This is a genomic window from Pseudomonadota bacterium (assembly GCA_039193195.1).
Classification (GTDB): Bacteria; Pseudomonadota; Gammaproteobacteria; order Steroidobacterales; family JBCBZW01; genus JBCBZW01.
Genome location: JBCCWS010000002.1, coordinates 1 through 115,343, shown reverse-complemented (window position 1 = coordinate 115,343; position 115,343 = coordinate 1). Strand labels below are relative to the sequence as shown.

The 115,343-nt window shown below is 63.9% G+C and carries 81 protein-coding genes, 2 tRNA genes and 1 pseudogene (1 of these 84 running past the window's edge); 64 read left to right on the top strand and 20 right to left on the bottom strand.

The window, feature by feature from the left end; all coding sequences use genetic code 11:
• Positions 1-35: the final stretch of a YCF48-related protein gene (locus AAGA68_02745; protein MEM9383949.1), read on the top strand. It extends 910 nt beyond the left edge of the window; the window shows 35 of its 945 coding nt (coding positions 911-945); the start codon falls outside the window, past its left edge; it ends in the stop codon at positions 33-35.
• 87 nt (positions 36-122) lie between these two features.
• Here the strand turns inward: AAGA68_02745 and AAGA68_02740 are convergent, their stop codons facing one another.
• The 3 genes from AAGA68_02740 to AAGA68_02730 form a co-directional block, all read right to left on the bottom strand.
• The gene (locus tag AAGA68_02740) at positions 123-737 is read right to left on the bottom strand and encodes a sigma-70 family RNA polymerase sigma factor (protein MEM9383948.1); all 615 of its coding nucleotides are present in this window, start codon (positions 735-737) and stop codon (positions 123-125) included.
• A gap of 183 nt (positions 738-920) precedes the next feature.
• On the bottom strand, positions 921-3,605 hold the full coding sequence (locus AAGA68_02735) for a winged helix-turn-helix domain-containing protein (protein ID MEM9383947.1): 2,685 nt from the start codon (positions 3,603-3,605) through the stop codon (positions 921-923).
• A 479-nt stretch (positions 3,606-4,084) separates the two neighbouring features.
• Positions 4,085-5,938 carry a DUF885 domain-containing protein gene (locus tag AAGA68_02730; GenBank protein ID MEM9383946.1) on the bottom strand — a complete coding sequence of 618 codons (1,854 nt, stop codon included), beginning with the start codon at positions 5,936-5,938 and terminating at the stop codon, positions 4,085-4,087.
• A 116-nt stretch (positions 5,939-6,054) separates the two neighbouring features.
• On the opposite strand from AAGA68_02730, the gene AAGA68_02725 reads away from it, so the two are divergent.
• The 8 genes from AAGA68_02725 (at position 6,055) to AAGA68_02690 (ending at position 12,245) form a co-directional block, all read left to right on the top strand.
• Positions 6,055-6,128: transfer RNA gene (locus tag AAGA68_02725), tRNA-Gly, on the top strand.
• Entirely contained in the window at positions 6,101-6,841 is a 741-nt protein-coding gene (locus tag AAGA68_02720) for an ABC transporter ATP-binding protein (GenBank protein ID MEM9383945.1), read from the top strand. The genes AAGA68_02725 and AAGA68_02720 overlap by 28 nt, the downstream gene beginning before the upstream one ends.
• A 102-nt stretch (positions 6,842-6,943) precedes the next feature.
• A complete protein-coding gene (locus tag AAGA68_02715; protein MEM9383944.1) occupies positions 6,944-7,591 on the top strand; it encodes an energy-coupling factor transporter transmembrane protein EcfT in 648 nt (215 codons plus the stop codon).
• Entirely contained in the window at positions 7,588-8,124 is a 537-nt protein-coding gene (locus tag AAGA68_02710; GenBank protein ID MEM9383943.1) for a biotin transporter BioY, read from the top strand. The genes AAGA68_02715 and AAGA68_02710 overlap by 4 nt, the downstream gene beginning before the upstream one ends.
• A gap of 107 nt (positions 8,125-8,231) precedes the next feature.
• The gene (locus AAGA68_02705; GenBank protein ID MEM9383942.1) at positions 8,232-10,817 is read left to right on the top strand and encodes a penicillin acylase family protein; all 2,586 of its coding nucleotides are present in this window, start codon (positions 8,232-8,234) and stop codon (positions 10,815-10,817) included.
• On the top strand, positions 10,807-11,184 hold the full coding sequence (locus AAGA68_02700) for a hypothetical protein (GenBank protein MEM9383941.1): 378 nt from the start codon (positions 10,807-10,809) through the stop codon (positions 11,182-11,184). The genes AAGA68_02705 and AAGA68_02700 overlap by 11 nt, the downstream gene beginning before the upstream one ends.
• Positions 11,174-11,794, top strand: coding sequence for an alpha-ketoglutarate-dependent dioxygenase AlkB (locus AAGA68_02695; GenBank protein MEM9383940.1), 621 nt, complete (start codon positions 11,174-11,176; stop codon positions 11,792-11,794). The genes AAGA68_02700 and AAGA68_02695 overlap by 11 nt, the downstream gene beginning before the upstream one ends.
• A 73-nt stretch (positions 11,795-11,867) precedes the next feature.
• Positions 11,868-12,245 (top strand): hypothetical protein, encoded by a 378-nt coding sequence (locus AAGA68_02690; GenBank protein ID MEM9383939.1) that lies wholly within the window; start codon positions 11,868-11,870, stop codon positions 12,243-12,245.
• An 18-nt stretch (positions 12,246-12,263) separates the two neighbouring features.
• Here AAGA68_02690 and AAGA68_02685 read toward each other — a convergent pair whose 3' ends face one another.
• Both AAGA68_02685 and AAGA68_02680 read right to left on the bottom strand, forming a co-directional pair.
• On the bottom strand, positions 12,264-14,015 hold the full coding sequence (locus AAGA68_02685) for a hypothetical protein (protein ID MEM9383938.1): 1,752 nt from the start codon (positions 14,013-14,015) through the stop codon (positions 12,264-12,266).
• A gap of 250 nt (positions 14,016-14,265) precedes the next feature.
• Entirely contained in the window at positions 14,266-14,820 is a 555-nt protein-coding gene (locus tag AAGA68_02680) for a type III secretion system chaperone (protein ID MEM9383937.1), read from the bottom strand.
• A 543-nt stretch (positions 14,821-15,363) separates the two neighbouring features.
• Between AAGA68_02680 and AAGA68_02675 the strand changes: the two genes are divergently transcribed.
• The 4 genes from AAGA68_02675 to AAGA68_02660 all read left to right on the top strand — a co-directional run bounded on the left by AAGA68_02675 (position 15,364) and on the right by AAGA68_02660 (position 18,383).
• A complete protein-coding gene (locus AAGA68_02675; GenBank protein MEM9383936.1) occupies positions 15,364-16,209 on the top strand; it encodes an N-formylglutamate amidohydrolase in 846 nt (281 codons plus the stop codon).
• Between the two features lie 91 nt (positions 16,210-16,300).
• Positions 16,301-16,699 carry a nuclear transport factor 2 family protein gene (locus AAGA68_02670; protein ID MEM9383935.1) on the top strand — a complete coding sequence of 133 codons (399 nt, stop codon included), beginning with the start codon at positions 16,301-16,303 and terminating at the stop codon, positions 16,697-16,699.
• Positions 16,700-16,740: 41 nt separating this feature from the next.
• Positions 16,741-17,823, top strand: coding sequence for an MBL fold metallo-hydrolase (locus tag AAGA68_02665; GenBank protein ID MEM9383934.1), 1,083 nt, complete (start codon positions 16,741-16,743; stop codon positions 17,821-17,823).
• Between the two features lie 14 nt (positions 17,824-17,837).
• The gene (locus AAGA68_02660; GenBank protein ID MEM9383933.1) at positions 17,838-18,383 is read left to right on the top strand and encodes a pseudouridine synthase; all 546 of its coding nucleotides are present in this window, start codon (positions 17,838-17,840) and stop codon (positions 18,381-18,383) included.
• Between the two features lie 135 nt (positions 18,384-18,518).
• On the opposite strand, the gene AAGA68_02655 is transcribed toward AAGA68_02660, so the two are convergent.
• The 5 genes from AAGA68_02655 to AAGA68_02635 all read right to left on the bottom strand — a co-directional run bounded on the left by AAGA68_02655 (position 18,519) and on the right by AAGA68_02635 (position 27,781).
• Entirely contained in the window at positions 18,519-19,040 is a 522-nt protein-coding gene (locus AAGA68_02655) for a GNAT family protein (protein MEM9383932.1), read from the bottom strand.
• Positions 19,041-19,093: 53 nt separating this feature from the next.
• On the bottom strand, positions 19,094-19,690 hold the full coding sequence (locus tag AAGA68_02650; protein MEM9383931.1) for a hypothetical protein: 597 nt from the start codon (positions 19,688-19,690) through the stop codon (positions 19,094-19,096).
• 135 nt (positions 19,691-19,825) lie between these two features.
• A complete protein-coding gene (locus AAGA68_02645) occupies positions 19,826-22,105 on the bottom strand; it encodes a winged helix-turn-helix domain-containing protein (GenBank protein ID MEM9383930.1) in 2,280 nt (759 codons plus the stop codon).
• 78 nt (positions 22,106-22,183) lie between these two features.
• Positions 22,184-23,380: an aminotransferase class V-fold PLP-dependent enzyme gene (locus tag AAGA68_02640; GenBank protein ID MEM9383929.1), complete on the bottom strand. Its 1,197-nt coding sequence runs from the start codon at positions 23,378-23,380 to the stop codon at positions 22,184-22,186.
• Between the two features lie 75 nt (positions 23,381-23,455).
• Complete coding sequence (locus AAGA68_02635; GenBank protein ID MEM9383928.1) at positions 23,456-27,781, bottom strand: serine/threonine-protein kinase; 4,326 nt, start codon at positions 27,779-27,781, stop codon at positions 23,456-23,458.
• 165 nt (positions 27,782-27,946) lie between these two features.
• Between AAGA68_02635 and AAGA68_02630 the strand changes: the two genes are divergently transcribed.
• A complete protein-coding gene (locus AAGA68_02630; protein MEM9383927.1) occupies positions 27,947-28,918 on the top strand; it encodes a polysaccharide deacetylase family protein in 972 nt (323 codons plus the stop codon).
• The gene (locus tag AAGA68_02625; protein MEM9383926.1) at positions 28,918-29,652 is read left to right on the top strand and encodes a hypothetical protein; all 735 of its coding nucleotides are present in this window, start codon (positions 28,918-28,920) and stop codon (positions 29,650-29,652) included. The genes AAGA68_02630 and AAGA68_02625 overlap by 1 nt, the downstream gene beginning before the upstream one ends.
• Positions 29,653-29,657: 5 nt before the next feature.
• On the opposite strand, the gene AAGA68_02620 is transcribed toward AAGA68_02625, so the two are convergent.
• Positions 29,658-30,404 carry a LysM peptidoglycan-binding domain-containing protein gene (locus AAGA68_02620; GenBank protein ID MEM9383925.1) on the bottom strand — a complete coding sequence of 249 codons (747 nt, stop codon included), beginning with the start codon at positions 30,402-30,404 and terminating at the stop codon, positions 29,658-29,660.
• 387 nt (positions 30,405-30,791) lie between these two features.
• Here AAGA68_02620 and tssJ point away from each other — a divergent pair, with 387 nt between their 5' ends.
• The 26 genes from tssJ to AAGA68_02490 all read left to right on the top strand — a co-directional run bounded on the left by tssJ (position 30,792) and on the right by AAGA68_02490 (position 65,456).
• The gene (gene tssJ, locus AAGA68_02615; GenBank protein ID MEM9383924.1) at positions 30,792-31,337 is read left to right on the top strand and encodes a type VI secretion system lipoprotein TssJ; all 546 of its coding nucleotides are present in this window, start codon (positions 30,792-30,794) and stop codon (positions 31,335-31,337) included.
• Positions 31,330-32,493 carry an FHA domain-containing protein gene (locus tag AAGA68_02610; GenBank protein MEM9383923.1) on the top strand — a complete coding sequence of 388 codons (1,164 nt, stop codon included), beginning with the start codon at positions 31,330-31,332 and terminating at the stop codon, positions 32,491-32,493. Before tssJ ends, AAGA68_02610 begins: the two co-directional genes overlap by 8 nt.
• A 24-nt stretch (positions 32,494-32,517) precedes the next feature.
• The gene (gene tssK / locus AAGA68_02605) at positions 32,518-33,894 is read left to right on the top strand and encodes a type VI secretion system baseplate subunit TssK (protein ID MEM9383922.1); all 1,377 of its coding nucleotides are present in this window, start codon (positions 32,518-32,520) and stop codon (positions 33,892-33,894) included.
• A gap of 240 nt (positions 33,895-34,134) precedes the next feature.
• Positions 34,135-35,343, top strand: coding sequence for a DotU/TssL family secretion system protein (locus tag AAGA68_02600; GenBank protein ID MEM9383921.1), 1,209 nt, complete (start codon positions 34,135-34,137; stop codon positions 35,341-35,343).
• Complete coding sequence (tssM, locus tag AAGA68_02595; GenBank protein ID MEM9383920.1) at positions 35,340-38,918, top strand: type VI secretion system membrane subunit TssM; 3,579 nt, start codon at positions 35,340-35,342, stop codon at positions 38,916-38,918. Before AAGA68_02600 ends, tssM begins: the two co-directional genes overlap by 4 nt.
• On the top strand, positions 38,903-39,619 hold the full coding sequence (tagF, locus tag AAGA68_02590) for a type VI secretion system-associated protein TagF (GenBank protein ID MEM9383919.1): 717 nt from the start codon (positions 38,903-38,905) through the stop codon (positions 39,617-39,619). Before tssM ends, tagF begins: the two co-directional genes overlap by 16 nt.
• A gap of 33 nt (positions 39,620-39,652) precedes the next feature.
• Entirely contained in the window at positions 39,653-40,336 is a 684-nt protein-coding gene (locus tag AAGA68_02585) for a PP2C family serine/threonine-protein phosphatase (protein ID MEM9383918.1), read from the top strand.
• A gap of 33 nt (positions 40,337-40,369) precedes the next feature.
• Positions 40,370-42,115: a type VI secretion system protein TssA gene (gene tssA, locus AAGA68_02580; GenBank protein MEM9383917.1), complete on the top strand. Its 1,746-nt coding sequence runs from the start codon at positions 40,370-40,372 to the stop codon at positions 42,113-42,115.
• Between the two features lie 41 nt (positions 42,116-42,156).
• Complete coding sequence (gene tssB / locus AAGA68_02575) at positions 42,157-42,645, top strand: type VI secretion system contractile sheath small subunit (protein MEM9383916.1); 489 nt, start codon at positions 42,157-42,159, stop codon at positions 42,643-42,645.
• A 99-nt stretch (positions 42,646-42,744) separates the two neighbouring features.
• Positions 42,745-44,247, top strand: coding sequence for a type VI secretion system contractile sheath large subunit (tssC, locus tag AAGA68_02570; protein MEM9383915.1), 1,503 nt, complete (start codon positions 42,745-42,747; stop codon positions 44,245-44,247).
• Between the two features lie 26 nt (positions 44,248-44,273).
• Positions 44,274-44,690: a type VI secretion system baseplate subunit TssE gene (gene tssE, locus AAGA68_02565; GenBank protein ID MEM9383914.1), complete on the top strand. Its 417-nt coding sequence runs from the start codon at positions 44,274-44,276 to the stop codon at positions 44,688-44,690.
• Positions 44,691-44,692: 2 nt separating this feature from the next.
• Positions 44,693-46,465, top strand: coding sequence for a type VI secretion system baseplate subunit TssF (gene tssF, locus AAGA68_02560; protein MEM9383913.1), 1,773 nt, complete (start codon positions 44,693-44,695; stop codon positions 46,463-46,465).
• Positions 46,429-47,547, top strand: coding sequence for a type VI secretion system baseplate subunit TssG (tssG, locus tag AAGA68_02555; protein ID MEM9383912.1), 1,119 nt, complete (start codon positions 46,429-46,431; stop codon positions 47,545-47,547). The genes tssF and tssG overlap by 37 nt, the downstream gene beginning before the upstream one ends.
• Entirely contained in the window at positions 47,541-50,234 is a 2,694-nt protein-coding gene (gene tssH, locus AAGA68_02550) for a type VI secretion system ATPase TssH (GenBank protein ID MEM9383911.1), read from the top strand. The genes tssG and tssH overlap by 7 nt, the downstream gene beginning before the upstream one ends.
• On the top strand, positions 50,234-51,883 hold the full coding sequence (locus AAGA68_02545; protein ID MEM9383910.1) for a sigma 54-interacting transcriptional regulator: 1,650 nt from the start codon (positions 50,234-50,236) through the stop codon (positions 51,881-51,883). The genes tssH and AAGA68_02545 overlap by 1 nt, the downstream gene beginning before the upstream one ends.
• Positions 51,883-54,171 (top strand): hypothetical protein, encoded by a 2,289-nt coding sequence (locus AAGA68_02540; GenBank protein ID MEM9383909.1) that lies wholly within the window; start codon positions 51,883-51,885, stop codon positions 54,169-54,171. Before AAGA68_02545 ends, AAGA68_02540 begins: the two co-directional genes overlap by 1 nt.
• Before the next feature lie 40 nt (positions 54,172-54,211).
• Positions 54,212-54,763, top strand: a complete 552-nt coding sequence (locus tag AAGA68_02535) for a DUF4303 domain-containing protein (GenBank protein ID MEM9383908.1) — start codon at positions 54,212-54,214, stop codon at positions 54,761-54,763.
• 409 nt (positions 54,764-55,172) lie between these two features.
• Positions 55,173-55,688: an Hcp family type VI secretion system effector gene (locus AAGA68_02530; GenBank protein MEM9383907.1), complete on the top strand. Its 516-nt coding sequence runs from the start codon at positions 55,173-55,175 to the stop codon at positions 55,686-55,688.
• Between the two features lie 188 nt (positions 55,689-55,876).
• Positions 55,877-57,868 (top strand): type VI secretion system Vgr family protein, encoded by a 1,992-nt coding sequence (locus AAGA68_02525; protein ID MEM9383906.1) that lies wholly within the window; start codon positions 55,877-55,879, stop codon positions 57,866-57,868.
• Between the two features lie 27 nt (positions 57,869-57,895).
• Positions 57,896-58,438, top strand: coding sequence for a hypothetical protein (locus AAGA68_02520; GenBank protein MEM9383905.1), 543 nt, complete (start codon positions 57,896-57,898; stop codon positions 58,436-58,438).
• A 29-nt stretch (positions 58,439-58,467) separates the two neighbouring features.
• Entirely contained in the window at positions 58,468-59,553 is a 1,086-nt protein-coding gene (locus AAGA68_02515; protein ID MEM9383904.1) for a DUF2169 domain-containing protein, read from the top strand.
• Between the two features lie 5 nt (positions 59,554-59,558).
• Positions 59,559-60,644, top strand: coding sequence for a hypothetical protein (locus AAGA68_02510; protein ID MEM9383903.1), 1,086 nt, complete (start codon positions 59,559-59,561; stop codon positions 60,642-60,644).
• 12 nt (positions 60,645-60,656) lie between these two features.
• Positions 60,657-62,141: a PAAR-like domain-containing protein gene (locus AAGA68_02505; protein ID MEM9383902.1), complete on the top strand. Its 1,485-nt coding sequence runs from the start codon at positions 60,657-60,659 to the stop codon at positions 62,139-62,141.
• A 12-nt stretch (positions 62,142-62,153) separates the two neighbouring features.
• The gene (locus tag AAGA68_02500; protein ID MEM9383901.1) at positions 62,154-63,191 is read left to right on the top strand and encodes a hypothetical protein; all 1,038 of its coding nucleotides are present in this window, start codon (positions 62,154-62,156) and stop codon (positions 63,189-63,191) included.
• Positions 63,192-63,204: 13 nt separating this feature from the next.
• Positions 63,205-64,401, top strand: coding sequence for a hypothetical protein (locus tag AAGA68_02495; protein ID MEM9383900.1), 1,197 nt, complete (start codon positions 63,205-63,207; stop codon positions 64,399-64,401).
• Between the two features lie 497 nt (positions 64,402-64,898).
• A complete protein-coding gene (locus tag AAGA68_02490) occupies positions 64,899-65,456 on the top strand; it encodes a DUF427 domain-containing protein (protein ID MEM9383899.1) in 558 nt (185 codons plus the stop codon).
• Positions 65,457-65,615: 159 nt separating this feature from the next.
• On the opposite strand, the gene AAGA68_02485 is transcribed toward AAGA68_02490, so the two are convergent.
• Together AAGA68_02485 and AAGA68_02480 are read right to left on the bottom strand one after the other, a co-directional pair.
• Positions 65,616-65,960, bottom strand: a complete 345-nt coding sequence (locus AAGA68_02485; protein ID MEM9383898.1) for a hypothetical protein — start codon at positions 65,958-65,960, stop codon at positions 65,616-65,618.
• A 70-nt stretch (positions 65,961-66,030) separates the two neighbouring features.
• Complete coding sequence (locus tag AAGA68_02480) at positions 66,031-66,417, bottom strand: hypothetical protein (GenBank protein ID MEM9383897.1); 387 nt, start codon at positions 66,415-66,417, stop codon at positions 66,031-66,033.
• Positions 66,418-68,610: 2,193 nt separating this feature from the next.
• Here AAGA68_02480 and AAGA68_02475 point away from each other — a divergent pair.
• The 6 genes from AAGA68_02475 to AAGA68_02450 all read left to right on the top strand — a co-directional run bounded on the left by AAGA68_02475 (position 68,611) and on the right by AAGA68_02450 (position 84,798).
• Positions 68,611-76,599 (top strand): FG-GAP-like repeat-containing protein, encoded by a 7,989-nt coding sequence (locus tag AAGA68_02475; GenBank protein MEM9383896.1) that lies wholly within the window; start codon positions 68,611-68,613, stop codon positions 76,597-76,599.
• A 135-nt stretch (positions 76,600-76,734) separates the two neighbouring features.
• Positions 76,735-77,280: a hypothetical protein gene (locus AAGA68_02470; GenBank protein ID MEM9383895.1), complete on the top strand. Its 546-nt coding sequence runs from the start codon at positions 76,735-76,737 to the stop codon at positions 77,278-77,280.
• A 472-nt stretch (positions 77,281-77,752) separates the two neighbouring features.
• Entirely contained in the window at positions 77,753-82,339 is a 4,587-nt protein-coding gene (locus AAGA68_02465; GenBank protein ID MEM9383894.1) for a crosslink repair DNA glycosylase YcaQ family protein, read from the top strand.
• Positions 82,340-82,354: 15 nt separating this feature from the next.
• Entirely contained in the window at positions 82,355-83,200 is an 846-nt protein-coding gene (locus tag AAGA68_02460; protein MEM9383893.1) for a DNA-formamidopyrimidine glycosylase family protein, read from the top strand.
• A gap of 56 nt (positions 83,201-83,256) precedes the next feature.
• Positions 83,257-84,186: a Gfo/Idh/MocA family oxidoreductase gene (locus AAGA68_02455; protein MEM9383892.1), complete on the top strand. Its 930-nt coding sequence runs from the start codon at positions 83,257-83,259 to the stop codon at positions 84,184-84,186.
• 273 nt (positions 84,187-84,459) lie between these two features.
• Positions 84,460-84,798 (top strand): hypothetical protein, encoded by a 339-nt coding sequence (locus tag AAGA68_02450; GenBank protein MEM9383891.1) that lies wholly within the window; start codon positions 84,460-84,462, stop codon positions 84,796-84,798.
• A gap of 39 nt (positions 84,799-84,837) precedes the next feature.
• On the opposite strand, the gene lpxA is transcribed toward AAGA68_02450, so the two are convergent.
• Positions 84,838-85,614 carry an acyl-ACP--UDP-N-acetylglucosamine O-acyltransferase gene (gene lpxA / locus AAGA68_02445; GenBank protein ID MEM9383890.1) on the bottom strand — a complete coding sequence of 259 codons (777 nt, stop codon included), beginning with the start codon at positions 85,612-85,614 and terminating at the stop codon, positions 84,838-84,840.
• Between the two features lie 611 nt (positions 85,615-86,225).
• Here lpxA and AAGA68_02440 point away from each other — a divergent pair.
• The 4 genes from AAGA68_02440 to AAGA68_02425 are packed head-to-tail and all read left to right on the top strand — an operon-like array spanning position 86,226 to position 90,510.
• Positions 86,226-88,496, top strand: coding sequence for an AsmA family protein (locus AAGA68_02440; protein ID MEM9383889.1), 2,271 nt, complete (start codon positions 86,226-86,228; stop codon positions 88,494-88,496).
• Positions 88,477-89,118, top strand: a complete 642-nt coding sequence (locus AAGA68_02435) for an SRPBCC family protein (protein MEM9383888.1) — start codon at positions 88,477-88,479, stop codon at positions 89,116-89,118. The genes AAGA68_02440 and AAGA68_02435 overlap by 20 nt, the downstream gene beginning before the upstream one ends.
• Entirely contained in the window at positions 89,115-90,215 is a 1,101-nt protein-coding gene (gene mutY / locus AAGA68_02430; protein ID MEM9383887.1) for an A/G-specific adenine glycosylase, read from the top strand. Before AAGA68_02435 ends, mutY begins: the two co-directional genes overlap by 4 nt.
• A gap of 19 nt (positions 90,216-90,234) precedes the next feature.
• A complete protein-coding gene (locus AAGA68_02425; protein ID MEM9383886.1) occupies positions 90,235-90,510 on the top strand; it encodes an oxidative damage protection protein in 276 nt (91 codons plus the stop codon).
• A gap of 15 nt (positions 90,511-90,525) precedes the next feature.
• Here the strand turns inward: AAGA68_02425 and AAGA68_02420 are convergent, their stop codons facing one another.
• Genes AAGA68_02420 through egtB form a run of 3 tightly spaced genes read right to left on the bottom strand, consistent with a single transcriptional unit; the run spans position 90,526 to position 93,745 of the window.
• A complete protein-coding gene (locus AAGA68_02420) occupies positions 90,526-91,425 on the bottom strand; it encodes a hypothetical protein (protein MEM9383885.1) in 900 nt (299 codons plus the stop codon).
• Positions 91,426-91,438: 13 nt separating this feature from the next.
• Positions 91,439-92,413: an L-histidine N(alpha)-methyltransferase gene (gene egtD / locus AAGA68_02415; protein ID MEM9383884.1), complete on the bottom strand. Its 975-nt coding sequence runs from the start codon at positions 92,411-92,413 to the stop codon at positions 91,439-91,441.
• A gap of 18 nt (positions 92,414-92,431) precedes the next feature.
• The gene (gene egtB / locus AAGA68_02410; GenBank protein ID MEM9383883.1) at positions 92,432-93,745 is read right to left on the bottom strand and encodes an ergothioneine biosynthesis protein EgtB; all 1,314 of its coding nucleotides are present in this window, start codon (positions 93,743-93,745) and stop codon (positions 92,432-92,434) included.
• 129 nt (positions 93,746-93,874) lie between these two features.
• Here egtB and AAGA68_02405 point away from each other — a divergent pair, with 129 nt between their 5' ends.
• The gene (locus AAGA68_02405) at positions 93,875-96,223 is read left to right on the top strand and encodes an MMPL family transporter (protein ID MEM9383882.1); all 2,349 of its coding nucleotides are present in this window, start codon (positions 93,875-93,877) and stop codon (positions 96,221-96,223) included.
• A 74-nt stretch (positions 96,224-96,297) separates the two neighbouring features.
• Positions 96,298-96,373 (top strand) — tRNA-Phe (locus tag AAGA68_02400).
• A 121-nt stretch (positions 96,374-96,494) separates the two neighbouring features.
• On the opposite strand, the pseudogene AAGA68_02395 reads toward AAGA68_02400, so the two are convergent.
• Positions 96,495-96,866, bottom strand: a pseudogene (locus AAGA68_02395) (DUF4143 domain-containing protein).
• Between the two features lie 507 nt (positions 96,867-97,373).
• Between AAGA68_02395 and AAGA68_02390 the strand changes: the two are divergent.
• Positions 97,374-98,798, top strand: a complete 1,425-nt coding sequence (locus AAGA68_02390) for a hypothetical protein (protein MEM9383881.1) — start codon at positions 97,374-97,376, stop codon at positions 98,796-98,798.
• 493 nt (positions 98,799-99,291) lie between these two features.
• On the opposite strand, the gene AAGA68_02385 is transcribed toward AAGA68_02390, so the two are convergent.
• Positions 99,292-99,867: a sigma-70 family RNA polymerase sigma factor gene (locus tag AAGA68_02385; protein MEM9383880.1), complete on the bottom strand. Its 576-nt coding sequence runs from the start codon at positions 99,865-99,867 to the stop codon at positions 99,292-99,294.
• Positions 99,868-100,331: 464 nt separating this feature from the next.
• Here AAGA68_02385 and AAGA68_02380 point away from each other — a divergent pair, with 464 nt between their 5' ends.
• The 4 genes from AAGA68_02380 to AAGA68_02365 all read left to right on the top strand — a co-directional run bounded on the left by AAGA68_02380 (position 100,332) and on the right by AAGA68_02365 (position 104,616).
• Positions 100,332-101,975 carry an Mbeg1-like protein gene (locus tag AAGA68_02380; GenBank protein MEM9383879.1) on the top strand — a complete coding sequence of 548 codons (1,644 nt, stop codon included), beginning with the start codon at positions 100,332-100,334 and terminating at the stop codon, positions 101,973-101,975.
• A gap of 77 nt (positions 101,976-102,052) precedes the next feature.
• Positions 102,053-102,370, top strand: a complete 318-nt coding sequence (locus AAGA68_02375) for a hypothetical protein (GenBank protein ID MEM9383878.1) — start codon at positions 102,053-102,055, stop codon at positions 102,368-102,370.
• A gap of 793 nt (positions 102,371-103,163) precedes the next feature.
• Positions 103,164-103,910, top strand: a complete 747-nt coding sequence (locus tag AAGA68_02370; GenBank protein ID MEM9383877.1) for a hypothetical protein — start codon at positions 103,164-103,166, stop codon at positions 103,908-103,910.
• A gap of 370 nt (positions 103,911-104,280) precedes the next feature.
• Positions 104,281-104,616, top strand: a complete 336-nt coding sequence (locus AAGA68_02365; GenBank protein ID MEM9383876.1) for a hypothetical protein — start codon at positions 104,281-104,283, stop codon at positions 104,614-104,616.
• Positions 104,617-104,641: 25 nt separating this feature from the next.
• Here AAGA68_02365 and AAGA68_02360 read toward each other — a convergent pair whose 3' ends face one another.
• Complete coding sequence (locus AAGA68_02360) at positions 104,642-107,020, bottom strand: serine/threonine-protein kinase (GenBank protein ID MEM9383875.1); 2,379 nt, start codon at positions 107,018-107,020, stop codon at positions 104,642-104,644.
• 351 nt (positions 107,021-107,371) lie between these two features.
• Between AAGA68_02360 and AAGA68_02355 the strand changes: the two genes are divergently transcribed.
• The 6 genes from AAGA68_02355 (at position 107,372) to AAGA68_02330 (ending at position 114,553) form a co-directional block, all read left to right on the top strand.
• The gene (locus AAGA68_02355; GenBank protein MEM9383874.1) at positions 107,372-108,097 is read left to right on the top strand and encodes a DUF1538 domain-containing protein; all 726 of its coding nucleotides are present in this window, start codon (positions 107,372-107,374) and stop codon (positions 108,095-108,097) included.
• Positions 108,097-108,894, top strand: coding sequence for a DUF1538 domain-containing protein (locus AAGA68_02350; GenBank protein ID MEM9383873.1), 798 nt, complete (start codon positions 108,097-108,099; stop codon positions 108,892-108,894). Before AAGA68_02355 ends, AAGA68_02350 begins: the two co-directional genes overlap by 1 nt.
• Positions 108,884-109,234: a P-II family nitrogen regulator gene (locus AAGA68_02345; protein MEM9383872.1), complete on the top strand. Its 351-nt coding sequence runs from the start codon at positions 108,884-108,886 to the stop codon at positions 109,232-109,234. Before AAGA68_02350 ends, AAGA68_02345 begins: the two co-directional genes overlap by 11 nt.
• Positions 109,231-109,659 (top strand): CBS domain-containing protein, encoded by a 429-nt coding sequence (locus AAGA68_02340; protein ID MEM9383871.1) that lies wholly within the window; start codon positions 109,231-109,233, stop codon positions 109,657-109,659. The genes AAGA68_02345 and AAGA68_02340 overlap by 4 nt, the downstream gene beginning before the upstream one ends.
• Before the next feature lie 141 nt (positions 109,660-109,800).
• Positions 109,801-110,163, top strand: a complete 363-nt coding sequence (locus AAGA68_02335; GenBank protein ID MEM9383870.1) for an EthD domain-containing protein — start codon at positions 109,801-109,803, stop codon at positions 110,161-110,163.
• A 421-nt stretch (positions 110,164-110,584) separates the two neighbouring features.
• The gene (locus AAGA68_02330; protein ID MEM9383869.1) at positions 110,585-114,553 is read left to right on the top strand and encodes an SBBP repeat-containing protein; all 3,969 of its coding nucleotides are present in this window, start codon (positions 110,585-110,587) and stop codon (positions 114,551-114,553) included.
• The last annotated feature ends 790 nt before the right edge of the window (positions 114,554-115,343 follow it).

The window sequence follows — 115,343 nt, the reverse complement described above, 5'->3', positions numbered from 1 at the left end:
GGGCGGACCGCCAAGACCAAGAGTGGGTGTGGTGAGGCGCGGGGTAGCGGCTTCCGCCCGGTGCGGGAACGACGCCGATTGACAGATGCACTTCCGATCGGCGTCGCCCCTGGCGAGGGCTGCTAGCGAGCCTCGCTCATGTACTCGCGCAGCGTGTTCGCAGCGTTGGCCCGCTCGGCGGCTGCCCATAGGCGCTTCCGGGCTCGGTGCAGTGTTTTGCTGAACACCGATGCATCGAGTTGGAGCGTCGCCGCCACCGTATCGCGATCCTCGTCAAGGAAGAAGCAGCGTCCTAGCAGCTCTCGATCCCGATCGACGGTGAGATCCTCCAATAGGCCTTGCGTGAGCTCGACTAGCTCATGTCCGGCCACCACATCGGAGGCGTCTACGTCCGCCAGCGTCGTCTCGAGCTCTTCAGGGGCGATTCGCAGGGTCTGGCGCCACCGTTGGCGTAGCTCACCGAGGGCGACGCGCCGAGCGATCCCGCACAGGAACCCCGGCAACGCCTTTGGCTCGCGCAGCTTGCCCTCGCGCAGCTTGGTGAGTGCGATGACCCAGGCAGAGTTCAGCCAGTCCTCTCCATCCATGGGGTTGTCGACGTACCGACTCAGTGCGCGGCGCATGGCACCGTTGTAGCGGCGATGGATCTCAGTTTCCGCGCGCAGGCAGCCATTGCGCACTGCATCAACGAGGGTGTGATCCGAGTGGTCATCCATTGAGACTTTCTTGTTTTCCATAGCAAGGCGCTCCGCAGCGGCAGTAACTCGCCGGCTGGCGGTAGGTGCGCAGCCGGTGTGAGTTGCGCAGCCTCGCGATGCTGGGTGTTGAAAGTCTCTGAGTCGGGTGAAGCGACCCGATTTAATTGGATTGAAACTCGTTGAATCAACGAGTTAGGCGGTTGTGGGGTGCTTTTGGGGGGCTCAGGGCGGCAGTGGCGGCTGGCACGGTTGGCTCTTGAGGAGCGGTGCGAAATCCGGATCGGCGTCGACCGACGCGCGCGGGAATCCCAAGGTGATCGCATTGCGCAGGCTCTCGCACATGCGCACCGCGTCGCCTTGCACGGCGCGGGCGGATGCTTCGATCTGGTGCACATCGGGATCCTTCGGCCCGAAAGCACGGGCTCGATCTAGGTACCCATCAGCGATCGCGAATTCGCCCAAGCGGGCGTGCAGCAGACCTAGGTGAGCCAGCGTGTAACCGTCGGAGGGATCAATCGCGATGCTCTCCTCGGCCAGCCGCACCCCCTCTCGGAGTACCTCGCGGATCTCAGCATCGCTGGCTCCAGTCAGGATTAAGGCCTCGGCGAGCCGGGCGCGCGCCCAATACCCATCGGCACCATTCGCGATGGCAGCGGAATAGGCGTCGACGGCGCCTTGCCAATCGCCCTCGTAGTAGCTGATGAGCCCCAGGTTGACGAACGCGTACCCGAGCGGCTCGAGGGCGATGGACTTGTCCAGCTCCTCCCGGGCACGCACGTAGTCTCGCAGCTGAAAGTAGGTTGCCCCTAAGTTACCGAAGGCGATGGCACTCTCAGGCATCAACTCGGAGACCCAGCGGAAGTTATCCAGCGCCTCCTGGTAGCGCTGCTGACTGGAGTAGAAGTTCCCAAGGGCAGAGTAGACCTTCCAGTAGCCTGGCTGGGCCTTGAGGGCCGCATTCAGGGTGGCCTCCGTGTCCGCGAGGCGCCCCTGGTCGCGATAGTTATAGGCAAGCTGTATCAGCACATCGGCGTTGGTCGGGAGCTCCGAGCGCACTGACTCGAGGAGGATCTCGCTCTCGGCGAGTTTGTCGCTCACCCGGTAGAGGGCCCCGAGCGATACCTTTGCTTGGGGCAGATCGGGCTCCAACACTAGGGCCCGATTGCAGTATTCCGCTGCCCGATCGTAGAGAGGCGTATCGCGCTTGAGGCTGTAGAGTCGGAGGTGAGCCTCGCAGGACGCAGCGAGCGCAGCGGCGTAGCGGCTGTCCAGGGCGAGGGCGCCTTCCAACATTTCTACCGCCCGCGTCAGGTTGGACTCCTCGTTCGTACGCTTTAGGAACTCGATGCCCGCGTAGTAACGCTGCGCCGCCAGGGAATTCGTGGTCTGGGGGGCGGGCGCGGGCGTGGTCACTGCGACGTTGCTGCCTTTCACACCCAGCCACTGCGCGATCGCTCTCGCGATCATGGGGCCGAGTTCGTCAAAGTTGCCCACGCTGGCGCTGAACTCACCGGACTCAAGGACCAATCCCCTTCGGTCCTTCGTGGCATCCACTAGGGTGACCGTAACGATGATCCGTCCGTTCACCACTTCGATTCTGCCGTCGATGATGTAGTCGGCGCGGATGTTCTGAGCCAACACTAGGATGTTGGCCTCGTTGTTCACCTGGGGGAAGGATACGGAGTCGGAGATCACGTTGATGTTCGTGCTGCGCCGCAGCTGCACGAGCGTATCCCTGGCAACTGTGCGGCCCATCAGCTCGTCTTCGCTGCTGGCGCTTACAAAGGGTACCGACGCCACGGTGATCGGGTCGTCTGGGACCATTTGCCAGAGGGAGGCTCCCAGGCCGATCGCGCCAGCGATCCCGAGGGCTGCGGCGATCGTCCAGGCGCGCCGGCGCTGAGCGCGAAGCTCTCTGGAGCGCGGCCCCCCCAACATGGTGGCCAACAGGCTGTCGACAGCCCGCTTGCGCCGGCGCAGGGTGGGACCGCTCCACTGGCCAGGATCGCCGGTTAGATTGGCAAAGCCCTTCAGCGGTTTGACCGCGGCCGCCGGCGCCAGCAGCGCCTGCTGCAGCGCTGCGATGTCCCCCTCGCGCTCGCCAACGTGGGCCAGCAGCACCCGGTCGAGCTTACCCCCGTTGCTGGCGATGAACTCCCGCAGCTCTTCTTTAATGTACTGGGACTTCACGGCCTCCTGGGAAAGACACAGCAAGAAGTAGCGGCTGGAGCGAACGGCAGGTCGGAACACTTCCAGTACGTCTTCCGCCCCGGGCAGCGAGTCATCCTCCTCGTCGAAGTAAAAAGCTTGTCGCGCTACTCGGAACCCGCCTGCTCGCCGCAGCTGATCCACCAGCCAGCGGGCGGTTTCGGCGTCGGCTTGGCGGGCGTAGCTGACGAAGGCCAGGAAGGTGGGCTCCGGCGCTTCGTCCGATGCGGAATCGTAGGTTGCCGCGCCGCTTCCACCGGGAGTTGTATTCGCGACTTCTTCGCCGCTAGTTCCCTGGGTGGTAGGGTTGGGGCTATACGAGGTCGTGTCGATCTCGGGCGGAAGCGGGTCGGTCTGTGCCTCGTCCGCCAGCGCCGGCAGGGTGACCGGGCTGAAGAGTCGGTAGCCGTCTCCTCGCTCCGTCATGATGTAGGTGGGGGCCGACGCTGAGCAGCCCAAGGCGCGACGGAGTCGAGAGATCGCGTTCGCTACCGGGGGCTCGCCGACGAAGTCCTGCCCCCACACCTCGTTGATGATCGTCTCGTTGGCGACGACCTGGTCAGCGTTTAGGGCCAACAGATAGAGCACTCGGATCAGTTTAGGTTCTACGACCTCCCTCGCGCCGTCTCGGCGAAGCTCGTTGGTCAATGGATGGACTGTCCACTCGCCCACAATGAATGGCTCAGTCGTGACTTCCATACCTGCGCAGATTCCGTGTCCGTGGCTCGGCGCAGTGTAGCAGGGGTGGCGGCTGGCTCCAGGCGCTAAGCGCCTAAAATTGATCGCCTAGTCGCTATGCGTGGTGACCGAACGGGCCCTTTTGGTCGTCGTTGAGGCGACTCGCCCGCAAAGACTTGCGCTGGCGGGTGAGATGGAGCGATGGTTCACTACACAAGTTACTGGTCGGCGCTTGAGGGGCACCGGCTTCGCGGGAGGCACCCCGCAATGGTGTGAAACGCAGGAGAAACGAGATGGAAGAGCAAAACAACGACCCCGGGAGCACGGAAGACGGCGAGCGTGGCGGAGGAAGCTCGCAGACTCGCGAGAACAAGTCTCCCAAGCAGCAGGGTAGCGGTTCGTCCGGCCAGTCTGGCGCGCAGTCCGAAAGCCGAAGCTAAACCCCGACCTAGTCGGCCCGCCCCACCCGCACGTGGGGCGGGCCTTGCCGCCGCGACGCCTCAGCGCGCCCCCAGGCGCTCCTCGATAAACCGATCGATCATGCCCTCCAGCACCGGCAGGGGCACGCCCCCCTCGCTCAACACCCGGTCGTGGAACTCGCGGATGTCGAACCTCGTGCCCAGGGCCTCCCGCGCCCGTTCGCGCAGCTCGATGATCTTCAGTTCGCCGACCTTGTACGCCAGCGCTTGACCAGGCCAGGCGATGTAGCGGTCGATCTCTGTGCGCACCTCGAGGGTGGACAGCGCGGTGTTGCTACTGAGGTAGTCGAGCGCCTCCTGGCGGCTCCACCCCTTGGCGTGCATGCCCGTGTCCACCACCAGGCGACAGGCGCGCCACATTTCGTAGGTCAGGCGGCCGAAATCCTCGTAGGGCGTCTCGTACATGCCCATCTCGACGCCGAGCTTCTCCGAGTAAAGGCCCCAGCCCTCGCCGAAGGCATGGGGGTAGATGAAGCGGCGGAAGTTAGGGCGCCCCTCGAGCTCCTTCGCCAGCGCGTTCTGCAGATGATGTCCCGGCACCGCCTCGTGCAGGGTGAGGGCCGGCAGGGTGTAGAGCGTGCGCTTGTCGAGGGCGTAGGTGTTGACCCAGTACTCGCCGGATCGAGACCCCTTGAGGGGGGCACCCGAGTACCGCCCGCTGGTGTAGTTCGGGGCGATCGCCAACGGCACGGGGGCCACCGTGTACGGCTGGCGCGGGAGTTTGCCGAAGAACTTCGGTAGTTGCCCGTCTGCCTTCTTGGCCAGGTAGGAGGCGTGCATCAGCAGCTCGCGCGGCGTTTGTACGTAGAACTGAGGGTCACTGCGGAGGAAGGCTAGGAACTCGGCAAAGCTGCCCTCGAAGCCGACCTCCTCGATGATTGCCTCCATCTGGGCGCGGATCCGTGCCACCTCGTCGAGGCCTGTCTGGTGCACCTGCTCGGGCGTGAGGTTCAAGTTGGTGTAGAAGCGCACTTCGCCGGCGTAGTAGGCCTCTCCCTCGGGTAGCTCGCTGGCGCCGAGCTTGTCCCGTGCGCCGGGGATGTACTCCTCGACGAAGAAGCGATGAAACTCGCGCAGGGCCGGCATCACCTCCACTTCCATGCTGTAGCGACCGATCTCGGGCAGGGCCGCGGAAAGCTCATCGTCAAGGCTCGGCGGCAGTTCCAGGAAGGGACGGTATAGGGGGCTGTCATCGATGTCAGTGGTGGCCATGGACTCGATCACCCTGGCGACGTCCTGGAGAATGATCGCCGGCAAGGTGAAGCCGTCGGCGAGGCCCTGGCGCATGTTGTCGACGTTCTCCTGCATATAGCGGGGGAATGCCGAGAGGCGACGGAGCCAGGCCTGGTAGTCGTCGATGGTGCGGAAGGACTGCGAGCGGGCTGCCCAGTTTAGGGTCATGTAAAAGCCCGAGTCGCTGTTGAGCGGAATTCGATAGGCGCGGAAGCGGGCGCGATCCACACGGTGGTGAAGCATGAACGCGAACACGTCGTAGTTCACCTTGTCCGCTTCGGAGAGGGCATCGCGATCGATTTTGCCTAGGCGCGCTTGGAACTGGCTCGCCGCAGCGGCGCGGCGCAGATGGTCACGCGGTGCGGCGCCTGGCAGCAGGTGGTCGTAGCGCTGATCGCCCACGGAGGTGGCTAGGAGCGGGTTTTCGCGCAGGCGGAATTCCCATTCGTCTTCGAATAGCGCGTGCAGGGCGGTGGCGGGATCCGTCGCCGTTGGTGGCGCGACCTCGGCGCCTTGCGAGGTTGGTGGCTCGGCGATCGGCGGCATGATCGGTGGCGTCTGCGGATGCGCCTGAGCGAGGGCGATGGAAGCGCCGGCAGCGCCGAACAAAATGCAAGTGATCAGGGCGAAGGCACGGCTCATGGAAGCTCCTCACAGGGCTCGGCGTAGGGCGTCGGGGCGTGCGAGTCTAACCGGGCTGTGCCGGTCCAGGCCACGGTGCGCGCTGCTTGGCGAGGCTGCTACACTCGCCTTACGTAGCGGGTGTAGTTCAATGGTAGAACCTCAGCTTCCCAAGCTGATGACGTGGGTTCGATTCCCATCACCCGCTCCATCTCTCCTAGCATCGCGTCGGGTAAGGCACCGTTGATCCGCTTCGAGGCCGTGACGGTTCGGGCCGACGACGGCCGTTCGATTCTCGACGACATCACCGTCGCGTGGGATCAGCCGCGGGTCGGCGTAATCGGCGCCAACGGCTCGGGCAAGAGCACCTTCGTACGCCTGCTCAACGGTTTGGTCCGTCCTGCTGCCGGCGCCGTGCACGTCGATGGCTTGCGAGTAGATCGAAACCTTGCGAGCGTGCGTCAGCGCGTCGGCTTCGTCTTCCAACAACCCGATCACCAGATCGTCATGCCCACCGTGGCTGAGGATGTGGCTTTCGGCCTGACCAACCAGGGTCTGCCCACAGTGCAGATCGAGTCCCGCGTACGGGAGGTGCTGGCGCGCTACGGTCTGTCGCACCTCGCCGCGCGCGCATGCTATCGCCTGAGTGGTGGCGAGAAGCAGCTGCTGGCCCTGGCGGGCGTGGCGGCGATGCTACCGTCCCTTATCGTCTTCGATGAGCCGACGGCTCTCCTCGATCTACGCAATCGCAATAGGGTGCGCGCCGCCATCGCGGAGCTTTCGCAGCATGTCGTGCTGGTGACCCACGACCTCGAGCTTCTCGAGGATTTCGATCGTGTGCTCGTATTCGACGGGGGACGTCTGATCTTCGACGGTGTGCCCGCTTCGGCAACCCTTGCGTATCGCGAGTCGATCGCTGACTGAGAGTCACCCGCCTAGGCCTTTTCTTAACTCAGCGCGAGCTCCTGTGTGCACGCGGCGAACGACGTGCACCCCATCGTGCGAGCGAGGCCTTACAATCCGCTGATGCAGTTATTCCTCTATCAAGCTGGCGATAGCTGGCTACACCGCCGAACGGTGGGCACGAAGTTCGCGCTGTTGCTGCTCCTCTCGTCAGCGCTGTTCACCTTCGATTCACTCGCCCGGCTCTTGGTCTGCTTGGCCCTCGCCCTAGCGGCGCTCGCGAGCACCGGGCTGCCTTGGCGGCGCTGGGTCCAGGCCCTGCGCTGGCCACTATTGGCCGTCGCGCTTCTGTCGGTGCTCAATGCGCTCTGGCTGGGCACCGATCACGCAATCATCGTGGCCTCGCGCCTTTCCACCGCCCTGATTCTGGCGACCGCTCTCACCGCCAGCACACCGATCGGCGCAATGCTCGAGGCCCTAGAGGGCGCCTTGCTCCCCTTCGAGCGTCGGGGCCTGCTGCACGCACAGAAGATTGCGTTCACCCTCACGCTCGCGCTCACCTTGGTGCCGGTCATGGTCGAGCAGCTGCGTCTCACGCGGGAGGCGCAGGTGGCGCGTGGGGCAGGGCGCAGTGTCCGGGGCTTGTTCACGCCCGTGCTAGTGCGCGTCTTGAAGGCGTCCGAGGAGCTCACTTCGGCGGTGGAAGCACGAGGCTTCCCTCGGCCGCTGGTCGCCGGGATTCGAGACGAAGGGTCCCAGGCGTCGCCATGAGCACGGGCCATTTAGTGCAAGTGGCTGTGTTCGCTGCGCTGATCGGTGCCCTGGGCTTGTTGCCTCCCATACCACTTGGGTTCACGCCCGTGCCCATCACCTTGCAGACCCTCGGCGTCATGTTGGCCGGGCTGCTTCTGGGGCCGACGCGAGGCGCTCTCGCCTGCGTGGTCCTGCTGTTGTTGGTGGCGGCGGGCTTACCGGTACTCGCGGGAGGGCGTGGTGGCCTCGGCGTCTTCCTAGGGCCTACGGCAGGGTTTCTGTGGGCTTGGCCCTTGGGGGCGTTGGTGGCGGGTAGCTGCGTGCCGCGCGGAGTCGGAGTGCGCTTTTGGCGGGCTCTCCTGGGGGCGGTCATCGGCGGGATCGTCGTCGTCTACCTTGGGGGCGTCGCCTGGCTGGCGACGGCAGGGGGGCTTGGGTGGGATCGCGCCACGCTCACTACCCTGGCTTTCCTACCCGGTGATGTAGTGAAGGCGGCCCTGGCTGCGTCGGCCGCGGTGAGCGTGTCCCGTGCATTGCCGCCGCTACGCTGAATAAAGCCCCCCATGCACTACAATCAGACTCCCGTCGCCAGGCAACTGCAACTGGAAGTCCATGAGTTTGATTTCTCTCGTCGGCCAAAGAGAGGAGCGCGTCGATCGTGGGTGCTGATATGCGCGACGCCGGCGTGAAGTCTCGTCCCGGCGTCCTTGGCAGCTTGCTCGCGGTGCTAGTACTCGCCGGGCTGCTAACGGTCGGCCTGCGGGCGGTAGGTCCGCTGCCGCCGCTCGGGCCGTTACTCAATCCTCTGACGGGCGTTTGGTCCGTCGCTCGCCAGGCTCGACCCCAGGCGGTGAGCACGGCAGTGATCCCCACCCTAGACGGACCGGTGGAGGTACATGTGGACGCCCATGGTGTGCCCCATATCCGCGCGACCACACTCCTCGATGCGATCCGCGCCCTAGGGTTCATGCAAGCTTCGGATCGTTTGCTGCAGCTAGAGATTCAGACCCGTGCAACGGCCGGTACACTAACCGAGTTGATCGGTGAAGGCGCGTTACCGATCGACCGTGAGCAGCGGCGCCTAGGTCTGGCATGGAGCGCCGAGCGCGCCTGGGAGGCCCTACGCGACTCCTCACTGGACCGGGCGCTCTACGAGGCACTCGCGGACGGAATCAACGCCCGTATCGATACCCTCGACAAGTCCGAACGACCCTTCGAGTACCACTTTCTCAACCGCGAGCCGCAGCGATGGGAGCCTGTGCACAGCTTGCTCCTCGAACGTCGCATGGCCTACACCCTCTCCTACGACGATGTGGACCTGTGGCGCCAGCGAGCGGTTGCCCTAGTGGGCGAGCCCGCGGCGGATGCGCTCTACCCACTAGACAGTCCCGTGCAAGAGCCGGTGCAACCGAGCCCCGGGCGGACATCCCAGGCGCCGTGGCCGCCCGTGCTGCCGCCGCCCTCGCTGGTGGACGCTGCGCTGCTGCGCCATGCGGATGCGCTGCTCGCCGCCGCTCCACCGCCGGTCGCGTTGCCCGACGGCATGGTGCTGGGCAGCAACAACTGGGCGGTGGCTGCAGAGCGAAGTGCCTCGGGCAACGCGATACTGGCTGGCGATCCCCACCTGCAACTCACGTTGCCCTCGATCTGGTACGAGGCACACCTAGTAGTGGAGACGGAGGGCTTGGACGTCCGTGGCGTCAGCATTCCCGGGATTCCAGGCATCGTGATTGGGTTTACGCCACAAGTGGCCTGGAGTGTGACCAACAACGCGGCCGACGTCGTGGACTACTACACCGAGATGGTGGACGACGCGGACACGCCTAGCCGCTATCGCATTGATGGTGAGTGGCAACCGCTCGAGTCGACCCAGGAGCAGTTCTTCGGGCCGGACGGGTTGCTGCTCGAGGAGTACACACAGTACTACACCCACCGCGGTCCTCTGTATCTGTCGCAGGAGGGCGCGCTCTCCATGCGCTGGCTGGCCCTGGAGAAGGGCGCGAGCCCGGCATCGTTTCTGGATGCAGCCCTGGCTAGCGACGTCGATGAGCTAATGGAAGCATTCGCAAACTACGCAGTGCCATCGCAGAACTTCATCATGGCTGATGTGGGAGGGCGCATCGCCATCCGCTCGACGGGCCTGTTCCCGATCCGCCCCCCGCTCGAGGGCGCCGGCGAGTCGACGAATCCCCCGTCACCTGAGGACGGGGGTGACGGCCGTCTTATCCGCGATGGCAGCACCAGCGCCAGCGATTGGCTGGGCTACTGGCCTGTGGCGCGCTACCCGCAGGCCGTCGATCCGGACCAGGGTTACCTCGCATCCGCCAATCAGCAACCCCTCGATCCGGCGGACGACCCTGCCTATCTCGGCAGCAACTGGACCAGCCCGTGGCGCGCCTTGCGTATCAACCGCCTAATGCGCGAAGCGCCAGGCCCCTTGAGTGCCGAGGATCTGCGCACATTCCAAACGGACCCAGGCAACGAGAAGGCCCTACGCTTCGCGCCGTTGTTCACGGCGGCTGCAGATCAAGCGCTGAAGGCGCCGGCGAGCATGCTGGCCGCGTGGGACGGCACTTACCTCGCCGACGCGCCCGAACCCCTGCTGTTCGAGACCGCCTTCTCCACCTTGAAGCGCCTGCTTTGGGACGAGCTGCGCTTCGAGTCGGCTCCCGATCGCGGATTGCCACGACCGCCTTGGCCTCGGGAGGCCGTCGTATGGGCTCTGGCGCAGAGCGACCCGACTTCGCCCTGGTGGGATCGTGAGGAGACGCCCACCGTCGAGCAGCGCGACGACATCCTGCGAGCCGCCTTGGCCAGCGCGTGGGAGGAGCTGCGCGATGCTCACGGCGAGCCGGAGCTCGGTGGGTGGGCCTGGCAGCTGCACCGCCACGCCAACGTGAATCACCTAGCGCGCTTTCCCGGGCTAGGGCGCTTCAATCTGAAGAGCGAAGGGGCAGGTCCCGGCAACCTCAACCCTTCCAGCGGTGACGGCACGCACGGGGCGAGCTGGCGCATGGTAGTGGAGCTGACCAAAGACGGCCCCCAAGCCTACGTGACTTATCCCGGCGGCCAGTCGGGCAATCCCGCGAGCGTCCACTACGATGACCGCCTACCCAGCTGGCAGCAGGGGCAACTCGCACCGGCCACCGAAGCCCCGCGCGTCGGTGACCTCATTCACGGGCATCGTCTGCACCTAGTGCCGAGCCAGGGCGTCGCTGGCCGAGGAGGTGGATTTGGATCCTGAGTTGGATGTTCCCCGCGGCGTGTTCATCGTCGGCCTCATGCTGCCTGTCGCAGTGGGAACCGCCACCCTCGGTTGGTGGGCGACGGCGGCGTTCGGCTTCCTTGCTGGAATACTGCTGGCTGGGCGGCGTCGCCTGTTCGTGCCCGCGATGCTCGCTGGCGCATTCGCCTGGGGTTTTCTGCTGGTGGTGGCCGCCTTCGGCATGGGTGAGGGGGCGCGGCTGGCAAGCGCCGCGGGCGCGGTCATGGGCATTACGGGCCCCCTGTTCATGGCGCTGACGGTCGCCTTCGCCGGCCTCATTACTGGCTGCGCGGCCGTGGCCGGGCGGCTGCTGCGGGCGCCCCTGAGTCAGTTCGGTGGGGCGTAGCCTCAGCGAGAATCGCCTCGGCCTTTGCTACCGCTACGATCCGCACTTCTGCGCCTCTGCGCTCGCCGACCGTTGGTTCGAGGAGTTGCGTGAAACGGTGCCCTGGACCCAACCTCAGGTACGCGTGTACGGACGTTGGCACCGGACGCCGCGTTTGACCGCATGGGTCGCCGAGGGCGCTCGTTCCTATATGTATTCGGGGGTCGAGCACCCGTCGGCACCCTGGACACCAACGCTGGAGGCGGTGCGAGAGGAGGTGGAGCGCGCCAGCTCGCATCGCTTCAATTCCGTACTGCTGAACTTGTATCGATCGGGCGCGGACAGCGTGGGATGGCATAGCGACGACGAGGCCGTGCTAGGCGATCGCCCGGTGATTGGCTCGCTCTCCCTCGGCGCACCGCGCCGGTTCCGCTTTCGACCGCACGCCAAGTTCGGCCCGCCGCTCACGGCGCTGCCCGACGCGCAGCGGCCCCGCTGTGAACTCCTACTGGAGCACGGCAGTCTACTGGTGATGGAAGGCGAAACGCAGCGCCGCTGGCAGCATTGCCTGCCGCGCGGGCGCGCCTCGCAGTCGCGTATCAACCTCACCTTCCGCTGGTTGCACGAATAGCCGGCCGTCAGCCAACGAGGCTATCGCACTGCCAATTGCGCCCGCGCGCTGGGCCGCGCCACAATGAGGAACTATGAAAACGCTAGCCAAGATCTCTGGCGGTACAGCCGCCCTGACTGTTCTGGCACTCGCCCTGGCGGGCTCCGCATTCGCGCAGGAGTCGTGCCGCAAGCCCCAGTCGAGTGTGAACATTCCTGACGGACAATCGGCCTCGAAGGACGAGATGATTCAAGCCCAGACCGCTGTCAACGCATTCCTCGATGAGATGAACACGTATCTGGAATGCCTCGATGAGCGCGCAAAGGTGTTGCCAGAGGGGGAGTCAGGGCGCCGCGCGCGAGTGATCAACGACGCCCGCTACACGGCGGCCCGCGACGAGATGCAGGATCTGGCTGAGAAGTTCAACCTTCAGGTGCGCGTCTACAAGCTGCGCTCGGAACGTCCGAACTAGATTGCTTCGGACTGCACCTCAGCGCTCGTTGTCGTCGCCTTTGGCGGCCCGAGCCACGCGGTCTTTCCTGGTGGCTTCAACCGAACCATCCCCATAGGTATCTTGACTGGAGCGCATGGCTCGTCCGTCGGCGGCGAGTCGATCCGCCGCGTCGAGCAGACGCTCCGCCAGGTGCAGGTTGTCGGCGGCAACGGCATTGGTGGCGCGAGCGATCAGCGCCTCTTCGAAGTACTTCCACAGGCTCCGCATGTCCTGCGGCGGATCAGGCAAGGAGGTGAGTGCCTCCAAGTAGAGTAGTGCGCTGTCGTTCGCAGGCTCGAGCAGCTGCCCGTCTTGCAGGCGTGCCAGTGCCAGGTCCCGTAGACGCTGGTGTTCGAGGTCGTCATAGCGGGCCCGGGTCAGGGCGACCTGCAGCTCGTCCGCGCGCACCTTGGCGAGCGTCGTGTCGGCCAACGCCACCAAGTCTGAGAGTACGCGCTGCGCCTCCTCGTGCTGACCAGCGCCGATATAGTCATCGATGCGCAGCTCCAGCTGGGCCTGCAGGCGAGCCCGGTAATCGCCCGTGAGCGACGGCTCGGCATTGAGGTCGACCAGCTGCAAGAAGATGTCTCGCGCGTTGTCTTCCCACGGTGGCAGCAAGTGGTCCTTAGCCATCGCAGCTTCGAAGAGTTCGGAGGAAAGCTTGATCTGCTCTTCGTTCCCCTCGCGAATCGTGACGATCTGCGCTCGCGCATCGCGCACGTCAGTCGTCTCTCCGGGGCGGGCTGCAGCCGCTGCGGCGATCAGCTCGCGCGCTTGCTCGTACCGCGCGTCCTGGGCCGCACCGAGCGCCTTCGCTAGCAAGAAGGACTGCTCTGCCGTGTTCACTTGGGAGCCGATCACGCCAAGGCGTGGATGACTCGGCGCGATGCGTCGGGCACGACCCAAAGCTGCCCGTGCTTCCTCGAAATTCTCATCGCGCAGTGCTAACTCTGCCTGTGCGAACATCTGGTTGACCAGGTCATTGATACCCTGAGCCGCGCGGCGGTGGTTGGGTCGGTACGCCAGGACCTGGCGGTAGTAGTAGTGGGCATTGTCGCCCGGCGGATCGACGAAGCGTCTCGCATCGCGGGCGCGCTCGGCGGCGATGAGGGCGCGGTTCAAGGCGCGATCATCGTCGTCCAAGCGGAGTGTGGCGGTGGCGACGTCGCTGCCCCCATCGCGCTCATGACCAAGCAGGAAGAACCCGCTTACGGAGCTAAGAAAAATCATCGCTGCCAGGGAGAAAGGCAGGGCCGTCCGGTTGCCCTTGGCGGGGCGGCGCGATTCGCGCGCATCCACGCGTAGGTTGCGCGCCTGCTCCACGGTGCCGAGCATACGCTCATGATAGATGCGCGCAGCGGCGTCTACGAACAGACTCAGCTGTCCTTGGGAGACCGGCTCCATCAGGAAGCGGAAGATATCGCCCGACTCCTGCAGGCGCAGGAGGGCGTCGTCATGACCCTGCCCGCGACGTCCTACGGCGATGACCGTGAGATTCGGATTCCAAGTCCGCAGGCGCGGCAGCAAGCGCGGCAGGGAGTCGGGGATAGCGTTGGTCACCAGCACGCCTACGGGCTCTGACTGGATAAGCTGCTCCGCCTTGTTCACGCTGGTCGCGTGCCGCACGCGGTAGCCGTGACGGCAGGTGGCCAGCACCTTGTACAGCAGGTCGCGCGTCTTGGTGAGAACGACGATATCGACGGCTGGGGAGGCCTTGTTCGAACTGTGGTGGTCGGCGTTAGCGGACATGGCGTTGGTCTACAGCAGATAGGCGAACAGGCGGAGAAGCGTACCGGTCCACACTTAGCCGGACGGAGCAGCCCATCACGTAACGATCGCGATCGGCGAAGGAGGTCGCAGGAGTGTGCTAGCCATCACGGGAAAACGCCGGTTTATGACAAACCGAGGCTCAACGCTAGCGACCTACAGAGGCTCATGTCTAGGCGTCGTCCGCAGGTGACGGTGGCGACCGGCGTATTGTGTGAAATGCCCGCCAGCGTCAGGTGCCCGATCGCGGCCGTGTGGTTGCCTCGCCGCTGCTCGCGTCACCGCCACCGAAGGCCCAAACGCCGGAAGAGAAGGTGCTTCCATAGGTACGGGCAATACTGATCGTCTGACTGATCGCGCTCAGCAATTGCTGTTCCGTGAGCGGGCTCAAGGGATGAATGAACGTAGCCCACAGCGTGTCTCGCGCAATCGCGTAGCGGGCGTCGAGGGCCGTGTCGAAGTTGGCCTGCAGCAGGCGCCGCAGCATCGGCTCGGTCAGCTCGTCGGCGGCGGCCACGGGCAGCATCAGGCGCATCCGATCAGCCCCCACATCGAAGACTAAGGCGAGGGAGGTGCCGTCCAGGGCAAATTCCCACACGTTGCCCTCAAGGCGTGCCTCAGGATCGATGCGAAGGATGATCGGGGCCATCTGCTCTGGGCTCATGTCGGCGCTCGGCGGTGGCGTTGGGGGGGCAGGTGGGACTGGCGTTTGCGCCAAGGCCATACCCGCACACGCGATACCCAGCAGCACCGCTACCCCCTTGCCCACTGGTCCGTTCCTCGCCATTGCTTCTGCTCCCGTGATCCCAGGACGCCAGGGTAGCGAAATCCGGACCGTCGCTGCACGTCTCGTGACGGTGAGCGGTCTCGCCGCACGCGACCGTTCGTCGACGATCTATCTCGATAATCGGTGATTCGTCGAGTGACTGCCGCCACCGGACTGGATCCGGCCTGTCAAAGGACACGGACCTCCGCAGCCAAACCAAACCGATAGGCTTGCACCTCCGGGCCTTCGTTCAGGTCTTGCCACGGCCCGAGGGCCCCATTGGAGCGATCGACCTCGAATTGCCGCCAGCAAGGCGCCTAGCGGCTGGGCGACCCCGGGGTCGCCGTCCGTAGCGGCTCGAGGTTTGCGCAATGGGCAGTAATTTAAGGTGCGCTTGGGCAAGGTGGGCACAACCCAGCCGAGCTAGCGTGATTAGCCAAATGCCCTTGCCCGTCTCGACCGCCAGCGCTGGACCAGATTGGTTCACAAGTCCGCCGCGGCTCCGTATAGTCGACCGCTAGGCCGCGATTCGCGACCACCCTATTTTGTTGAATGCGAGCGTAGATGACTGACATATCAGCACTTCCTTTGCTCGGCCCGACCGACCTGCCGCCCTACCAGATCGTCAACGAAACGGGCGCTGCCCACGCGTTGCTGGTCTGCGATCACGCCGGACAAGCGGTGCCGACGGCCTTGGATCGGCTGGGGCTGAACGACGAAGGGCTGTCTCGACACGTAGCCTGGGACATCGGCGCGGCTGCCGTGACTCGCCATCTCGCCCGGCTGCTCGACGCCCCGGCCGTCCTGTCCAACTACTCGCGACTTGTCATCGATCCAAATCGCTTTCCCCACGACCATGCCGTGGCGTTCCCAGTGGTCGCCGATGGCACCCGGGTACCCGGTAACGAAGACCTGACCGAGGCGCAGCGCCAAGCGCGCGCGCGCAGTTGCTTTTGGCCCTACCACAACGCGATTGCTCGTCACCTCGACAGCATGCGTGAGCGGCGTATTCTGCCGGCCCTCATCGCCATCCACAGCTGCACGCCAGTGTTCCAAGGTGAGTCGCGACCCTGGCATGTCGGCGTCTTGTGGAACCAGGATCCGCGCCTCTCTCTGCCGCTGATAAAGTCCCTGAGCCAGATCGATGGCATCGAAGTAGGGGACAACCAGCCGTATTCTGGCCGCCTACCCAACTTCTTCACCATGGCGCATCACGCGGAGTCGGCGGACCTGCCGCACGTGGCGCTCGAAGTGCGCAACGATCTCATTCTCGACGCCCAAGGCATTCGACACTGGGCCGAAGTGCTGTACCGCGCTTTCGCACCCCTGATCAGCGGCGCCCGCCAAGTTGATTTTTCGGACAGTCTGCGGCCCCACAGTGATGGCTGTGGAGACAGCACGGCCCGCTAGGTTGGCCTGGCGATCGACTAAGGGGATCGTCGGCGATCGAGCTCACGACATCTGAGCGGTCCGGCGGGGCCTTCGACTAACCGAGTTCTGAATGGAAGCAGAAGCCACAATTCGTGCGCTCAACGACGCCTGGCTGCACCGACGCTGGGATGAGCTTGCGGCCTGCTTCGATGAGCAGGTCGTCATGCTCATGCCCTTTGGAGATGAAAAGCTCGAGGGGCGCAAAGCGATGCTCGCGAGCTATCGCGAGTTCGTTGATGCCGCCACGGACGTGCAGCTCACGATCACGAGCATAGACACGCAAGACTACGGCCCGACAGCCGTATGCCACATGAGCTTCGAGGTGGATTTCACCCTCGGCGGCGAGCGTGAGAAGTCCGAAGGTCTGGAGGTGTACGTGCTACATGCAGACCCTGGTCAGCCACCGCGCGTGGTGTGGCGCACGCAGCGGGTGCATAGCGAGGCGCCTGTTATCGCCCTCGAGGATTGACCTCACCCACGGCCGATCTGGCAGCTGAGAGACTCTCCATCGTGAGTGAACCCATCGATCTCGATCCCGCTCCGCCCGCCGAGGTGTCGGCACCGTCCCTGCGCTTTCCCTTCGAGACGCCGCCTGCCCCTGCTGAGCTTATCGAGGTGGCGCCAAGGGTGCACTGGTTGCGCATGCCGCTGCCGTTTTCCTTAGAACACATTAACCTATGGATATTAGAAGGTCGCGATCACTGGACTCTAGTGGACACCGGCATCAGCACGGACACCACACGCGAGCTGTGGCAGCAGCTAGATGCGGGACCCTTGGCGGGCAAGCCCGTTACCGGCGTGATCTGCACGCATATGCACCCGGATCACATGGGTCTTGCCGGCTGGCTGTGCCAACGCCATGGTGTGCCCCTTCACATGACTCGCGGCGAGTACCTGTACGGCCGGATGCTTTGCAATGATGCTCCCGGCGAGCCGCCTTCTGAGGCTTTGGCCTTCTATCGTGCCGCGGGGTTCAGCGAGAAGGCCCTTGGCCACTACACGAGTACCTTCGGCTTGTTTGCCACGGCCGTGGCGCCGCTGCCACGGGAGTACGCGCGCCTGCAGGGTGGCCAGCGTTTGCACCTAGCGGAGTATGAGTGGCGCGTGCTGATCGGGCGCGGTCACTCGCCCGAGCACGCTTGCCTGTACTGTGCTGAGCTGAAGCTGCTGATCGCTGGAGATCAGATCCTGCCCAGCATCTCCTCAAACGTGAGCGTGTGGCCGACGGAGTCGCAGGCGAATCCTCTAGAGGAGTGGCTCGAGTCCTGCGCGGCGCTGCGCGCACAGTTGCCCGAAGATACGCTGGTGCTCCCTTCCCACGGCTTGCCCTTTTTCGGCGCTCAGCAGCGCCTCACCCAGCTGATCGAACACCACGAGGAGTCGCTCGATGATCTGTACCGCGCCTGCCGCGAGCCTCTGCGCGTGCTCGATACCTTCGAGGTGCTGTTCAGTCGGCCGATCCAAAGCGGTGAGAAGACCATCGCCACTGGAGAAGCCCTAGCCCACCTGCGCCAGTTGGAGCGACGTGGCCTGGTAAGTGCACAGCGCGACGCGGACGGTGTCGACTGGTATCAGCAGGCTCAACGTAACTAGCGATCATCTTAGTAATGGCCCGCGTCATTCTGCTGAATAAACCCTGGGGAGTGCTCTCGCAGTTCACCGATGCAGAGCATCGGGTCACTCTGGCCGACTACGTGGATGTGCCAGGGATCTACCCGGCCGGTCGCCTGGATCGCGATAGTGAGGGTCTCCTGGTGCTCACTAACGATGGGGCGCTCCAGCATCGCATCGCCCATCCGCGGGCCAAGATGAGCAAGACCTACTGGGCGCAGGTGGAGGGGGATCCCGATGAAAGCGACCTCGATGGCCTACGCGATGGCAAACTCGTGCTGAAGGACGGTCCCTGCCAGGCGGCGAAGGCCACCTTGATCGAGGCACCCGCGAGCCTGTGGCCGCGCAACCCCCCGGTGCGCGTGCGAAAGACCGTGCCCGATCGCTGGGTGAGCCTCACGATTCTTGAGGGGCGCAATCGGCAGGTGCGGCGAATGCTTGCGGCCGTGGGCTTCCCCGTCTTGCGACTGATCCGCTATCGGGTGGGCTCTTGGACCCTGGATGGGATCGCCTCTGGCCATTGGCTGGAGGTCTCCTCCTAGGCGTCTGCCAATCGCCGGTCACTTAGTGATCGCTAGACACGCGCTTGCCATCTGTTCGACGTGAGGTCGATGTCACCGACGGCGACGAACAGTACTTGTCCCAGCTCACTCAGCGCGTGGCGTGGCGGTACTTGCTCATCGCTCGTTTCCGCGGCGCTCACTGCCGGGGGCGTTGCGGGCGTAGTGCAAGATGTCGTGGAACTCGCCGAGCTTGAACACCTCCTCGGTCAGCGTGCCTTCGAGTCGATAGCCGCACTTCTCCAACACGTGCGCTGAGGCCGCGTTAGGCGCGAGCACCGGAGCAATCAAGCGGCGGTAGCCGCGCTCCTCGAAGGCCTCGCGGGTCATCGTGGAGAGCGCCCAGGTGGCGATGCCTCGTCCCCAGTAGGGTTCGCCGATCCAGTAGCCGATCTCGGCGATGTGCGAGCGCCATCCCTGTTGTGGGGTCAGTCCAACGGACCCAACCAACTGGTCGCCGATGACGATCGCTCGCGCTATCGCCTGGTTGGCGTGGGCACCTTCGCCAATCCACCAACTGGCGTCCTTCTGCGTGTATGGGTATGGGAAGGTGTCGATCAGGTAGCGCGACACCCGTAGGTTGTTGGCAAGGGCGGCAAGGCGCTGCACGTCTGACTCGCGATAGGGACGAAGTTCCATCGGCTTCTCTCTAAGGGAAGGCGGGAGCGGACAGGTCCACTCCCGCGGCTTGCTCAGTTGCGTGCGGCGTCCTCCTGCACACTCAACACGACACGTAGGGCCACGCCGTCGCTCGGATTGAACCCCAGCAGGGTCTGCTGTTGCTGACCTTCAGCGCCAGTGAAGCGCCCGGTGCCGCCCTGGATCGCGCGCTTCACCGGCACATCGATGTCGACCAACTCGTAGCCGTTGGTGAGCACGGTCTGATCGCCGAACCGTTGGCCGAGATCGAACTGCTGGTTGGTGATCACCCACGGACCGGTCAGCGTTCTGGCGCCGTCCCCTACGTGGGTACCCCAGCAGGTCCACTCGCCGAGCACCTGCTCGGGGAACTCAGGACTACCGTCCTCGAGCACCCCGTTGCAGCCCTCGTCGGTGCAGGTGAGCAGTCCCCGCGGGTAGATGTAGCCTTGGGTCGTAAACACGTTGCCGTAGGCGGGCAGGCCGTCTTCGAAGCGGTGCTCCTCATCGAAGACAAAGCGCGTGCCGTCCTCGGCGATGTCGAAGTGCAGCAACTCTCCCGTCGGGATGTTGGCAAGCGCGGGCAATGCGGTCGCCACGGCCAGAGCGGCGACGAGCGTGGGGTACAAGCGGGTGTTGAGGTGGTTCATGTGGTTGCTTCCTCGGGGTTGTGCGCGGTGCAGGGAACCGTTCCCAGCACTCGTGGCAACGATGCTGAGCCGACCCCTTGCCGGGCACCTGCGAGAAAGCTCCCATTTTCCTGAAAGTTCTCGCCCTCTTTTTTTTTATTCTAAAACAAGGCGTTGTGAGGCTCCATGGGCTTCCAGGCGATTGAGCAAACGCTGGTAGCGAGGGTCTTCTCGGAGGGCAGCTAGGGCTGGATTGGCCCGCGTTTCCCACCACCAGTGCCTACGCCATCCGCTATCGACTGCCTCGCTCAGGCGGTCGACGGCCTGCGCCAGCTCGCCCCGTTGCACGAGGATCTCCACGTCCACGCTGCCGTAGCCACAGCAGCCCAGGCGTGGGAGCTGGGGCAGTATCTGTTCGGCAGCCCGCAGTAGTCGATCGGCCTTGGTCGCCTGCCCCGCCGCCCGCAGGGCAAAGGCGAAGTCCACCGCCGTGCCGAGCGTATGGCTGTCGAGTTGCGGCGAGTCAGTGGTGAGCGAAGGGTACGTAGCGGCGTAGAGCGTTACCGCGGTGCCTGGTTCACCGCGCGCGAGCAGCACATCACGGGCCACGCGAAGCAGGATCTCGCGGGTCTCGCTGTTGCGTGCGCCGGGCAGGCGCTCACGCGCCAGATCGAACCGGGCCTGTGGATCCTCTTCCGCGTAGGTGAGCAATAGGGCTCGGGCGCGATGGGGCCAATCGGTGTCGGCGCCCAAGCGTTGCGCCTCGGACAGCCAGCGTTCAGCCTCTTGCGTATCGCCCAGATCCAAGAACAGCTCGGTGAGCAACGCGGGGGCGATCGTGTAGCCGGGATCCACTTCGAGCGCCAGCTGCTCTAGCCGTATGGCGTTGTCCAACCGCGCGAGTGCGCTCCAGTGCAGCTGCGCTGCGCGATCGATCGCGGCTCCGTAGCCGCTGTCGATTTGCATGATGTGCGCGTACTGCTCACGCGCCTCCTCGAAGCGGCCAAGCTTCTCGAGAGCGACAGCGATGGCGGTGTGGATGTTCGGCGCTAAGGGGTCCAGCTCCAGCGCCAGCCGGTGCATCGGCAGTGCTTGGTCAGAACGGCCCGTGTCGTTGTAAACGGTGGCGAGCCAGAAGTACGCCTGGGAGTAGTTTGGCGCCATCGCGATCGCTCGGCGCAGGGCTGCCTCCGCCTCGGCGATGCGTGAGAGCTCCCAGTTGAGCAGGCCGAGGGACGCGTAGGCCTCGCCCAGGTCAGGTTCGATCGCGAGAGCCCTGTCGATCGCGTTGCTCGCCTGCGCCTCCATCCGCTCTAAGGAGATGTTGCCGTAGTAGCGCAGCACGATGTGGGCGTCTGCTAAGCCCACCCAAGCGAGCGAGTAGCTAGGGTCGAGCGTCACGGCGCGGCGGAAGTCGTCGATGGCAGCGGCGATCGATGCGGTGGTGCGACGCCCGAGATTGCGCTGTCCCTCCACGTAGGCATCGTAGGCTTGGAGATTCTCGGTCGCGAAGGCAACGCGGGTGGCATGTTCACGTCGCTCGGGCAACAAGACGATGTGCATGGCCGCGGCAACCTCCGCAGCGATCTCGTCTTGCACGGCGAACAGATCCTGGGGCGAGCGATCGAAGCGCCCAGCCCACAGGCTGGTGCCATCGCGGGTGGAGATCAGTCGGGCGAGGATGCGCAAGGTGCGATCGTCGCGCTGTACGCTGCCTTCTAGGACGGCGCTGACGCCGAGCTGATTGCCGATCTCGCGCACATCCACGCCGCCGTCGCGAAACATCGCGGCCGAGCGCCTCGCGATGACCCGCAAGCCCTGCACTTTGGCGAGCACGTGAGTGAGCGTGTCTGATAGGCCTTCCGCAAACATCTCATCGCCCTGATCGGTGCTCAGTAGCTCGAAGGGGAGTACAGCGACAGCGGGCCCTACCGTCAGTGTCGGTGGGGCGGGCGTTTCAGGGGACCGTGTGACCAGCAGCGTGGTGAGCGTCACTAGCATCGCCACCCCTAATCCCGTCGCCAGCGCAGCCCTTACGCGCGAGCGCCAGGGGGTACTCGTTAGTGGCAGGGACGCCGTTGCGTCAGGATTGACCTGGGCGGTGGGCGCAAGGTGGGATGGCTGCAAGAGCAGCTTGTAGCCGCGCTTGGGGATCGTCTCGATGTACTGTGGCTGATGGCGCTTGTCACCCAGCGCTTGACGCAGGTCAGCGATCGTTCGTGTAAGGGGCTCGTCGGCGACGGCGTTCGCTCCCCACACCGCGTCGATCAGCGCATCCCGCGGAAGCACTTCGCCGGCGTGGACGGCCAGATGCACGAGCAGATCCATGGTGCGTGGGCGCAGTCGCCGCTCGCCAACGGAGCCGGTGATACGTCCCTCCAGCGGCAGCACGTGCCACTCGCCGAGCGTGAACCCTGCCTTTAGTGATTCGTCCATTGGCGCGTCGCCTCGCGCTGGGCCCTCGGTGGCCTGAGCCTGATCTTGCATCGCGCGTCTGCACGATTGCTCCGGATCTTATTCTCTGGTCAGCGCCGCGGGTAGGGCGGCAGCCAACTGCTCGTACTCGTCCAAGCAGTTGTAGACCTGGGCCGAAACACGCACGAGCCGTGCCGGCGGCGCAGGCCAGGGGACGATGGGCACCTCTATTCCGTGTTCGCCGAGGAGTGTTTCCTGTAGAGGATCCGCATACAGCAGGGATTCAGGAGGAGACGCGTTCCGGCTCGGGGGTAACGGGTGTGCGGCCATGGAACCGATCATTTGCGTCGGCGCGAGCGGTGCTCCGCCAAGGGCGTCGATCAGCACCTCTCGTGCCGCCAGGGCGAGCGAACGATTGTGCCTTCGCAAGGCCGGCCAGCCACCTGGGAGGAGTCCTCCCATGAAGCGTAGGGCTGCGGGCACGCACAGCATCGGCGTCGGATCGGAGGTGCCGATCCAGTCGAACTCGTTTCGGAAGCGGGAACGCTTGCGCGTCGGTGCGCTCGCTCCATGGCTGATAATCGCCGGTCGTACCTCGTTCTGATGCTGAGGGGCCACCCACAGGAAGCCTGCACCTTTCGGTGCACATAGCCACTTGTGGCAGTTGCCGGCGTAGTAGTCCACGTCGAGGCTGTCGAGTGCCAAGGGCACCATGCCAGGGGCATGGGCGCCATCCACCAGCACGCGCACACCTCGCTTACGCATGGCCCTTGCGATGTCATCGATGGGCAATACCAAACCTGTTTGTGAGGTGACGTGGTCGATGAGGAGAAGACAAGTCTTGTCGGTAACGGCCGTACAAAGCGTCGTTACAACCTCCTCTGTGTCTCGAAGCGGAGTGGGCAGTCTTGCAACGCGCACCTTCGCGCCGTAGCGCTCGGCCACGTAAGCGAGCGTATTGAAGCAGGCGTTGTACTCGTGATCGGTGGTGAGTAGCTCATCGCCCGGCTCGATCGGTAGTGACTGAAGCACGGCGTTCACACCCGCCGTAGCGTTGGTGACCCAGGCGAGATCAGCCGGATCACAGTGCAGGAACTGCGCCAGAGGGGCCCGCGCCTCATCGAGTAGGCCCACCAGGTCTCTAGCGAAAAACTGCACTGGTTGCCTTTCGAGGCGATCGCGTAAGGCCTGCTGTTCAGCAAGAACCGTGCGCGGGCAGGCGCCAAAGGAGCCGTGGTTGAGAAACGCTATTTCCGGTGCGAGGGTCCAGTGTGCCCGGTAGTCTGCAGCATTCATGTCTGATCTTCCTGAACGAGCGCTATGTTCGATTGCCCATCGGGCACGAGCGACCGGCTCTTTGGCGACGATGCCTCAGCAGGGATCCAGCCATGAGAGGTTGGCGGAGATGTAGCGAAACTGCGCGACGATCTCGCGCGCGGTGTCCAGCGCTTCGCATGGCGGATTGGCGCCGAGTGAGGCGATAGCATCGAGCAGAGAAAGGGCGGTCAGCGCATCCGGCAGATCCGCCTGTGCGCGCAAGATCTCACCGGTCTCCTGGCGTGCGGCCTGCTGAGCCGCGGCGTCGAAGGGGTCTATCGCTAGCTCGTCCAGCGCATCGGAGAGCCGTCGGTTGTTGCGTACGAGCGACTTGGCAGACTCGCCGGTTGTATAGGTGACCAGCTTGCTATGAGCTTTGCTGAGCGCGTCTTGGCGCCCTTGAGCGAGTTGCGCCGTGCCGGCGACCGCGTCGAGTCCTTCGCCGTTCAGCTGCCGAGCAGCCTCCTTGGCGCCGATCAGCTCACGCGCCTCGACGCGTTCGATCACGCTGCCGAAACGTTTGAGATGAACGGTGAGCACGTCGTAGACGATGACCACGGGGTCCTGACCCGTGCGTTGCGCCTCCTGTCGCAGGCCTGCGACGTCTGCCAGCAGCGTGTCGTATTGATCCAGTTCACCGGTGACCTCTAAGGTCGCGAACAACCTGTCCAAGGAGGACTGTGAGTCGCTGTCCTGGGTGGTCACGCGCTTGTCGATGTCTCGGGCTATGGCGAGGCTTGTCTTCAACGCACTCGGGAGACGCGCGAACTCTCGGGCACGTGTGGCTAGCGTGGACCCTTCACCGCGCATCCACACGTAGTCCTCCCGTTGCATTGGACCGGACGTCTGCTCAAGGAAATCGATGAACCGTTGCCCCAGGGCGCCTTGGGCGTCGTCAGCGGCTTCGATCTTGGCAACGATGCGGTAATCCTGGCGCGAGGCGCTCCAGGCCGCGCTGTCGAAGGGTGCCTGCGCTAGGCGATCGCCGGCGGAACGCAGCAGCGTTGTCAAGGTTTCCTGGCGAAGGGTGGCTAGCGCTTGCGTGCCGCTCGTGAGCAGGGCGCGCCACCGGGACGACTGGGGCAAGGCGACGCTCACCTCCACCAGCAGCGTCGATGCGCGCACATAGTCGTGGTTGTTGGCGATGCGTCGCGCTTGAGCGAGGGCACCGAGGGTGGTCTGGACGTTGTCCACGCCGCTCCAGTCGTAAGCGATCTGTGGGTTCTCACGGCGCTCGTCGAGCGTTTCGAGCTGTGCTTCAGCTGCCGCCAGTGCTGCAAGATCGATAGGTGACTTAGAGACGCTCCCGTGCACCTCATCGAGCAATGAGCGCACGAGCTTATCCGTGTCGGCCGTGGCGCTGGCGCGCCGAGCCTGAATCCTCTCACGAAGTGCACCGAGCACCCCGTCGAGTGCCAAGGCGCTGGAGTTGGCAAGCGCCTCGATGCGATCGGCTTCGGTGTCTGCTTGAAGAAAGTCACTGCGCTCGAGGGCAGTACTCGCCTCTGCAAGGGCGCCGGTGGTTTGCATCACGGCATCGAGCGAGTCCCTCGGCAGGTCCGCCAGGGTGAGTAGCTCTGCCATCTTCTCGAGCGTCTCGCGGGTCTGCTCCTGGGCACCGTTCGCGAGGGGCGATTTGCGCAGCACTTCGACCTTGCTCGCGAGTTCCTCGGTGACGTGCGCGTCTGTTTGTGCCTGCAGCCACTGACGCTGCTCGTTTGCGGCCGTCTGGTCGATGTCGAGTTCGTTGGCGGCGACGCGGGCTTCCTCCAGTGCTGCAAACGCGGTATCGAAGCGCTTCGCCTTGGCGCTGGCCAACAGACTTGTTGCGGCGTCGAGCAAGCGTTGGGCGCTGAGCGCGCGAGCGTCCTGAGCAGCAAGCGCTTGTAGCGCCTCGAGGCGTTGCCGCGCTTGCCGAGGCACATCTGGGGGGCGCCAATCGCCAAGGCTCTCCTGCAAGGCCTGAGCCCTGCGCTCTATTTCGTTCGCCGTGGCACGGTCCGTCGCGGCGGCGACGGCGCGCAGCAAGCGATCATCTTCGCTGCCGGCTCGCACGACCTCGCCACGCTGCTCGAGACTGGCGGCTGCCGCGTCGAACTCCCCGCTGCCTAGTTGGGCGCTAATCGTCGCGAGAACGTCAACTGCGCCGGCGCGTTGCTCTGCGCTGGTGATCAGAGATGGCGCAAGCTCGTGCTCTCTCACCTCAGCGATCACCTGCCTTAACGACCCGCGCGCTCGTGTGTGCACGTTCGATTCGAGGGGCGCATCGATCAACTGGCGTTCGATGTCAATGAGCGTGCGCTCCTGCTGCAAGCCTCTGAACGCCTGGGTGAGCTGGGCCCACTGAGGCTCCTCGAGGCCAGCGGCGTAGGCGCCTTCAGCGAGCGGTGCCAGCGTTTCTAGGAGCGCATCCGGTGTGGTGGCGTCGTCGTCGCCGCGGCTTAGGGCGAGTAGGGCGGCGGCGGTCTGTCGTCCGACCCGGGCGCGTGCATCTTGCGGTAGCACGCGCTGCGCTTCGGCGAAGGAGGCCTGCGCGCTCGCCAGCGCCTCGGCGTCGGCCCCCGCGCCGGCGAGTGCTGCGGTCGCCCCGCGCAGGGTTTGCTGCCCGTAGATGTTGCGTGCCTCATCGATCACGCCACGTGCCGTCCCTAGATCGACGTTGGCACCGAGGCCCATGGCAGCGGAGGTACTCTCTGCCTCCGCCACGCTCGCGAGCGCGGCTTCGTACTCGTGGGACTCGAGCTGCCGCGCTGCCTCGACAACATGCCCCGCAGTGCTGCTGGCGCTTTCAAAGCGCGCGTCCGCGGCGCCGGCGGGCTGCATGCTCGCTAGCAACTCCTCGGTAATCCCCGCCAGGTCCGCGCCCAGGCCAGTGCGCTCGAGCACCAGTCCCAGCTCGACAAGGCCTGCTTCGAAGTCGTAGTCCTCGCTGACTTGGCGCAACACCGCAGGCGGGAGGCCAGCCGGACCTAGCACCGTTTCGAGTTCGTTGAGCGTGTCACCGGCTGCGGCAACCTCGCCCGCCTGAGTGTAGCCGCGGTACTCGCCGAGCAGATCGCAGGCCGTCACCCCGGCGCGCGCCTGCGCGAGTTGGCCAGGGGTGGCTTTATCGTTCAGCTGAGTGCGCATGAAGATCTTCCGGGCATCGGCGAGGGTCTCGGTCGCGAACGGTTGCTGCGCTAGGGCGGCTCGCACCTCGTCGAGTTGCCCATCGATGCTCGGACGGCTTAGCTGCCAGCCGCCCACGATGATCGCGACTGCCACGGCGCCGAGGATTATGGGTAGGCGTTTGCGAGAGCCGCTCGTTGCAGGCTCAGCAGACGTGGCGTGGTCTGCGTTGAGGGCCGCGGTAGCTGGCCTAGTCTCGTAGGCAGTGCTCGGCGAGTTGGTAATGGTGCTCGACGCGCCCTCGAGGCCGAGGGGGCCCAGCCATTCGCCCACCGAGGCCGGCCGATCACGCATACGCAGGGCGAGCCCTGCGTCGATGCAGGCGAGCAAGTCCACGCTGTAGCCAGCTTTCCGGCCGGCCTGTAGCGCCGGCGTGTTCGGGTCAGGTTGCCCTTCCTCCAAGGTGCCGCGGCGCTTGTTCGCGGGGACGGGCGCTTGCCGCAAGGCCAGGTGATACATGGTGGCTGCAAGGCTGTAGATGTCCGTGCGCGCATCCTGGTCGAGGCCTTCGCTCTGCTCGAGCGGGGAGTAGCGAGGCGTGAACACCACGCGCGTGTGCTGGGTCACCGGTGGCTGCGCGTCGACAAGAAACGCTTGAGTGACGCCTGCTTCGTGCTTCGCAGAGCCAAAGTCGATCAGCACCGGCGTGTCGTCGCTGCGCCGGATGATCACGTTGGAGGGCGTGATGTCTCGGTGTAGCAAGTGGCTGTCGTGCATGAACTGGACGGCGGCGCCGAGCTGCAGAATCAGTTGTCGCAGGCGCTCCTCGGAGAGCTTGGTACCCGAGCTCTCCATGCTCTCGATCATCGACTCCAGGGAGTCGCCATCGATGTACTCCATCACCATGTAGGCCGTGCCCTGATGGCGGAACACGTCCTCCACCTTCACCACGTTGGCAAGGGAGCTGGCGTCGCCCTGGGTGAGGTTGAACAGGTTGGTGGCTTCGCGGAAAAAGTTGTCGAGGCCGTGCTCGAAGTCGCCGCGAAGCGACTCCGTCTCCAGGCGGATGATCGCGTCATCATCTCGGTAGGCGACGTTGCTCGGCAGGTACTCCTTGATCGCAACCAGCTTGTTTTTCAGCGTTTCATGGCGTGCAAGATAGGTGATGCCAAAGCCACCCACGCCCAACACCCGCTCGATACGGTACGACGGGAGGTCGGCGCCGGTTTGCAGCGCTCGGGAGTGACGAGTGCCGGTCTGGATCTTGCTCATGAGAGAGGGGGAGGCCGAGTCTGAAGCTAGTGGAGGACGAGGGTAGGGACGCCAGCAGTCGAAGGCAAGGCGACAGCGTCGGCTGAGCACATCGCGGCTACTTCGTGCCAGAATCCCCGCCTCGCGTCCCAGTCAAGGAGGCCACTAGCCGTGAGATGCTCAGGGGTGAATACGTCGTTGATTCGCGCCTGCCTGGCCGCTGTCGCCCTGCTCAGCGTCGCGACGGCTGCAGTCTCGGCGGTCGAGATCGGTCGCAATGATCACTTCCTCGTGGTGCTGCCCGACGCTGCAGACACCCTCGCCACGCTCGCCCAGCAGTACCTGGGCGACCCTCGGGAGGGCTGGCGCCTGAGCGCGGCAAACGACGGCGCGACCCCAGGGCTCGATCGGCCGTTCGTCGTTCCATTGAGGCCGCTCAACCCAGGCGGTATCGGACCGACGACCATCCAGTCCGTCCCCGTGCTGTGTTACCACCGCTTCGGAACTCCCAGCAGTCGCCTGACGGTGACACCAGCGCAGTTTCGCGCGCAGCTCGCTTACCTGCGCGACCATGGTTATCGGGTGGTTCACCTTGAGGAGGCGCTAGCGTTTCTCACCGGCGACGGCACCTTACCGCCGCGCTCGGTGGTGATCACCATCGACGACGGCTATCCGTCGACCTACAGCGTGGCGTTTCCGCTGCTTAGGGAGTTTGACTTTCCGGCAACGGTGTTCGTGTATAGCGACTTTGTAGGCCGCGGTGGCCTGAAGCCGGCTCAGATGACGGAGATGGCGGCCACCGGGCTCATCCGCTTCGCGCCCCATTCGAAAACCCACGCCAACTTGTCGCAGCTCATGCCTGGTGAATCGACGACAGACTATCGCCAGCGCCTGGCGGACGAGGTGGGCGAACCGGCGCAGCGGCTAGCGGCGCTGATCGATGCGCCGGTGTCTGCCTTTGCATATCCCTACGGGGCTACCACGGGCGAGGTTGTCGACCTCCTGCGCGATAGTGGCTACGCAAGCGCCTTTACGGTTCGCCGAGGGGCGAATCCATTTTTCGCGCACCCCTATCTCCTGCAGCGTTCGATGATCTACGGCGAGCATGGCTTGGACGATTTCGCTGAGAATCTGGTAGTAGAGCAGAGTTATCGCTGATGCCTCGTCCGCGGCCCGCGTCACGCCACGCTGCTGCTGTAGCGCTTCCGGTCATCGCGCTGCTGGTGATGCTCCCGGGGTGCGTGAGCGTGCCGGAGGACCCCGCGGCCGCGAGAGTGGAGGCCGCGCGGGAGAGGTTTATCGCCGAGCAGCTCTCGAGGGCCGCAGCGCACCTGGCGGGCGATGATCTGCCAGCGGCGTTGCGCAGTCTGCGGATTGCCCACGCTGTCAGTAGGGTCGGTGGTGCGCGGGAGGCGCTCGGGCGGCGAGTCGAAGAGATCGCGGGCAAACTGGCGACGCGTCAGCGCGTGTTGCTGGAGGCGGCCGAGCGTGCGTGGCAGGCCGGTGATCGCGAGCGGGCCGAACGCGAGGCCCTGGCGGCACTGGCCCTAGATCCTACCCACCCTGGGCTGCGGGCTCGCCTGCGATCCTGGCATCGTCGGTGGGCGTTGACGCGCGTAGCTGGCAGAGCGATTACGCCGCCCGCCTCGCTCGCCGTGCAGGTATCGGCGCGCGCGAGCGCCGCCCACGGCGACGAAGAGCCCACAATCCCTGACGAGCAGGCGGCTTACCTGAAGGCCACCAGTGAGGCGAGCGTGCTATTCAACGAGGCCCTCGGATTGCTGGATAGCGATCGTGAGGCGGCGGCCGCACTGTTTGAGCAGGTGCTCCAGCGAGACCCGACACATGCCGGTGCACGCGCTTACCTGTCCGTGCTGGATGGCACGAGCTAGGCGCGTCACTCGCACGTCACCTCGCGAAGGAAGAAGGCCGCTTCCTCGTTGCTAGCGTCGATCGCCAACGCCTGCCGCCACTGGGCGCGGGCGCCTGGGCAGTCCCGCTCTACCGCCTCCAACGCCTGCTCGGTGACCTGTGATGCGTAGGCGCTACCGATGCGCAGGCGTGCTTCTTGCGCGCCACGCCCCGCGCGCTGAATAAAGCGCCACGCTTGCTGAAGGTCGCCACGCTGCTCGGCGGCCAGTGCCTCTGCCAGGTAGTCGACGCTAGGGGCGCAGGCGCGTTCACCGGGAATCACGAGGCGATCGCCGGGAGTCAAGTTCTTCGGCGCATCGAGCTCGTTCGCTAAGGCGAGCGCGACGAATAGTTCGCCCCGGCCCAGGCAGTTGGCGGCGATAGAGCCGAGCGTGTCGCCGGGCTGCACCTCGTAAGGCTGGCTTCCCACCATGCCGATCGCGGCGAAGTACTCGCCGCCGAGATCGAGTTGCGAGCGCAACAAATTGGCTCGATCGTCGGCTGCGTCCACTCGTAGCGCGCACAGTGTGAGCTCGCGGGAGCGCTCCCAGGCACCACGGTCAGCCGCCTCGAGGGCGTCGGTCGTGAGCGCACGGGCAGAGTCGCCGATGGGGCAATCCAGGGTCAGGCAGTTCAGGTCGCTAGGGTTGTCGTAGCAAAAGCAACGGTTTGTCTGAGCGTTCGACGGATCCGCGCAGTAGCAGGCGTCACCGGACGCGTCAGTGGCGCACAAGCACGCGCTCGACTGCGCGCCTTGCGCTTCGCAAATGCACTGGGCGCTATCGGCGGGAGCGCAAGCTAAGGGGGTTTCTGCGGGGGGCGTTGGAGCAGTGGTGCAGCTAGCTAGGAAAATGATCAAGCTGCCAAGGCAGCCGTGCGCGAGCTTGCGCAACACCGAGCGTGCTTCCATGCTGACGGACATCCCAACCACGGCCAAAACGAGGCGGTAATATACCACTGGGCCTTACGCTTTGAATCGCGGGGCCTGGGGGCTTGGGAGCGTTGATCACGCGGTCATCCAGCGCGCATCGATGCGCCGAGAAGCAGTGTTCAGGGAGTGATGATGAGCGCAACGGATCACGCGCGCCTGAGGCCGACTGGGCGGCGCCCGCACCGCTCGATGCGACCACCGATCCCAGCTCTGGCGCCGCTGGTCGGGCTCGCGTCCGCACTTTTCGCGAGCAGCGCCCTCGCGGTTTTCGGCCTGTTCGAAAAGGATGCTTCCGTAGTACGCCTCGCGGTGACGGCGCAGGCAGACCTCAACCCCCTACCAGGCGGCGCGCCAGCCCCGGTTGCCGTGCGGATTTATCAGCTACGCAACGATCTCCCTTTCCAGGCGGCGGAATTTTGGTCGCTCTACGAGCGTTCCGCTGACACCCTGGGCGGCGATCTGGTCGCCGAGCAAGAGTTGCTGGTGCAGCCTGACTCCACTAACTTTGTCGGCCCGCTGGAAATGGCCCCAGGGGTCACCCACCTGGCGCTGTTCATCGGTTTTCGCGAGTGGCAAACCGGCACGTGGCGTGTCGTCGTGCCGACACCGAGAGAATCTAAGTTGACGCTACATGTTCACCTTAAGGGCAACGCCGTCGAGGTAGAGCCTCGCAAGCGGCGCTGGTGGCGCAAGCGCAAGCGCGAGAGCGAGCAGGGCGCGCAAGTGGATGAGTAGCAGCGCAATGGAGATTACCCTCGATCCCCGGCGCGACCGCTTTGGGCGCTCGAGCACAGGGGCGACGATCCGAATCGGTAGCGCCGGCGGTTTGCTCGGTCGCGATGCGCAGCGCTGTGACCTTGTGATCGACCTGCCGCACGTCTCGCGACAACACGCCCGCATCGTTCATTGCGGCGAGGATTTCTTCGTCGAAGACCTGGAGAGCGCGGATGGCACTGCGCTGAACGGCCAGGAGCTGGACGCGCGGCGCAAGGTCGCCCTGCGCGATGGCGACGTGCTGTCCATCGGCGATCGTGACGTCATGGTCAGGGCGGTGCCGTGGTACGAGCTCGCGATGGAACAGGGCGGACGCGCCGGAACGAGCGCTACGCAGCCTGCGCACGGCGAGTCGCCGCGAGGGGAGCTCGCGGAGGCGCCCGCGTGCGTGCCCGAGCCGCCAAGCAGCGACGGGCCACCGCCACCACCCGAGGTGGCGACGGAAACTGCTGATGCGGAGCCCCTCGGCGAAACGACCGAAGGGCCTGCGCCCGCGCCGGATCTCGATCTGGCCGTCGCCCTGCTCGGGGCCTTTGCTGACGGACTGTCGATGTCGAGGGATACCTTCGCCGTAGCGGATGCGCATCAGGCTCGCGATCGCCTGGTGCTGTGGGGCTCGGTGCTTCGCCGCTCGCTCGAGGTGATCCGCAAGGCGATGGTGGCGCAAGAGCGTTTTCGCGACGAGTACAGGATTCCCGCGCTCGCCATGGCTCGCGGCCACGTCAATCCTCTGCTCAGCCCGCAGATCGACATAGCCAGTCTCATCGATGCGTTGTTCGCTCACACGCACCGCTCCGTGAGCGATCCGCTAGCGGCCCTCGATGAGGTGGAGCGCGAGTTCTACCACCACGCGGTCGCCGTGCCGCGGGCGGTCGACGGTGCTGTGAGATCGGTCTTCGACAGCCTAGCCCCGGCGCGCATCGCCGAAGTCGCCCATGCTAGCGGTCGCACGCTCCCCGGGCCGCTGAAGAAGGCCAGCTATTGGGATCAATACCGCGAGGAATTCACTCGACAACTCGATCGCTTGAGCGAGTTCGACAACGAGTATCGACGCGCCGTTGCAAGCGCTTACGCAGGCGCTCGTGGCGATAATCGCGCGCCGGAGACTGTGCGCTGAGCATCCGGTCTAGGAGATTGAAGTTTGGCTGACAGGGATACGGTCATCTGGTCTGAGGGCTTGTTCATGCAGCCCCACCATTTGCAGCAGCACACGCGCTACCTCGAGACCCTGCTTGGGGATCTTATGCGCAACCTCGGCGGTGCCTGGGGGTTTCGCGAGGTCAGCCTGGATCGCTCAGAGCTGCCGGCGGGGTTGCTCGGGGTGTCTACAGCCTACGGCTTAATGCCCGACGGCACACCCCTCGTCGTGGATGCGGAGCATTCAGGACCGACACCTATCGATATCAGTAAGTGCGAGCGAGGCGAAGTGATCTACCTCGCCGTCGCTCCGCGAACGGGCGACCTGCAAGGTCAGTCCGTTGCCGACAGCGAGGGCGCAGAAGCCGACGTACGCTATCTGGCGCATACGGCTGATGTCATCGACAACGCCGCCGCCTTGGCCGAGGGCGAGGCCGCGCTGGCGAATGGCCGCCGCCGCCCCTCCGCCGTGCCCGTGCGTGTGGGGCGCTTGCGCAGCTGGCTCACTCGCGGCGATGCCATCCCCGACAATCGCCCGTCCCTGGCCGTGGCGCGAGTCGGCCCACGCGGCGCAGACGGATCGGTTCGCCTCGATGAGGATTTCGTACCGCCGATCACCATGGTGAACGCCTCGACGGTGCTCGACTTTTGGTTGAGAGAGCTCGTCACCCTGGCCAAGGCAAGAGCCGTGCAGCTCGAGCGACGCCTGGGCGATGTCGCCGTGGGCATCGATAGCTCGTTGGATCTGCACTGGCTGATCGCGGTGAACCGCTACGAACCGGCCCTGCGTGGATTGACGGCAACGAAGGCGCACCCCGCCGAAGCATACCGCCTACTACTGCAAATGCGCGGCGAGCTGGCGACCTTGGGCGCCTCGCCGCCGCGCCTCGCGGAAGACGGCGTCACCTACGAGCACGGAAATCCAGGCCCCGCCTTTATGGCCGTGATCGAAGAGCTGCGCGAGGTGCTAACGGCGCCCCTGTCCGACCGTCCGATCGAACTCCCGGGCACCAAGGTAGAGGAGAAGCAGACCTGGCTCTTCCCCATCAAAGATCGCGCCGTTCTCGAAGATGTGGACCTAGTGTTGGCAGCGACCGCCAGCGTCGATGAACTCTCCCTCGCGCATCTGCCCGAGCAGATGATCGTGGGCCCCGTGGAGGAGATCGACAGCCGCACCTCCGTGCTGGAGATGGAGCTGGCGCGGGTCAAGCCTCGCGGTGTGCCGACGCTGAATCGGTGGACCTATTACCTGCTGCGTGCCGAAGGTCGGGCGTGGGATGCGCTGCGCAAGGACTCAGCGGCGATCGCCTTCTTCGTCGATCGCCTTCAGCAGGACTTCCCAGAGCTTCGCTTGAGGTTCTGGGCTGTGCCGAGACGCTAGGCCGCCTCGGTCGTGACGGAGCGCGATCCCCCGAACCGAACGGTGGTGCGCAAGCAGCGGCGAACCACGGGCGCTCGCTTGCCACAACCGGGCGGGCGGCAGCTGGAGCCGCCTTCCGCGGACGATGCGAGTCCGTCACCAGTGCGTACGATCGTAGTCAAGCGAGCGCGCGATGCATCGCAAGCGCCGTCGTGGGCAGCGGCACCGGCTCGCCACCCTCGCGCGCCACAACCCACGCCGATGCCGATCGCGCACTCGCTGGCAGGGGCAAATCCGCTCCTAGACGAGGCGGCCTCCCTGCTCGCCCTCGGCGGCTACCTGCGCGGCGCTGAGCGCCCGGATGACCTGGATCAGCTGCGGATCGAGATCATCGACGCGGTGCTCGCCTATCGGGAGCGTTTGGCGACGCATTACCCGCCGTCGATCATCGACGAAGCGAGCTTCTGCCTGTGCGCCTTCCTCGACGACTGCGTGCTTCGCACGCTGTGGGGGCGCGATGCGAGTACCCAGTGGTCCGGCCAGAGCGTCTTGGCCGAGGTGCACAAGACCACCCACCTCTCGCGTCTGACCAGCAAGATCCGCGCTCAGCTGCAGCAGGGGCAGCTGGAACACGATTTACTCTCCCTGTACCACACGGTGCTCAGTCTCGGTTTCAGCGCTGAAGGTGACGGCGAGGCGATGGGGTTGCTCGCAAGCGACACCTACCGCGAGCTGCAACGCAGCGTGCCACAGGAGGCGAGCCTGAGTGCTGAAGGCGCGGTCGCCGTCGATACCGGGGAGAACCTTGAGCGCCGGCTCCCCCCTTGGGTGCCCCTCGCGATCACGGCTGCTTTGCTCACCAGTATGTTCGTTGGGCTGCAGTATCTTTTGCAGCCGACTCGCGCCCAGTATGAAGACCGCCTCGCTGCATTGACTGTCGCGCAAGGCAGACTCGGCGTGAAGGATTTCTTCCCGAACGATGGCCTGCCGCCGCCGCGGCTTGATCTGTTCCGGCTCCTGGCGCCGCAGATCGAGCGCGGCGAGGTGCAGCTGTTCATGGATGATGTGCGCGGCACGCGCATCGTGTTGAGCGCAACGCAGATGTTCGAATCCGGCAGCGCCAACCTCGCCAGCGACGTGCAGCCACTATTAGGCGCCGTGGCGCATGCCCTGCGCGAGGCCGACGGTGCGGTGATCGTGGAGGGGCACAGCGACAGTATTGGTAGCGCGGCACGCAACGAGACCCTGTCGCGCCAGCGGGCGGAGCAGGTGGTCGCCGTGTTCGGCGCGAATGCCCTGCAGCCTGAGCGCCTGCGGGCGCGAGGGGTGGCAGATCGGCGCCCGCGCGAGTGCAATGACACGCCGAGCGGCCGCGCTGCCAACCGACGGGTGGAGATTCTCCTGCCCGCCGTGGACACGGCGGACGCGCCGCTACAACAACCCCCTGCTTGCCAGGCCGGTGACGCATGAAGGCTGTGTTGCGCCTTTTGTTCAGTCGTCCTGTGCTGATCGCCCTAGGTCTGGCGCTAGTCGGGCTGGTGATCTGGCATGTCGGCAAGTCATGGCCCATCTTCCAGGCCGAAGACGATACCTACTACCGGCCATTGGCGGGAGTTTGGCCACGCGTCCTCGCGATCGCCAGCCTCTATGTGCTGTGGGGTCTGATCGTCCTCGTTCGTCACCTGGTGCGCGTGATTAATGCGGCGCGACTGAAGAAAGCACTCGCCGTAGAGGAGAACCAGGTCGACAGCCAGGTGGCGCAGATCGAACGTGCCTTTGGCGCGGCCGTTGCTGGTCTCGAGCGAGACAATCGCGGTGCGCTCACCACCTTACCGTGGTACGTGGTGTTGGGGCCGAGCGATGCTGGCAAGACCGAGCTGCTGCGGACCAGCGGCCTGGAGTTTCCTTACGAGCGTGCCAACGATCAGCAGGGTATCGGCGGCTCCCGCGGCACGCGCAACTGCAAGTGGTGGTTGGGTCGTGAGGCCGTGCTTCTAGACACCGCCGGTCGCTATGTGAAGCAAGACCAGCACCGGGAGGCGGACCAGGCCGAGTGGCAGCGCTTCCTCACTCTGCTGCGGCGATATCGAAAGCGCCAACCGATCAACGGTATCTTGGCCGTGATCAGCGCCGAAGACATCCTGGGCACCTATCAGCACGATAAGCTGGCGATGAGCGAAGAAGCCACCTTGCTGCGGGCGCGCGTGAGCGAGTTGCGGTCAGCCTTTGGCGTCGACCTTCCCGTCTACCTGGTCATCAACAAGATGGATCTGGTGGCCGGCTTCACCGAGTACTTCCGCGATCTGAACTGCACAGACCAGCGGGCCCAGGTATGGGGCTTCGATGTAGCCGATGCGGTACAGGTCGACCGTCAGCAGCTTCACAAGCATCTTGCCGACGGCTTCAGAGGGCTCACGCACCGCTTGCGTCAACGCGGTTTGCACCGCCTCTACCAGGAGCGCGAGCTGCACTACGCCGTCCCCGTGCAGGCGTTTCCATGGCAGCTGGATCACCTGTCTCGGTGCGTGACGGAGTTCACCGAGCAGGCGCTCGGGCCGGACAGCAACGGCGATCGGGCCTGGTTACGCGGCGTGTACCTCACCAGCGCCACGCAAACCGGCGCGCCCATCGACCAGCTGACCACGGAGCTCAGCCAGCTGTTCGGCATCGCCGAAGTGGAGCAGTCGAGCGCCGGGGGTGAGGGCCGAAGCTACTTCGTGCGTGATCTTCTGCGCGAGAAGGTATTCGCTGAGCGGGAGTTGGTGGGCGAGAGCCCCCATCGACGGTTCCTGAAGCGGTTTGCCCTGCGGGCGAGTATCGCGGCGTCCGTCGTCGCCGTGGTGGTCTCCAGTCTGGTGTGGCTGCTTGGCTTTCGCGCGTCAACCCAGGCGCTGAGCGAGGCTGAGGCGCTGCGGGCGCAAGCGCAGGAGTTGCTTCCGACGGGCGCCGAGCCGAGCGAGCTACTCGACTTCCTTGGGGCGGTTCAGGCACTGCGCGCTAGTGACCGAGCGCGACTGGAGGCCACCGATCCCACCCGCGCGCTAGGGATTTCCCTGGCGCCCCATCTGGAGCGTCTGTCCTCCGATCTGTACCAGGACGCGTCGGCGAACTACTTCGTGCCGTATCTCGCGGCATGGCTCTACGACTCCCTGAGCCAGCGACCCGACGGGGCGTCGTTGGCGCTAGCGCCGACCAGCCCCTGGCGCAGTACCTACGAGGAATTCGTCCTCCTGGAGTACCTCGCGGCATTTTCCGATCGGGAGCGCTTGAACGACTCAGCGCGCAAGGAGGAGCTGCTCGCTTGGTTTGCGGCCGTGTTTGACGCGGAGTTCGCGAACGACGGCGAGTTGCTGCAGGAGCTGCTCGCTCATCTGGGCTATTACGATGGCCCCCAGGCGCAGCCGCTGCCGCAGACGCCCTTCGAAGGCAGTGCCGTGCTCGCGAGTCGGGAGCGCTTCGCCGATCGAGACCCCGCACGTCTCACCTACGAGTTGCTGCGCGGCGCGACCGAGGGAGCCGTCGGCCGGGAGACCGACCTTCGCAACGCGCCGAATCCCCTGATCTTTGCCCAGGTGTTCGGTTGGGATGGCGCGGACACGCCAGCGCTGGTGATCCCTGGCTTGTTCACCCGAACGGGGCTGGAGGCGCTGCTGGAGGAGGAGAATCAGCTGCTTACCTTCGTCGACGATCACTCCTCCCGCGAGTGGGTGTTCGGGGAAGGCTACCGCCTGCCGTCCAAGCGAGAGCTCAAGGTGCGACTGACGCAGATGTACGTCGCCGACTACCTCGCCGTGTGGGAACGGGCACTCAACGTGCTTCGCGTGCGGCGCTCACCTGAGGATCGCCAACGCTCTGTGATCACTGCCTACGTGGGCCCCAACTCGCCTGTGCGCAAGCTCTTGGAGAAGGTGTACGGGCAGACCCGACTCGCGCTGCCGGAAGAGCCGAAGGCGGGAGGTGGGGGCGTCGGCAAGGCGGCGGGGCGACTCGCCAACCGCACGCGCATCGGCCGCACTATCGGTCGCCTCGGCGTGGGCAGTGGGGTTGGTGCCAACGAGGCAACCCCGAGAGAGCAGATCACCGAGCATTTCTCATCGCTCAACGGACTGATGGAAGGCACGGTCACCCAACTCGATGCCCTGCTGCGAGAGACGGCCAACGTGCTGCGCGTCTACGACGATGTGGATCAGCGCCAGCGGGTGGTGTCGGACCTCAACGTCATCGCCGAGCAGCAGCCGGCGCCGGTCAACGGCTGGACGCGGGCCCTCGTGACCAGCAGCGCCTCCGCCGTGGCCGATGCCCAGCGCCAGGAGCAAGCGGTGGCGCTCAGCGAGGCGCGGGTCGCGGCGGAGGATGAAGTCCGCGCGGGCTACCTGGCCGACGTCTGGCCCTTCTGTTCGCAGGCGGCCAACGGGCGCTTTCCCATGACCGCGAGCAGCGGGGAGGACATCAGCCTCGACGACTTTGCGCGCCTGTTCGGGGATGGGGGCGTACTCGACGCCTTCACCAGCAGCATCTTGGGGCCCTACCTCGATCGAACGGTCCGGCCCTGGCGATGGCGAACCACCGAGGAAGTGCAGGCCTTGCGCCTGCCGATCGCGTTGGCCCAAGCCATGCAGCAGGCATCGGCCATCCGCCGCACCTACTACGACCTTCCGCTCAATCTTGGGCTGCGGCTGACGGCGGCGGATGTCGATCCGCGCATCAACACCGTACGCATCGAGTTGGATGGTCAACCGGTGCGCTACCAGCGGGGCGGCCCAACGCGCAGCGTGGGAATAGAGTGGCCGCGCAGCGAAGCCAGCGGATTCACGCTGCAGCTCACCACCACCGATGATCAGCGCCTGGTGCGTCGGTGGGATGGACCATGGGCGCTGCTGCGTGCCCTCCAGGACGCGCGTGTCGTGGCTGGCCCGGGGCGCGGCGTGGTGGCTGCAACCTTCGAGATCGATGGGTATTCGGTGGGCGTCAGCCTAGACGCTCAGCGTGCGGTCAACCCGCTGGTCAACGATCAACTGACGGGGTTCCGATGCCCAGCCCTGTAGAGACGGAACCGCAGTTCGACGCCATTGCATCCTCAGGCTACGTCGGCAAGTACCCGGGTTACGCCGACTACGTCCAGCACGGCCTGCCCGTGACCGAAGTCGATCGCCTCTTCGACTGGCTCAGCAGCTACGTCGATGCCTTACAGACGCGCTGGGGCGCGCCGTGGATCGATGTCTATCTGCCGTCTCCCGTTTGGCGCTTCTGCCACCTGCCGGCCGCGGGCGATTCGGCGATTGAGCGGCGCCTCCAATTGGGGGCGATGATGCCGAGCGTCGACGCAAAGGGGCGCTACTTTCCCCTTCTTGTGTGCGTTGAACTGGTTGGTATCGCGCCGCCTATCACGACTCTCCGCCGGGCTCAGGCCTTGCTCGATGAACTCGAGGAGCGCCTCGTGCGATGCCTGCGAGAGCCTGTGATGCCCCCTGCTGAGCTTCGAGAGGCGCTGCTCGCAGCGTTCCCTATGCTAGCGAATTCGTCAGGTTATGATGCACCGACTAGGGTCGAGTCCGACGCGCATTCGCTCGCTGTACTAGACCTTGCCTTAGCAAACGGCGCAGGCGCTTGCAGCGTCTGGCAGGTAAAGCACCAGGCGGATGGATGCGAAGCGTTGGCGGCATTCGCTTGCTGGCCGACACCCGAGCAGTTCGCGGAGCTGCTGCACCCCCCCGCACAAGCTGCGGAGCAGAGCGATGCTGTTTAATGGTCGAGCTCGGCGACGGTTCCGAGGTGCCGCGTGAGCGCACTTCGCTGGACCTCCGGCAGCACCACCCACGTGGGCAACGTGCGTGAACGCAACGAGGACGCACTACTGGAGAGCGTCGAGTTGGGCGTGTGGGCCGTGGCGGATGGTCTGGGTGGGCATGCGCGCGGCGACGAAGCCAGCCTGCTGCTAGTACAGCAGCTCGGTCAGGCACCCAGAGCATCGATGGGCCTTGATGCCCGCGTACAGGCATTGGCAGAGGCGGCCACAAAGGTGAATGAGCGCCTGCGGACCGACGTCCGAGACGCTGACGTGCGCTCTGGATCCACGCTAGTGGCTTTGGTGGTGGAGGCGGGCGGGCAGGCCGCCTGCCTGTGGGTGGGGGACAGCCGCGCCTACCTGCTGCGCGGGGGGCGGCTAGAACGGATCTCACTCGATCACGTCAGCGATGATGGCGACCGCGCGCTGACCCGGGCGATCGGTGCCGACGCAGCTCTCGAAATCGACGTTCGATCCCTGCAAATGCGGGGCGGTGACCAGGTATTGCTGTGCTCCGATGGCCTTTATTTGGAAGTAGAGGAAGCGACCATCCACGCCACCCTAGCGTCCGCCCAGTCGGCGCGGGCGGCCTCTCGTCAGCTGGTGCAGTTGGCCCGCAGCGGAGCCTGCGAGGATAACGTGTCGAGTATCGTCATTCGCTTCGAGGCGCTCGGCTGAACGCCGGCGCGAATGACTGAGGGAAGCTAAGGGATGAGCGCGACGGACCCGATTCACCAGGAGCAGCAGGCGCCCGCGTCGCCGCCCACGCCAGTCGCCGGCAGTGGCGCAGACGCCGCGACCATGCTCGACGAATGGTTGGCCACGCTGCTAGTACCCATCGAGGGGGATGAGCATGGCGTGGGGCCGGACGCGCAGGAGGACGAGGCCTTTCAGCGCATCAAGGCCCAAGTGAACTCCGCCTGGCAGGTGCGCGGGACCGATTGGGCTGCCGTGCTGACCGATAGCCGGCGCTACGTGGGGGAGACATCGAAGGACTTGCGGGTCATGGCCTGGCTCGTCTACGCGTCCCTCGCCGCCGAGGACGTGGGCGGGCTGGTGACCGGGCTGCGCCTCCTGGATGCCTTCCTGGAGCGTTTCGGCGAACACTGCCATCCCACCCGACCGCGCGGTCGGGCGACCGCGATCGCGTGGCTCGCCGAGCGCCTTGATGGGTGGTTGAAGCAGCAAGGGCTGCAGGACGTCAGCCTCGAGTTGCTGGCGTCGGCATCGGCGGCGATCGATGCGGCCGATGCGCGGCTGCAAGACCCGGCATCGGGTGTGGGCGGTGCCAGCTCCCTCGCCAAAATCGCGCGCCTCATTCGCGAGGAGCACGCGACGGGTGCGGCGCTGACGCCGCCGCCCCCCTTGAGCGCACAAACCACCCCCGCTGCAGCCAAGGCAGGGGCGCCTGCGCCCGCAGCGACCTCGACATCGATGACGAGCGCACCTAGCTTGCGCGACAGCACTCAAGCGGCGCCAGCTGGGGTGGGGAGCGAGGGAGCTCGGTCATCGCCACTCCCAGGCGCGCCCGCGTCCACTGCTCTTGAGGATGAAAGCGCATTTCGCAGCGCCACGCAGGACGGCACCAGCTACATCGTGGCCCTAGCCCGTTTCAGGCGCGCCCAGGAACCGGAAAATCCGTACGCTTATAAGCTCCTGCGCAACTGGCTCTGGGGCAGCCTAGGCGCGCAGGTGCGACCCGAGGCCTTGCCGCCGCCGAATCGGCCCCCTAACTGGCAGCAGTTAGAATCCGCCGAAGGTGCGAGCAAGGTGTTGGAAACCGCCGAGAGCATGTTACCGTCCAGTCGTTTTTGGTTGGATATCAACCGTCACGCGTGGGCGGCCCTGCGTCGCTTGGCGGCCCATGACAGTGCGGCGGCGGTGGTGAGCGAGCTTCGCACCTTCCTGCAACGCTACCCGCAGCTGGTGGAAGCGAGCTTCCGCGGGGGGATGGCGCTCGCCGACGCAGAGACGCGCGCGTGGATCGCAGATCGTGTACTCGTGGATCCGGGCGAGGCAAGCCTCACCACGCTGGCCGGAGGCGTCGACGACGCCACTAGCAAGCTGCTGGCTACCGCCCGCGAGCGCGCGGCCGAGGGGGAGGTGACGGAAGCCCTCGGCTTACTCGAGGCTGCTCTCGCTGCCGCGTCCACGGCGACGGCGCGCTTCGAACTGCGCAGCGAACTCGCCAGCCTGCTGCTCGACGCGGCCGCGCCGGAAGTCGCGCTCGCGCAGCTCGAGGCGCTGGAGTCGCAGATTGCTGCGCATGCGCTGGAGGAGTGGGAACCTCAGCGGGCCCTCGCCGTGGCGATGTTGGGACGGCGCTTGGCGCGCCAGTCCTTCGAAGACGAGTTGCTGCGCGAGCGTGCACGCGCGGTGGTGCATCAGGCCGAGGCACGCATCGCGCGCTGCGCGCCGTCCTGGGCGCTACAGAACAGACTAACGACCGACAACTGAAGCCGTGCTGCAGCGGCGCTTGACCTTAGGGGATTCAAGGAATGTCCAGCAACAAGCCTACCGTCGCTCCCCGCGAGCGCATCAACATCACCTTCAAGCCAGACGGCGATGGCATGGAGGAGAAGGAGCTCCCGATGAAGGTGCTCGCCATCGGCGACTATACCTTACGGGACGACGATACGCCCCTTGAGGATCGCGCACCGATCAGTATCGATAAGCAGAATTTCAACGAGGTGCTCGCCGAGCAGAAGCTGTCGCTCACTTTGTCTGTGGAAGACAAGCTGAGTGGCGAGGAAGACGGGGCGTTTCCAGTCGAGCTGAGTTTTGACTCGATGAAGGACTTTCGGCCAGAGAGCCTGGTCAACGCCGTGCCGGAGCTGGCCAAGCTTGTGGAGCTGCGCGACGCACTCTTGGCGCTAAAAGGCCCATTGGGTAACGTCCCGGATTTCCGCAAGCGTATGCAGGAGATGATGAAGAGCGATGAGCAGCGCAAGGCCGTGCTAGACGCCTTGGGCCTCTCCGACGACTAGCGTCAGCGCTCATGCGGCCGCAGATCGCCGGCCGCACCGTGGAGTGATTTACTGCGGCGACCGAAGCAACGATCGGCGCGAAGACCAAGTTTGGGGGTCATGAAGATGGCAGACGAGCAAGCCGAGAATCAGGGTGCAACCTTGGAGGCGAGCGACAGCGATTCGCTATTGGATTCTATCGCCGACGCGACCGGTATCGGTGCCGGCTCGGAGGGGTACGAGAAGGCCAAGCGCGGCATCGGGGAGCTAGTGCGCATCCTGGTGCAGGAGGAGCGCACGGAGGAGCGCGTCCAGGGCGGACTCATCGATACCCTCATCGGCGAGATCGATCGCAAGATCGGTGCGCAGCTCGATGCGGTGCTCCACCACGAGGACTTCCAGAAGCTCGAGTCGGCCTGGCGCGGTCTCGAGTATCTGGTCAAGCATACGGACTTCCGCGAGAACTGTCGGGTGGAGATGCTGAACGTCTCGCGCCAGGATCTCGCCGACGACTTCGCCGACGCACCGGATATCACGATGTCAGGTCTCTACAAAACCGTGTACAGCGCTGAGTACGGCGTGTTCGGTGGCGAGGCCTACGGTGCGGTGGTTGGCAACTACGCCTTCGGGCCGTCGAACCCCGATATCAACCTTCTGCGCGACATCGCGAGCGTCTCCGCGATGGCGCATGCGCCCTTTATCGGCTCCGCCGACACCACGTTCTTCCCCAACATGGACGGCGACTTCCAGAAGCTGCCGAACCTGAAAGATCTCGACAGCATCTTCGAGGGCCCGCAGTACGCGCGCTGGCGCGGTTTCCGCGAGTCTGAGGATGCTCGCTACGTCGGATTGACCATGCCGCGCTTCCTGCTCCGAGCGCCCTATCACCCGGAGGACAACCCGGTGAAGGATCTGCACTACGAGGAGCAGCTCGATGGCGAACACGACAACTACCTGTGGGGCAACAGCGCCGTGCTGTTCGCTTCCCGCCTGATGGAGAGCTTTGCGACCTACCGCTGGTGCGCCAACATCGTCGGGCCGGAGGGCGGTGGGGCGGTCGTCGATCTGCCCACCCACAGCTACGAGGCGATGGGGCAGATCGAGAGCAAGATCCCGACGGAAGCGCTGCTCACAGATCGGCGTGAGTTCGAGCTCTCCGAGCAGGGCTTCATCCCCCTCGTTATTCGGAAGGGCAGCGATAATGCGGCCTTCTTTTCAGCCAACTCCGTGCAGCGTCCGAAGCGCTTCCCGAACACGGCAGAGGGCAGGGTGGCGCAGGCGAACTTCAAGCTCGGCACCAAGTTCCCCTATATGTTCCTGATCAACCGCCTGGCGCACTACGTGAAGGTGATGCAGCGCGAGAAGATCGGCGCAGGCGTCAGCCGTGAGGAATTGCAGCGCCAGCTGCGCGATTGGATCGCTCAGTACGTATCCGATCAGGAGAACCCGCCGGCCGGCATCATGGCTCGCTACCCCCTGCGCCAGGCCGACATCACGGTCGAGGACATCGACGGCGATCCCGGTTGGTACAAGGTGAGCATCAACGTTAGCCCGCACTTCAAGTACGAAGGCGGCGACTTCGAGCTCTCCCTGGTCGCGCGTGAGAAGGCAGGGTCGGACTAGCGAGTTCATCGCTGGACCGACAACCCATGGGGAATCGCGCGCTTCTATCGCGCATCGACAGCGCGTCGGATGGCGAGCCCATCCGGCGCCACGCGTCGGCGTCGCAGATCGCCAACTGTGTGGTGCAGAACCTGAGCCAGCTGATGCAGATGCGCCAGGGCAAGGCACAGTCCGCACCGGCGTGTGGCTTGCCTGATTTCTCCGACTGGTTCCTCACCTACAGCAATCCCGGGCCGCGCCTGTGTGCGGCGATCGAGCAGATGGTGCGAGATTTCGAACCCCGCCTGCGCGCCGTGAGCGTGAGCGAACTCGAGGAGCGTGAGCCCGGTGAGCTGCGCTTCGAAATCCGCGCCCAGCTGGTGCTCGGAGACGGTCAGCTGCAGCCCTTTCGGGCCCACTCGCTGATGCGGCGCGCCGACTACTTCACCGTCGTGTCGGTGTGATCGTGAGCCGACGCGACCACTTCCGCGAGGAGCTTCAGCGCCTGAACGAACTGCGCGAGCAGGCGGCGGCGGAGCACTGGGATCTCGCTCGTTTCTTGAAACCGGAGTCGACGGACCCGGACGTCGAGCGCCTATTCGAGGGGTTCGCCTTTCTCACCGGTCGGGTGCAAGAGCGTCTCGACGATGAGTTTCCTGAGCTCCTGCACACGCTGCTCGGCCTGTGGTGGCCGCACTACCTGCGCCCCCTGCCCGCGATGGCCGTGTTGCAGTTCGAGCCGGTGGCCAACGCCTACCAGGAGACGCAAACGGTGCGCACCGGCGTGCAGGTGCAGTCGCGGCCGGTAAACGGCCATCGCTGCCGCTTCCGCACGACCTCTCCACTAGCGCTGCACCCGTGGTCCTTGCGCGAAGTGCGGGTGGAACCCCGCGCGGGGCGCGAGCAGGTGACGTTGGACTTCTCCCTATGGCCAGGGGCGCGCTTTGATGAGAGCGGCGATGGCCTGGTGCTCTATCTGGGGGCACCGCTGCCCGAAGATCTCGGGGACGCCTGCGATCTGTACTGGCTGCTGCGTGAACACGTGGAGGCTGGCGAGCTCACCTGCCTCGATGAGCAGGGCGAGGTGGTCGCTCGGTGCCCCCTCGGCGCGGATCCGTTGCTGAGCACGGGCCAGGCGGCAGCCGTAAGTCCGCCCGCTGGCGCCGAGGAGCCTGCGGCGGGCTATCTCGCTTTGCAGGAGGCCTTCTGCTTCCCCGCTGGGCGCCTGTTCCTGCGCTTGCGCAACTGGGCCAAGGCGGCTGACTTCCTGAACCGCGAGGGCCAGCCGCGGGTGCGCCTGCAGTTCTCCCTTGCGCGGCCCTACGCGGGCGGGGCGGCCGCGCACACGATGGTGCACATCAATTGCGTCTCGATCACGAACCTCTACGAGGCCAGCGCGCGGCCCATCGTGGTCGACGGTGAACGGTTCGATTATCCCCTCGAGCTGAAGCAGGCCGGCGAGAGCGGCGTGCGAGAGCTGTACGAGGTCGACGCGGCCCAGGCCCTGGTGGAGGGCGAGGCGGAACCGCGACGGCTCGTGCGCTTCGACTCCTTCGATGCGCTGGCGAGCGGCGCGAACCACGATTGGTACCAGCTCCGCTTTACTCGTGTCGGGGGCATGCAGCCAGGCAGCGCGCGCCTGCAGTTCGGTTTCGAAGATGACCCGCTAGGGAAACCACGCACCGTGTCAGTGGACGTGACCTGTAGCGACGGCGACCTATGCGAAGCGATAGGTCGCGGGGAAATCAACGTGGCCACCAGCACGTCACCGGAATTCGCCACCTTCCGCAATCTCACCCGCCCCACCCGCTACCTGCGCCCCCATCTCGACGACCGCCTGCTGTGGGATCTCGTGGCGAGCATGGCGAGCAGCTTCGACACCTTGCTCGACACGAAGGCCCTGCGCAGCGTGCTCAAGCGCTTCGATTTTCTCGGCCGGGTAGACGCCAGGGAAGGCCGTCGCGTAGATACCCTCCTCTCAGGTTTGGAGGTCACGAGGACCGGCCCTGCCAACCGCTTGTTCAAAGGCCATCTGGTGCGCGGCCACGCCACCGAGATCACTCTGTCATCGCGCGCCTTCGAGAGCACGGGCGCCATGTACGTGTTCGGCTGTGCACTCGAGCGCTTCATGGCGGCCTTCGCTACCGTGAACATGTTCCACGAGCTGACCGTCGTCGATCGCGACAGTCGCGAGGAGTTTCGATGGACGCCCACGACGGGTCCACGCTCGAGCTTCTGAGCGAGCGCCTCGCGCGCGAGCCGCACCGCTTCGGGTTCTTTCAGGCCCTGGGCTTGCTGGAGCGAGCGTTGGCGAGCACCTCGGGCGTGGACCTGGCGACGACTGCTGCCTTCGATCGCTATGTGCGGGTGCGGCCGAGCCGCTCCCTGGCCGTGCCGGCCTCGGACGTGGTGGCGTGCAAGGCAGAACTCGTCGACGTGGATGAGCCGCCGCGCCACACTTTCACGGTCACTTTCCTCGGCCTCTACGGCGTGGACTCGCCCCTGCCGGACTACTACCTCGATCGAATCGCCCAGGATGAGGACGAGGAAAGCGCCCGCCGACGCTTTCTCGACGTGTTCCACCAGCGCCTGTACCGCCTGCTCTACGACGGTTTCAAGAAGTATCGCTACCCGCTGCACCTGCGCGCCGACGGCAGCGATCCGATCTCGCACCGCCTATTGGCCTTGATCGGCGTAGGGGCGCAGGCGCGGCCGCGGCAGCGGGTGAGCACTGCATCGTTTGGCGTCTCGCCAAGCGCCGAGCCGACCGGGACCGCCCCGACGACTGGCGATCGTGAGCCGCCGCCGATGCCTTCCCACACGCTCGGGCTCTTGGCGTTCATGGAGTCGACGGCCCGAGGCGAATGCTCACAGGCGGTGCTGGCGCAGATTCTCCGCGCCGCCCTGGGAGTTCGCGTGGCGATAGAACACTACGTCTTTCGCTGGGAGTCCATCCCTGAGCAGCAGCGCCTACGCGTGGGTCGGCGCGGGTGCCGTCTCGGCGTCGACGCCACCCTCGGCGCGCGCGTGGGGACGCGCGACACGTGCTTCGCTATCGAGGTGAAGGACGTGGATCAGTCGCAGTTCGAAAGCCTGCTGCCGGGCGGCTGGCGCTACCAGCGCATCGGCGAGCTCGTGCGGATGCTGCTGCGGCGCCCGTTGAGCTGGGAGCTGCGCCTCCACGTAAACCCCGAGGCAAACAAGGCAGCCACGCTCGGCGGCGGATCCGGTGCCCAGCTTGGACGATGGTCCTGGTTACAAGCAAATCCAGTAGGTCAAGTGCAGAGCACGATCGCCGTGCAGGGAGATGCCACGTGCTAGAGATTTCCTTGAAGCCGCTCATCGGTCGCCTGTCGACGCACTGCCGAGACGCCCTCGGGCGCGCCGCCTCGGCGTGCATCGAGCGCGGCGACTACGAGATCGGCGTCGAACACCTGCTGTTGGAACTCATGGCAGAGCCCCATCACGACGTACAGGTGATCCTGCGCCACCACGACATCGACCCCGCGCCGGTGCTGCGCAGCCTCCATCAGCAGATCGAGCAGCGCGGCGGCGGTCACCGCGATCGGCCCGTCTACTCCAGTGCCCTCATCGATTGGGTGCGTTCGGCGTGGCTGATGGCATCGGTGGAATTCGATCAGCTTGACATTCGCTCCGGCATCGCGGTTCTCACTTTGCTCGGGGATCGGTCCCTGCGCGCCCAGGTGGATGCGTCAGAGCTGCTGAGTGACATCGACCCGGCGCGCTTGCGCAAAGACTTGGCGAAGGTGCTGTCGACGAGCCGTGAGCCCGCTGGGCCACGCCGTGACGGAGACCTCGCTACGGGCGAGGGCGGCGACGGTGCGGCACCTGCTGCGCCCGCCCTCGCTAACGCCACCGAGGAACTGCTCGAGCGCTTCACCACGGACCTGACGGCGCAGGCCAGGGCTGGCGATATCGATCCGATTTTCTGCCGAGACGATGAGATCCGTCAGGTGATCGACGTGCTCTCCCGTCGGCGCAAGAACAACCCTCTCGCCGTCGGCGATGCCGGCGTCGGCAAGACCGCCTTGGTCGAGGGACTGGCCCTGCGCATCGCTGCCGGTGAAGTGCCCCCACCCCTCGCTGACATTCGCCTCCTCGCCCTCGACCTACAGGGCATGCAGGCGGGAGCCAGCGTGCGCGGTGAGTTCGAGAAGCGCCTAAAGGGTGTGATCGACGGCGTGCGCGAGAGTGGTCAGTCCATCGTCCTGTTCATCGATGAGGTGCACACGCTGATCGGCGCCGGCGGCGCTGCAGGCACCGGCGATGCGGCCAACATCCTAAAGCCCGCCCTTGCCCGCGGTGAGCTGCGCACGATCGCCGCCACCACGTGGACCGAGTACAAGAAGTACATCGAGAAGGACAGCGCCCTCGCCCGGCGCTTCCACACGATCAAGCTGGGCGAACCGTCGCCGGAACAGGCGACGACGATCATGCGCGGCCTGCGCGAGCGCTACGAACAGGCGCACGGCGTGTACCTGCGCGACGATGCGGTGGTCGCGGCCGCACAGATGTCCGCGCGCTACATCGCCGGGCGGTTGCTGCCGGACAAGGCCGTCGACGTGCTGGACACGGCCTGTGCACGCGTGCGTCTCAGTCAAGCGATGCGCCCGGCTGCCTTGGAGCGGGTGGAATCGCGCCTCGCCGAGCTGCACCGCGAGCGCGGGGCGATCTCGCGAGACCTTGTCGTCGAGCCTGCGTACACGGACCAGGTGAGCGAACTAGACGCCACGATCGACGGTCTGCTCAGCGAGCAGGCATCGCTCACGGCGCGCTGGGAGCGCGAGCGCGACCTGTGCGAGCGGGTGATGACCCTGCGCGCGGCGGTGGCGCCGAGCGATGACAGTGTGACGGCGGCAGAGCGTAGTACGACTGCCACCGAGGCGCCGCCGAGCGAGGAGGTGCCACCCAGCGAAGCACTCAGCTCGCTTCTCAGCGAGCTGGAGGCGTTGCAGGCGGGCGATCCGCTCGTGGCTCACGAGGCCAGCCCAGACGTCGTCGCTCAGGTCATTGCCGACTGGACCGGTATCCCCCTCGGCAAGATGGTGCGGGACGAGGCGCAAACGGTGCTCGGCCTGCGCGATCAGCTCGAAGGTCGCATCCGCGGCCAGGGCACTGCGCTAGAGAGCATCTCGCAGCAGCTGCGAGCGGCGAAGGCGGGGCTTTCTGATCCGTCCTCGCCCCTCGGTGTATTCCTCCTCGTCGGGCCCAGCGGCGTCGGCAAGACGGAGACCGCCTACGGCCTCGCAGACCTCATGTTTGGCGGCGAGCGATTCCTCACCACCGTGAACATGTCCGAGTTCATGGAGCGACACGCCGTGTCGCGCCTGATCGGCTCGCCGCCGGGCTACGTCGATTCGGACAAGGGCGGTGTGCTCACGGAGGCGGTTCGTCAACGGCCCTATTCGGTGGTGCTCCTCGACGAGGTGGAGAAGGCCCATCGCGATGTGATGAACCTGTTCTACCAGGTCTTCGATCGCGGCGAACTCGCCGACGGCCAGGGCGTGCCCATCAACTTCCGCAACACGCTGATCCTGATGACCAGCAACCTCGGCTCGGACGACATCATCGAGGCGTGGCGGCGGAACCCCGAAATCGATGGCGAGGGCCTCGCCCAGCTGATCCGGCCGACGCTTCTCGGTCACTTCCCACCCGCGCTGCTGGCGCGTATGACGGTGGTGCCGTACCTGCCGCTGGCGGACGAGGTGGTGCGCGATATCGTCGGCTTGAAGCTCGACACACTGGCTGAGCGCCTGGCCACCGCCCAGCGCATCGAGGTTTTCTACGACGATGCCGTGGTCGAGCAGATCGCCGGTCGCTGCCTGCAGGTGGATGCGGGCGCGCGTATGATCGACCTGGTGATCAACGGGTCGTTGGTGCCGACGATCTCCGCGGAGGTGCTGGGTCGCCTCGGCGGCGATGAACCATTTGACGCCCTGCGTATCGGCACCGATGCCGACGGCGCCTTTACCTATCAGTTCAGCTGATGGCTGCGCGCGCGAAAACGCACCGACCTACAGGGCGTTCCGCACCGCTGCCTGGGCAGCTGCTAAGTGTGCTGGCGGCGATTGCCACGGAGCGCAAGCTCGATTCGCTGCTCGAACGCATGTTGATGGCGGCGATCGACTTAACTCACGCGCGGTCTGGGCGACTGTACGTGCTCGATCCGACGGGACGGCAGTTGCTTTGCCAAGCTGCCTCCTGTGCCGAGGGGGCTACGCAAGGACTCGCCGGGCCGGTAGAGCTGTACAGCGAAGGGCGACCTGATCACCGGCGTGCTGAAGCGTTCTGCGCTTTCTCCGGTGACATCGTACAGATCGCCGACGTGAGCACGGACACGGCCTTTGATCATGCCCACTCTGCCGATGGCGCGACGCCCTCGTCCTTGCTGCTCGTCCCCTTGAGTCTGCCTGATGAGGTCAGCGTCGGAGTGCTCGAGCTTCGCGGGGTCGACGAGCTGGCGCGGCCCCGTGGCATTAGCCGCTCTCGCAGCGGGCCCACGGAGCGAGAGCAGCTATTGCGTGGATTCGCCTCCCTAGCAGCTGTGGCGATCAACAACGCCCGCCTTCTAGATGAGAACCAGCGACTCGTCACCGTGCTGGATGAAGCGAATCGTGTGCTGGAGCGCGAGAATCGCCAGCTGCGTGAACGCGTTCACGGGCGTTGCGACTTCACTACGATCATCGGCGATTCGCCACCGATGCAGACGTTATTCGCCCTGATGGAGAAGGCGGCCGCCAGCGATGTGACCGTGCTAGTTGAAGGAGAGACCGGAGCTGGCAAGGAGCTGGTGGCGTGGGCGCTGCACGAGAACAGCGCCCGTCGCGACCATCGTCTGGTGGCTCAAAACTGTGCTGCCTTGCCCGAGGCCTTGCTCGAGAGCGAGCTGTTCGGCTATGAGCGCGGGGCGTTTACGGGCGCTACGGAGTCGCGCGAGGGGCTGCTGCGGGCGGCTCATCGCGGCACGCTGTTTCTCGACGAGATCGGCGATCTGCCGTTGGCTTTGCAGGCGAAGCTGCTTCGCGTGTTGGAAGATGGGGAGGTGCGACCCCTCGGGAGTTCGAAGAGCCGTCGCGTGGATCTGCGATTGGTGGCAGCTACCCATCATGACCTCCAGGCCAAGGTGGAGGATGGGAGTTTTCGTCGCGATCTCTACTTCCGACTGAATGTGTTTCCGCTGACCGTGCCCCCCTTGCGTGAGCGACGCGAGGACATTCCGGCGCTAGTGCAGCACTTCCTGGCAGCGTTTGCAGACGTGCATGGGAAGCCCGTGAGTGGGATTACGCCCGCGGCGATGGATCTGCTGCTACGTCACGACTTTCCGGGCAACGTACGCGAGTTGCGCAACGTAGTAGAGCGGGCGGTTGTGTTGGTGGAGCCACGTGGTGCTGTCTGCGAGGCGGAGTTACCGGCGGATTGGCAGCAGCAGCGTTGGGTCGGGTTCACGCCGCTGGCGCAGGAGACAGCCCCTCCCGCATCCCTGCGAGAGGCTATGGAGCGACACGAACGGGACGTGATCGAGCAGGCGTTAGCCGCCCATGACGGGAACCGTACGCGAACTGCACAAGCGCTCGGGATCTCACGGCGTTCGCTGCAGATGAAGCTGGTGAAGTTGGACTTGGCTGAGGAAGTCTGATGTCTGACGAGAGCGTTTTGGCGGGGCAGCGGTCCTGGAGAGCGCTGCTCCAGCCGACAGAGAGCTTCGATTCGCTAGTCTGGCTGCGCGATGCGGGCATCCGGGCACTCGACGGGGTGCCTGCCTTCGCCGCTGGGCTCGCCGAAGGGTTGTGGCAGGCCGGCCGCGATGAGCGAGTCCTGCGTTTGCTCACGCGAGAGTTCGTGCTCGCGGACGTGTACGAACGGCCTAGCTTATGGATTCGAGCAGTGCCGTTCGAACCGAATGCGGGTGCCGCGGTGCTGGCATGTACCGAAGCGGATGATTCGGCGCACCGCTTGCGATCTGCCCAGGCCTTCAGCCTCGCCCTACTGCACACCGTCTGGCAGGTTTTACAGTTCCCCCCGGTGCGATCGCTTGCAGCCTTGAACGCCGAGCAGCGCCGGCGCTGGGAGCGCTACGTGATGCGTCACCAACGCAGCGATCCGTCGGCGCGCTACATCGCTGGGACTGACTTTGCCGGACCCTTGTCCGGGCTGCTCGGCGACGATGCGCTCGTCGGACTAAGGCGCCTCGCGGTCGATTGGCCGACCTTGCGCCGGGCCCTGGAAGCGCTTCAGTGGACCGGTCTCAATGCTGCCGCTGCCGGCATCTGGCAAGGAGGAGCCGGCGCCCGCGGCGTGCAGGTAGAGATCGCAAGCGAATCGGAGCCTCTGGTTGGGGAAGAGCCTCAGCACTGGATTGAGCTTCAGTACCTGCATCACGACGGCTCCGGGGTGGCTGGGGCCCGCTACGTGGTGACGGCGGACGGCTACCGTGCAGAGGGTGCACTCGACGCTGCTGGCACTGTCCACTTGGCCGGCGTGCCTGCGTCGGTGAGCCAGTTCGAGTACGAGTTCAGAGACGATCCCGGTGAGTACCAACCGCAACCGCCGAGCGCCGATACCTCCGAAGCGACAACGCCTCTCGAAGATGCTCTGGACTGGCTTTGGGGCCTGATCCAAGGCGACTTCAACGAGGAACAGTCGATCAGCCAGATGGCGGTGAATGCGCTCATTGGCCTGATACCGATCGCCGACCAGGTCTTGGACGTGCGCGATCTGATAGCGGGTATCAAGCATCTAGTGGATTTCTATGGCGATGAGACCGGTGAGGCGGCGAAAGCGCCCGAGATGCTTGGCTTGTCTCGTGAAACATGGCTATGGCTTGGCTTGTTCCTTATCGCAGTTGGGTGCATACCGACGGTAGGTTCTGCGGTGAAGGGTGTGCTGAAGATGCTGATAAGGGCGCTTCAGGACGCTGGCGCGGCCGCAGGCAAGCTCAGTGCGAAGCAGCTGGCGCAGATCTGGGCGCAGCTGATGGCAGTGCTCAACAAGCTCGGTGTGAAGCAGGGGAATGCGCACCGCTGGTTGAAGACCATGCGAGGTGATCTGCCGAAGCACATGGACGCCGCAGCGGAACAGGTACGCGGTGCGGTAGGCGTGCTCCAGGAGATGTTGTCGTCGATCGAAGGTTTGGTGCGGCGCCTGGACCTCGGAAGTGAGCGAGCGAAGCAGGCTTTGGTAGCGATCGCCACAGTTAGGAAGTCCATCGGTCGTCTGCTCGCCAAGCTGGAGACGCAAAAGCGCTTGATGAGTGACTGGTTGGCTGCTCAGCTCGATCTTGTGATCGAAGCCGCCGGGGGAGCTCCGAGAGCGGGTCGAGTGGACACACCGCCGGCCGGGGGCTCCAACAGGTTGGTTCAAGAGGCTCGAGCGCCGGGCGAGCCGGCCGCCGTTGGGACGCGCACTGGGGATAGCGCTCAGCCTGGACCAGGCAAGCTCGATGAGGCGGTCGAAGCGGGTAGTGATTTCGCCAAGTACATCGATGAGTTCGCGACCCTGGATCGGAAGGACTTCCGCGCCTGGAAGCAGGCACTTGGCGATCAAGGGCTGAGCGAAGAGCAGATCTCCGACATCGTGTACGCGGGGTCCCTGAGGCGCGGCGACAACCTATGGGGAGACAACTGGAAGAAGTACTTGGAGGAGATCTCGGCGACCACTTACCCTGGACCGCCAAGCCATGCGCATCATCTCGTTGAGAAGGTGGGGCGGGGTGAATTCAGCGCGAGGAGCCGCGAGATACTCGCGGAGGTTGGCATTGATCCGCTGCTTGCTCGCGAGAACCTGACTTGGGCGCCGAACGTCGCGGGACAACACGGCACAGGGCCGCAACGAGAACTGATGACGCGGCTAGAGGCGGTACGAGGAGACAGACGGTCTATAATCAAGGTGCTCGAGGATTGGGCCGTAGTCTCCAAGGCAAGGTAGCACTCGGCTCGTCAGGACCGCTCTCGCATGGTGATCGGAGATGACCACTCTCGACTCATTGGAAACTGAAGTACAACGGCTGCTCGAGCTGGGTTTGAGGTGCGCAATAGGCGAGCTGAACGCTCAGTATTCCGGTGCTGCAGTGTACGCCGTTGCGGTGTTCTGCGCCTCGGGGTACAGCAGCTTCGCACTTGCTGCTAACACACGTGATTGGCTTGAGGACAAGCTGCAGCAGGAGGGAGGCGCGTCGCAGTCGGCCCGAGACTATTGTGAGCTGCATGTATCCCAGTGGAAGGAGCTGAATTTCGCCTACCGCGCGTTTTCGGAGCTGAATGAGCGTCTTGATGATCTGCTCGACGATATGTACGACGCCGCCCTGAGCGATGATCAGATTTCCGAGCTCTTTACGCGAGCTGTTGTCCGCGCGATCAAAGCCGCAGATCTAGGTGGCCTGGTCGCCACTACTTGCGACGGTCCCCTGTTGCTCGGCTTGCAATTCGCCGATCCATCGGAACGTGAGTGGAAGGCAGCGCTGGACGTCTCACGCGACGTCAACTCGGATGACTGGCACACCCGACTTCGCAGTCTTTGAGCGTCGTGCTGCGCCGGTCGGTCCTAGGCGGTTCGGGCGCCCAAGACCCAACCCGTAGCGTGCCTGCTGCCCTAGGTCGCACGGCGCGGTGCTGATCCCATTGGCGTCCTGCGCGACTGTTCCGACAGCAGCAGCGGATGCGACGGCGCAATGTGCACTGTGAAGAAGCCGTCACGCCTGCCCGTTGAACTGCGCAAGATCTTGCACAGCTGAGTTGCCGCTAGTCTCGCCTGCGATGCGCTAGAGGCCGTAAGTAATTGATTAAAAAGATTAACCAAGGGCGCGTGAAGCTGGCCCGCTCTTTGCTAACTGGCCTACGAGAGGCAACGTCATCGGATCGCAACACCGTCGACGGCGCCGCACATAGACCCGCCCCCAACCAGGGCACCACCGCAAGGAGCTACACAACATGCCAACTCCCGCGTATCTCAGCATCACCGGTCGCAAGCAGGGCAACGTGTCCCAGGGCGCTAGCACCGACAAGAGCATCGGCAACACCTGGCAGGAAGGCCATGAAGACGAGATCCTCGTCCAGGGCTTCAACCACACCGTGCTGATCCCGACCAACCCGCAGAACGGTCAGCCGGCAGGCCCCCGTCGCCACGAGCAGCTGGTGATCACCAAGGCCTTCGACAAGGCCTCGCCTCTGCTCTACAACGCGCTCACCTCCGGCGAGCTGCTCGATTGTGAGATCAAGTGGTTCCGCACGGCGGCCGACGGCACGTCCGAGCACTACTACACCACCACCCTGACGGACGCGGTCATCGTCGACATCACGGCGAGCATGGCGCACTGCCAGGATCCGGCGATGGACCACCTCGGTCACGAGGAGCAGATCTCCTTCAAGTATCGTAAGATCGAGTGGCGTCACGAAGCCGCTGGCACGTCCGGTGAGGACGACTGGCGTAAACCCGACGCGACCTAAGGCGTGTACTAATTGCGGATCGACTCGTACCCTTTGGGCGGGTCGGTCCACAAGGCGCGGCCGTCAAGCTTGCGGGCTTGGCGGCCGATCCGTCTATCGCGACGACGGCGCCGTTCGTCTAGCGCGCGTCGTGAGATGGAGACGGCCCGTCGCCCGCTCGGGGCGTGTGGCCAGCACAGGGGATGGTCATGGCGAGTGCAGCCGTTCGTTTCGACATGGTGCCCTTCGAGTTCAGCATCGAGGGCCTGCAGGACCCCACCTTGCGCGTGCTCGAGTTCTCCGGCCAGGAGGCGCTCTCCACGCCCTACGCGTACGAGATCGATCTGATCTCCGAGGACGACGGCCTCACCCTCGAAGATCTGGTCGGCAAACCGGCCACCCTGCGCATCAACGATGAAGCCGGCCAATCGGAGCGGTTCCTCCACGGCGTGGTGGCGAGCTTCCTCCACGGCGAGTCGAGCGAGCGCTACACGCGCTACCGGGCCCGCGTCGTGCCCATGCTCCAGCTCCTGAGCTACCGCCAGGACTGCCGGATCTTCCAAAACCTCTCCGTGCCGGACATCCTTCAGCAGGTGTTCGACGGCGCGGGCCTCAGCGACTACAAGCTCACCCTGCGCGGCACCTACGAGCCGCGCGTTTACTGCGTCCAGTATCGCGAATCCGATTTAAACTTCGTCACCCGACTGATGGAGGACGAGGGCATCTATTACTTCTTCGCGCACAGCGAAGGGAAGAGCACGCTCACGCTCATCGACGACCCCGCCAGCCATCCCAAGCTGCCGGGCGGCGACAGCATCGAACACCACGACACGGGCGGCGGCATCGCGCCTCAGCGCATGGTCTACGGCATGCGCTGGCAGGAGGTGGTCACCACCAACGCGGTCACCCTGCGCGATTTCGATTTCGAGCGACCGAGCGTCGATCACCTGCACCTCGACAAGCAGGTCGACCAACCCATGCGCCTGGAGCAGTACGACTACCCCGGCATCTACACCGAGTCCGGCCTCGGCGACCAGCGCGTGGGTGCGCGCCTGGATGCTCTGCAAGCGAAGCGTCGCACGCTGCGCGCCTCCACCAGCGCGCGCCACTTCCTGGTCGGCCACCGTTTCACTCTGCAAAAGCACGCTAACGATCGCTTTAACCGAGAGTACACGATCACCAGCGTGGCCGTGGCGGGCCGCAGCCCGCAGGCGACGGAGCAGGATCAAGGCGGCCTGAGTCCCATGTACTCCTGCGAGTTCGGCGCGGCGCCGTCGAACACGGTGCTGCGCAGTGCGCCGATCGCGCGCCGCCCCCGGGTTGACGGGGTGCAGACGGCCATCATCGTCGGTCCTGCCGGCGAGGAGGTCTACACGGACGAGTACGGTCGGGTGAAAGTGCAGTTTCACTGGGATCGCCTCGGCACCTACAGCGAGCGCAGCTCCTGCTGGATTCGCGTGAGCCAGCTCTGGGCCGGCGCTAGCTGGGGCGGCATGGACATCCCGCGCATCGGCCACGAGGTGGTGATCAGCTTCGAGGAGGGCGATCCCGATCGGCCGATGATCATCGGGCGTGTTTACCACGGTCAGAATCGTCCGCCCTACGGCCTGCCCGAGCACAAGGTCAAGAGCACCATCAAGTCGAACTCGAGCCCCGGCGGCGGCGGCTTCAACGAGCTCATGTTCGACGACAGCAAGGGCAACGAAGAGGTGTTTCTGCACTCCCAGAAGAACACCACGATCAAGACCCTCAACGACAAGAATCAGAACACCGGCAACGACGAGACCTTGGAGATCGGCAACAACCGCACCAAGAGCGTCGGCGTCGACGAGACCACCACGGTGGGTAGCAACCGCACGGAAGAGGTGGGCAAGAACGAGAAGATCAGCATCGGTGAGTCCCGCACGGAGGAGGTGGGCACCGACGAGACGATCACGATCAAGCGCGACCGTACGGAGAACGTTGGCCGCGACGAGTCGATTGAGATCGCCGGTACCCAGGAGATCCAGGTCGGCAAGGAGATCTACATCGATGCCGGCGATCAAATCATCCTGCGCACGGGTGATGCCAAGCTGATCATGAAGAGCGATGGCACGATCGCCCTGATGGGTAAGAACATCACGATTAAGGGCTCGGGTGAGATCGACGTCCGCGCGTCGAACAACATCACGATGAAGGGTCGCAAGATCCTGCAGAACTGAGCCCGCGCCGACGAGGACCCGCTTACCATGGACGATGGCATCACCACGACCACGAGCCCGCCGGCGATTGACGGCCCGTCGCGTCAGGAGGAGGCAGTCGCCGAGCCGTCCCCTGGGCCTAACGTGATCGATCAGCTGGCCGAGGAGACCGGTCAGCGGCGCGCTCGCGAAGCGTCGCTCGAGCGTGCCCACGCTGCGCTGCCGGGCGTGGTGGTCGGGCGCATCGTCGCGGTGGCCGGTTGCCAAGCGGTGGTGGAGTTCGACTGGGAGGGAAGCGCGCAGCGATTTCCGGCGCGCCTCGCCATCAGTGAGACGCCCCAGCTCGACCAGCTCTGCACGCTCGTGTTCGAGCAGCAACTCTTGAGCCGCCCCATCGTCACCGGCCTCGTGCAGCAGGCGGACGATCAGGGTCCAAAGGTGCTGTCGAGCGCCACCGGCATCGAGCTTCGCTGCGGCGACGGCAAGGTGGTGATCTCGCCCGAGGGCGACATCACGATCTCCGGTCGCGTCCTCACCTCCCGCGCCTACGGCCCAAACCGTATCCAAGGCGCCTCCGTCAAGCTCAACTAGGCCGCCGCGCGCAGGGTCGGGCGAGGTTCGTGGAGCTAGTCAATACCACTCGGCTTACGGCGGGTTGCGCGCCGGGTCGCCTCGCGACCAATCAGATGTGTTTGGTGGTGGTGGCGAAGGCGTGTTTCGCTTGGGACGATTCCCCGTCGCCGCAAGCGCCGACGCCCATCACCGAAAGGGTCGTGCTCCACGACCACGATGTACAGCTGGAAGGCACGGACGTGCTGGCCCACGAGTACGATTTCGTGCCCTACAAGCCGAACTGCGACGTGGTCTTGCACGGCGCCGTGGCGTACGCCCCGGCGGGAAAACCCTGCGAGCGGGTCGCGGTGGGCATGGGCCTTGGCGAGTGGAGCAAGCGCTTCGCCGTGATCGGCGAGCGCGCGTGGGCGCGGGGAGCCGACGGTGGCTGGCGCGCGAGTGACCCAGTGCCCTTCGTCGAGTTGCCCCTGAGCTGGCGAAATGCCTACGGTGGCGCTGTCGAGGACGCTGACGGTGACGTTAGGTGCTGCCCGGCCAACCCGGAAGGCGTCGGGCCCTGGTTCGAGGTGGACGACGCGCTGGAAGGCACGCCCTTGCCCAATACGGAGCAGCTCGACGTGCCCATCGACTCGCCGAAGGCTGACTACGTGCCCCAAGGCTTGGGGCCTATCGCGCGGCACTGGGCGCCGAGGCCGGATCATGCGGGCACCTTCGATGAGGCCTGGGAGCGCGACCGTGCGCCCTTCCTCCCCGACGACTTCGACGCGCGCTTCCACCAGTGCGCGCCCGCCGACCAGCAGATTGCCTACCCCGAGGCGGGCGACACGCTGTGGCTCGAGAACCTGACGACCAGTGGTGATGCCCGCATCCCCCTGCCCCTCGAGGCCGTGCTCATGACCGTGATCCGCTACGACGGGGAGCGCATTCGCCTGGCGCCGAAGGTCGACACGCTCATCGTGGACACGAGCGCGCGTCGCCTCGACGTGGTGTACCGAGCGCACGTGCCGCTGGCGCGCAGCGTGCGCGACATCGAGGCGGTGGTGATCGGCAAGCCCACCCGCGGTTGGGAGCGCGCCCGCATGACGGGGAAGACCTATCAGCCCCTAGGCCGACCGTCCCGGGCGAGGCTCTAGCGGCGATGGGCGCGGGTTTGCACATCGATGCGGTCGGGTTGGTGTCCAGCGTGGGCAACACCGCCGAGGCCAGCTGCGCTGCCTTTCGCCTGGTGCTGGATGGCTTCACGGAAACGCCGTTCATTGACCACCTGAGCAAGCGGCCGATCATCGGCGCACCGATCGATTGGGCTCAGGCGCCCACCCTGCGCGGGGCGGAGCGCTTGGCGGCGATGGCGGCGACGGCCGTGGAGGATGCGCTGGGGCACGCGGCGGACACCGACGACGACGGGCCGGTCGCGGTGGTCGCCTGTTTGGCGGAGTCGCAGCGGCCAGACGTCACGGCCGGCCAACTGGCGTCGCTGCGCGCCGCACTGGGCGAGAAGATCGCGTCGGCCGGTGACCTTCACATCATCAGCGAAGGTGCCGTCGGCTTGGTCGATGCCTTCGAGTACGCAGCCACTCTGCTCGACGGGGAGTCCGCCGTGCAGCGGGTGGTAGTCGTGGGCGCGGAGAGTTTGCTGTCGAGCGGCGCGATAAACTACTTCCTCGCCGGCCTGGGCACGCCCTTGTGCCGCCTGCTCACGGCAGGTAACTCCGATGGCTTCATCCCTGGCGAGGCGGCCGCGGCCATTGTGCTGACGGGCGCTAGCGATGACGAGCGCTTCGGCCTGCGCGTGCGGGGCATGGCGATGTCTGAGCGGCCGGAACACGAGGGCCAGCCGCCGCGGGCGGAGGCGCTTACGGACGCGGTGACGCAGGCCCTGGCGCAGGCCCAGATCGACATAGGCGACATCGCCTACCGCATGAGCAACGCCAACGGCGAGGAACACCGCTTTGAGGAGGAGTCACTCATGCTCTATCGCGTCTGTCGCCCGCCGCGGCCAGACTTTCCCCTCGTGCACCTGGCCGACAAGATAGGCGAGGTGGGCGCGGCCGCAGGCGTCGCCCTGATGGCGCGCGCCTACTGGGCCGCGCGCGAAGGATACGCCGAGGGCCCGGCGGCCCTGTGCTACCTCATGGGAGATCAGACTCGGCGCGCGGCCCTGGTGCTCGATGCGGTGGGCAAACCCCTAACACAACCGTCGCTGGCGTCTGGCACCAGCCCATAAGGAACACGAACCGTGGCCAACGAAGTCTTCGCCAACGAGCTCGAGATCTCCTGCAAGGCCGCCGCGGGCAAGTCCGTAGCCAGCTTTCCGGATCCGTGCTTCAGCCCACCGCCGCCGAGCGGCGGCCCCATCGTGATCCCCTACGCCAACACGGCCTTCGCCAAGGACCTGGCCAAGGGCTCGACCACCGTGTTCATCAGCGGCAAGCCGATCGCCAAGCGCGACCAGAGTTACTTCAAGACCTCCACCGGCAACGAGCCTGCGATCATGAAGAAGGGCGTTGCCACCGGCGTGAAGAAGGGCAAGGCCTACTACCAGACCTGGTCCATGGACGTGAAGGTGGAAGATCTGAACGTCTGCCGGCACACGGACAAGATGACCCACAACCACGCGTCCCTGCCGGGCAACACGGGGCCCTGGGCCTACGTCGATACGAGCGCGCGGCGCAGCGACTGCCGGATGGAGATCCAACGGGTCAACCGCGCCTGCGGCGGCGAGCGTGAGGTCAAGCGCGGCAACCGCACCACCTGGGAGACCGTGCGCGGTCAGGTGAGATGGAAGCGCACGAATTGCCTGGGCCTCAACATCAAACCCCGCTCCTTGGACCAATCCAAGCTAGACGACTTCCTAGGCGACATTCAGGGCCAGCTCGATGATCTCAACATCTACGAGCAGGCGATCAACACCGCCCAGGAGGTAGCCCTGCAGCAGGCGGAGGAGCTGCTCACGCGGATTGTCGGCAAAGCCGTCGCCAAGCGCATCATCGGTGCGGCGGCGGGACCGATCGGCTGGATCGTAACGATCGTCGATGGCGCCAACGACGTGGCGGAGGTGATAGAGCTCAAGGGCCACATCGATGCGGTGAATGCCGAGGCGGACCGCCTGATGCGCTCGCTCACTTCCCTCGACGATCGCCTGGCGGCCATTCCCGATCAGTTGGCCGCCGGCGACACGGGCAGCGCGGCCGCCACCATGGCCGACGTGCAGCGGACCATCGCCACGGCGAACGACTGCGTGCGCGCCCGCAAGTGCATGCTGGTGAGCATGAAGTCGACGGACAACAACTCCGGCGGCACCAACGCCCAGGGCGGCTGCTGCGGCGGCCAGACGGGGCACCACATGATTCCCCACGCCTGGGTGGATGGGGTGTGCGACGGCTACCGCTACCGCGATGCGCCGGTGGTCTGCGCCGAGGGCACCAACCAGTACCACGGCTCGCATGGCGCCATGCACACGCACACCGATCGCCACGCGGCGGAAGAGGTCGGCAGGGACGGCGACATTGCCTACGACGATGCGCGCGACGCTGCCATCCGAGCCCACCGGGACACCTTCCCCTTGAGCTTCTGCAGCGCCGACTGTCTGCGCGAGCAGTTGGACAACTACTACGACAAGGCCTGCGATGAACACAGCGGTATTTTCTCCGACCCCAACCCAGACCTGAACTTCCAGCGTATCGGCGGCCCCTCCGCACCCGCTGGCGATGAATTGTCATAGGCTGACCTCGACATGAAGATGAATGCTGCGCAGTACGACGAGCTAATCAAGGGTTATGCGATGACCCACGCGGTGATCGTGCACCCCGAGCAGGTGAGCTTCGTGCTGCAAGAGATCGTGGAGATGGATGAGGCCCATCAGCAGGAGCGTCTCCCGCGGCCGGAGGATCTCGGCACGCGGATCGTCAACTACGCGCCTGACCGCTTCGCCGCCAAGGGCGGCTTCGGGGCGGCGTCCTTCAGCGGCGCCCGCCGGGTGTACGTCTCCTTCGGCGATCGCACGGTCACGCTCACGGGCGACTGGAAGACCTGGGAGCCGCGTGCCCAGAAGGGCTTCAACCGCTTCGACGCGGACGACGCCAAGCGAGGCAAAGCCGCCTGGGCCCTCGAGCGTATCGACGAGCAGGTGTTCGCCGCCGGTAGCATGCGCAAGCTGTATCGCCGCACGGGCCCCGTGACCTGGGAAGACCTCACGCGCGAGCAGCAGCACCCCCAGCTCTACCAGGACATCGACGAGCTGAAGGCGCGCGGCCTGCGCTACATGGACATGGAGATCGGCTTCCATGCCCTGGACGGCTTTAGCGAGACGGACATCTACGTCGGCGGCGATCGCGGTGACTGCTGGCGCTACGATGGCACCACCTGGCACCGCCTCGACCTGCCCTTGAACTTTCGCATCGACGCCATCTGCTGCGCCGGCGACGGCAACGTCTACATCGGCGGCAGCGGCGATCAGATTCTCCGCGGCCGGGAAGACGAGTGGGAAGCCCTCGCCTCACCCACCGGCGACTACATCTACGCCGCGGATATCAACGCCATGGCATGGTATGACGGTCGCCTCTGGGCGGCGACGGACTTAGGCCTCTTCACCCTCGAAGACGATGAACTCCGCGCCTACACCTTTCCGGAATCGGGAGCCGTTCAGCATTCCTTCAAACGGGTCACGGCGTCTGAACACGGCCTACTCTCCTACGGCTTGTATCAGGCGCTGGTCTACGACGGCACGGCCTGGACCGAGCTGATCGGTACGCCAGCCCTGGACCAGGGCTAGGCATCGCGACCACGTGACGGCCTTTCCGGCGCCGATCTGGCGCCAGATCACGACGGACGCACCCTACGCCTGGCACATACGGGAGGGCATTGCCGAGAGCCCGGTGCACCGGGCGGCGGACCTGGCCGTTGCCGATGCCAAGTTGAATGCGTTTCTCGATGCCCTGCGCATCGGTCTCGTGTCCGGCCTCTCCATCGACGATAGCGTGCTCGCCTTCGAAGATCCTGGGAGCGTCTTCATCACCGCGACGCTTGGGTTCACCCTGGGGCGTGACGATCTGCTCGATCGCGCCTGCGAAGCCCTTGCCGAGCGGGGCGACTATCCAGGGGAGTTTCACGCTGCCGTTAGCTGGCTTGGGCTGCGAAGCGAGCAGGTGTCGCGCCTCGTCGACCATGCGAATGGCGAGGTGAGGCAGGCGGCGGTGGCGACCTTCGCGTCCGCTCCGGATGAGCACTGGTTTGCGGATACAGATCCGGCCGTGCACGTGCGCATGCTCGATTGGATTGGGCACCGAAGATCGCACGCGCACGGCCATGTGGTGCGAAGGGCCTACGCGCAGGAACCTTCCGATGGGGACGAGGCGGCGCAGCGGCTGCGCTTCGCGGCCTTGCGGGCGGGCGTCCTGCTCGGCGACAACGATGCGTACGTAGCGCTGTCTTCTGAGCTAAGCAATGAGGACCCCAACCTGCTGCAAACCGTAGAGTTGCTCGTGCGCTTCGGGGCGCCAACCTATCGCAGCATGCTGCTCGATACGCTCAGCTCGGATGACTTCTCACCGCGAGTCCGCGCCCACGCCTACGGCGCCTCCGGGCTGCCTGCCCATGTGCCCCAGCTGTTGGCGTTGATGGAAGATCCGGAGTACGCGCGGGTCGCTGGTCAGGCGTTCTGCACCATCACCGGCGCCGACATCACGGCGGACGATCTCGACGCGTCGGTCGAGCCCGATTGGGAGGACACGGTCAACGTGGGGGGCGATCCGCAGTACTCGGACGTGGAGGAGCTGCTGGCGATGCCGCACACCGAATCGGTGGTCGCCTGGTGGGCCTCGCGAGCGCCCGACGTCGAGCCCCAGGAACGTTACCTGGTGGGCGGCCGCCTCACGCCCGAGCACCTATCGGCCGTGCTCGCCTCGGGAACGCAAACCCAGCGCAAATCGGCCGCGTACGAGATGGCTGCGCTCGATCGCGACGCGCCGGTCCCAAAGCTTTGAGCAGCGCGGCCTTCACCGATCCGCCATGTCGTTGAGGGCCTTAGGCAGCGCGTTGGCCAGCTGTTGGTATTCGCTCGGCGCGTTGTAAGTCTGTGCCGAGATGCGCACCAGACGGGCGGGTGGTGCCGGCCATGGCGCCGATGAGCAGGTCTCGGCCCGCCAGGGCCAGGGCGTGCTTTGCTCCCGCAGGGCAGGCCAACCGCCGGGGAGTAGCTGTTCCGAGGAGGGGGAGCGTTGCCATCACTACCCGTGCACCGGTGCGTGCGGCCACGTAGTCGAGGACTGTTCGGAGTTGAGCTTAGCCTGTCGTGCTGTGTTCCCAGCGTCACCGACTCGAAGGTCATCGCGAGCGGTCATGGCCCTCACACGATGATCCGGCAACTGGGCAGTCCGTGGGGTGTTTCTGGCGACCAGATCCCCGTCTCGAATGTCTCTTAATCGATCCGGAGATTCCCAGATAGACTGCGGCGCTTCCCCACGACCTGCTGGTTCATCTCATGCCCAAGATCCCCGACTGGCTGAAGAAATCCCGCGACGGCTGGACCCACCGCGGCCAGGCGCGTCCTGCGTTCGCCCACCCAACCGGGCCGGGTCAAGAATCGGTGTGGGACTATCCGCGGCCTCCGAGCCTGGTACCCGATACGCGCGAAGTGGTTGTGCTAGGAAACGGGGTGGAACTTGCTCGCTCGCGTGGAGCGAAACGCATCTTGGAGACGGCGAGCCCGCCCACCTTCTACGTGCCGCCGCAGGATGTCGTTACCGCCTACCTACGGCCTGCACAGGGCGAGAGTCTCTGCGAATGGAAGGGGGCGGCGCGCTACTGGGACCTTGCCCCTTCCGAAGGTGCAATCACGTCGAAGGTCGCCTGGTGTTACGACAGGCCATTCGAACCCTACGAGTCCATTGCCGGTTGGTTGTGCTTCTATCCGTCTCGTGTCGAGTGCTATGTGGATGGTGAGCGTGTGCGACCGCAGTCGAGCGAGTTCTATGGGGGGTGGATTACGGATGAGGTGATCGGGCCCTTCAAGGGGGATCCGGGTACTCAGGGTTGGTAGGTGTTGTGTCTCTCTCCTGTGGATCAGTCAGGTCAGATACGCAGGCGCACGTCGACACCAGTGTTGGTCAACTCAAACAGCAATTCGCGAGACGGTTGAGGTAGACCGCCATTGGCTCAGCAACCGTTGGTGGCTCGATGTCACTAAGCGACTCCTGCTCTATTCAAGCATAACGTTGAGAACCCTGATGTGCCCCTCGGGCTGGCACGTGTGATCGACGTAGAGCCTCACCGGGGTTCCGCTTAGCTTCGCGGCCAGGAGCATGCTAACCATTGCATCGTAGTTCACATCAGTCGTGCGGATCGTGTACACCTTATGCTGACAGTTACCGGGATCGTAGAGGGTTGGCATCAGGATCCGAAAGAACTTTCCTGTGTCACCGCCATCGATGCGCAGACTGGTTGGTAGCTCGTAGGTTGTCCAGCTCCCTGCGGCAGTCGCAACGGAGCTGACAAGCGCTAGTGCCAAGCTCGTCGTTGCGGTGATCAGCCTTCGTGCCTTCATGTCTCAAATGAACCTTGTAGTAATCGTGCTGCGCAGGGCCTTCTTCCGACCCGGAGTCGGGTGGATCACTCTATTGGTAGCTGTCAGCGACTGATCCTATCTGAACGTCGCAGTAGCCCTGATAGTCGTTGTCGTCGATGTATAAGCGCACGCGTTTCGAGGCGATGTAGGACGACAACAACAACGAGTAGATTCTATTTAGGGATGCCTCGGTCATTCCCAACACCCCCACCCGCAGGTTGAATCGATGCGTGCAATTGGTAGCGCCGTTACCGGCACCGAACCATTCTTGCTCCGCGAGCTCGACCAAGACGCCGAAGTTGGCGTTGTACCCGGCATAATCCTCCAACCGTGTGATTCGGCCTTCGACCCAGTGCCGGTCCGCGTGGGCACTGAACGAAACAACTACGCCGACGGCTAGCAGTAGCCATCGCCAGCAACAAAGCTCCCTGCGCATCTCTCCTCCTGGAGCTCTCGAGAGTCGCGGCTTCCACCGCGAGCGGCTTGCGACGAGTCTCGGATTTGAAAGTAACGCTATCAACCTAAACAGATTTTCCATAATGCTCTTCTGGCAATTCCTGATCCATTTTCTAGTCTGCGAAGACTTGAAATAGCCGGATCTTCGGAGCGCATTCCGGAGTGTCCGTGTTTGAGTAGTTCACGTTTATTTCCTTGTTTGCTGCGAACGCGGTGAGTAGCGCCGAGTACAACGCCTCTAGGTTAGGGTGATTCTTGTCGATCCTCACCCGCCTTCCGCCATCGCAAGTCGAAGTGGTGACCGACGTATCTGCTAATAGGAAAGACACGTCTTTGGTCCCAGAATAAGGGCGAATCCATTCGATTCGGGTCTGCCCGGACCAGACGTCTGCGGCGTGCACTCGAGCGCCTGGCAACCAGGCAAGCAGCATGCCGAAGCATAAAACAGCAACGGTGCATGTTGATTCCCGCGAATGGGGTGCAGTTCTAGAGCGCTTTCCTGCGCGTATGCGTTTTTGGGCAATGTCGGTCATCTCTTCGTCCCCGGCTCCAGCTAAAAATAGATCCTGATGTTGTCTACCGCGTAGACGCGAGTCTCGCGGTTGTTGGCTGTGGTTCTCCTTGATGATGACTGGGGTCCACGGTTCCCGCGGATAGCCCCGCTATTCACCGCTGGTCCCTAGTTCGGTATGTCTCTCGACTGGGTCTGCGGTTGCGATGTCGTCGGCCTTCTCACTTACCTCCCAATAACCAGCGTCACCATCGCGTACCCGTTTGTGCTGCACCCGTTGACTCGAACCTGTACGTCCGCGTCAGCGTGCAAGGCGGAGAGCAAGAGCGCGAAAGCTTCATCGAAGAACGCGAAGCTAGTCTCTAGGACAAGGCGATCTGTCCGTGTGCAAGCTTGGGTGTTGGTCATGTCAGTCAGCTTGAATAGCAAGCCGTCGGATGGGTTCAGATAGACCTCCGTGACTGTCGATGGAGGCGTCCATTGTGCGTAGCAATTGAAAGAGGTGAGCGCCAGCGCGGTTGCTGCGATGACGCTACGGATAGGATTCGAGAGTTTCATGGGTTGTTTCTGCTCGGATATTGCTGCTGGTCTCGGGGTTGATTCGTTGTGTCTCAGTTGCGACTCGCCACCTGTTTTACCGTCGATGGGGCTACCAAAGCCAAGCTGAGGGCCTGTTCTTCATAGGCGCCCATCTTCGTGATCGACAGGGAGCCGAGTCTTCAATCGAGCACCAGGTAACTGACATCCTCCAGCCTCGATTCGACAGTGCAGACGCCCACGCCCTGAACCCCCAACGTGGAGTTCGATACGTAGGCCGAAAGCAGTGCGGACAGTAGCGCTGGTCCCGCAGCATGCCCGGTGAGTGAAAACGAGTAGTCGAATCCGCTCGGGTGTGGGGGCGAGCACGGAAATCCACTCTTCGTGCCTTCTAGTTCGAAGTACACTTCGTGCCCGTCTCTGCCTACCAGATGTTCCTTGACCGTACCCGTGTGACCTACCGAAGGCGCCAGTAGCGCAGCAGAAACGAGTAGGAGTGGTGTTGCTATTTTCACTGAGCGGTCATCTCTTTCATCGTAGGAGTTTCTGCAGCGCTAGCGGCGTGTGAGTTTGGGTGCTAACGCATGCTTGCGCATACGCGGACTCGCGCTCTGAGATTCCGCAGCAACTCTGATCTCGACCCTGCGTGCCGTTTGCCAGTGCGAGTGATAAGCGGTTCTTAGAGGTCCGTTAGGCAATCTTATCTTCCTCAGTGAGAATGCTGCGACGCCCAATGCCTAAGGTAATTCAACGCTTAAATGACCGGACAACTCGGCGCGCAGATCAGATGTAAGGCGCAACGGATGGCGAGAGTAGCGCGGCAAGAGTTGGTAGTCCAGAGCCGGCGCGGTCGTTTGTGCCGGTCATGTGGTTGCGGTAAGCAACTAGCGAATGTAGTTGGAATGTTGTTCGTCTAGCATGTTAGGTTCCTGACCGAGGAACCAGGCAGGCGCCCTTGTCGCCCACCCGTTGAATGACCCACTTGAGCCGCAATCGACTAGGGATGCTAGGGTTCGGCGATCGCCAAGTAGGCTTGCAAACCTTACGGTCTGGCTCATCTTAACCCGCGCAAATCGCGTCAAAGACAAGCGATTGCGCTCACATATGGCAACAGAGAGCGTTCTCATGGTCTTATCGCGAGTCCTCATTCCTTTTCTGGTTCTAGCTGCGGGCGCGGCCGCATATGCGAATGACTTTTCCGCTGACCGCTACCAGCTCGTCATCGGAGACTTCGACGGCGACAACGCCGACGAGATGTTCGCGCTCCCGCGCCAGTCAGGGGATGTTTGCGGTGTCGTTGATTCGAGCCTCGGGGAAACGCTAGACACACTCACGCAGACGTGGCCCTCAAACGACTGCGCCTTCACGGGCCTAGCCGGCAACCAGTTCACGGCATACGCAGGGGACTTTAATACCACCTTCGGCACCGATCTCCTCCTCTTTCGAGCGAGTAGCAGCAACAGCTACGTGATCGAGTCAGTACCCGCCAGCGGCGGGTTGACGGGGGTTGATCAGACCATCGCGAGCGGAGCCTTCGGATTCAGCGCCGACGCGAACTCTCACGTCATCATCCCCGGGGACTACGACGACAGCGGCATAAGCGATCTGCTGTTGCAGGCGGACGCGAGCTCCGGCACCCACGGTATGGTGCTCGCGGGCGGTAGCGGCCAGCTCGGCACGGCCGCTAGCACCTGGGTCGACGCGGACGATTACGCGGGCGTGCGCTGGTCTGGAGACCGCGCCAAGCTCTACGCGGCCGACTTCAATGGTGATGGGCACGACGACGTGCTAGTGCAGCCGTTTCCCACGGTCTTGATGTTGGCAGGTGACGTCGACACGCCGATCGTGCGCTACGAAGACGTGGTGATCCTGGCAGGTAACGCTGGTGGTACGTTTACGCTGCTGGACACGATCGACGTGGTCGCTGCCAGCTTCAACTGGTCCGCAAAACACTATGATTTGGTACTCGGCGATTTCGATGGCGATGGCGATATCGACGTGTTCGCCCAAAGTCTGCGAGCTGGCGCTGACAGCTACCTCGTCCTCGGTGACAACGGCAACGCTGGGTCGCTCGCCACGGGAACGGTGCTCCCCATTGCTGACAACGCCAACGGCACAGTGTGGAGCGGTGAGCGCTACCGCTTGCTGGCGGGGAACTTCTCAGGTACCGGACAGGCGACGCTGTACAAGCAAGCGGCTTCAGGCGCTGATGAGAACGAAGTAGTCACCTTCACTTCGGCGGGCGCGATCGCCTCGGTTGACGCGAATGACCTTGGCGCCGCCAGCATCCCTGGCGAGGCCACCGCGGTTGGCCGGACAGCCGGCGAGTTCAGCGTTGACATGTTCGGTGCGGCGAACTACTCGATTCCCCTCGTCGTACCGCCGGGCGTGGCGGGTATGGCCCCGCAGCTGTCCCTGAGCTACAGCAATCGCTCGGGTAACGGCCTGATGGGCATCGGCTTCTCGCTCGGAGGGCTGTCTGCAATAAGTCGTTGCGGCACGCTGGCAACCACTGAGGGCGCAGGTGAGGGCGAGGGTTACGGCGTCACGCTCGATGCGACAGATCGCTACTGCCTCGACGGCAGCCGACTAATTGCCACCAGTGGCCAGTACGGCGCCAACGGCACCGAGTATCGGACGGAGATGGCAAGCTTCCGCCGGGTGACTTCGTACGGCGGCAATCCCGCCAACGGACCGGCCTACTTTAAGGTTGAGGACAAAGCCGGTCTTATCTACTACTACGGCAGCGATGGCGCGGGCGGTGATGAGGGCTACATCAACGCTGGCACCTCCGCGCTCGCGATGACTTACGCCGTGGCGCGGATCGAGGATCGATTCGGCAACTTCATCAAGGTCGACTACACCGAAAATAACACTATCGGTGAGTACTACCCGACGGTGATCAGTTACGGCGGTCAGGGAACCGGCAGCTCGGATCAGATCGTTGCGGAAGTTCGCTTCAACTACGGTGATCGGTCCGACGACGCCAGTGGCTACCTCGCTGGTTACAAGATCAGTACCACCCAGCGGCTCGAGTCGATCGTGACGGGTTCCACCGCATCCCCTGGTGGCACCATGGAGCCGGTTCGTGAGTATCTACTCGCCTACAGCCACAACGCGGTGAGCGGCATATCGGAACTCCGCACGGTGCAGGAGTGTTCCAAGACCGTAGCAAACTTCTGCAAGCCCCCCACCCGCTTCCGTTGGGAGGAGAACGCGCGAGGCTTCACCCTAGAGCAAGACACAGGCATCGGCAGCACGTCGCTAACGAACCTCCGTTTGGCCGACGTCAATGCCGACGGTAGGATCGATTTCCTCTACACCAGCGGTGGACGCTGGAAGGTGAAGACGTCCGGCCTTAGCGCTGACGCCCCCGGCCAAGGCCCGGTCGTCAAACGGGCTCGCTACGCACTCACCATGGACTTCGACGGCGATGGCGTTACAGACATTCTCCAGTCGAGCGGTAACAGCGCCGAGTGTGAGGTGGCCTACGGCAGCACGGGCGGTCTGAGTGCTTCGATCCGCCAGAGCGGCATGATCTGCTCAATGTTGAGTCAGGACAGCGAGAAGACCGTTGCTGTGGACGTCAACAGCGATGGTCTACAGGATCTGATCTACGCCAACGAAGGCTTGGGCGTCGTCGAGGTGTACCGGAACCTGCAAGGCGCCGGATTTGAATCGATCGCGGATATTGCGACAGCCGACTTCACCATCCAAACCATCGATGGACAAAAGCTGCGCGTACTCGATTGGGACGGTGATGGCCGCGCGGAGGTGATGTCGTTCATCAACAACTGTCCTGGCGCCCCGGGTGGCGGAGGCGGTGGCGGCGGCGGTGGCGATCCCGGTGACATTCAGCAGCACGGTCCTGGTGCCCGCCAAGAGGGGTCGATCGGTGGTCGCGTTCCTGGCCCGCAGAACGGCCAAACCTGTCACCGCCAGCTGCGTATCTTCGGCGAAACCGATGGCGACTTCGACCTGGAGTACTACTCCACGCCTAACGTCGACTTCCCAGACATCGAGCACGCAAGAGTGATCGACGTCAACGGCGATGGGCTAGGTGACTTTATGGGCGTCGTGGCCAATCGGTGGCGCGTCTGGACCAGTACGGGTGTCGACTTCATCGAGCAAGTGCTGCCGGCCACCGTACAGCTCACGGGACAGACGGACAACGTCGACTGGAACTGGTTCGAGGAAGGCGAATGCCAGATCGACGCCCAGTGCTTCGATGAAGCTGATTGGATCGATCCCGAAGATCCGTTCACCGTCAACGTCTCGCTCACCAAGGACCGGTTCGAGGACGCGAAGCTCCTCGATTACGACCACGATGGTCGGACCGACATCATGATCCACTATGACGGTCGTTGGTACGTGCTGCGTTCGGACGGCGTCAGTTACGAGACGCGTATCTCAGACTCCGTCATCATCGCGTCTGCCAGTACCCTGGCTTCCGCCATGTTGGTGGATACCAGCGGTGATGGCCTAACCGACCTCTACTACCCAAAGAGTGGAAACTGGCGATTCCGCCACATGGCCGGCCCGCGTCCGGGTCTGCTCACTGAAGTGAAGGATGGCTTTGAGTCGCGGACACAGATCGCATACAGCTACCTAACTGACTCCACTGTGTACAAGGGCCACACGCCGATGCCGAGCGGTAGTTCGGTCGCGTTTCCCTATCAGAATCTGATGGCACCGGTTCCGGTGGTAGCGAAGTTCTCCGCCGACAATGGCCTGGGTGACGCCGCGAACCCGGATGTCGTGTACACGATGTACGAGTACCGAGGCGCCAAAGTGCACGCCCAGGGTCGCGGCATGCTCGGCTTCAGCGAGATAAAGACGTGGAACGACAATACGGGCAAGGAAACCGTCACCACGTACGCGCAAGCCTTCCCCTTCACGGGCATGACGAAGGCGACGGAGGAGCGAGTAGCCAACGCAGCTGACTACGACAGCCGTTTGGTTGACCCGAGCCCGTCGCCGGACCTCAACGAGATCTACGATCAGATCTGCGAGACGTCGCCCGTTGATTGCGACACGATTCGACCGCCTGGCTTCGACGGTGCGCAACCGCTAAACGGCCAGAACTCGCCGCCGACCTTAGTCAAGGTGGTGAATGTGTTCGGTCAAGATCAAGTAGATGGCGTTGCCACCTTCGCGTTCGTAGATACGTCCACGCAGGAGCAGTGGGCCTACATCAACGGTGGTATTGCGCCCGGGGCAGCGCCCTTCCGCCGTACCGTGACGGACTTCGACTATGTTGGGCGAGGAAACTCCAGTCGTGTAGCTGTTACGGTGGACGATGGGGTCGACGGTAACGGCGACGAGCACACAGTGACGACTGTCAACGCGTATTCGGATGATGCGGCTAACTGGTGCCTCGGGCGGCTGACCAGCGCTACGGTGACGCATGAGCAACCAGCGGACACCACCTCCAACACTGGTGCCACACTAGTCACCCGCGAAAGTAGCTTTACCTACGACCCGCAGGCCTGCGTGCTCAAGACCGAGACGGTTGAGCCACAGAGTGCGGCGCTGAAGACTGTCACCACTTACGACTACGATGATTGGGGTAACGTGCGTCAGACCACTGTCGCAGACGGTGGTAGCGCGGTTCCTGCGCTTCAGCGGTTCTACTCGCGTGTCACTGCCACTACGTACACGGCAGATGGACGTTTCATCGAAACCCGGACGTCCAAGTTGGAAGATCCGACCCTGTCGGGGCTAGACAACAATGGTCTCGAACATACGAGTATCGAGGCTTGGGACCACAAGTACGGTGTGCAGACGTCTTTAACGGACGTTAACGGAAATCAATTAGTAACGCAGTACGATGGGTTTGGCCGCAAGACACGCGAGTTCGATCCGGCCTCGTCGGTGGCAAGTGAATGGATCCGTGAATGGTGTGGTGGATGGACCGACTGTCTCCTCGAGGGTGTCTACACCGTCCGCGAGCAGTTCTCCACTGGTGCAGAGAGCTTGGCGCAGTTTGACCGACTTGGCCGCGAGGTTCTCACGCGCATCATTGGTTGGGACGGGGAATACCGCTACGAAGCTACGCGCTTTGATCCTCTTGGCAGGCCTTTCTTGGAGTCTGATCTGTTCTTGTTTGGCGGTGAAATCTGCTGGACTTGGCACTTGTACGATGCTCTTGACAGGGTGATAGAGAACCGGTCGCCGGATGTTGATCAATCGTGTTCCGCCCAGCCTGGGGATGGTCGCCTAACGGATATCGCCTACGGTGTTCACCCGCTCGGTTCCGCGAACTGGCGCCGTACTCAGACGACCTTTCAAGACGCCTTCACTACGGTGAGTATCGATCCGAACGGCCGCACGGTTTTCAGGGCCGTTGACATTGCGGACCGTCTCATCGAGCTGTCCGAGCAGGTGGCCTTCGAAGCCGAGGCACCCCAAACGACCCGCACTCGCTACGGCTACGATGCTCAGGGCAACATGACCTGGGTTCAGGATGCGGAAGGACATGAGAGTCATGTCGTGATCAACAAACTCGGCCACAAGGTGAGTATGGATGATCCGGACATGGGCGAGTGGTTCTACGTCCACAACGCGCTCGGCGAGTTGGTCCAGCAAACGGATGCGAAAGGGCAGATTACCACCCAGGCGTTCGACGATCTTGGTCGTATGGTGGAGCGTGTGGAGCCGCGAACCGGGGGAGGCACCGACACCACCCGCTGGGAATATGACTCTGCTTCCAACGGTACGGGTTTGATTGCGAGGGTAGTGGGTCCGTACAACTCCGTTGGAAACCCAGCAGCGACGGACCCAGAGGTAGCGTACAGCTACGATACCCACTCGATGCTCGCTTTGAAGCGTCACAAGATCGACGGCTCTTGGTACGAGGTCGAAACTTCCTACGATAGCTATCTGCGTCTGCACACGACGTCCTATCCGAACGTCAATCTTGGCGCGGAGGGTGTGCGGCGACTGCGTGTTCGTCAAGACTACAATGCTAACGGTTTCAATGACCGCACCATTGATGCCGACACCGGCAAAGTCTACTGGGAAGTAGAGGGTGTCGACGTGGTGGGTAGTTTTAGCCAAGTACGGCTCGGCAACGGTCTCCAGGAAGTACGTGCTTTTGATCGCAGCACACGAGTTCTCAAGGCGATTACTACCGGTGGCGGCGCGGTTCAGGAGCTGACGTATACATGGGACTCCGCAAACAATCTGCTAGGCCGGGCGGACGCCAACACAGGCCAAAGCGAGAGCTTCGCGTACGACAGCCTCTACCGGCTTCGTCGTAGTACGTACACGGATAACGTAACGGTCGATATAGACTACACCTACGACTTGATTGGGAACATCAAGTCTAAAGGGACGGGCTACTCGAATTATCTCTACCAGTCGAGTCGCCCTCACGCGGTCACCGACGTTTCGGCAACCGATGGGCTACGCCAATATTTCTATGACGCGAATGGCAACATAGAGAGTCGCCAGGGGGCGTCGATTACATGGACTAGCTTCAACAAGCCTGAGCGCATAGATGCGCCGAGCGGTTCCTACAGCCTGTTTACCTACAATGCGGACCGGATGCGGATAACGCATCGTGCAGTTGATGGTGCAAACGACAGCACGATCACCTACGTGGACTCGCTATACGAGCGGATCGATGATGGTGGCACCGTTGAAGAGCACCGGATGTTCGTTCGTGCTGGTGGTCGCGTCATTAGTACGGTGACTTGGTGGGGTAACGGGAATGAGCAGACTCGATATCTACATCGCGATCACCTGAACTCTGTGGATGTGATGACGGATGAGAGCGGAGTGGTGGTTGATCGCTTCGCGTTCGATCCGTGGGGTAAGCGTCGTCCTGCGGCGAACTGGGGAGCGGTGCCGTCACCGGGCAGTTATCTGACCGCTAGCTTCCATCGGGGTTTTACCGGCCATGAGCACCTTGATCATCTAGGTCTTGTGCATATGAACGGCCGCATCTACGACCCCGAGATTGGAAGATTCTTGTCCGCGGATCTATTCGTTCAATTTCCGGAGAGCACGCAGGGGTTCAACAGGTACTCATACGTTGGCAACAATCCGCTGAGCTACTCTGACCCCAGCGGTTACAAGATTTTCGGAATAATTGCCGGGATCGTGTCAGCAGCGACTGGCGTGGGCTTGGGCTTGTCAATCGCGTACTCAGCGCTTGCGTCAGTAGTAGACGGGCTAGTGGCGGGGCAGTCATTCGCGCAGGCACTTCTCGGTGGAGCGTTCTCAGCAGCCTCGGCCGGTATATTCGCGGGGATCGGATCTGGATTCGAGGAGATTGTTGGGGCTTCAGTGCGCGTGGGGGTGAAGGCAGCGAAAGTACTGTCCCATGGGCTAGCCGGCGGACTACTCAGCGCGGCTAGGGGTGGCCGCTTCCTAGATGGACTCATCGGGTCTGTTGCAGGAGCAACTACAAGTGCTCTGACGGGTGGGGGACTGGCGCAAGCTGCTTCTCGAGGGATCGGAGAGATTGCCAGGGAAGTAACCATTGCTTCAGTAATTAGTGGCACTGCAAGCGCGCTGAGCGGAGGGAAATTCGCAAGTGGGGCGCGGTCCGGGGCGTTCGGGCAGTTGTTCAATCATCTCAAGCATCGTGCTCAGGTCGAGATCACAAAGCTAAAGGGACGAGTTCAGCAGTGGGAACTGATAGGTACGCAAGAGTTGACCGTAGCGGCTAACGTGGACAAGATCGGTGATCTCTTAGATCATGCTGAATCGACGGCAAATGCGGCGTGCGACATGATACGTCGCTGCAACCCGCCGCCCTTGCCTGACAAAAAAGCCGTAGGAATTATCGCGTGGACCGCCCTTGAAAAGAACCGTGTTTATGCGCTGTACCAAAACGTCGAGTACACGCAGGTTTTCTACCGTTTCGAGGATGGGCATACTCAGATAGTTTTGTCGGACGCGCGCCGCTTGAATCAGTTCAAGGAGGTAGGCGCAGGTCTGGAGCTAATGATGACTGACGGTGAAAGGCATACCCCCTTCACCACCGATCACATTACAGCTAATGATCCTGGTCGTTGGCGCGATTTCGGCGTAAGTCACGTGCCAGCTAAGACTGTTCCGGGCGAGATGTTCCATGATCCCGAGAGTGATCTGCCGCGCTACTAGCGGTAGCGTTCGTTAGGTATTTCCTGAGGTTGTCGAGCGCAACTGCAGCGCGGAGGTGATGACATGCCGATTCATGGGCTATCGAATGCTAGTGGCGGTACTCGCTCGCGCTTCACAACAGAAAGTGAAAGTCTGATGAAGCGTGCACTGGTTCGTCGATACCTGTTCGTTGGTGTGACCGTGATCGCTATGGCAATTCTTCTTCCTCTGCCTGCCTCATCAAGCGATTCAGCTGTGCTACCGGGAAATCTGAAGCTTCCGGATTATCTTATGCTGGAGCAACTGGAGGCAGCTCTGGTGGATCTCCAGGTCCCGTACGGGATCGAAGGGCAGACGGTGCGCTACCGGAAGGAAGATGAGGCGCGCATCTTGCGGATTATCGCGACTGTTGATCGAGATCTAGCGTCTGACACTCGACGATTCCGAGTCGTTTCCGGACTGATCGAGGCACGATCGGTGCTGAAGCTACTGGACGCAGCAAACGTAGACGCGGTGATAGACGTGTGTAGCGACGGTCGCAGTCGCGTTGTCTGGGCGACGGCAGACATAGAGGCCGCTCGAGAGGTAATAGGCAAACAAGTAGTTGCTGAGTCGTCTAGGCGGATGCCCTTCTGTCAAACGCCGTCTTCGGTCTTGGACCCGGTATCCGCTGGGATACGGAAGCGCCAGGGTGACAGGTAGATATTGGTGCCGTTGGCTTTTATCCGTGGCTAGTACCGTTTTGTAGTGTCCGGAGATCGGGTACTTTCCGCAGTTTCTCCGGATCGCTGGCTGCTGGTTCCGAATGCTTGGTCGTGAGTCGTCCATCCGGTGTTGCATTTTGAGCCGTTGTAGAGATAAGCAGACTCCTAACGGCGTGCTGGGTTCTGGGTGCCGGCCCAAGGGGCACATCAAGGTTGTGCTCGTCACAATGGAGTAGGCGGCCGGCGATTTCGGTCGCCCTCCGGGTCAATGCTGCCGAGAGCACCTCCTTGTTCAGCTGCGCACGGCAGCGAGTCATCGATCCGGCGCGACTTGATACGGAGTCATACGGTCGAGGCTTTTTTTCGCCGTAGGTCACCTGCCGCTACACCGCGAAGCCGCGCCTAGACATCGAATTTACGGCACAACTGGCGTTAAAGACTGCTCTTGCCGCGCGCTAAACTGATATCCCATGAGTAAGGCGCTACCATCCCCGCTAGAGCAATTCGCGAGTCCCACCCGCGCGTGGTTCGAAGAACAGTTCCCGCACGCCACCAACGTTCAGGCTCGCGGCTGGCCCGTCATTGCGCGCGGAGCGAGTGCACTACTGGTCGCCCCCACGGGAAGCGGCAAGACGCTGGCCGCATTCCTCTGGGCAATCGATCGCCTGGCGGCGAATTCCCCCGCTCGGGTCGACGAGGACGCCGAATCCGGCGTCCGCCTGCTCTACATCTCCCCCCTCAAAGCCCTCGTCTACGACATCGAACGCAACCTCCGCGCCCCCCTCGCCGGCATTGCCCGAACGGCAGATCGCCTTGATCACCCCTACCACACCCCGCGCGTAGACATCCGCACCGGCGACACCCCCCAACGCGACCGCCAACGCCAACAACGCGACCCAGCCGAGATCCTGGTCACCACGCCAGAGTCCCTCTTCCTCCTCCTAGGCTCCAAGGCCCGCGCCACCCTAGCCAGCGTAGAGACCGTCATCATCGACGAGGTCCACGCCCTAGCCCCCAACAAGCGAGGCGCCCACCTAGCGCTGTCCCTAGAACGCCTCAGCGCCCTATGCGACCGCGACCCCCAACGCATCGGCCTCTCCGCCACCGTCCGCCCCCTCGACCAGGTAGCCGCCTACCTAGGCGGCGATCGCGAAGTCGAAATCGTCGATGCCGCCGCACCCCCACGCCTCAAGCTCCAGGTCTCCGTCCCCGTCCCAGACATGCAACACGCGGACGAACGCCACGAACCGGCCGAAGACGAAGGCGGCTCCATCCTCGGCGAACTCTACGCCCGCGAGGTCGCCACCCCGCAAACGGAGCGCGGCATCTGGCCCGCGATGTACCCGGAGCTCATTCGCCGCATCCGCGAAGCGCGCTCGACGATCGTTTTCGTTAACAGTCGCGGCCTCTGCGAACGCCTCTGCCAACGCCTCAACGACATCGCCGAGGAAGAACTCGTCCGCGCCCACCACGGCAGCGTCTCCCACGAGAAGCGCGCGGAGATCGAAGAAGGACTGAAGAGCGGCGCCCTGCCGGCCATCGTCGCCACGTCATCGCTAGAGCTCGGCATCGACATGGGCGCGGTCGACCAAGTCCTGCTCGTCGAATCCCCAGGCGCGGTCTCTCGCGGCCTGCAACGCGTCGGCCGCGCCAGCCACCAGGTGGGCGGCGAGAGCCTCGGCTACATTTACCCGAAGTTCCGCGGCGACCTCCTCGAGTGCGCCGTGATCTCCTCGCGCATGCTCACGGGCAGCATCGAGGCGATCAGCGTGCCCAGCAACGCCCTCGACGTGCTGGCCCAGCAGATCATCGCCATGTGCGTGGACGCGCCACGCTCGACAGAGGGCCTCAAGCGCATCATCCGCCGCGCCTGGGGCTACCGCGAGCTTTCCGACGACGCCCTCAACGCCGTGTTGGAGATGCTGTCGGGCACCTACCCATCGTCCGAGTTCGCCGACCTGCGCGCCCGCCTGAGCTGGGATCGCAGCACCGACGAACTTACCGCCCGCCGCGGCACGCCCATGGTCTCGCGCATGAACGCGGGCACCATCCCGGACCGCGGCTACTACGGCGTCTTCCTCGGCGAAGGTGGCCCCCGCGTCGGCGAACTCGACGAGGAGATGGTCTTCGAGACCCGCCCGGGCGACGTCATCCTCCTCGGCGCGAGCAGCTGGCGCGTGGAGGGCATCAACCGTGACCGCGTGCTCGTCGCCCCCGCGCCAGGCGAACCGGGCCGCCTCCCGTTCTGGCGCGGCGACGGCCCGGGCCGCCCGGTGGAACTCGGCCGCGCCCTCGGTGCCTTCACCCGTCAGATCGGCGAGCGCTCCCGCGACCGCGCCCGCGCGTGGGTCATGGAGCAGGTGCCCCTCGACGACTACGCGGCTGACAACATCGTTGACTACGTCACGGAGCAGCGCGAGCACACGGGCACCTTACCCACGGACAAGCGCATCACCATCGAGCGCTTCCGCGACGAGCTGGGCGACTGGCGCGTCTGCATCCTCACCCCCTTCGGCTCGCGCCTGCACGCCCCCTGGGCCATGGCCCTGCAACAGCGCTTCGGCGAACACGCGGGCTTCGACGTGCAGATCATGTACACGGACGATGGCTTGGTCCTGCGCCTGGCCGATGCCGAGGAACTGCCCGACACCGACGCCCTGATCCCGGAGCCCGAGGAGCTGGACGAGCTGGTCACCCAGGTGCTGTCGGGCACCAGCATGTTCGCCTCGCTCTTCCGGGAGAACGCCGTGCGCTCCCTGCTCCTGGCCAGGCGCAACCCGAAGTCGCGCAACCCCCTGTGGGCCCAGCGCCTGAAGTCGCGCGAGCTGCTGGCCGTCGCCCTGCGTTACCCGAGTTTCCCGATGGTGCTCGAGACCTACCGTCAAGCGATGACGGAGGTGTTCGATCTGCCGGGTTTGAAAGATCTCCTACGCCAGATCCGCGCCCGTGAGGTGAGGGTGGACGATGTGGAGACGCGCTCTGCGTCGCCCTTCGCCCGTTCCCTCGTCTTCGCCTACGTGGCGGCCTACCTGTACGAGCAGGACGCCCCCCTGGCCGAGCGCAAGGCCCAGGCGCTCACCCTCGATCTTAACCTCCTATCGGAATTGCTCGGTCAGGCGGAGCTGCGTGAGCTCCTCGACCCGGCCGTCCTGGCAGACGTGGAGCAAGAGCTGCAAGCCCTCACGCCCGAGCGCCAGGCGCGAGATGAGAACGAGGTGCATGATCTTCTCCGCCGCCTCGGCCACCTGGACGAGGACGAGCTGCGCGCCCGCACACAGACGCCGGACCAAGTGGGCACCTGGCTCGTCGCCCTAGAGAACTCGCGTCGCGCCGTGAACGTCACGCTCGGCGGCGAGCGCTACTGGATCGCCGCGGAGGACGCGGGCGCCTACCGTGACGCCCTTGGTTGCATGCCACCGCCGGGTCTGCCCGAGCGGTTCATCGCCGCCCAGGAGGCGCCGCTGGATCAGCTGATCCGCCGCTACGCGCGCACCCACGGGCCCTTCACCACGCGCGAAGTCGCGGCACGATTCCACCTGCGCCCGGCGCAGCTAGACGCCGTCCTGCGCGGGCTGACCAGCGGCGGGGTCCTGGTCAACGGCGAGCTGCGGCCGGGCGGTGCGGAGCGCGAGTGGTGCGACAACGAGGTGCTACGGCGCCTGAAGCGGCGCACGCTGGCACGCCTGCGCAACGAGGTCGCCGCTGTGGACGGTGCGGCTCTCGGGCGTTTCCTCCCCCGCTGGCACGGTGTGGGTGCAGGTGGAGAGGGCCGCGGTGCCGCGCGCCTACTGGAAGTGATCGGTCAGCTGGAGGGGATGGCGCTGCCGTGGTCCCTCCTGTCGCAGGTGCTCCTGCCGGCGCGCGTGCCGGACTTCGATCCTCAGCTGCTGGACATGCTGTGCGCGAGCGGCGAAGTGATTTGGATCGGCTGTGCGCCCCTCGGCGGTTCCGACGGCCGCATCGCCCTCTATCGCCGCGCCAACGCGCGCCGACTCCTGGAGACGCCGGTGCCCATGGAGACCACCGATGAGGTGCACGACGCGCTCCTCAAGCACCTGACGAATCGCGGCGCCTCCTTCCTCTCCGAACTCACAGATGCCGCGCGCGAGGCGAAGCCGGGCCTCGCGATGGAGGACTTCAAGGCGGCCCTGTGGGATCTCGTGTGGGCGGGCCTCGTCACCAACGACACCTTCGCCCCCCTGCGCGGCATCGGCCGGCGTACGCCCCGTCGCAGCCGTCGCGGTGCTCACGAAGCCTTGGCGGGTGGTCGCTGGTCCCTGGTCAGCGGCCTCGTGGACCCGTCGCTCAACGACACGGAGCGCGCGGTTAATCGCGCCCGCATGCTCCTCGATCGCTACGGCATCGTCAGCCGCGAGGCGGTGCAGAGCGAAGGCCTTAGCGGTGGCTTCAGTCCCCTCTACCGCGTGCTGCAGGGGATGGAGGATGCGGGCCGCGTGCGCCGTGGCTACTTCGTCGAAGGCCTGTCGGGCGCGCAGTTCGCAGAGCCTGGCGCCGTCGATCGCCTGCGCGCCGCCCGCCAGGGCGACGAGGGGGCCCGCTACGACGATGAGCAGCCCGATCGCTACGACGAGGACGACGTCCTGCTCCTCGCCAGCCAGGATCCTGCGAACGTCTGGGGCGCGCTCCTGGCCTGGCCCGAGACCAGCGCTGGCGAGGCCCTGCGCCCGCGTCGCGCGGCGGGCACCTGGGTGGTGCTGGTCGACGGGCGTCCGGTGCTCTGGGTGGGCGTGGGCGGCCGCCAGCTGGCGACGTTCACCGACACCTTAGGTAGCGATCGCGGTGAGCTCGAGCTCGCCCTACAAGCGCTCCACCGCATCCCCGTAACCAAGGGCAAGGCCTTTCATGTCGAGCAGATCGACGCGACACCGGCGCACGAGTCGGTGCTGGCGGACACGGTGCTCGAGCACGGTTTCGTGCGCGATCACAAGGGCTTCCTGCCGGAGCGTGGCCTCACTGCGCCGGGCAGTGGGCGCGGCGGCAGTCGCCGCGGTTCGCGACCGCGCGGCACGGGCCGCGGCCGTTCCTTCGCGCGCTAGCAGTGCGGAGCCGGGATGCCTGAAGGCGATACGATTCATAAGGTAGCGGCGGCGATGCGACCGCGCCTCCGGGACGCCACGCTCGCCGACGTCTGGGCGCGCGATCTCGATCTGAGCCGCCTGCGCGGCGCACGGGTGCTCGACGTCGACGCCCTCGGCAAGCACCTGGTGATCAGCCTCGAGGGCGATCGCTCCCTGCGCTCCCACCTCGGCATGCACGGCAGCTGGCACCGTTACCCGGTAGGCAAGCCCTGGAAGCGGCCGCGGCGCCAGGCCTCGCTGATCCTGGCGACGGCGCAGGATGAGTTCGTCTGCTTCAATGCGAAGGAAGTGGAGTGCTTGCGCACGGCGGGCATTCGCAACGCCAACTTCGTGGCCCGCCTAGGCCCGGACCTCATCGCCGACACCCCGGCGCCGGCGTTGCTCGTGGCGCGCACGCGCGAGGTGGGCGACCCCGACCAGCTGCTGGCCGACGTGATGCTCGACCAGCGCCTGGCGTGCGGCGTAGGTAACGTCTACAAATCCGAGGTGCTGTTCCTGGAGCGCTGCAATCCCTGGACGCCCCTGAGCGAGGTCAGCGACGAGCAGCTTCTGAAGCTCTGGACCCTGGCAGCAAAGCTCCTGCGCGCCAACCTGCACGGCGGCCGCCGTGTCACGCGAGACATCGAGGACGGTCGGGGGCGCCTGTGGGTGTACGGCCGGTCAGGCCAATCCTGCCTGCGCTGCGGGCGCACGCGCATTGCGGCCAAACGTATGGGCGTGAACCACCGTTCGACCTATTGGTGTCCGCGTTGTCAGCCGCGGACGCCCGACGGGCGGGATCGCCATGCGACACGTTTTCGGCGTAGCCCCTGCGCCTGAGCGCACCGGCGTATACTGCGCGCTGCACAGCAAACGGCAGAAGGACGCACGCGCAAGTGAAAGCCGCGGTCATTGGCATGGGATACCTGGGCAAGTTCCATGCACAGAAGCTGGCCCAGAACGAGCAGGTCACCCTAGTGGGCATCGCCGACGTGAGCACCGACGCGCGCGAGGCAGCCGCGGCGGCGTACGACGGCGTGCAGGTAACGGGTGACTACCGTGAGCTGATCGATAAGGTGGATGCGGTCACCGTCGTCACGCCCACCACCTCCCACTACGAGATCGCGCGCACCTTCCTCGACGCCGGTAAGCACGTGCTCCTCGAGAAGCCGATGACCGTCACCGTGGAGCACGCTGATGAGCTCATCGCTCTGGCCAAGGCCAAAGGTGTGGTCTTGCAGATCGGTCACCTGGAGCGCTTCAACCCGGCGACGGAGGCGATGGAGGAGCGCGCCGACGGCCCGCAGTTCTTCGAAACCTACCGCGTGGCGCCCTTCCGTGAGCGCGGCGTCGAGGTGGACGTGGTGCTAGACCTCATGATCCATGACATCGACATCGTGCAGACCCTCACCGATCGGCCGATCGTCGACGTGGTGGCCAACGGCACGGTGGTGTTCTCGGACAAGCCGGACATCGTGAACGCGCGGCTGCAGTTCGAGGGCGGGTGCGTGGCTAACCTCACGGCTAGTCGAGTCAGCACCAAGACCGAGCGCAAGATCCGCATGTTCCAGCAGAACGCCTACATGTCTGCCGATCTGCACCTGCGCTACCTGAAGATCGCCACCAAGCAGCCGCCCCCCGCGGGGGATGGGCCCAAGCTCGAGATCGAGCAGTTCGAGTATCCGGAGTACGATGCCCTCAAGCTCGAAATCGAGGACTTCCTCGGCGCTATCGCGAGCGGTGGTCAACCTCGGGTGACCGGCGAGCAGGGGCGGCGAGCCCTGGAGACGGCGGTGGAGATCAGCCGGCTGATCTCGGCGAGCTAGTTTTTCCCTTGAGCGTAGGCCGTTACCGTGTCACCCATTCCCGTGCAGTAGCACGGGCGAGTCGGCTTGGTTCGTCCGATGCTGCGCGAGGTGGGCGGTCCCGATGAAGCGCACGAAGCCCGTCAATCGTAACATCCACCTTTCACCTTGATTGGGTGAAAGGAGTCTACTACCGTCTCCGTTGATGTAATAGACCTCGGTCGATAGGGTCAAGGCTGGCCTGTGCGTCCGTTGGCGACGAGATCGCCGAAGGCATCCTGCGAGGAAGCAAAAATGCGTATTCGTGCAATTGGCGTTGGAATCCTGGCCTTCCTAGCAAGCGCGGCTTCGCACTCCGCCGGCTGGACGGGCTGGGGGCTCATCACTGAGATCAGTCAACAGCCGGCAACTGGCACCGCAGACGTGCTCATAGTAGCTACGCTGCCAAACAATCCCACCAGTTGTACTGACAAGGACCGTTTTCTCTTTGATGTAACAACTGGAAGAGACGAAAGGACATTTAGCATGCTGCTCGCCGCGCTTGCGGCAGGCCAAGAGGTGCGCCTGTTCGTCACGGATGGCTGCCCGCAGTGGGATATGCCGAAAATCACTGGAGCTTACATCCGGAGATAGTGAGCCAGCCAACACTGCCAGCTAGCACGGCATCTAGAGTTAGTCACCTGCCCATCCGCTGATGCCGCGCTTCGAGCTTTCCACAAAGGCACGCAGGCGCTGAAGCTCTTCCGTCTCATTGCCATCAGCGGCGGGCAGTTCGTCGCCGGCGCGTAGCGCCCGCATGGCGCCTTCCAGTGCTCGGTAACGGGCACCGCTGATCCCGCGGCGGCGTAGGCCAATCGTATTCAGGCGGAAGTGGCGGCAGGGATCGCCGCTCGCAAGCGTGTAGGGCAGTAGATCTTTGCGCACGGCGGCCTGGCCGCCCAGCATGGCGAAGGCGCCGATGCGCACGAACTGGTGCACGAGCGCGCCACCGCCGATGGTGACGCCGTCACCCACCTCCACGTGTCCTGCGATACCCGCGTAGTTGGTCATCGTGACCTCATCGCCGATGATGCAGTCGTGGGCGATGTGAGCGTAACCCATGAAGTAGCCGTGTGAGCCTATGCGCGTGGCGCCGCCAGGCTCGTAGGCACGGTTGATCGTGACGCCTTCGCGGATAACGTTGTCTTTGCCGATAAGTAGCCAGGTCTCGCTGCCGTCGTAGCCGCGATGCTGAGGGGGTTCGCCAAGCACGACGTGGGCGGCAAGCTGATTGCGTTCGCCGAGGCGGGTCCAGCGGCGTAGGACGCAGTGCGGCCCGATCTCGCAGCCCGCACCGATGACCACATCGTCCTCGATGACGGCGTACGGCCCCACACGCACCTCGTCGGCGAGTTGGGCCGAGGGCGCGATGCAGGCGGTGGGGTGGATGAGGGGAGACGGTGAGGCCACTACGCTTTCCTTCGCCAGGCCGCGGACACGAGGTGTGGGCGGCAATATAGCAGCGAAGGAGGAGCGTTAGGCAGTAGTGTCAGCGCCGGGGATAGGCCGACGAAGGCCCATCAATCAGGGGTCGATCAACGACCCCATTCGGCGTAGTGGTTGGCGCGGCGAGGATTGGCGGAACGCTCATCTTCCTCATCCCAGTTGTCGCGCACCTGCTGGCACCAATCTTTGTAGTCGTCCCAGCTCTTCACAGGCAGTTCCCGGCCTTGGCCACCGGGGCGCTCCTTTCGGGGCTGCGTGACGCTTCGATCTACAAAAAGACCATAGCGGCGGAAAGCTTCTAGGTGTCTCACTCGATGACTCCCAGTCAACGCGTCAAAACGAACGAGTGCACGGTATCCGTCAGGGGGGTGTCATTGCAGTGACGCTATTCACAGGCCCCGATTTTTCCTTGATCCGCTAATAACTTAAACCATCTGAGCAGACATAACTAGCGCAGTTCTGTTACTCAGTGTCACTTCCTTGGCGTGTATTTTCTGACGCTTCGGGCTTATGGTGACACCAATTATCCCGGCACTGCGTGTGGTGCCATCGAGCGACAGAGGAATAGAGGTTTCATGGGCAGTCTTATCCGGTGGGTCGCGATCGCGATCGGTGTGGTGGTCTTGTTGGTGGTTGGCGCCGTAGGGATCTTCGTCGCCACCTTCGATCCCAACGATCTCAAGGAACAGCTAGTTGCCGCCACCAAGGAGCAAACTGGGCGGGAGCTGACGATTGAGGGTGACATCAAACTCAGCGTTTTCCCCTACGTCGGGTTCTCACTTGGCGCCACGCGCCTGGCCGACGGCGAGGGCTGGGGTGAGCAGCCCTTCCTCTCCTTCGATAATGCCGCGGCTAGTGTCCGCCTGGTGCCCCTGTTTACGGGCAAGGTGGAAGTGGGTGAGGTGCGCCTGGAAGGGCTCAACCTGAAGGCGGTTACCGGCGCGAACGACACGAACAACTGGGACGACCTAGTGGCGATCGGCCAAGGCGGCGGTGAGGCAACCACGGCTGAGTCGAGCGGCTCGTCGGGTGACTTCGATCTGGCGAAAGTCACCGTCGGAGGCGTCAAGCTCGCGGACGCTCAGCTCTCCTACGAGGACAAGGGCGAGGGCACCCGCTACGCGATCACAGACTGGGACCTCACCACCGGGGCCTTCCGTCTCGGCCAGCCACTCGACATCGATACCACTCTGCAGCTCGAGGCGAAGAACCCGGATCTTGCCGGCACAGTCACCGCGCGCGGCACGGTGATCCCGAACGAGTCGCGTACAGTGTTGAACAACCCCGATCTCACCGTGCAGGTGAGCGGCGAGATGCTTGAGGCCCTGTCGGCGCTGAACCTTCAGATCGAAGCTGAGCAGCTGTCCGTCGATAAGGCCGGTCCCTTCGAGCTGAAGACGCCCGTGATTCGCGCCAAGGCGGAGAGCGGGGACTTCGGCGAGCCCCTCGATGCGCGGATCGAGGCGACCAGCCTCTCCGGCAACCTGAAGTCCGAGACCCTCTCGCTCACCAACCTCACGGCCACGGCGTGGGACATGAAGATGCGCGGCGAGCTGCAGGGCAAGAAGGTGCTGAGTGCGCCTAACCTCAACGGCAATATCGCGATCGATGAGTTCTCACCTAAGCGCGTGGCTGAGAAGGCGGGCGCAGCCCTCTCGCCCACGGTGGATCCGAACGCCCTGACGCGGGCAGCTCTCAGCGGCGACTTCGCCATCACGCAAACCTCGGCCCGCTTCTCAGGCCTTGCGCTCACCCTGGACGACACGAAGTTCACGGGCGACCTGGCCGTGGCGGACTTCGAGCGCCAGGCCTTGCGCTTCGATCTCAAGGGCGATCAGCTGATCCTCGATCGCTACATGGCGCCGGCGCCGGAGCAGCCCGTCGCCACCGATCCGGACGCAGTGGCGATTCCCGCAGAGGACATTCGCAAGGCGGACATCGACGGCAAGTTGTCCCTGGGCACGCTGATGCTCTCGGGGCTCACGGCCACCAACGCCGAAGTTACCCTGAAGGCGTCAAATGGCACCTTGCGTATCCACCCATCCACGGCGGACATGTACGGCGGCAAGTACCGGGGCGATATCCGCATCGACGCGAGCGGCGAGACCCCCGTCCTGTCCCTAAATGAGCGCTTGGAGAAGGTGGACTTCGGCGCCCTGGGTAAGGACGTCTTCGAGCAGCAGAACCTCACGGGGCAGCTCGATGGCCGCGTCACCCTAAAGGGTACCGGAGTGACCCAGACGGCGATCATGAATACCCTAGACGGCGATGCGCAGTTCTCCTTCCTCGACGGCGCGATCGTGGGCATCGATGTAGTCCATGAGGTGCGCAAGAACATGGCGAGGCTCGGCATGGGGTCGGCGCCGGAGGGCAGCGGTGGAGGTCGGACGGAGTTTGCCGAGCTCAGCGGGACTGCGCAGATCACCGACGGCCTCATGGCAAACGAGGACCTGCTGGTGCGTCTGCCGTTCATGTTGGTTCGCGGCGACGGCAGCGTCGACCTTCCCGACGACAAGGTGAAGTATCGCCTCGATATGCAGTTCCAGAAGAATCCGGAGCTACCTGACGGCGCCAATGAACTGGTCGGAGTGAATCTGCCCATAGTGCTCAACGGCAGCCTGTCCCAGCCGGGCCCCGGCTGGCTGGACTTCGGCGGCACTCTTGGGGCCTTAGCCAAGCAGCGAGCCGAGAAGGAAGTGGGCAAGCTGGCAGAGCGTTTGCTGGGCGGCGGCGAGGGCGGCGGCGAGGGCGAGGGCGACTCGAAGAAGGACGTCGCCAAAAAGGTGCTCGGCGGTCTCTTCGGCGGAGGCAAGAAGAAAGACGAGGATGACGACGGCGGCAACTAGGACGCCGACGTTCACGCGAGCCGTCTGTGGGGCGGCCGCGGCCTTGTTGGCGGCCACCTGCCTGTCGCCGCCAACGGTAAGCGCGGCGGAGATGCTGTCGCTGAAGGTCAAGCGCGAGGGTCAGCGTTACTTCGTAGCGTCCCACGCGCGCATCGACGCGCCCATCGAGGCGGTCTACAACGTGTTGATCGACTACGACCGCCTCCACGAACTGACCAGCACCTTTGAGGAGACCCGCGTGGTCGAGGGTGCCGAGGACGAGGCACAGCGTCTGGTCTATCTGCGCGCTCGCGGCTGCGTGGCCTTTTTCTGCAAGACCATCGTTCGCTACGATCGCCTCGAGCTCGAGCGGCCGCGAGACATCGTCGCTGTCGCCGTGCCTGCCCCCACGTCCAGCACCGAGGGGGATTCCGAATCAGTGGCCTATTCATACTCCCATTGGGAGTTGAGCGAAGAGGAGGATGGCACGCACGTGCTGTACTCGATGGAGATGGAGCCCCCGTTCTGGGTGCCGCCCCTGGTGGGGCCGTGGGCGGTGAAGCGCAAGCTGGCCTCCGGCGCTGGCGATGCGGCGCAACGGGTGGAGCAGCGGGCTCTCGGGCTGCCGGTGGTTTTGGATTGACCGAGCGGACCGACGCGCAAGGCCCCGGCGCCGAAGACCGCGCGCCCTTCGCCGACGAGCTGCTCACCTGGGCGGCCACCTACGGTCGCCACGACCTGCCCTGGCAGCGCGATCGTACGGCTTATCGCGTCTGGGTCTCGGAGATCATGCTGCAGCAGACCCAGGTGGCCACGGTCATCCCCTACTACGAACGTTTCATGCGCCGCTTCCCCGACGTGCGCGCCCTCGCCGCCGCGCCCCAAGACGACGTTCTGCATCATTGGTCGGGCCTCGGCTACTACGCGCGCGCCCGCAACTTGCACGCGGCCGCGAGGCTGATTCAGGCCAAGTACGGTGGCTCTTTCCCCGACGAGCTCGACCAGGTGCACGCCTTGCCGGGCGTTGGTCGTTCCACCGCCGGGGCGATCCTCACCCTCGCCGGCGGCCAGCGCCACCCGATCCTCGACGGAAACGTGAAGCGCGTGCTCGCCCGCTACCACTTGGTGGAGGGCTGGCCTGGTGACCCGAAGGTGGAGCGTGGCCTGTGGACCCTGGCGGAAGCCCATACGCCAGAGCGGGAACGCGCAGCTGCGTACACGCAGGCGATCATGGACCTCGGTGCGATGGTCTGTAAGCGCAGCAAGCCGCTTTGCGGAGGTTGTCCGGTGGTGGAAGGGTGTGCTGCCCAGCTCGCTAAACGCCAGGAAGAGTTCCCCCACAAGCGCCCGCGCAAGGCGACGCCGCTAAAGACGGTGCGGATGCTGATCGTGGTGCGCGAGGATGTGCAGCAGGTGCTGCTTGAACGGCGTCCACCGGCGGGTATCTGGGGCGGCCTGTGGAGCTTCCCGGAGCAGCCGCTTAAGGAGGATCCCAGCGAGTGGATCGAGACTCAGCTACGCGCCGAGGTGCGCGACTCGCAGAAGTGGCAGGTGCTACGCCACACCTTCAGTCACTACGCCCTGGACATCACGCCGCAGGTATTGCGGATCTCCGCCCCGCCCGAGGGGGTCATGGAAGGCACTTCGCGGCTCTGGTATAACGTCGGCGAATTGCCCGAGATCGGCCTCGCGGCGCCCGTGGAGAAGCTCCTCTCCCGCCTCGGCGACGCAGCCTCATAACTCCATCAGGTACCCTCCTATGATAGACAAGGTTCAATGCGTGGTCACCGGCGAAGAAGGCGAAGCTCTCGGCTATGCGCCCTACCCGGGCGAGCTCGGCGAGCGCATCCAAGCCAGCGTCTCCAAGGCGGGGTGGAATCGCTGGCTCGCGCACCAGACGATGCTGATCAACGAGTTTCGCCTCACGCCCTTCGAGCCGAAGGCGCGCAAGTTTCTGGAAGACGAGATGGAGAAGTTCTTCTTCGGCGAGGGCTCGTCTGCCCCCGAGGGCTACGTGCCGCCGGAGAAGTCCTGATCGCTATCGTCGCAGCTAGGGCACGTCGGGAGCGAGGTAGCTGTAGTAGAACTCTTGGCCTTGGGCCTCCGCGTCCATCACCGCTTGTGGGTCTAGTTCTGTGCGAAGGTCGTCGCTCCAGGTCTGCAGCAGAGGCTCGTCCCCGGCGATCTGCAGGGCGTAGAACCAGGCGAGAGCCTTTTCAGGTTCGCTGCCGCGCAGTTGAATGCCACCGTTCTGCTGCCCGGCTGGCAGGGTAAGCCCATTCGCATAGCGGTAGGCGAGGTGCGCGGCCGCGGCGAGGTCACCGTTGGTGGCGGCGAACTCCAGATAGTCCAACGCCCGATACTCCTTGGCGGCCAGGGCCACCTGATCGCTCTGCGATAGATCGCCAGCGCGCTCCGCGCCTTCACGCTCGACAAAATGGATCGCAGCGGCGCCGTACTCGCGAGCTGCCGCCACATGCCCTTCATCGGCGGCCTGGCGCAGCCAACGCTCCACTAGCGCTCGATCGTCGGGGATCTCCTCGCAATCGAATTGGGACAGGTCTATGGGAGGAGGTGAGACTACCGACAGTGCGTCTTGCGTACGGACTGTCCGACCGAACTGGAGGCATAGAAGGGCAGCCATGCCGACGTCGTACGCGGCGTCGACATCGCCTGCGTCGGCACTCGTCCGTCGCGTGAGGAAATCAACGCTTTGCGCTGGCTGTGGGTTCTCTGTGCTCTGAGGCGGGGCGACGGATGTCCGCGCGCTGGGGGCTGGTGCCGGTGTCGGCGTCACCTGGCGAGTGGCTGCCGTGGCAGATGGCGCTGACTCGTCGTAGGTAGCGATCGGCGGCGCTGGAGGAGGATCGTCGCGAAATGCCCACACGAGGGTGCCGACGGCGACCAGCGCAACCGCTGCTGCAGCCAGGGTTCCGCTCGTCGACGCCACTGCCGAGGCTACCTTACATGACCTCTAGGTACTGCAAGCTGAACCACTGGCGCGGATCGGTCCACACCTTGGCCACGCGGAACCCGGCCGTCTCGGCCAGGTTCGCGAATACCTCCAGCGAGTATTTGTGAGAGTACTCCGTGAGGATGAATTCGCCCTCGGCCAAGTCGAATTCCTCGCCGTCGATCTGCACTGTCTGCGCGACGCGGCTGACCAGCTGCATCTCCATGCGCGAGCGGGTGGCGTCCCACACGGCGCGATGGAAGAACAGGTCGACGTTGAAGTTGGCGTCGAACTCGCGGTTCAGGCGCGTGAGGATGTTGAGGTTGAACTCGGCCGTGATGCCCTGAGCATCGTCGTAGGCTGGCACCAGGATCTCTCGCGGCTTCACGAGATCCGCGCCGATCAGCGCGCCGCCGCCTTGCTTGGCGATGCGGCGCACGGTCGAGAGCAGCTTGTGGGCCGCGCCGAAATCGAGGTTGCCGATGGTCGAGCCTGGGAAGTACACCACGTTGCGCTTCGGTGCGATGCGCGGTGAGGGTAGGCGGAACGGTTCGTTGAAGTCCGCGCACACGGGCAGCACCTCTACGCCCGGGTAGTCCGCCGCGAGCCGGGTCGCTGCGGACATCAGGTGGTCTCGGGAGATATCGACAGGAACGTAGGCGGCGAGATCCGGTACCCGCTCCAAGAGTAGGCGGATCTTCATGCTCGATCCGCTGCCGAGCTCGATCAGCGAGGCCTGGCGCCCGATGCTCGAGGCGATCTCCTCCATGCTCGACTCCATGATCGAGAGCTCCGTGCGCGTGGGGTAGTACTCGGGTAGCTCGGTGATCGCATCGAATAGCTGGGAGCCGCGCTCATCGTAGAGCAGCAGCGTGGGAAGGCGCTTTTGCGCGCGGCGCATCCCTTGATGGATGGCGTCGCGCAGATCGCCGGTCTGCGGGTGTAGGTCGAGCAGCGTGGGGGCTGCGGGGCCGTGTTTGGCCATGGTGCTTTCCTTGCCTTCTCAGGCGTCGTGGGCAAGACGCACGCCGCTGAACTGCCAGCGTGCATCGGGGTAAAAGAAGTTTCGGTAGGTGGCGCGCAGGTGCGAGCGTGGGGTAGCGCAGGAGCCGCCACGCAAGACGACCTGACTGCACATGAACTTGCCGTTGTACTCCCCGAGCGAGCCGGCCAGGGGCTCGAAGCCGGGGTAGGGCGTGTAGGGGCTCGCCGTCCACTCCCAGACGTCGCCGAAGATTTGGGCGAGAGGCGTGGGGTGGTGCTTCTGCCGGTCAACGAGCGTGGGCGCGGATCGCCGTGCTGCGCGGGGATGGAACTGATCCTCCTCCGCCAAGTTGCCTTCGAGTGGGGCGTAGGTCAGGGCGAGCTCTAGCTCGAACTCCGTCGGCAAGCGCTTACCCGCCCAGCGGGCGAAAGCATCCGCCTCGTAGAAGCTGAGGTGGCAGACAGGTGCATTGAGTGCGAGGTCCACCTGGCCGTTGAGCGTGAACTCACCCTCGAGGTCTTCAGCCCAGTAGAAGGGCCGGGTCCAGCCGTCCTGCTGAAGGCGGGTCCACCCGTCCGCGAGCCAAAGTGAACACTCCCGATAGGCGCCATCGCGAACGAACTCGCGGAACTCGCCATTCGTGATCGGCCGGCTAGCGAGCGCATGGGGGCGAACCAGCACCTCGTGGCGAGGGGTCTCATTGTCGAAGCAGAATCCATCCACCCCCGTGGCACCGCATTCGATCAGCCCGTCTGGGCCGGGCACGAAGGAGAGCGGATTTGGGGTGTTACTGGCGCCTGGCCAAGGCGCCGCTTCCCGAAACACGGGACGCAAGGGATTCACGGCGAAAACGTGTTTGATGTCGGTGATCAGCAACTCTTGATGCTGCTGCTCATGGTTCAACCCAAGCGTTAGCAACTTCTCGAGGGTCTGTGACGAGCCGTGGCTATCGATTAGTGCGAGTACGGCGGTATCCACATGCTCGCGGTAGCGCAGCACGTCCGCGAGTGTGGGACGGGAGAGAAGCCCGCGCTGGGCCCGTGTGAACATTTGTCCAACCGTATAGTAATAAGAGTTGAACAGATGATCGTAGGCAGCTTCGAACTCACGGTAAGCCGGCGCGTGAGCCTTTAACACGAAGCGCTCGAAGAACCACGTGGTGTGCGCTAGGTGCCACTTCGTGGGGCTCACGTCAGGCATCGACTGCACGACCGTATCCTCCTGTGCGAGCGTCTCGCACAGGAACAAGGAGCGCTGACGAACGCGCAGATAGAAGTTCGCGAGCCCTGTGCCGCTGCTATCAGCGACGGGCGGATCAGTAGAAATTGACATCGGGAGGCGAGCGCTTGCAGGAGCGCCCCGCTATGGGTTGATCATGAGATTATAACAGAGTCTTAACTTAACCGAGCCCGCCAGCTACTGGCGAACTGCCGCCTACTACGCTTCGGCGCCTACCGAGTGATGTTTTCCCTTCCCATCGAACGCCCCTGGGCAATCACCTTCATCTCACTGCTAGTAGGGTTCGTACTCGCCGGCGGTATTCCGCGCCTATCGATCGACGACGATCTCTACGTCTATTTTAGCGAAGGGGACCCAAAGCTACAGGAGCTTGAAGACTTCGAGCGCACTTACTCGAGCGAGGACTACGTAGGTTTCGTGTTGGTGCCAGAGAAAGGTGATGTCTTCACGCCGCGTACGCTCGAAGCGCTGCGCAGCCTTAGCGAGCAGACGTGGCAGCTGCCCTACTCGCAACGCGTGCTTTCCCTGGCTACCTATCAGCATTCGAAGTCGCAAGGGGATGAGCTGCAGGTGGCGCCGCTGATTCCAATGCGTGGCGCGGTGACCCAAGCCCAGGCGGACGCTGCGCGACGCGTCGTGCTCAGCAGCCCCGAGACCCTCAACCGCTACGCGGCCGAAGGCGCCCGCGCCACCACCGTGTTCATTCGCCTGGCGTTGCCGAAGCCTGTGAGCAACGAGGTGTACCGCGAAGTGGTGACGGCAGCGCGCGAGCTTCGCGACGAGTTCGAGGCTTCCTGGCCAGGAATAGACCTCTCCCTGTCCGGCACCGTGGTGACCAACGTGGTGCTGGGCGAAGCGGTGGCCAGCGACTTCACTACCCTGATCCCGCTTACGGTGCTCACGATCGCCCTCGGCTTGTGGCTGCTCTTTGCGAGCCTGCCCGCCATGGGCGTGACCATGCTCGTGGTGCTGCTCTCGGTGACCTCTGCCATGGGGGTGTTCGGTTGGCGTAGCACGGTGCTTGCGTCCGTCGCTGGCTTCGTGCCCACGATCGTCATGACCATTGCCGTGGCTGACGTAGTGCATATTCTCGTTAGCTATTCGCACCAGCTGCGTGTCGGCAGTTCCAAGCGCGAGGCTCTGGTGGAGGCGATGCGGATCAACCTCGAGCCCGTGTTCATCACCAGTCTCACCACGAGTATTGGGGTGCTCGGGCTCAACTTCAGCGATTCGCCGCCCTACCAGGCGCTCGGCAATATGGTGGCGGTCGGTGTCGGCTTTGCCTTCGTGTACAGCATCGTGCTGGTGCCAGCGGTGCTGATCGTGCTGCCTGCGCGCTGGTTCATGCGCGGCGGACCAGAGCTCAGCGGCCGCGGCCGGGCGCAGCGTATGCGTGCCTTTGCGGATTGGGTGCTCGCGCGACGCCGCCTGCTACTGGTGGTGTTTGCCGTGGCGTTACCCCTGTCCTTCGCGGGCCTGGCTGGCAATAGGCTCACCGAGCGCTGGTTCGAGTACTTTGATACGAGCTTTGAATACAGGCAGGCGCTGGAGATCATCAATCGCGACATCAGCGGCGTCGACGCCCTCGAATACTCGATAGAGTCCGGCGTTGCTGATGGAGTGAACAATCCCGTTTACTTGGACGATCTCGATCGCTTTGCGGCATGGATGCGCGAGCAGCCCAACGTTGTCAACGTGAGCAGCTTCGCCGACATCATGAAGCGCCTGAACCGCAACCTGCACGGCGATGATCCCAGCTGGTATCGCCTGCCCGACGACCGCGCCCTAGCTGCCCAGTACCTGCTGCTCTACGAGCTTTCGCTCCCTCAGGGGCAGGGCCTCGATAGCACCCTGGACATCGATCGCTCGGCGAGCCGCATGCAGGTGTTCCTCACCAAGACCGATTCGGACGAGCTGCTGGCTCTCGAGGCCCGCGCCCGCGACTGGCTAGCGGCCAACACGACCACCGTGACCGCTGGCAATGGCACCGGCGTGGACGTCATGTTTGCTCACCTCAACCAGCGCAACATCCGCGCCATGCTCAAGGGCACGGCCGTGGCCCTGGCCCTGATCAGCATCGTGCTGGTATTGACCCTGCGCTCCTGGCGAATGGGCGTGGTCAGCATGGTGCCGAACCTCGTGCCCGCGCTTTTGGCATTTGCCCTGTGGGGAGTGACCGTGGGCGAAGTGAACCTCGCCGTGTCGGTCGTCATCACCATGAGCCTTGGCATCGTGGTGGATGACACGGTGCATTTCTTGTCGAAGTACCTGCGCGCGAGGCGCGAGCGCGGCTGGGACGCGCCGGAGGCGATCCGCTATGCCTTCGAGACGGTGGGGGTGGCCCTGACCATTACCACGCTGGTACTGGTGGCGGGTTTTTCGCTGCTAGGGTTCTCCCATTTCGGACCGACGGTGGATACGGGCACAATGCTGGCGTTGACGCTGGCATTGGCGCTGGTAGTGGACTTTTTGTTGCTGCCAGCTGTGCTGGTGTGGGTGGATCGGCGGCCGGGTGGGATGCAGACGGCGGATTCTCCGGGCGTCAGGGCGGAGGCCGACGGGATCGGTTGACGGACGGCTGGCCTAGCCTGATACTAGCGGGCCTTTCGAGGGTCCCCTCGAACGGGATTCAACGCTTCTCGTCTGGCCAGGTAGCTCAGTTGGTAGAGCAGCGGATTGAAAATCCGCGTGTCGGTGGTTCGATTCCGCCCCTGGCCACCAAATTATTCCCAGCAAACCTTGGTTACGGTATCCGGACCGGCGGCGAGCGCCGGCCACTAGCCTCACCAGAGACCCCACCGCCCGGCCCTCCGGAGCGCTGGTTAACGATGGAAGTAGCCCGTTAGCGTTCGGGTGTCGTCCATAGCTGGCTGACAGGCATAGCGAATAGTCGATCGCTTAGGCGCTGCACACGATCGCCATCGTGCAGAACGATACCGCGGGCAAATTCCTCGCCTGTCGCCTCGCGCAGACGCCTAAGACCGTTGGGGTCCGCCGGCTTGGCGGTAGCGGCAGCCTTCACCTCGACTCCGATGAGGCGCCCGCCGCGCTCGAGAACGACGTCCACTTCCGTCTGGTCTCGATCCCGATAGTGGCTCAGTAGTGGCGGGTCCACACTCTGGCCTATCAGCTTCGCGAGTTCCGAGAATACGAACCCCTCAAGTAGCGGCCCCAGACGCGATCGATCGTTCGCCAGCTTCTCAACACCTGTGCCTGCAAGTTGGTGCCGCGCGAGAGGGACCGACGCCTTCTCAGGCTCGTCTAGTTCAGCCTGCCCAACTAGTCACAGTTCGGGGTGGTCACCGGCATCACACCGCGACACACCAGTGCCGCTGAAGCACGCTCAGTCAGGGTCTTGGAAGCGAAATCCGCGCACACGGCCACACGCCGCAACCAGCGCAGACTCGTCTTGAAAATCCGCGTGTCGGTGGTTCGATCCGCCCCGCCACCATTAACAGCACCTGTCGATGGCTACGCCGCACAGCCCGTGCTTTACGCCACTAGACGAGCGGTGTCCGGGTCACACGTTGCTGATGCGCCACGTCTACTACCCTCCCTAGTTTGCGCAACTGCTCCCGCAAGAAGGCCAGTGCTGGCCGTGTGCGCTCCTTCGCAGTCGACAAGCCAATCGGTAGGGGCGCGGCAGGCCGCAACGATCATTGCTTGCCGCGAACATGCGTGGGTGCGAGCACACGCACAATCCAAAGTGAGAAGGTGAATCATGAAACGATTGAAAGTAATCGGTAGTGCGGTGTGCGCTGCCTTAGTATGCCTTTCGGTGTACGCGCAGAACCCAGGCGAGAACGGTAGCGTGATACGCAAGCAGACGCCCGAGGAAGCGCGCCTGCAGGATCTCAAGCTGGTCGCCGAAGCGAAAGGCTGGACGTTGGCTGAAGCCGCTGCCGACCGGCAGGCGGCGGATGCGGTGGGTGCGGTCGCGGAGCAACTGGCGGCGCTCCGACCGGACATCTTCGTCGGGTCCGTGGTCTCACCCGTGCCAGGAGCATCTCCGTCGCTCTACATCAAAGGCGTGGCGGATCAAATGGTCTACGACCTGCTGGCGACGTCCAGTATCCCCATCACCCTTGTCGACAACCAACCCTACTCCCTCGAGGAGCTGGAGCGACGCATGCAGGAAGTGCACTCGACCCTGGCGGACGAGGGCTACCGACAGATCGCCACGGCCGTGGACTTCAGGGAGCAGGGGGTGGTTCGCGCGGAGGTCACGCGACAAGACGGGCTGCCGACGTCGCCCTCGAGCGTCAAGGCCCTGTTACCGTCGTCGCTCAGGGGCGCTGTCGAAGTGGCTGTGCGAGATGAGCCAGTCGCCAAACGCGAACTTGCCTTCGGCGGTATGGAGGCGCTGGACGGTGGCCGCTTCGAGTGTACCTCTGGCTGGTCAGTCACGGAGCGTGGTACCGGCAGGACCGGCGTGACCACCGCAGGTCATTGCAACGGCATCGACCAGATCGGCATCGAAAGTGCGACGCATCGGTTGCAGCACATCGGCATCTGGGGCGACATCGAGTGGAAGACCACCAGTGGCAGTGAACCTAGCCGTTTCTACGCGAGCGCAAGCCAGACCCGGGATACGCTGGAAGTCGAGCCTTTGAGCAACATCAGCATTGGTGAGTCCATCTGTGTATACGGACGCTCGCGTAACTCGCGTAGGTGCAACCTGGACGTGGCAGAGACGTCAGTGATTTGCACCTTCGACGGAGATCGCACAGAGCGCATGATCCGTATGACCGGGGATGAGACCATCTCGGGCGATAGCGGTGGCGGTTGGTCGTGGAACAATCGCGCCTACGGTTCCCACATCGGTGACTGCGGGGGGAATGTCTTCAGCGTTGCTGATCTGTTCTACGAAGCGATTGGCGTAGACGTTCGAACGCCACCGATCTTGACCGTGTCCGTGATCGGCACCGGCACTGGTCGACTCACCTCTAGCCCGAGCGGTATCAGCTGTCCGACAGACTGCGAACACGACTTCAATCCGGGCACGGTCAGACTGACGGCTACGGCGGATCCCGGATCGGTGTTCAACGGATTCACAGGTGATGCGGATTGCACTGACGGAGTCATTAGCTTGTCGCCAACCTCGGTGGTCAACTGTCGAGCTAACTTCGAGTTCATCGACTTCTAAGCGTCACACCATGGCTGGACGGGCCTTCGTTGGCGGCCCCTAGGGCACCGCTGCACGAGTCCGCCCTCCATTCCGCGTTGCCTGAAGCCATCTGTAGCTGCGGCTACAGATGGCTTCCCGCGCCCTGCGTTCGCGCGGCTGGAGTGCGGGCCTGCCTCTCCAAGCAAGGGGCGTGGTGCGTACAATGCCCTTCCAAGATTCACATCATCGAGGCACACACATTGGCGCTCTGTTCGCAGACCGGGCGCCGAATAGGTCGTCGATCTGGATCTCATCAATGAGAAGCGCGTGGACCTCGGCTTCGTGGGCACGTGCCTGGCGTCAAGGGCGACATGAAGATCATCGCTCCGGATGCTGCGCAAGCAGCACGGAAGAGCGAAGTCCAAGCATCGTGGGTGGTGGCGCCGCCCACCTAAACCCCGTCGTCGACGAGCTGAAGGCCGAAGGCGAGTGGGAGCTCGCAGCAAACATCACAGAAGTGGGTGCAATCGGCTCACCTCTCCATACCCTCCCGAACGGCATCAAACAGCACCAGACGTGCCTGCAGCCACCAACGCTGAATCGTCCGCGCGTTGACGCCCATCATTCTTCCGGTCTCCTCCAGTGTGAGACCGCCAAAGTAGCGGTGCTCGATCATCGTCACCCAGTCGGGCTCACGATGTCGCAGCTCTTCCAGCGACAACATCAGCTGCTCGATCAATGCTGGTTGCTGCTCCACGGACGCCTGGATGTCGGCATCGTTCAGCGCCTTCGCGAACTGCTCGGGTTCGAGACGCACTTCTGGCGCACGCTTCTCTGCCTTGCGCCGTCGCGCGTGGTCGGTCAATGCCCTGCGCATCGCCTTGTACAGAGCACCAAAGAAGTACTTTCGGTTTTCCCACTCCACCTCGGCCCAATCCTGATCCGAGCGTCGTAGCCTTCCCAGGGCCGTAAGCACCAGCTCGGTGCTGCGTAGAGAATTACTCAGCTCGTGCGCCAGCAGGCCCCTTGCCATCGCCTTGGCTTCCGAGAGGAGCCCCTCCAGGTCATCCCAGCTGATTGGCTGATCGTTGATTTCACTCATGTCCATCCACCCTTCCTCGGACCGCTGTCTGGTGACGCCGAGCAGGCGTTTGGCAGGCCGCACGTCGATCGGTTCCGGCGCTGTCTCAGAGGCTTACGCATCCTTGATCGACCCAGCGGGGGGGCCGCGCGCGAAGGTACGCGAGCGCTTCACCAGCGCTTCGCAGCTCACCCATTCTACGTGGCGAGAACTCGCGCTGAAACTGGACATCGCGATTATCAGGTGCTCTGGCTCGTACCGAGTTCGCAGCAGAAGTGGATTGGGCTTTGAGCAGTCACACGCCATCAGGACTGCTTCGGTGGCGCCATCTGCCGTTTCAAATCCGAGTATGAGAGGTGCGCTTGGCCGTCTCAACAGCGAGGTCGCGGCTTGTCGTGTCGTCGCCCTTGTCTACGCCACGTATCGCTAGATCAGCCATGTGGTCGGCCATCCGGTCCAGCCCGGGCGCCCCCGACGAACGAGGAGTCGACATGACACGGAACTTGCACACCACCATGACCCCCGGTTTGCGCCGATCAGCTCACCGCCTGCTGCTCGAAGGGTGCGAGGTCTTGCAGCGAACACTCGCCACGCTTGCGGTGGGCGTTTTGGCGAGCGGCGCAAGCGTGGCCAGCATTTGCTTTAGCGATGCGGACTGCCAAGGCAATGAGTTCTGCAACATCACTGAGCCCGACGCCCTGCCCCCCTTCGGCACTTGCGAGGGCCCGAACCCGCCGCCACCGCCGCCGGACTCCTTCTGCGCCGCGGAACCCCCGGCAACGCAACCCGAGGAAACGGAGCGCTTCATGTGTGACGATGAACTAGGCAACGTTCCTCATCGCATCCCCTACCGCACCTTGCACGGTTACGACCCCGCAGGCAGCGCTACGGGCGTGGGTGTCATCTTCATCGGCGATGACGGCGTCTTCGATCGTCCCGTCGTCATACCTGATGGTTTCGATCGGGGATCCACGCGCACCTGGCAGTGCATGTACGGTCTCCTGAGTCAGTCCAACTTGCTCAACGAGGTGCTCGCCAACGGCTACGACGTAGTGTTGGTGGACTTTGACCAGGGTGAAGGCGACGTGCGTGGCCACGCCGGCGTGCTCACCTCCATCCTGCAACAGCTTGAGGACCACACCACCGGACTCGCCCCCATCGCCCTCGTTGGGCCGAGCATGGGTGGGATCGTCGCGCGCTATGCGCTGCTGTCGATGGAGCAGGACAACACCGCCCACCGTATCGCCACCCTGATCAGCTACGATTCACCTCACCTTGGCGCGAACATCTCGCCTGCAATCCAGTACACCACGCATTGGCTCCAACGCGTCAGCGCCCAGGCCAGCGACCGCTGGCGTTCGATCGACTCGCCCGGCGCACGTCAGCTCCTACGCCATCACATCACAGGCTCTGCGCTGTTCCCCTACGAGAGCTTGCCCGTCGAGGGCGATGGCTTATGGGACAACGATCTTGAGACGTCTTATGACGTGGACCTGAAGCCTGCCTCTGAACACATTCATTTACTCAACGAGTTAGCGCAAATGGGAGACTATCCGCGCGTCGCACGAATGGTTGCCTTCTCCAACGGGTCGAATCGCGGCGCCAGGGTCGTCAAGCTCAATGGCTACGACCTGGAGCCCGCCGACGGCATGGTGTTCGGCACCGGCAGCGGCGGCAGCTCTGATCAGCGCTTGGACCTGCGGGCAGAGCCTGCATCGGGGCGGCGCGAGGTGTTCTATGGAGACGTGCGTGCCACCTTGGGTGGCAACGATCGTTCGGTGTCGTACCGTGCCACAGGCGAAGCGCTGGACGGGGCACCGGGCTCCGTTTCCGACTTCGCGAACGAACTCGCCGAGGTACTACGCGACGACGACAAGATCGACGCTGTCGACCAGCGCGTGCGCTATACGAACTTCATTCCCACCAAAAGCGCCTTAGCTTACACGGGCGACTTCTACGACGACATCGCCAACGAGCTGCTCAGCGGCAGGAAGTCCACGCCGTTCGATGCCACCTACTCGCCAGCCACCAACGAGACCCATCTGTGCATTACGCGTGATGAACGCAATCAGCTGATCGACGAGCTTCGCTTCGTCGATAGCTACCGGGCAGCGCTGCTCTCGGTGATTTTGTGAAGGTTGTTAATGGGCACCCACGGCCGACAGCGTGTAGCTTCGCTTGGAAACGTCGGCATCAACAAGAGGAACAGAGCATGGGAAAACTCAAAGCGCTTGTCTTGGCGGCGACTGCCGCGTGTCTTTCCACCTCAGCGAATGCGGCGTATTGGTACGGGCCCGTGCACGTGAAGGAAGTGGTCGTGCAAGATGGCTACACCGTTTTCACCACGGGCACGATCAGCGATTGCGGCAGTCCAGGCAAGTTCTTCTTCGACTCCGGTGCGACGCTTGGTGAAGCTGCTTATCGCGCCGCTCTGCTCGCCTATTCCGCCGGCAGACCGATACGCATCCTGGTGGATGAGGGGTGTCGCTTTAGCGGTTTGACGGCAACGGGAATCTGGTTGGAGGAGTAGCGAAGACGTCTTGCCATCGCTCATCCGCGCACGGGGACATCGCGTCCCCGTCGATCGCTTCCGCGCCCTGAAAGAGCGTGTTCTCGAAGCCATCGAAGGGTCTCACGTACCATCGAGCGCCCGCACGCCTACGCCGTGCGGAGTGAAGTACTCTCGGGTGCTGGGCGGCAGAGAGTAGCGGATGCTGCCCCTGGGCAGACCCGAAGGGCGAGTAACACGGGCGCCATCGCGGCGTTGGTCGAATGCAGCCATAGCTCGGCTATGGCTGCATTCGTCCGCCTTGCCCTGGCGCCCGTGCTGCTCGCTGAGCGGCACCTTATCTACCAAGCGACCCACTAGCTAGTGTCCTGAGTTAGAAGTTCGTTGAACATCTTCCGCCGGGGCGTACAAACTATTTAACCCAGATTCTGCAAGGCAGCGTTCCCCAGGTTATGCGGTGCAGCCCGACGGAAGCCGCGAGTCCGAGATGCCCCGACGGTTCGCTCTCAACAGAGGCACGAAGAATGATGAGCAGATGCCTATGAGATGGCCAAGGCGCGCGGCTGCGCTTACCGTGACCGTCGCACTCGGGATAGGCGTGTGGCTGCTGCAAGACCAGCCCCCGTCACCAGTCAACACGCGGGCCGAGCACGAGTTGCAAGCCTCGCCAGCCACCCGAGCGAGCGACAGTAAAGCCACCGCGCCGGCGAGGCGACCGGCTACGAACCGCACGTCCGGCAACCAACCTCCATCGCACACAGTGCTGGCCTGCCCGCTCGGCCACGTGTGCGTTGGTGAGGGCGCACCGGTGCCCATGACCTGGCGTAGAGGCGGATTCGAACCGCCTCTCTATACGCCACCGCCCTACGCGTCCAAGCTCCCCGATCTCCTGGCGCGGGCGCGGGCGGGCGATGCCGCAGCCGCCAAGAACGTATACGACATACAGAAGTCCTGCGCGTCCGTCCCAGCGGATCCCGCAGGCCTGGAGACCGCCACCGAATTGCTGATGCAGACGCATCAGATAAACTGGCTTACCGGCAACCTGTCTCGTGTCGAACCTACCAAGCTCGAGGAGTTCTGCGACATTCTCAACACCGTGTACAAGCACTGCCTAGGGGTGGAACGGGTGGATCGCCAGACGCGCTTGGCGTGGCTACAACGCGCCGCCGAGGGCACGAACGCGGGGGTGAAGATGGAGTATGCGCGGGCCATTGGGGAACAAGATCCCGCGGCCGCCGCTGCCATGGTGGATGAGGTCCGCGCCAGCGGCTACGTCGACGTGCTGCCGGAACTCCGCGAACGCAGTCTGCGCGAGTTCGAGGCAGGCACTCGCCCCGACGGCCTCATCGACGCGTTCGCCATTCACTATGCCTACGCATCGCTTTACCACGCCCGCTACGGGCGGGATCTGGAGCGCATCATCGGCCGTCACGTGCAGCGGCTCCTCGATCGGGCAGACGAGCTTGCGTTGCGCCTACGCCCGCACGAAATCGAGCAAGGGCTGGCAAGAGCTGAGGAACTGCTAGTGGGTGACAACGAGGGATGGACCCTCGAATTCTGAGGGTCTGCCTCGGCGCTGTCGGCGCCACTATCGGCAAAGTCGTACCTGATCCTGGCTGAGCCAATTGCCCACGCCTCCGTCGAGATGGCGTATGAACCTTACCTGCGCCTTGCCGCTGCGCACGTGTCGTAGCGTTCGGGGCACGACCCCCTGGCGAACGCTCCGCTAGGAACCGGTGCTCAAATCGGGCAAGGAATAAGATCTGCGCATCGGTCACGTCAACGCGTGATGGCCCCTACGCTTGCGTTGGTGCGGGCATAGCGCCATGGATGTCCACCCAGCGCAGCGCCTCACGCCATGTACAACGGCAGCAACGAAGATCCCAAATCCCACCGGGTTGCCTTGGACACTCTGTCTCTAGGAGATACGAATGAGTAGCATGAAGAGGTCGTTGTACTGCGTTGTGGGTGCGTGCTTCCTGGCCTTCACCAGCGCCCACGCCTACGATGGCGAAGTGGTTGGCAAGGTGGATATCTTGGTATTGAAGAGCAACGTGTCGAGTCAGGCGCTTATCGTTTACCTCGAGGGCCGACCATCCCTCTGCGGGCACGGGTCGCCCGATCTCACCCTGATGAATCGTTCCGACGCGCTCCTGCCGGAAATTCACAGCTTGCTCCTGGGTGCAAGGTTTGCTAACGAACAAGTAAAGCTAGTCTCTGATTTTGATGGTAGTCATTGTCGTCTCAAGCAAGTGGTGCTGTACTGACTCGGACCCTGCACCGTGCTGCTGGTCACCGCTCGACGCTGGAAAGCGGGCGAGGGGGAGTGCCATGCGGATGATCCAAGTACTCACGCATACGCCGCTCCATGTCCGGGCGGAGGGGGCTCGCGGCGTGCAGCAGGTCGATCCCCCGCTTCTGTAGATCGATCGACCTCTCTGCGTCGTTCAGCTGGAAATACACTCGCGCCAGTACATCGAGGTAGCGTGGATTGGTCCAGTTGGTCGACTCATTCGCCGCTAGTGCGAAGGGCAGTGCGCCATCAGGATCTCGAAGCGAGAGCGGCTCGCACGTGACGGCAAGTTCTGCAAAGCGGATCTTGTCTGCCGGAGAACTGTTCACCATCGAGGCGCGCTGGCGATATGCAGCCAGCAACTCGGACAGCAGAGGCGTAGCCAACTCTTGCATGTTGCCCGTGAGATAGAGGCTGGCAACCCTGGCCGTGACGATCAGTGTTGCTGCGTGATGGGGCCCGAAGTACTCACGGTACTTCCCCAAGGCCTCTTCGAGTAGCGGTTTTGCTGCGCTAACACGACCGCTGCGCCAAAGGGCGCTGGCGCGGTAGAACATGGCGCGTACAGCCTGCCTGCTCAGGTCGCTCGCCCTGCCGCTATCGAGGCCAACGACGTCCCGCAGAATGGAAATCGCATCGTCGTATTGCTCCAAATCAATGTAGATGTGCGCCAGATCTACGATGGCCTCCAAGGTGTCGACATGAGACGGTCCGTAAACCGCTTTGAGCTTGCGCACCACCTCGACGTAAGTGGCTCGCGCAGCTTCATACTCTTCCACGTTGTGAAATCCCCAGGCTTGATCCCACAGGGACCAAATCAGGTCGGGGTGGCCCTCGGGCAGGGCGCTCTCTCGAGTGGTTCGCGCCTGTTCGATGAGCTTCATGCCCTGAGCCTTCTTTCCGAGACCCAAGTACACATTGCCGATAGCGCCGAGCAGGCGGGCCTTCGACCTTGGTTGGCCGCCGAGCTGCTCGTCGATTTCCAGGAGACCTAGCTCCAGTATGTCCGTTGCAGTGAGGTTCGCCCTATCTTCCGCGGACGATGGCAAGAGAAAGAGTCCTTCGACGAACTCCAGCACCTTGTTCGAGATATCCGCTTGCGTGCGCGCTTCGGCTTGAGCACGAACGGCAGCGAAATAGCCATACGTGAGGCCGGAGATGGCGACCGCGGCTAAGAGCGCAGCGAGGCATGAGCCAATGACCGGGCCACGATGTCGGCGAGCAAACTTGCCCGCCCGGTAGAGGGCCGACGGCGGTCGCGCCACCACAGCTTGATCGCCCAAGTGGCGCTGGATGTCGGCAGCAAACTCCTGCACGGATCCGTAGCGCCGCGTGGGGTCTTTCTCCAGCGCTTTCAAAACGATCCAATCCAGATCGCCAGTGAGCGCGCGCCGCAGCGATGCCGGTGAGCTCTGGCGCGCCGCTACCACTAATTCTTGATCGGGCAGCGAGCTGAGCCGAAGGGAAGGACGGAGTGGCTCCTCGTCCCGTATCGTGCGAAGGGCCGCCTCGATACCGCTCTTGCGAAGCGCCTGCGCCTCGAACGGCAGCGCCCCCACGAGCAACTGGTACAGCAGCACGCCTAGCGCATAGACATCGGTCACCGTGTCCACGTCCTGGCCGTCCATTGCCGCCTGCTCCGGGCTCATGTACTCGAGCGTGCCCACGAAGGCGCCGTACTCCGTGTGCACCGTCTTGTCGGTCAACCGATGACCGATTGCCTTTGCTAGGCCAAAATCGATGAGTTTGGGAACCGGCGCGCCGTCTTGCATCGAGACGAGCACGTTGGAGGGCTTGATGTCGCGGTGGATGACGGCCTTTTGATGTGCGTGCTGCACGCCTTTGCACACCTGAAGGAACAGATCCAGACGAGCCCGAACGGAAAGCTCGTGCTCGTCGCAGTGGTCTGTGATGGGGACGCCAGGCACAAACTCCATAGCGAAGTAGGGTCGGCCTTCGGGCGTGACGCCGGCATCGTAGATCTTGGCGATGGCCGGATGGTCCATCATGGCTAGCGCCTGCTGCTCGGCGGCGAAGCGGGACAGCACTTCCTCGGTGTCCATGCCCCGCTTGACCACCTTTAGGGCAACCTGGCGCCGGACAGGTTCATGTTGCTCGGCGAGGAACACTGCGCCCATGCCCCCCTCGCCGATCCGGCGCCCGATCTCGTAGGCACCAATGGAGTCCGGCGTGCTCATGCTGCTTTCGGTGCTGGACATTTTCAGGGAAGCCATGGCGGCGGAAAGCAACTCGCGGGGCGCCCCCCGACTCACCTCTTCCCTAATCGCGCCATCCCGTGCTTCGCTTGGGAGGAGTTCTAACTTCTGCACCAAAGCGAAGAAGCGATCCCAGCCTAGAGAAGCCATGTTGCGAGCCATGTTCCTACTCACCTCGATCGAGCGCGATTTTATTCCTTAGGTGTTGGCACAGGTCAACGAATCTCAGATGAAACCGGCACACACGACCAGTGGTCGTGTGGTGGAGATGATTCTTGCGCTGCGCGATGAGACCCATGCCCGTCCCCTCTGATTGCGTCAGATCGGGCTGTTGTCTCGCAGCTGTTGCCCGCCGCGTCATCTGTGCGGATCACGATGCCCTCTCCGATGACTTGCGGCCAAGAGGGGTCTGAGCAGCCTGGCCTCCAACTGCCCGAGTTGCCGTCGCCCTTTGTAGAGCCGCGGGTCACGGCTACACTGGAAGCAGGTCGACGAGGCGTCCCCGTGAAAGAAATCCTCCAAGCCCTGCTGAAAGACGCGGCCGATGCGACACGGGATCTGCTGCCGATCGTCGCCGTCGTGCTCGCGTTCCAGCTCTTCGTGATCCGCCAGCCGGTAGAGAGCCTGGGCGCCATCCTGACTGGCGCGGTCTTGGTGGTGGCGGGCCTCGCGTGCTTTCTCTTCGGGCTGAAGTTAGCCCTGTTTCCGATCGGTGAGGGACTCGCCCACTCGCTCGCTCGCAAGGGTAGCGTGTATTGGCTGATTGCCTTCGCGTTCGTGCTGGGCTTCGGTACCACCGTGGCGGAGCCCGCGCTGATCGCCGTTGCCGAGGAAGCTGCCCTGGTAGCCGCCGAGGCGGGTGCCATCGAGCGGAGCCTCGACGCCATGCAGGCCTACGCCGATGGTCTGCGCCTTACCGTGGCGCTAGCTGTCGGCGTGGCGTTGGTGATCGGCGTGTTCCGTATCCTGATCGACTGGTCCCTTCCCGTGTTGATTATTGGTGGCTACCTCTTGGTGGTGTTCCTGACCGGTCTGGCGCCGAAGGAGATCATCGGTATCGCCTACGATGCGGGAGGCGTGACCACGTCCACGGTCACCGTGCCCTTGGTGACGGCCCTGGGCGTGGGTCTCGCCAGCTCGCTTCAGGGGCGCAACCCCATGCTCGACGGCTTCGGCTTGATTGCCTTCGCGTCGCTGACGCCGATACTCTTCGTGTTGGTTTACGGAATAATCACCTGATGGAAGTATTGACTTCAACGCTGGACAGCATTGCCGGAAGCGCCATCGACGTGCTACCCATCGCCGTGTTCTTGCTGCTGTTCCAGTGCGTGGTCGCCGGTGGGCGACCGCCGAATAGCGGGCGTATCGTTCTCGGTTTCGTCTTCGTGCTGCTGGGGCTCGGCCTGTTCCTGCAGGGGCTGGAGATGTCCCTGTTTCCTCTCGGCCGCTTGATGGCCGGGCAGCTGACGGACCCTGAGTTCCTGCTCGCCTCGGCGGGTAAGGCAGCTGCTAGCGACATCACTTGGTGGGACTTCTACTGGGTGTACATCTTCGCCGCCGCGGTCGGTTTTAGCACCACCATGGCGGAGCCGTCGCTCATCGCGGTGTCGATGAAGGCCAACAGCGTGTCGGCCGGTGCGATCGGGGTGTTAGGTCTGCGGATCGCCGTGGCGCTCGGTGTGGGCGTCGGCGTCAGCCTCGGGTGCTATCGGATCATCAGCGGCCTGCCACTGCACTACTTCATCGCGGCAGGCTACCTTGTGGTGATGGTGCAAACCGTGCGCGCACCGAAGCTGATCGTGCCCCTCGCCTACGACTCTGGTGGCGTCACGACCTCAACGGTGACCGTGCCGCTGATCACGGCGCTTGGCCTCGGACTGGCTGAAGCCGTGCCGGGGCGCAGCCCTCTTCTCGATGGCTTCGGCCTGGTCGCCTTTGCCAGCCTGTTTCCGATCATCACCGTGCTCGGCTACGGTCAACTCGCCGAGTACCGCGAACGTCGAAAGCCCAAGGGGGAGCAACCTCATGCACTTTAAGCTCATCATCGCCTTCGTCGAGGACTCGAAGACTGAAGCGGTCATGCAGGCCGCCCGCGAGGCCGGTGCCACCGGTTGTACCTTGATCAGTAATGCCCGCGGGGAGGGGCTGAAGGAGCACAAGACCTTCTTCGGCCTGACCCTTGCGAGCCAACGCGATGTGCTGATGCTGCTGGTGGAGGAACACCTGAGTCGACACATTCTCGAGCATATCGCCCAGGTGGGCGAATTCGATTCGAAGCCGGGAACAGGGATCGCTGTTTCTGTGGACGTGGAGGACGCCGTGGGCGTGATGCATCAAGCAAAAGAACTAGAAGATCTTGTGGAGGACAACCTGTGAGCAGGCAAAACTGGGGTCCTGTGCGTAACTGCATGCGTACGGACGTAACGGAGATCGACGGGCGACTGGACGTCATGTCAGCCCTTAAGATCATGAAGAAGGTGAAGGCCACCAGCTTGTTCGTGAAGCGTCGGGACGATACAGACGAGTACGGCATGCTGCTGTTCTCGGATATCGCCAAGCAGGTGCTGGCCAAGGACAGGGCGCCGGAACGGGTGAGCGTCAACGAGATCATGGCCAAGCCTGTGCTTTCGGTGCGTCCCGACATGGAGATACGCCACTGCGCGCGTCTGTTCGAAAACTTCGGCATCAGCAACGCGCCTGTGATCGAGAACGATCGTATCGTCGGCGCTGTGTCCTACTACCGACTGGTGCTGCACGGGCTGCTGCCTGAAGTGGAGGAGCAGGGTGCGGCGCAGGACTGACACCGCGCTACCCTCGACAGAGGGCGCGATGATCGCCCGTGACCACCAGGGCGTTCGCATCTGGTCGTGATCCCATGGCCAGGAGCTCCTAAAGCACATGGCGCTCAAGCGCCCATTACCCTGGCAACAAGAGTAGCCCCGATGATCAAACTCATCATGTGCCTAAGGCGCCGATCTGATTTGTCACGCGAAGCGTTCCAGGATTATTGGCGGCATCGTCACGGTCCGTTCTTCATGGAGAATGGGGCCATCATGAGAACCCAGAAGTACGTTCAGTCCCACACGCTGCCCAGTCCGTTGAACGATGGCATGAGAGAGTCCCGTGGCATGGCCGAGGAATACGATGGGATTGCCGAGGTGTGGTTTGCGTCAGAAGAAGATCTGATGGAAGCAATGGGGTCGACGGAAATGACCGAGTTGGGTCCGAAGCTAGTGGCCGATGAAACCAACTTCATCGATCATTCCAGATCGTGCGCTTTCATCGTGAAAGAGGTGGAGTTCTAGTGCGTTCAACGCGCGAATGTACTTAATGCAGATCGCGCTTCAGCGTGCTGCAGGGCCATCTTCATGGCTGTGAGTGGACGGGCCCTTGTGGCCGATTTCGGGCAGGAGTGGTGCTAGCAATCCCCGATGCCGCCGCGCACGGAAGAAAGGATCACAAAGGAGTTGCCGGGCGGGACGAGAGAAGGTCTGGCGGTGCCGACAATGAATGGGGAGATGAGTGGCGGCAGCGGTGGGTTCGGAGAGCCATGAACCTAATGGAATAACTGTGTTGACATCGTTGGGTGGGGCGATGCGAGAAGTGTCGCGAACGTACCCCACCCCCCTCCAAGCGGCGATCCTTACCCGGCCGCAGGGCAAGGGATTTGCCTCTAGCTACATGAGTGCGTAGCCTGCGCCTCCCGTTTGATCACGAGAGAAGTTCATGGTGAAGCTCCCCGACTATGCAAGCCCTGTTCGCCCGGGTACGCGACGGTCAATGGCACTCCTTGCGGTGATTGCCGGTATCTGTGGGAGTTCGGTGGCTGCGGCCACCGGTCCTGGCGCTTTGACGTTCATCGAGCCGAACGCCGGGCAGTCACCCGTGGATATCGATTATGTCGTGCGCGCCTCCGGCTATGACGCGTTCCTGGAGGCGCACGAAGTGCACTTTCGCCACGGTCGACACCGTGGGTACGTCCCAGAGCCTTCAGGCGCCGAACGGCCGCTGCCGCACGAGACCCTCATCCGCATGCAGCTCGTCGATGCGTATCCGCAGGCGCTATCCCGACCGGTGGAGCGCCTGAGCGGCAAGAGCCACTACCTTCGCGGCGCGGACCCTGACCGTTGGATCAGCAACCTCGATCACTACGCGAGCGTTCGCTACGCCGAGGTGTACCCGGGTATCGACGTGCTCTATACGCTCGAAGACGGTGAACTACGCTACGACTTTCTCATCGCCCCGGGAGGCCAGGTCGATGATATTCGCCTAGCGTTCGACGGGGTCGAGCAGGTCACGCTCGGTCAGCGCGGTGAGCTGCTGCTACAGGGCAACGATGGCGTGCAGTACACCCACGCGGCGCCGGTCATCTACCAGTCGGTCGCAGGCGAGCAGATCGCTGTCGAAGGGCAGTTCGCGGCGCGCGAGGATGGCACGGTCGCCTTCACCGTCAGCCGCTACGATGAGCGAACCGCGCTGGTCATTGATCCCCAGATTACGCTCTCCACCTACTTCGGTGGCGGCGATAACGACATCGGTACCGACCTGCATGTCGCGCCCGATGGCGGCATCATCATCGTCGGCGATACGCGGTCGGTGGACCTGCCCTTGGAGGATGCACTTCCGCCCGGCGAAAACGCCGGGGATCTAGACGGGTACATCGCGCGATTTTCGCCAGACGGCCAAACGCTCGAATTCGCCACCTACCTTGGCGGCAGCGGCGAAGAGAACATCTGGTCCGTCGCGCTCGATGGGGACGGCGCTATCGTCGTCGCGGGCTACACTGCTTCCGCGGATTTTCCCACTCTTAATGCCTATCAGTCCGAGTTCCGGGGCGGGGGATTCTTCGATTCGGATTCCTTCGTCACCAAATTGAGCGGCGAGGGCGACCAACTGGTCTTCTCTACCTACCTGGGTGGCGCCGATATCGACGACGAGAGGGGCTCTGGCTTCGACTTCGCACGAGACGTGGTCATCGATGACGCCGGCGCTATCTACGTCACCGGCGAGACTGCCGCCAGTGACTTTCCAGCCACCCAGGCGCTAGACGGTCGTGCCTGCCTCTCCACGGACAACGACGGCTTCTTGGGCGATGGTTACCTGGCCAAGTTCGACGCCCAGGGAGAGATCGATTACGCCTTCTGCTTCGGTGCCAATCAGCGCGACAACGGTCGAGGCATCGCCGTGGCGGCCGATGGCTCGGTGCATGTTGTAGGCTTCACCGCCTCCACCGATTTCCCAGTCTCCGCCGACGCGCTGCAGGGCCTCCTGGCGGGCCTCGAGGACATCCATCTAACGCATTTCTCGGCTGACGGCACGCTGATCCTATCCTCCACGCTGCTCGGCGGCACGAGCGCTGACTTCGCCCAGCAGGTACGCCTGCTTCCGGACGGTTCGCGGGTGATCGCCGGGAGCACGGAATCCAACGACTTCCCGACCACCTTCGGCGCCTTCCAGGGAGCGTTCGGGGGGGGCAGAGACGCGCTTGCTGCGCGCGTCTCACCAGATGCCAGTCGCCTGCTCTTCAGTACCTACCTGGGCGGGAACGACTTCGACGAAGGCTGGGGCATGGAAGTGGACGAGGAGGGCAAGATCTACCTCGCCGCCTCGGCCGGCTCCCTCGACTTTCCGCTCGTCGCCCCGGTGCAGGCGGAGCGAACTGCGGCCGCCGCGCTCAATCCGCCGGTACTGCCTGAGCAGAACGAGGACAGCCGCGCACTAGCGTCGACGCCGTTTTTCACCAACCCCCTCACGAATGGCACGGAAACGCTGATCGCGGCGGCCAATGGGGGACAGAACCGCGCGTACTACTTCGATACCTCAACCTCTGAGTTTCTGCGCTCGGTTGAACTCGGTACGACGCAAGACGCGACTCACGACATCGCCATCTTCGGCACGGGCGAGATCTTCCCCGGCAACGCCGGGATCGTCGCTGCCAACAACGATGCCCCCTCTCGGGTCTACATCCACGATCCCAGCGCGACCCCCTTCGAGGCCTACATCCTCGGCGACGAGATCCGCGATTCGCGCGCCGTTGTGGTCGCCCGACTCCTCGATCGCCTCGACCTCAGCCAAGACGACATCGTGCTCGGCAACTACCTGCAACCCAACCTCTTCTTCGCCGGCACGGGCGGGGAACCGGGTCCGGCGGAAGCTATATTTCCTGGGAGTGAGAGCACGGCTACCGTCGTCCTCGCTTGGGGCGACCTGAATGGCGATGGTAGAGCGGACGTCATCGAGGGCAACGACGGCCAACTCAACGCGGTGTACTTCAACCTGAGTGAAGAAGAGGGCTTTGCGCCCGCTACCTTCATCGGCAATGAGGCCGATCCCACTCGCGCGATCTACGTCGAGGATGTGGATGACGACGGTGATCTGGACTTGGCCGTGGGCAATGACGGCGCGCCGAATCGTCTCTACCTCAATGCGGGGGACGGCACCTTCGCCGCGCCCATCGACCTCGATGAGCAACCGGCCCGAACGCGCAGTGTCTACGTTCAGCGCCCCCTGAACGGCTCACCGGCACGCATCTTCGCCGTCGATGACCAAGGGGGCATGGCCTATACCTACCAGGATGGTGCCGTAGGCCGCCTGCCACTCACGCTCGACGCGAAACCCGTCACCGCCATCGAACCTACTTCCGTCGGTAACTTCCAAGCGGGCGGAATCGGCGCTCCTCTCCAAGTCATCGCCATCTCGCTGGACGATGCGTACCTCACCGTGCTCGATCCCGCTGGACGTAGCGCCTTGTTCTCCACACTCCTAGGAGGTGCCGGCGACGACAACGTGTCCTGGGGACTCACCCTCGATCAGCAGGGCAACGCTTACGTCGCTGGCAATACGCGCGCGACAGACTTCCCCCTAGTGGACCCGTGGCAGGCGGAGAACCGCGGGTTGTTCGACAGCTTCCTGACGCGCTACATGATGGACGATGTGCGTATACCGAATCGCCTGCGTTACACTACGGTACTCGAGTTGACGCAGCCCACCCTCGATGGCATCAGCAAGCTGGTGCTCGACTGGACCACTCTCGCCTGCGACGAAAGCGCGGCCGAAGATCTGTACGATCTGCGTCTATCCCTGATCGCGGGTCAAGTTCTCGTCGATGCCGATACGGTCCTCAGTGACGGGCTACTTCAACCGTTAGGTCAGGCCGAGCGGAGTGATCCTACCTGGTCCTACGATCTCGCCACGATCACGCTCGAGAGCGTCGGCACCGGCACCGAAGGCGCCATTGAGACCCCTGAGGCATCCGGTGTGAACTACCGAGTGATCACGCCGACCCCGCTGACGGAGGGCGGCGTAATCGTCATCGAGAAGTACGAGGATGGCGTGCTCCTCGAGGCGGCCGAGGCCGACCTTCAGGTGCAATACACCATCGTCCTGGAAGCAGACTGCGACGCCGACGGTGTGAACGGCTTTTCGGACAACTGCCTCTACCAGCGCAACCCCAACCAGCGAGATACCGATGGCGACGGTATCGGCAACTTTTGCGATGCAGACATCAACAACGACTGCCTGGTCAACCTCCAGGACCTCGCCCTGATTCGGGCAGCGCTGCAATCGGCTAACGAAGACGCGGATCTGAACGGCGACGGCGTCGTCAACGGGCGCGACCTGCGTATCGCGCGCGCAGATCTGTTCTCGCCACCCGGACCCAGCGGTATCGCCAACGTGTGCTCTGCCAGGCCTTGAGCTTTCGGGGATCAGAGCTCGAAGGGGACGATCGACGGTGCGCTACATCGCCCCGGTTGAATGCGCGGAACGCTACTAGGTTCGATACCCCTAGCGCCCATCGATAACGGCGAATACGCAATCTACCAGTTCGGCAGTCTATCAATCATCTAAGGCATGACCGACTTGAGTCTCCCACCATGGAGTTTCCATGGTCATTCGGGTAGACGCGATCAAGCAACCGGATATTCGGCTCCTCGGCGACTTGTAAGACCGCGCCATGTGGAGACTCCGGCTTGGTAGGTGGGGCCAGTTGGAAGCCGCTACACTTGACGCGATAGGGCCGTCTCGGCGAGCGATTACCCAAGCATCCAGTGATCACCATGCCACTAGTCATGTGATGCTCTAGGTCACCAAGCCCACCGTTGGAAAGGCGATCGAAGTGCTGGCTGGGGCTGGTCGCTGGCCGAGGTCGGCGCGCGCAAACGCGACCGCTTAGTTACTCCTGGTCCAGGGAACCTACGTGACGTTGGGCTACACACAAGTGCGCCTTTGCCAAGTGAACATCGCAAGGATGTTTTAGTTGAGAGGACTCCAAATCACTCGCATATGCGCTCAGTCCGCTTCATGCTCTTCATCGAAGAATGCTGCCGCAACCCAGTGTTTGAGTGTTGTTGCAAGGTAGGTTGAGAAACTGCCTGGTAACGAGGTTTGCTCTTTGATCTAGTGCCTAGCTAGCCTGGATTATTCATGAGCCAAAAGAGAAGAAGGCCCTCGATGTGTTAGAAAGGTGTTACGACACAGCACTTTC

Bases quoted from the DNA above. Each gene is read 5' to 3' on its own strand.
- AAGA68_02450 (MEM9383891.1), top strand. From the start codon at position 84,460: ATGCGTATTCGTGCAATTGGCGTTGGAATCCTGGCCTTCCTAGCAAGC.
- AAGA68_02650 (MEM9383931.1), bottom strand. From the start codon at position 19,690: ATGAACCACCTCAACACCCGCTTGTACCCCACGCTCGTCGCCGCTCTG.
- AAGA68_02365 (MEM9383876.1), top strand. From the start codon at position 104,281: ATGAGTAGCATGAAGAGGTCGTTGTACTGCGTTGTGGGTGCGTGCTTC.
- AAGA68_02530 (MEM9383907.1), top strand. From the start codon at position 55,173: ATGCCAACTCCCGCGTATCTCAGCATCACCGGTCGCAAGCAGGGCAAC.
- AAGA68_02460 (MEM9383893.1), top strand. From the start codon at position 82,355: ATGCCTGAAGGCGATACGATTCATAAGGTAGCGGCGGCGATGCGACCG.
- AAGA68_02360 (MEM9383875.1), bottom strand. From the start codon at position 107,020: ATGGCTCGCAACATGGCTTCTCTAGGCTGGGATCGCTTCTTCGCTTTG.
- AAGA68_02470 (MEM9383895.1), top strand. From the start codon at position 76,735: ATGAAGCGTGCACTGGTTCGTCGATACCTGTTCGTTGGTGTGACCGTG.
- AAGA68_02425 (MEM9383886.1), top strand. From the start codon at position 90,235: ATGATAGACAAGGTTCAATGCGTGGTCACCGGCGAAGAAGGCGAAGCT.
- AAGA68_02685 (MEM9383938.1), bottom strand. From the start codon at position 14,015: ATGTCCGCTAACGCCGACCACCACAGTTCGAACAAGGCCTCCCCAGCC.
- AAGA68_02345 (MEM9383872.1), top strand. From the start codon at position 108,884: ATGCACTTTAAGCTCATCATCGCCTTCGTCGAGGACTCGAAGACTGAA.
- tssE (MEM9383914.1), top strand. From the start codon at position 44,274: ATGGGGAATCGCGCGCTTCTATCGCGCATCGACAGCGCGTCGGATGGC.
- AAGA68_02735 (MEM9383947.1), bottom strand. From the start codon at position 3,605: ATGGAAGTCACGACTGAGCCATTCATTGTGGGCGAGTGGACAGTCCAT.
- AAGA68_02370 (MEM9383877.1), top strand. From the start codon at position 103,164: ATGACCTGGCGTAGAGGCGGATTCGAACCGCCTCTCTATACGCCACCG.
- AAGA68_02625 (MEM9383926.1), top strand. From the start codon at position 28,918: ATGCCTCGTCCGCGGCCCGCGTCACGCCACGCTGCTGCTGTAGCGCTT.
- AAGA68_02520 (MEM9383905.1), top strand. From the start codon at position 57,896: ATGGACGATGGCATCACCACGACCACGAGCCCGCCGGCGATTGACGGC.
- AAGA68_02350 (MEM9383873.1), top strand. From the start codon at position 108,097: ATGGAAGTATTGACTTCAACGCTGGACAGCATTGCCGGAAGCGCCATC.
- AAGA68_02635 (MEM9383928.1), bottom strand. From the start codon at position 27,781: ATGAGCAAGATCCAGACCGGCACTCGTCACTCCCGAGCGCTGCAAACC.
- AAGA68_02385 (MEM9383880.1), bottom strand. From the start codon at position 99,867: ATGGACATGAGTGAAATCAACGATCAGCCAATCAGCTGGGATGACCTG.
- AAGA68_02435 (MEM9383888.1), top strand. From the start codon at position 88,477: ATGACGACGGCGGCAACTAGGACGCCGACGTTCACGCGAGCCGTCTGT.
- AAGA68_02670 (MEM9383935.1), top strand. From the start codon at position 16,301: ATGGAAGCAGAAGCCACAATTCGTGCGCTCAACGACGCCTGGCTGCAC.
- AAGA68_02715 (MEM9383944.1), top strand. From the start codon at position 6,944: ATGCAGTTATTCCTCTATCAAGCTGGCGATAGCTGGCTACACCGCCGA.
- AAGA68_02405 (MEM9383882.1), top strand. From the start codon at position 93,875: ATGTTTTCCCTTCCCATCGAACGCCCCTGGGCAATCACCTTCATCTCA.
- tagF (MEM9383919.1), top strand. From the start codon at position 38,903: ATGCCCAGCCCTGTAGAGACGGAACCGCAGTTCGACGCCATTGCATCC.
- egtB (MEM9383883.1), bottom strand. From the start codon at position 93,745: ATGTCAATTTCTACTGATCCGCCCGTCGCTGATAGCAGCGGCACAGGG.
- AAGA68_02485 (MEM9383898.1), bottom strand. From the start codon at position 65,960: ATGAAGGCACGAAGGCTGATCACCGCAACGACGAGCTTGGCACTAGCG.
- AAGA68_02525 (MEM9383906.1), top strand. From the start codon at position 55,877: ATGGCGAGTGCAGCCGTTCGTTTCGACATGGTGCCCTTCGAGTTCAGC.
- AAGA68_02535 (MEM9383908.1), top strand. From the start codon at position 54,212: ATGACCACTCTCGACTCATTGGAAACTGAAGTACAACGGCTGCTCGAG.
- AAGA68_02730 (MEM9383946.1), bottom strand. From the start codon at position 5,938: ATGAGCCGTGCCTTCGCCCTGATCACTTGCATTTTGTTCGGCGCTGCC.
- AAGA68_02610 (MEM9383923.1), top strand. From the start codon at position 31,330: ATGAGTAGCAGCGCAATGGAGATTACCCTCGATCCCCGGCGCGACCGC.
- AAGA68_02740 (MEM9383948.1), bottom strand. From the start codon at position 737: ATGGAAAACAAGAAAGTCTCAATGGATGACCACTCGGATCACACCCTC.
- AAGA68_02540 (MEM9383909.1), top strand. From the start codon at position 51,883: ATGTCTGACGAGAGCGTTTTGGCGGGGCAGCGGTCCTGGAGAGCGCTG.
- AAGA68_02510 (MEM9383903.1), top strand. From the start codon at position 59,559: ATGGGCGCGGGTTTGCACATCGATGCGGTCGGGTTGGTGTCCAGCGTG.
- tssJ (MEM9383924.1), top strand. From the start codon at position 30,792: ATGCGACCACCGATCCCAGCTCTGGCGCCGCTGGTCGGGCTCGCGTCC.
- AAGA68_02440 (MEM9383889.1), top strand. From the start codon at position 86,226: ATGGGCAGTCTTATCCGGTGGGTCGCGATCGCGATCGGTGTGGTGGTC.
- AAGA68_02335 (MEM9383870.1), top strand. From the start codon at position 109,801: ATGATCAAACTCATCATGTGCCTAAGGCGCCGATCTGATTTGTCACGC.
- AAGA68_02490 (MEM9383899.1), top strand. From the start codon at position 64,899: ATGCCCAAGATCCCCGACTGGCTGAAGAAATCCCGCGACGGCTGGACC.
- AAGA68_02655 (MEM9383932.1), bottom strand. From the start codon at position 19,040: ATGGAACTTCGTCCCTATCGCGAGTCAGACGTGCAGCGCCTTGCCGCC.
- tssM (MEM9383920.1), top strand. From the start codon at position 35,340: ATGAAGGCTGTGTTGCGCCTTTTGTTCAGTCGTCCTGTGCTGATCGCC.
- AAGA68_02500 (MEM9383901.1), top strand. From the start codon at position 62,154: ATGAAGATGAATGCTGCGCAGTACGACGAGCTAATCAAGGGTTATGCG.
- tssC (MEM9383915.1), top strand. From the start codon at position 42,745: ATGAAGATGGCAGACGAGCAAGCCGAGAATCAGGGTGCAACCTTGGAG.
- egtD (MEM9383884.1), bottom strand. From the start codon at position 92,413: ATGGCCAAACACGGCCCCGCAGCCCCCACGCTGCTCGACCTACACCCG.
- tssA (MEM9383917.1), top strand. From the start codon at position 40,370: ATGAGCGCGACGGACCCGATTCACCAGGAGCAGCAGGCGCCCGCGTCG.
- tssB (MEM9383916.1), top strand. From the start codon at position 42,157: ATGTCCAGCAACAAGCCTACCGTCGCTCCCCGCGAGCGCATCAACATC.
- AAGA68_02380 (MEM9383879.1), top strand. From the start codon at position 100,332: ATGACACGGAACTTGCACACCACCATGACCCCCGGTTTGCGCCGATCA.
- AAGA68_02330 (MEM9383869.1), top strand. From the start codon at position 110,585: ATGGTGAAGCTCCCCGACTATGCAAGCCCTGTTCGCCCGGGTACGCGA.
- AAGA68_02660 (MEM9383933.1), top strand. From the start codon at position 17,838: ATGGCCCGCGTCATTCTGCTGAATAAACCCTGGGGAGTGCTCTCGCAG.
- AAGA68_02475 (MEM9383896.1), top strand. From the start codon at position 68,611: ATGGTCTTATCGCGAGTCCTCATTCCTTTTCTGGTTCTAGCTGCGGGC.
- AAGA68_02480 (MEM9383897.1), bottom strand. From the start codon at position 66,417: ATGCGCAGGGAGCTTTGTTGCTGGCGATGGCTACTGCTAGCCGTCGGC.
- AAGA68_02465 (MEM9383894.1), top strand. From the start codon at position 77,753: ATGAGTAAGGCGCTACCATCCCCGCTAGAGCAATTCGCGAGTCCCACC.
- AAGA68_02640 (MEM9383929.1), bottom strand. From the start codon at position 23,380: ATGAATGCTGCAGACTACCGGGCACACTGGACCCTCGCACCGGAAATA.
- AAGA68_02710 (MEM9383943.1), top strand. From the start codon at position 7,588: ATGAGCACGGGCCATTTAGTGCAAGTGGCTGTGTTCGCTGCGCTGATC.
- AAGA68_02680 (MEM9383937.1), bottom strand. From the start codon at position 14,820: ATGGCGAGGAACGGACCAGTGGGCAAGGGGGTAGCGGTGCTGCTGGGT.
- AAGA68_02390 (MEM9383881.1), top strand. From the start codon at position 97,374: ATGAAACGATTGAAAGTAATCGGTAGTGCGGTGTGCGCTGCCTTAGTA.
- tssG (MEM9383912.1), top strand. From the start codon at position 46,429: ATGGACGCCCACGACGGGTCCACGCTCGAGCTTCTGAGCGAGCGCCTC.
- AAGA68_02675 (MEM9383936.1), top strand. From the start codon at position 15,364: ATGACTGACATATCAGCACTTCCTTTGCTCGGCCCGACCGACCTGCCG.
- AAGA68_02690 (MEM9383939.1), top strand. From the start codon at position 11,868: ATGAAAACGCTAGCCAAGATCTCTGGCGGTACAGCCGCCCTGACTGTT.
- AAGA68_02600 (MEM9383921.1), top strand. From the start codon at position 34,135: ATGCCGATCGCGCACTCGCTGGCAGGGGCAAATCCGCTCCTAGACGAG.
- AAGA68_02375 (MEM9383878.1), top strand. From the start codon at position 102,053: ATGGGAAAACTCAAAGCGCTTGTCTTGGCGGCGACTGCCGCGTGTCTT.
- AAGA68_02645 (MEM9383930.1), bottom strand. From the start codon at position 22,105: ATGGACGAATCACTAAAGGCAGGGTTCACGCTCGGCGAGTGGCACGTG.
- AAGA68_02545 (MEM9383910.1), top strand. From the start codon at position 50,234: ATGGCTGCGCGCGCGAAAACGCACCGACCTACAGGGCGTTCCGCACCG.